The sequence below is a fragment of the Pseudomonas sp. C321 genome (assembly GCF_055407105.1).
On sequence record NZ_JBUZRB010000001.1, the window covers coordinates 286,085 to 396,271 of the forward strand.

The 110,187-nt window shown below is 59.2% G+C and carries 108 protein-coding genes, 1 tRNA gene and 6 pseudogenes (2 of these 115 only partly in view); 58 read left to right on the forward strand and 57 right to left on the reverse strand.

What is annotated here, in order from left to right; genetic code table 11:
• Nucleotides 1-289, reverse strand: partial view of a DEAD/DEAH box helicase gene (locus ACZRJ6_RS01250; RefSeq protein WP_133101811.1) — the beginning only. It extends 1,058 nt beyond the left edge of the window; the window shows 289 of its 1,347 coding nt (coding positions 1-289); its start codon is at nt 287-289; its stop codon lies beyond the left edge, outside the window.
• 193 nt (nt 290-482) lie between these two features.
• Here ACZRJ6_RS01250 and ACZRJ6_RS01255 point away from each other — a divergent pair, with 193 nt between their 5' ends.
• Nucleotides 483-1,778, forward strand: coding sequence for a mechanosensitive ion channel family protein (locus ACZRJ6_RS01255; protein ID WP_463970315.1), 1,296 nt, complete (start codon nt 483-485; stop codon nt 1,776-1,778).
• A gap of 15 nt (nt 1,779-1,793) precedes the next feature.
• Here ACZRJ6_RS01255 and ACZRJ6_RS01260 read toward each other — a convergent pair whose 3' ends face one another.
• The 3 genes from ACZRJ6_RS01260 to ACZRJ6_RS01270 form a co-directional block, all read right to left on the reverse strand.
• Entirely contained in the window at nt 1,794-2,660 is an 867-nt protein-coding gene (locus tag ACZRJ6_RS01260) for a carboxylate/amino acid/amine transporter (protein ID WP_463970316.1), read from the reverse strand.
• Between the two features lie 203 nt (nt 2,661-2,863).
• The gene (locus ACZRJ6_RS01265; RefSeq protein ID WP_463970317.1) at nt 2,864-3,463 is read right to left on the reverse strand and encodes an FMN-dependent NADH-azoreductase; all 600 of its coding nucleotides are present in this window, start codon (nt 3,461-3,463) and stop codon (nt 2,864-2,866) included.
• A 150-nt stretch (nt 3,464-3,613) separates the two neighbouring features.
• Nucleotides 3,614-3,928, reverse strand: a complete 315-nt coding sequence (locus ACZRJ6_RS01270; RefSeq protein ID WP_463970318.1) for a 3-phosphoglycerate kinase — start codon at nt 3,926-3,928, stop codon at nt 3,614-3,616.
• Between the two features lie 49 nt (nt 3,929-3,977).
• Here ACZRJ6_RS01270 and ACZRJ6_RS01275 point away from each other — a divergent pair, with 49 nt between their 5' ends.
• The 5 genes from ACZRJ6_RS01275 to aqpZ all read left to right on the forward strand — a co-directional run bounded on the left by ACZRJ6_RS01275 (nt 3,978) and on the right by aqpZ (nt 9,089).
• The gene (locus ACZRJ6_RS01275) at nt 3,978-4,901 is read left to right on the forward strand and encodes a LysR family transcriptional regulator (RefSeq protein WP_463970319.1); all 924 of its coding nucleotides are present in this window, start codon (nt 3,978-3,980) and stop codon (nt 4,899-4,901) included.
• Nucleotides 4,902-4,915: 14 nt separating this feature from the next.
• Nucleotides 4,916-5,710 carry an alpha/beta fold hydrolase gene (locus ACZRJ6_RS01280; RefSeq protein ID WP_463970320.1) on the forward strand — a complete coding sequence of 265 codons (795 nt, stop codon included), beginning with the start codon at nt 4,916-4,918 and terminating at the stop codon, nt 5,708-5,710.
• Nucleotides 5,711-5,722: 12 nt separating this feature from the next.
• Nucleotides 5,723-6,286: a peptidylprolyl isomerase gene (locus ACZRJ6_RS01285; protein ID WP_133101818.1), complete on the forward strand. Its 564-nt coding sequence runs from the start codon at nt 5,723-5,725 to the stop codon at nt 6,284-6,286.
• 83 nt (nt 6,287-6,369) lie between these two features.
• Complete coding sequence (locus ACZRJ6_RS01290; RefSeq protein ID WP_463970321.1) at nt 6,370-8,202, forward strand: ABC transporter ATP-binding protein; 1,833 nt, start codon at nt 6,370-6,372, stop codon at nt 8,200-8,202.
• Between the two features lie 185 nt (nt 8,203-8,387).
• Nucleotides 8,388-9,089: an aquaporin Z gene (gene aqpZ / locus ACZRJ6_RS01295; protein ID WP_133101820.1), complete on the forward strand. Its 702-nt coding sequence runs from the start codon at nt 8,388-8,390 to the stop codon at nt 9,087-9,089.
• Nucleotides 9,090-9,100: 11 nt separating this feature from the next.
• Here the strand turns inward: aqpZ and ACZRJ6_RS01300 are convergent, their stop codons facing one another.
• Nucleotides 9,101-10,225 carry a GNAT family N-acetyltransferase gene (locus ACZRJ6_RS01300; RefSeq protein WP_463970322.1) on the reverse strand — a complete coding sequence of 375 codons (1,125 nt, stop codon included), beginning with the start codon at nt 10,223-10,225 and terminating at the stop codon, nt 9,101-9,103.
• A gap of 39 nt (nt 10,226-10,264) precedes the next feature.
• Between ACZRJ6_RS01300 and ACZRJ6_RS01305 the strand changes: the two genes are divergently transcribed.
• On the forward strand, nt 10,265-10,429 hold the full coding sequence (locus tag ACZRJ6_RS01305; RefSeq protein ID WP_463970323.1) for a hypothetical protein: 165 nt from the start codon (nt 10,265-10,267) through the stop codon (nt 10,427-10,429).
• 34 nt (nt 10,430-10,463) lie between these two features.
• Here the strand turns inward: ACZRJ6_RS01305 and ACZRJ6_RS01310 are convergent, their stop codons facing one another.
• From ACZRJ6_RS01310 to aceK, 6 genes are all read right to left on the reverse strand, one after another.
• Complete coding sequence (locus ACZRJ6_RS01310; RefSeq protein WP_463970324.1) at nt 10,464-11,798, reverse strand: OprO/OprP family phosphate-selective porin; 1,335 nt, start codon at nt 11,796-11,798, stop codon at nt 10,464-10,466.
• A 338-nt stretch (nt 11,799-12,136) separates the two neighbouring features.
• Nucleotides 12,137-12,370, reverse strand: coding sequence for an anti-sigma factor family protein (locus tag ACZRJ6_RS01315; protein ID WP_463970325.1), 234 nt, complete (start codon nt 12,368-12,370; stop codon nt 12,137-12,139).
• Entirely contained in the window at nt 12,364-12,978 is a 615-nt protein-coding gene (locus tag ACZRJ6_RS01320; RefSeq protein ID WP_133101824.1) for a sigma-70 family RNA polymerase sigma factor, read from the reverse strand. Before ACZRJ6_RS01320 ends, ACZRJ6_RS01315 begins: the two co-directional genes overlap by 7 nt.
• 117 nt (nt 12,979-13,095) lie before the next feature.
• The gene (locus tag ACZRJ6_RS01325) at nt 13,096-14,217 is read right to left on the reverse strand and encodes a beta-ketoacyl-ACP synthase III (protein WP_463970326.1); all 1,122 of its coding nucleotides are present in this window, start codon (nt 14,215-14,217) and stop codon (nt 13,096-13,098) included.
• A 225-nt stretch (nt 14,218-14,442) separates the two neighbouring features.
• Nucleotides 14,443-18,354, reverse strand: coding sequence for an ATP-dependent RNA helicase HrpA (gene hrpA / locus ACZRJ6_RS01330; RefSeq protein ID WP_463970327.1), 3,912 nt, complete (start codon nt 18,352-18,354; stop codon nt 14,443-14,445).
• Nucleotides 18,355-18,518: 164 nt separating this feature from the next.
• Nucleotides 18,519-20,252, reverse strand: coding sequence for a bifunctional isocitrate dehydrogenase kinase/phosphatase (gene aceK / locus ACZRJ6_RS01335; protein ID WP_463970381.1), 1,734 nt, complete (start codon nt 20,250-20,252; stop codon nt 18,519-18,521).
• Nucleotides 20,253-20,434: 182 nt separating this feature from the next.
• Between aceK and ACZRJ6_RS01340 the strand changes: the two genes are divergently transcribed.
• Entirely contained in the window at nt 20,435-21,331 is an 897-nt protein-coding gene (locus tag ACZRJ6_RS01340; protein ID WP_133101827.1) for an EamA family transporter, read from the forward strand.
• Nucleotides 21,332-21,362: 31 nt separating this feature from the next.
• On the opposite strand, the gene ACZRJ6_RS01345 is transcribed toward ACZRJ6_RS01340, so the two are convergent.
• The 3 genes from ACZRJ6_RS01345 to cysK all read right to left on the reverse strand — a co-directional run bounded on the left by ACZRJ6_RS01345 (nt 21,363) and on the right by cysK (nt 24,850).
• The gene (locus ACZRJ6_RS01345; RefSeq protein ID WP_463970328.1) at nt 21,363-22,223 is read right to left on the reverse strand and encodes a DMT family transporter; all 861 of its coding nucleotides are present in this window, start codon (nt 22,221-22,223) and stop codon (nt 21,363-21,365) included.
• Nucleotides 22,224-22,729: 506 nt separating this feature from the next.
• On the reverse strand, nt 22,730-23,668 hold the full coding sequence (locus ACZRJ6_RS01350; RefSeq protein ID WP_463970329.1) for an aspartyl/asparaginyl beta-hydroxylase domain-containing protein: 939 nt from the start codon (nt 23,666-23,668) through the stop codon (nt 22,730-22,732).
• A 207-nt stretch (nt 23,669-23,875) separates the two neighbouring features.
• Nucleotides 23,876-24,850: a cysteine synthase A gene (cysK, locus tag ACZRJ6_RS01355; protein WP_463970330.1), complete on the reverse strand. Its 975-nt coding sequence runs from the start codon at nt 24,848-24,850 to the stop codon at nt 23,876-23,878.
• A 125-nt stretch (nt 24,851-24,975) separates the two neighbouring features.
• Between cysK and ACZRJ6_RS01360 the strand changes: the two genes are divergently transcribed.
• From ACZRJ6_RS01360 to ACZRJ6_RS01370, 3 genes are all read left to right on the forward strand, one after another.
• Complete coding sequence (locus ACZRJ6_RS01360; protein WP_463970331.1) at nt 24,976-26,052, forward strand: DUF748 domain-containing protein; 1,077 nt, start codon at nt 24,976-24,978, stop codon at nt 26,050-26,052.
• Nucleotides 26,053-26,194: 142 nt separating this feature from the next.
• Complete coding sequence (locus ACZRJ6_RS01365; protein ID WP_133101832.1) at nt 26,195-27,040, forward strand: AAA family ATPase; 846 nt, start codon at nt 26,195-26,197, stop codon at nt 27,038-27,040.
• Between the two features lie 18 nt (nt 27,041-27,058).
• Complete coding sequence (locus ACZRJ6_RS01370) at nt 27,059-28,237, forward strand: vWA domain-containing protein (protein WP_463970332.1); 1,179 nt, start codon at nt 27,059-27,061, stop codon at nt 28,235-28,237.
• A gap of 27 nt (nt 28,238-28,264) precedes the next feature.
• Here ACZRJ6_RS01370 and ACZRJ6_RS01375 read toward each other — a convergent pair whose 3' ends face one another.
• Genes ACZRJ6_RS01375 through ACZRJ6_RS01385 form a run of 3 tightly spaced genes read right to left on the reverse strand, consistent with a single transcriptional unit; the run spans nt 28,265 to nt 30,629 of the window.
• A complete protein-coding gene (locus ACZRJ6_RS01375; protein WP_463970333.1) occupies nt 28,265-29,188 on the reverse strand; it encodes a 5-oxoprolinase subunit C family protein in 924 nt (307 codons plus the stop codon).
• On the reverse strand, nt 29,185-29,889 hold the full coding sequence (gene pxpB, locus ACZRJ6_RS01380) for a 5-oxoprolinase subunit PxpB (protein WP_463970334.1): 705 nt from the start codon (nt 29,887-29,889) through the stop codon (nt 29,185-29,187). The genes ACZRJ6_RS01375 and pxpB overlap by 4 nt, the downstream gene beginning before the upstream one ends.
• Entirely contained in the window at nt 29,886-30,629 is a 744-nt protein-coding gene (locus tag ACZRJ6_RS01385) for a 5-oxoprolinase subunit PxpA (protein WP_463970335.1), read from the reverse strand. Before ACZRJ6_RS01385 ends, pxpB begins: the two co-directional genes overlap by 4 nt.
• A 178-nt stretch (nt 30,630-30,807) precedes the next feature.
• On the opposite strand from ACZRJ6_RS01385, the gene ACZRJ6_RS01390 reads away from it, so the two are divergent.
• Nucleotides 30,808-31,737: a LysR family transcriptional regulator gene (locus ACZRJ6_RS01390; RefSeq protein ID WP_149412170.1), complete on the forward strand. Its 930-nt coding sequence runs from the start codon at nt 30,808-30,810 to the stop codon at nt 31,735-31,737.
• 57 nt (nt 31,738-31,794) lie between these two features.
• Here ACZRJ6_RS01390 and ACZRJ6_RS01395 read toward each other — a convergent pair whose 3' ends face one another.
• The 3 genes from ACZRJ6_RS01395 to ACZRJ6_RS01405 are packed head-to-tail and all read right to left on the reverse strand — an operon-like array spanning nt 31,795 to nt 33,635.
• Complete coding sequence (locus ACZRJ6_RS01395) at nt 31,795-32,337, reverse strand: DUF2937 family protein (RefSeq protein WP_133101838.1); 543 nt, start codon at nt 32,335-32,337, stop codon at nt 31,795-31,797.
• 11 nt (nt 32,338-32,348) lie between these two features.
• Nucleotides 32,349-33,125 carry a class II glutamine amidotransferase gene (locus ACZRJ6_RS01400; protein ID WP_003210683.1) on the reverse strand — a complete coding sequence of 259 codons (777 nt, stop codon included), beginning with the start codon at nt 33,123-33,125 and terminating at the stop codon, nt 32,349-32,351.
• A gap of 30 nt (nt 33,126-33,155) precedes the next feature.
• A complete protein-coding gene (locus tag ACZRJ6_RS01405) occupies nt 33,156-33,635 on the reverse strand; it encodes an MFS transporter (RefSeq protein ID WP_463970382.1) in 480 nt (159 codons plus the stop codon).
• A gap of 91 nt (nt 33,636-33,726) precedes the next feature.
• Between ACZRJ6_RS01405 and ACZRJ6_RS01410 the strand changes: the two genes are divergently transcribed.
• Complete coding sequence (locus tag ACZRJ6_RS01410; RefSeq protein WP_463970336.1) at nt 33,727-35,781, forward strand: S9 family peptidase; 2,055 nt, start codon at nt 33,727-33,729, stop codon at nt 35,779-35,781.
• A 91-nt stretch (nt 35,782-35,872) separates the two neighbouring features.
• On the opposite strand, the gene ACZRJ6_RS01415 is transcribed toward ACZRJ6_RS01410, so the two are convergent.
• Nucleotides 35,873-36,160 carry a hypothetical protein gene (locus tag ACZRJ6_RS01415; RefSeq protein ID WP_463970337.1) on the reverse strand — a complete coding sequence of 96 codons (288 nt, stop codon included), beginning with the start codon at nt 36,158-36,160 and terminating at the stop codon, nt 35,873-35,875.
• Nucleotides 36,161-36,238: 78 nt separating this feature from the next.
• On the opposite strand from ACZRJ6_RS01415, the gene ACZRJ6_RS01420 reads away from it, so the two are divergent.
• Entirely contained in the window at nt 36,239-36,925 is a 687-nt protein-coding gene (locus ACZRJ6_RS01420; RefSeq protein WP_463970338.1) for a spermidine synthase, read from the forward strand.
• A 33-nt stretch (nt 36,926-36,958) separates the two neighbouring features.
• Here ACZRJ6_RS01420 and rarD read toward each other — a convergent pair whose 3' ends face one another.
• Nucleotides 36,959-37,843 (reverse strand): EamA family transporter RarD, encoded by an 885-nt coding sequence (gene rarD / locus ACZRJ6_RS01425; protein WP_463970339.1) that lies wholly within the window; start codon nt 37,841-37,843, stop codon nt 36,959-36,961.
• Nucleotides 37,844-38,750: 907 nt separating this feature from the next.
• On the opposite strand from rarD, the gene ACZRJ6_RS01430 reads away from it, so the two are divergent.
• From ACZRJ6_RS01430 to ACZRJ6_RS01440, 3 genes are all read left to right on the forward strand, one after another.
• The gene (locus ACZRJ6_RS01430) at nt 38,751-39,125 is read left to right on the forward strand and encodes a YajD family HNH nuclease (RefSeq protein ID WP_133101846.1); all 375 of its coding nucleotides are present in this window, start codon (nt 38,751-38,753) and stop codon (nt 39,123-39,125) included.
• A 94-nt stretch (nt 39,126-39,219) separates the two neighbouring features.
• Entirely contained in the window at nt 39,220-39,687 is a 468-nt protein-coding gene (locus ACZRJ6_RS01435) for an RNA methyltransferase (protein WP_463970340.1), read from the forward strand.
• A 69-nt stretch (nt 39,688-39,756) separates the two neighbouring features.
• Nucleotides 39,757-40,104: a YgaP family membrane protein gene (locus ACZRJ6_RS01440; protein WP_463970341.1), complete on the forward strand. Its 348-nt coding sequence runs from the start codon at nt 39,757-39,759 to the stop codon at nt 40,102-40,104.
• A gap of 104 nt (nt 40,105-40,208) precedes the next feature.
• Here the strand turns inward: ACZRJ6_RS01440 and ACZRJ6_RS01445 are convergent, their stop codons facing one another.
• Both ACZRJ6_RS01445 and ACZRJ6_RS01450 read right to left on the reverse strand, forming a co-directional pair.
• On the reverse strand, nt 40,209-41,447 hold the full coding sequence (locus ACZRJ6_RS01445; RefSeq protein ID WP_463970342.1) for a hypothetical protein: 1,239 nt from the start codon (nt 41,445-41,447) through the stop codon (nt 40,209-40,211).
• Between the two features lie 11 nt (nt 41,448-41,458).
• Nucleotides 41,459-41,908, reverse strand: coding sequence for a YcgN family cysteine cluster protein (locus tag ACZRJ6_RS01450; RefSeq protein WP_350616383.1), 450 nt, complete (start codon nt 41,906-41,908; stop codon nt 41,459-41,461).
• 299 nt (nt 41,909-42,207) lie between these two features.
• On the opposite strand from ACZRJ6_RS01450, the gene ACZRJ6_RS01455 reads away from it, so the two are divergent.
• Nucleotides 42,208-42,801 carry a nitroreductase family protein gene (locus ACZRJ6_RS01455; protein ID WP_463970343.1) on the forward strand — a complete coding sequence of 198 codons (594 nt, stop codon included), beginning with the start codon at nt 42,208-42,210 and terminating at the stop codon, nt 42,799-42,801.
• Between the two features lie 870 nt (nt 42,802-43,671).
• Here ACZRJ6_RS01455 and ACZRJ6_RS01460 read toward each other — a convergent pair.
• The 5 genes from ACZRJ6_RS01460 to ACZRJ6_RS01480 form a co-directional block, all read right to left on the reverse strand.
• Entirely contained in the window at nt 43,672-44,604 is a 933-nt protein-coding gene (locus ACZRJ6_RS01460; RefSeq protein ID WP_463970344.1) for a D-2-hydroxyacid dehydrogenase, read from the reverse strand.
• Between the two features lie 122 nt (nt 44,605-44,726).
• A complete protein-coding gene (locus ACZRJ6_RS01465) occupies nt 44,727-45,020 on the reverse strand; it encodes a YcgL domain-containing protein (protein ID WP_149414122.1) in 294 nt (97 codons plus the stop codon).
• Nucleotides 45,017-46,150, reverse strand: coding sequence for a ribonuclease D (rnd, locus tag ACZRJ6_RS01470; protein WP_463970345.1), 1,134 nt, complete (start codon nt 46,148-46,150; stop codon nt 45,017-45,019). The genes ACZRJ6_RS01465 and rnd overlap by 4 nt, the downstream gene beginning before the upstream one ends.
• 122 nt (nt 46,151-46,272) lie before the next feature.
• Entirely contained in the window at nt 46,273-46,965 is a 693-nt protein-coding gene (locus ACZRJ6_RS01475) for a class I SAM-dependent methyltransferase (protein WP_463970346.1), read from the reverse strand.
• A gap of 107 nt (nt 46,966-47,072) precedes the next feature.
• Nucleotides 47,073-48,455 (reverse strand): glutamine synthetase family protein, encoded by a 1,383-nt coding sequence (locus tag ACZRJ6_RS01480; RefSeq protein ID WP_463970347.1) that lies wholly within the window; start codon nt 48,453-48,455, stop codon nt 47,073-47,075.
• 426 nt (nt 48,456-48,881) lie between these two features.
• Between ACZRJ6_RS01480 and ACZRJ6_RS01485 the strand changes: the two genes are divergently transcribed.
• Nucleotides 48,882-49,661, forward strand: coding sequence for a transporter substrate-binding domain-containing protein (locus tag ACZRJ6_RS01485; RefSeq protein ID WP_133101857.1), 780 nt, complete (start codon nt 48,882-48,884; stop codon nt 49,659-49,661).
• Here ACZRJ6_RS01485 and cynR read toward each other — a convergent pair.
• Nucleotides 49,636-50,520 carry a transcriptional regulator CynR gene (gene cynR, locus ACZRJ6_RS01490; RefSeq protein WP_463970348.1) on the reverse strand — a complete coding sequence of 295 codons (885 nt, stop codon included), beginning with the start codon at nt 50,518-50,520 and terminating at the stop codon, nt 49,636-49,638. The two genes, ACZRJ6_RS01485 and cynR, sit on opposite strands and share 26 nt — an antisense overlap.
• 108 nt (nt 50,521-50,628) lie before the next feature.
• Between cynR and ACZRJ6_RS01495 the strand changes: the two genes are divergently transcribed.
• From ACZRJ6_RS01495 to ACZRJ6_RS01505, 3 genes are all read left to right on the forward strand, one after another.
• Nucleotides 50,629-51,288 carry a carbonic anhydrase gene (locus ACZRJ6_RS01495; RefSeq protein ID WP_463970349.1) on the forward strand — a complete coding sequence of 220 codons (660 nt, stop codon included), beginning with the start codon at nt 50,629-50,631 and terminating at the stop codon, nt 51,286-51,288.
• 29 nt (nt 51,289-51,317) lie between these two features.
• A complete protein-coding gene (cynS, locus tag ACZRJ6_RS01500; RefSeq protein ID WP_463970350.1) occupies nt 51,318-51,788 on the forward strand; it encodes a cyanase in 471 nt (156 codons plus the stop codon).
• 131 nt (nt 51,789-51,919) lie between these two features.
• Nucleotides 51,920-52,759, forward strand: coding sequence for a cache domain-containing protein (locus ACZRJ6_RS01505; RefSeq protein ID WP_463970351.1), 840 nt, complete (start codon nt 51,920-51,922; stop codon nt 52,757-52,759).
• Between the two features lie 4 nt (nt 52,760-52,763).
• Here ACZRJ6_RS01505 and ACZRJ6_RS01510 read toward each other — a convergent pair whose 3' ends face one another.
• Both ACZRJ6_RS01510 and pobA read right to left on the reverse strand, forming a co-directional pair.
• Nucleotides 52,764-54,296: an MDR family MFS transporter gene (locus ACZRJ6_RS01510; RefSeq protein WP_463970352.1), complete on the reverse strand. Its 1,533-nt coding sequence runs from the start codon at nt 54,294-54,296 to the stop codon at nt 52,764-52,766.
• A 72-nt stretch (nt 54,297-54,368) separates the two neighbouring features.
• Nucleotides 54,369-55,553: a 4-hydroxybenzoate 3-monooxygenase gene (gene pobA / locus ACZRJ6_RS01515; RefSeq protein WP_463970383.1), complete on the reverse strand. Its 1,185-nt coding sequence runs from the start codon at nt 55,551-55,553 to the stop codon at nt 54,369-54,371.
• A gap of 189 nt (nt 55,554-55,742) precedes the next feature.
• Here pobA and ACZRJ6_RS01520 point away from each other — a divergent pair, with 189 nt between their 5' ends.
• The gene (locus ACZRJ6_RS01520) at nt 55,743-56,633 is read left to right on the forward strand and encodes a helix-turn-helix domain-containing protein (RefSeq protein WP_463970353.1); all 891 of its coding nucleotides are present in this window, start codon (nt 55,743-55,745) and stop codon (nt 56,631-56,633) included.
• On the opposite strand, the gene ACZRJ6_RS01525 is transcribed toward ACZRJ6_RS01520, so the two are convergent.
• Together ACZRJ6_RS01525 and ACZRJ6_RS01530 are read right to left on the reverse strand one after the other, a co-directional pair.
• Nucleotides 56,626-56,802, reverse strand: a complete 177-nt coding sequence (locus tag ACZRJ6_RS01525; protein WP_178114512.1) for a hypothetical protein — start codon at nt 56,800-56,802, stop codon at nt 56,626-56,628. The two genes, ACZRJ6_RS01520 and ACZRJ6_RS01525, sit on opposite strands and share 8 nt — an antisense overlap.
• 99 nt (nt 56,803-56,901) lie before the next feature.
• Complete coding sequence (locus tag ACZRJ6_RS01530; protein WP_463970354.1) at nt 56,902-57,807, reverse strand: LysR family transcriptional regulator; 906 nt, start codon at nt 57,805-57,807, stop codon at nt 56,902-56,904.
• A 104-nt stretch (nt 57,808-57,911) separates the two neighbouring features.
• Between ACZRJ6_RS01530 and ACZRJ6_RS01535 the strand changes: the two genes are divergently transcribed.
• The 3 genes and pseudogenes from ACZRJ6_RS01535 to ACZRJ6_RS01545 all read left to right on the forward strand — a co-directional run.
• Nucleotides 57,912-58,784, forward strand: a complete 873-nt coding sequence (locus tag ACZRJ6_RS01535; protein WP_463970355.1) for an MBL fold metallo-hydrolase — start codon at nt 57,912-57,914, stop codon at nt 58,782-58,784.
• Nucleotides 58,785-58,817: 33 nt separating this feature from the next.
• Nucleotides 58,818-59,432 (forward strand): NAD(P)-dependent oxidoreductase, encoded by a 615-nt coding sequence (locus ACZRJ6_RS01540; protein ID WP_463970356.1) that lies wholly within the window; start codon nt 58,818-58,820, stop codon nt 59,430-59,432.
• Nucleotides 59,433-59,632: 200 nt separating this feature from the next.
• Nucleotides 59,633-59,728, forward strand: a pseudogene (locus tag ACZRJ6_RS01545) (outer membrane lipoprotein carrier protein LolA); the annotation flags it as partial.
• Nucleotides 59,729-60,009: 281 nt separating this feature from the next.
• Here the strand turns inward: ACZRJ6_RS01545 and ACZRJ6_RS01550 are convergent.
• The gene (locus ACZRJ6_RS01550) at nt 60,010-60,873 is read right to left on the reverse strand and encodes a LysR substrate-binding domain-containing protein (protein WP_463970357.1); all 864 of its coding nucleotides are present in this window, start codon (nt 60,871-60,873) and stop codon (nt 60,010-60,012) included.
• A gap of 110 nt (nt 60,874-60,983) precedes the next feature.
• Here ACZRJ6_RS01550 and ACZRJ6_RS01555 point away from each other — a divergent pair, with 110 nt between their 5' ends.
• The 3 genes from ACZRJ6_RS01555 to ACZRJ6_RS01565 all read left to right on the forward strand — a co-directional run bounded on the left by ACZRJ6_RS01555 (nt 60,984) and on the right by ACZRJ6_RS01565 (nt 64,996).
• Nucleotides 60,984-62,609 (forward strand): 5-guanidino-2-oxopentanoate decarboxylase, encoded by a 1,626-nt coding sequence (locus tag ACZRJ6_RS01555; protein WP_463970358.1) that lies wholly within the window; start codon nt 60,984-60,986, stop codon nt 62,607-62,609.
• Between the two features lie 98 nt (nt 62,610-62,707).
• Nucleotides 62,708-63,904: a cyanate transporter gene (locus ACZRJ6_RS01560; RefSeq protein ID WP_463970359.1), complete on the forward strand. Its 1,197-nt coding sequence runs from the start codon at nt 62,708-62,710 to the stop codon at nt 63,902-63,904.
• A gap of 150 nt (nt 63,905-64,054) precedes the next feature.
• On the forward strand, nt 64,055-64,996 hold the full coding sequence (locus tag ACZRJ6_RS01565; protein ID WP_463970360.1) for a LysR family transcriptional regulator: 942 nt from the start codon (nt 64,055-64,057) through the stop codon (nt 64,994-64,996).
• Nucleotides 64,997-65,024: 28 nt separating this feature from the next.
• Here the strand turns inward: ACZRJ6_RS01565 and ACZRJ6_RS01570 are convergent, their stop codons facing one another.
• Both ACZRJ6_RS01570 and ACZRJ6_RS01575 read right to left on the reverse strand, forming a co-directional pair.
• Nucleotides 65,025-65,390 carry a 5-carboxymethyl-2-hydroxymuconate Delta-isomerase gene (locus tag ACZRJ6_RS01570; RefSeq protein ID WP_149414104.1) on the reverse strand — a complete coding sequence of 122 codons (366 nt, stop codon included), beginning with the start codon at nt 65,388-65,390 and terminating at the stop codon, nt 65,025-65,027.
• Nucleotides 65,391-65,470: 80 nt separating this feature from the next.
• A complete protein-coding gene (locus tag ACZRJ6_RS01575; RefSeq protein WP_463970361.1) occupies nt 65,471-66,400 on the reverse strand; it encodes a LysR family transcriptional regulator in 930 nt (309 codons plus the stop codon).
• 60 nt (nt 66,401-66,460) lie between these two features.
• Here ACZRJ6_RS01575 and ACZRJ6_RS01580 point away from each other — a divergent pair, with 60 nt between their 5' ends.
• Nucleotides 66,461-66,715, forward strand: coding sequence for an LPXTG cell wall anchor domain-containing protein (locus tag ACZRJ6_RS01580; protein ID WP_463970362.1), 255 nt, complete (start codon nt 66,461-66,463; stop codon nt 66,713-66,715).
• A gap of 258 nt (nt 66,716-66,973) precedes the next feature.
• Nucleotides 66,974-67,366 (forward strand): VOC family protein, encoded by a 393-nt coding sequence (locus tag ACZRJ6_RS01585; RefSeq protein ID WP_463970363.1) that lies wholly within the window; start codon nt 66,974-66,976, stop codon nt 67,364-67,366.
• A gap of 41 nt (nt 67,367-67,407) precedes the next feature.
• Here the strand turns inward: ACZRJ6_RS01585 and ACZRJ6_RS01590 are convergent, their stop codons facing one another.
• Together ACZRJ6_RS01590 and ACZRJ6_RS01595 are read right to left on the reverse strand one after the other, a co-directional pair.
• Entirely contained in the window at nt 67,408-67,554 is a 147-nt protein-coding gene (locus tag ACZRJ6_RS01590) for a hypothetical protein (protein ID WP_463970364.1), read from the reverse strand.
• A gap of 485 nt (nt 67,555-68,039) precedes the next feature.
• Nucleotides 68,040-68,212: pseudogene (locus tag ACZRJ6_RS01595) on the reverse strand (transposase domain-containing protein); the annotation flags it as partial.
• Between the two features lie 124 nt (nt 68,213-68,336).
• On the opposite strand from ACZRJ6_RS01595, the gene ACZRJ6_RS01600 reads away from it, so the two are divergent.
• The 9 genes and pseudogenes from ACZRJ6_RS01600 to ACZRJ6_RS01640 all read left to right on the forward strand — a co-directional run.
• Nucleotides 68,337-69,101 (forward strand): HpcH/HpaI aldolase family protein, encoded by a 765-nt coding sequence (locus ACZRJ6_RS01600; RefSeq protein ID WP_463970365.1) that lies wholly within the window; start codon nt 68,337-68,339, stop codon nt 69,099-69,101.
• 21 nt (nt 69,102-69,122) lie between these two features.
• Entirely contained in the window at nt 69,123-71,228 is a 2,106-nt protein-coding gene (locus tag ACZRJ6_RS01605; protein WP_463970366.1) for a TonB-dependent receptor family protein, read from the forward strand.
• Nucleotides 71,229-71,304: 76 nt separating this feature from the next.
• The gene (locus ACZRJ6_RS01610) at nt 71,305-72,504 is read left to right on the forward strand and encodes an ATP-grasp domain-containing protein (protein WP_463970367.1); all 1,200 of its coding nucleotides are present in this window, start codon (nt 71,305-71,307) and stop codon (nt 72,502-72,504) included.
• A pseudogene (locus ACZRJ6_RS01615) lies at nt 72,501-73,613 on the forward strand (IucA/IucC family protein); the annotation flags it as partial. The gene ACZRJ6_RS01610 and the pseudogene ACZRJ6_RS01615, both read left to right, overlap by 4 nt.
• 75 nt (nt 73,614-73,688) lie before the next feature.
• Nucleotides 73,689-74,282 (forward strand): IucA/IucC family C-terminal-domain containing protein, encoded by a 594-nt coding sequence (locus ACZRJ6_RS01620; RefSeq protein ID WP_463970384.1) that lies wholly within the window; start codon nt 73,689-73,691, stop codon nt 74,280-74,282.
• Nucleotides 74,267-75,409 carry an MFS transporter gene (locus ACZRJ6_RS01625; RefSeq protein WP_463970368.1) on the forward strand — a complete coding sequence of 381 codons (1,143 nt, stop codon included), beginning with the start codon at nt 74,267-74,269 and terminating at the stop codon, nt 75,407-75,409. The genes ACZRJ6_RS01620 and ACZRJ6_RS01625 overlap by 16 nt, the downstream gene beginning before the upstream one ends.
• Nucleotides 75,406-77,166, forward strand: a complete 1,761-nt coding sequence (locus tag ACZRJ6_RS01630; RefSeq protein WP_463970369.1) for an IucA/IucC family protein — start codon at nt 75,406-75,408, stop codon at nt 77,164-77,166. The genes ACZRJ6_RS01625 and ACZRJ6_RS01630 overlap by 4 nt, the downstream gene beginning before the upstream one ends.
• The gene (locus ACZRJ6_RS01635; protein WP_463970370.1) at nt 77,163-78,347 is read left to right on the forward strand and encodes a type III PLP-dependent enzyme; all 1,185 of its coding nucleotides are present in this window, start codon (nt 77,163-77,165) and stop codon (nt 78,345-78,347) included. The genes ACZRJ6_RS01630 and ACZRJ6_RS01635 overlap by 4 nt, the downstream gene beginning before the upstream one ends.
• Before the next feature lie 27 nt (nt 78,348-78,374).
• Nucleotides 78,375-78,463, forward strand: a pseudogene (locus tag ACZRJ6_RS01640) (VOC family protein); the annotation flags it as partial.
• Between the two features lie 218 nt (nt 78,464-78,681).
• Here the strand turns inward: ACZRJ6_RS01640 and ACZRJ6_RS01645 are convergent.
• From ACZRJ6_RS01645 to dapA, 5 genes are all read right to left on the reverse strand, one after another.
• A tRNA-Ser gene (locus tag ACZRJ6_RS01645) sits at nt 78,682-78,771 on the reverse strand.
• Between the two features lie 83 nt (nt 78,772-78,854).
• On the reverse strand, nt 78,855-79,568 hold the full coding sequence (gene purC / locus ACZRJ6_RS01650) for a phosphoribosylaminoimidazolesuccinocarboxamide synthase (protein WP_133101880.1): 714 nt from the start codon (nt 79,566-79,568) through the stop codon (nt 78,855-78,857).
• 28 nt (nt 79,569-79,596) lie between these two features.
• Nucleotides 79,597-80,355 (reverse strand): MBL fold metallo-hydrolase, encoded by a 759-nt coding sequence (locus ACZRJ6_RS01655; protein WP_350616335.1) that lies wholly within the window; start codon nt 80,353-80,355, stop codon nt 79,597-79,599.
• A gap of 6 nt (nt 80,356-80,361) precedes the next feature.
• Nucleotides 80,362-81,477, reverse strand: coding sequence for an outer membrane protein assembly factor BamC (gene bamC, locus ACZRJ6_RS01660; RefSeq protein ID WP_463970371.1), 1,116 nt, complete (start codon nt 81,475-81,477; stop codon nt 80,362-80,364).
• Nucleotides 81,478-81,494: 17 nt separating this feature from the next.
• The gene (gene dapA / locus ACZRJ6_RS01665; RefSeq protein WP_463970372.1) at nt 81,495-82,373 is read right to left on the reverse strand and encodes a 4-hydroxy-tetrahydrodipicolinate synthase; all 879 of its coding nucleotides are present in this window, start codon (nt 82,371-82,373) and stop codon (nt 81,495-81,497) included.
• 261 nt (nt 82,374-82,634) lie between these two features.
• Here dapA and ACZRJ6_RS01670 point away from each other — a divergent pair, with 261 nt between their 5' ends.
• Entirely contained in the window at nt 82,635-83,195 is a 561-nt protein-coding gene (locus ACZRJ6_RS01670; RefSeq protein WP_133101884.1) for a glycine cleavage system transcriptional repressor, read from the forward strand.
• 10 nt (nt 83,196-83,205) lie between these two features.
• Nucleotides 83,206-83,679: a peroxiredoxin gene (locus ACZRJ6_RS01675; RefSeq protein ID WP_463970373.1), complete on the forward strand. Its 474-nt coding sequence runs from the start codon at nt 83,206-83,208 to the stop codon at nt 83,677-83,679.
• 108 nt (nt 83,680-83,787) lie between these two features.
• Here the strand turns inward: ACZRJ6_RS01675 and ACZRJ6_RS01680 are convergent, their stop codons facing one another.
• Nucleotides 83,788-84,858, reverse strand: a complete 1,071-nt coding sequence (locus tag ACZRJ6_RS01680) for an AI-2E family transporter (RefSeq protein WP_463970374.1) — start codon at nt 84,856-84,858, stop codon at nt 83,788-83,790.
• Between the two features lie 29 nt (nt 84,859-84,887).
• On the reverse strand, nt 84,888-85,127 hold the full coding sequence (locus ACZRJ6_RS01685; protein ID WP_133101887.1) for a sulfurtransferase TusA family protein: 240 nt from the start codon (nt 85,125-85,127) through the stop codon (nt 84,888-84,890).
• 96 nt (nt 85,128-85,223) lie between these two features.
• Between ACZRJ6_RS01685 and ACZRJ6_RS01690 the strand changes: the two genes are divergently transcribed.
• The gene (locus tag ACZRJ6_RS01690; protein WP_133101888.1) at nt 85,224-86,657 is read left to right on the forward strand and encodes a M48 family metalloprotease; all 1,434 of its coding nucleotides are present in this window, start codon (nt 85,224-85,226) and stop codon (nt 86,655-86,657) included.
• Nucleotides 86,658-86,788: 131 nt separating this feature from the next.
• On the opposite strand, the gene acs is transcribed toward ACZRJ6_RS01690, so the two are convergent.
• Nucleotides 86,789-88,744, reverse strand: coding sequence for an acetate--CoA ligase (gene acs, locus ACZRJ6_RS01695; protein WP_463970375.1), 1,956 nt, complete (start codon nt 88,742-88,744; stop codon nt 86,789-86,791).
• 395 nt (nt 88,745-89,139) lie between these two features.
• Between acs and ACZRJ6_RS01700 the strand changes: the two genes are divergently transcribed.
• Nucleotides 89,140-89,409 carry a DUF2790 domain-containing protein gene (locus ACZRJ6_RS01700; protein WP_463970376.1) on the forward strand — a complete coding sequence of 90 codons (270 nt, stop codon included), beginning with the start codon at nt 89,140-89,142 and terminating at the stop codon, nt 89,407-89,409.
• Nucleotides 89,410-89,490: 81 nt separating this feature from the next.
• On the opposite strand, the gene ACZRJ6_RS01705 is transcribed toward ACZRJ6_RS01700, so the two are convergent.
• The 4 genes and pseudogenes from ACZRJ6_RS01705 to ACZRJ6_RS01720 form a co-directional block, all read right to left on the reverse strand.
• Nucleotides 89,491-89,781, reverse strand: coding sequence for a colicin E3-like toxin immunity protein (locus ACZRJ6_RS01705; RefSeq protein ID WP_306108741.1), 291 nt, complete (start codon nt 89,779-89,781; stop codon nt 89,491-89,493).
• Nucleotides 89,753-89,815, reverse strand: a pseudogene (locus ACZRJ6_RS01710) (hypothetical protein); the annotation flags it as partial. The gene ACZRJ6_RS01705 and the pseudogene ACZRJ6_RS01710, both read right to left, overlap by 29 nt.
• Nucleotides 89,816-89,917: 102 nt before the next feature.
• Entirely contained in the window at nt 89,918-90,157 is a 240-nt protein-coding gene (locus tag ACZRJ6_RS01715) for a pyocin S6 family toxin immunity protein (RefSeq protein WP_463970377.1), read from the reverse strand.
• A gap of 14 nt (nt 90,158-90,171) precedes the next feature.
• On the reverse strand, nt 90,172-91,380 hold the full coding sequence (locus ACZRJ6_RS01720; RefSeq protein WP_463970378.1) for a colicin E3/pyocin S6 family cytotoxin: 1,209 nt from the start codon (nt 91,378-91,380) through the stop codon (nt 90,172-90,174).
• 589 nt (nt 91,381-91,969) lie between these two features.
• Between ACZRJ6_RS01720 and ACZRJ6_RS01725 the strand changes: the two genes are divergently transcribed.
• The 5 genes from ACZRJ6_RS01725 (at nt 91,970) to ACZRJ6_RS01745 (ending at nt 96,476) form a co-directional block, all read left to right on the forward strand.
• Nucleotides 91,970-93,220 carry a ribonucleotide-diphosphate reductase subunit beta gene (locus ACZRJ6_RS01725; protein ID WP_463993528.1) on the forward strand — a complete coding sequence of 417 codons (1,251 nt, stop codon included), beginning with the start codon at nt 91,970-91,972 and terminating at the stop codon, nt 93,218-93,220.
• A gap of 365 nt (nt 93,221-93,585) precedes the next feature.
• Complete coding sequence (locus ACZRJ6_RS01730) at nt 93,586-94,122, forward strand: HNH endonuclease (RefSeq protein WP_463993529.1); 537 nt, start codon at nt 93,586-93,588, stop codon at nt 94,120-94,122.
• Nucleotides 94,123-94,194: 72 nt separating this feature from the next.
• Nucleotides 94,195-94,836, forward strand: a complete 642-nt coding sequence (locus tag ACZRJ6_RS01735) for an HAD-IB family hydrolase (protein ID WP_149413838.1) — start codon at nt 94,195-94,197, stop codon at nt 94,834-94,836.
• A gap of 107 nt (nt 94,837-94,943) precedes the next feature.
• Entirely contained in the window at nt 94,944-95,894 is a 951-nt protein-coding gene (locus tag ACZRJ6_RS01740; protein WP_463966832.1) for a hypothetical protein, read from the forward strand.
• 195 nt (nt 95,895-96,089) lie between these two features.
• Complete coding sequence (locus tag ACZRJ6_RS01745) at nt 96,090-96,476, forward strand: XRE family transcriptional regulator (RefSeq protein ID WP_463966833.1); 387 nt, start codon at nt 96,090-96,092, stop codon at nt 96,474-96,476.
• Nucleotides 96,477-96,614: 138 nt separating this feature from the next.
• Here the strand turns inward: ACZRJ6_RS01745 and ACZRJ6_RS01750 are convergent, their stop codons facing one another.
• The gene (locus tag ACZRJ6_RS01750) at nt 96,615-97,163 is read right to left on the reverse strand and encodes an amidase (protein ID WP_463966834.1); all 549 of its coding nucleotides are present in this window, start codon (nt 97,161-97,163) and stop codon (nt 96,615-96,617) included.
• A gap of 358 nt (nt 97,164-97,521) precedes the next feature.
• The gene (locus ACZRJ6_RS01755; protein WP_463966835.1) at nt 97,522-98,577 is read right to left on the reverse strand and encodes an MBL fold metallo-hydrolase; all 1,056 of its coding nucleotides are present in this window, start codon (nt 98,575-98,577) and stop codon (nt 97,522-97,524) included.
• Between the two features lie 131 nt (nt 98,578-98,708).
• On the opposite strand from ACZRJ6_RS01755, the gene ACZRJ6_RS01760 reads away from it, so the two are divergent.
• The 3 genes from ACZRJ6_RS01760 to ACZRJ6_RS01770 all read left to right on the forward strand — a co-directional run bounded on the left by ACZRJ6_RS01760 (nt 98,709) and on the right by ACZRJ6_RS01770 (nt 101,276).
• Nucleotides 98,709-99,329, forward strand: coding sequence for a TetR/AcrR family transcriptional regulator (locus ACZRJ6_RS01760; protein ID WP_463966836.1), 621 nt, complete (start codon nt 98,709-98,711; stop codon nt 99,327-99,329).
• 221 nt (nt 99,330-99,550) lie between these two features.
• A complete protein-coding gene (locus ACZRJ6_RS01765) occupies nt 99,551-100,609 on the forward strand; it encodes a diguanylate cyclase (protein WP_463966837.1) in 1,059 nt (352 codons plus the stop codon).
• 151 nt (nt 100,610-100,760) lie between these two features.
• Nucleotides 100,761-101,276, forward strand: coding sequence for a DUF1003 domain-containing protein (locus ACZRJ6_RS01770; RefSeq protein WP_149413832.1), 516 nt, complete (start codon nt 100,761-100,763; stop codon nt 101,274-101,276).
• Here ACZRJ6_RS01770 and ACZRJ6_RS01775 read toward each other — a convergent pair.
• Entirely contained in the window at nt 101,273-102,163 is an 891-nt protein-coding gene (locus tag ACZRJ6_RS01775; protein ID WP_463966838.1) for a LysR family transcriptional regulator, read from the reverse strand. The genes ACZRJ6_RS01770 and ACZRJ6_RS01775 overlap by 4 nt on opposite strands.
• Before the next feature lie 80 nt (nt 102,164-102,243).
• Here ACZRJ6_RS01775 and ACZRJ6_RS01780 point away from each other — a divergent pair, with 80 nt between their 5' ends.
• Both ACZRJ6_RS01780 and ACZRJ6_RS01785 read left to right on the forward strand, forming a co-directional pair.
• A complete protein-coding gene (locus tag ACZRJ6_RS01780) occupies nt 102,244-102,939 on the forward strand; it encodes a CTP synthase C-terminal region-related (seleno)protein (protein WP_463966839.1) in 696 nt (231 codons plus the stop codon).
• Nucleotides 102,936-103,256: an antibiotic biosynthesis monooxygenase family protein gene (locus ACZRJ6_RS01785; protein ID WP_463966840.1), complete on the forward strand. Its 321-nt coding sequence runs from the start codon at nt 102,936-102,938 to the stop codon at nt 103,254-103,256. Before ACZRJ6_RS01780 ends, ACZRJ6_RS01785 begins: the two co-directional genes overlap by 4 nt.
• On the opposite strand, the gene ACZRJ6_RS01790 is transcribed toward ACZRJ6_RS01785, so the two are convergent.
• Nucleotides 103,253-103,576 carry a DUF2025 family protein gene (locus tag ACZRJ6_RS01790; RefSeq protein ID WP_463966841.1) on the reverse strand — a complete coding sequence of 108 codons (324 nt, stop codon included), beginning with the start codon at nt 103,574-103,576 and terminating at the stop codon, nt 103,253-103,255. The genes ACZRJ6_RS01785 and ACZRJ6_RS01790 overlap by 4 nt on opposite strands.
• Nucleotides 103,577-103,822: 246 nt before the next feature.
• Between ACZRJ6_RS01790 and ACZRJ6_RS01795 the strand changes: the two genes are divergently transcribed.
• A complete protein-coding gene (locus ACZRJ6_RS01795; protein ID WP_463966842.1) occupies nt 103,823-104,950 on the forward strand; it encodes a glycerophosphodiester phosphodiesterase in 1,128 nt (375 codons plus the stop codon).
• Nucleotides 104,951-105,051: 101 nt separating this feature from the next.
• On the opposite strand, the pseudogene ACZRJ6_RS01800 reads toward ACZRJ6_RS01795, so the two are convergent.
• Nucleotides 105,052-105,273: pseudogene (locus tag ACZRJ6_RS01800) on the reverse strand (sterol desaturase family protein); the annotation flags it as partial.
• A 167-nt stretch (nt 105,274-105,440) separates the two neighbouring features.
• Between ACZRJ6_RS01800 and ACZRJ6_RS01805 the strand changes: the two are divergent.
• Nucleotides 105,441-105,746, forward strand: a complete 306-nt coding sequence (locus ACZRJ6_RS01805; protein ID WP_463966843.1) for a PepSY domain-containing protein — start codon at nt 105,441-105,443, stop codon at nt 105,744-105,746.
• A gap of 140 nt (nt 105,747-105,886) precedes the next feature.
• Here the strand turns inward: ACZRJ6_RS01805 and ACZRJ6_RS01810 are convergent, their stop codons facing one another.
• Complete coding sequence (locus ACZRJ6_RS01810; RefSeq protein WP_463966844.1) at nt 105,887-107,515, reverse strand: methyl-accepting chemotaxis protein; 1,629 nt, start codon at nt 107,513-107,515, stop codon at nt 105,887-105,889.
• A gap of 279 nt (nt 107,516-107,794) precedes the next feature.
• Here ACZRJ6_RS01810 and ACZRJ6_RS01815 point away from each other — a divergent pair, with 279 nt between their 5' ends.
• Complete coding sequence (locus ACZRJ6_RS01815) at nt 107,795-108,817, forward strand: transporter (protein ID WP_463966845.1); 1,023 nt, start codon at nt 107,795-107,797, stop codon at nt 108,815-108,817.
• A gap of 206 nt (nt 108,818-109,023) precedes the next feature.
• Nucleotides 109,024-110,187: the 5' portion of an inorganic phosphate transporter gene (locus tag ACZRJ6_RS01820; RefSeq protein ID WP_463966846.1), read on the forward strand. It continues 453 nt past the right edge of the window; only the first 1,164 of its 1,617 coding nucleotides appear in the window; it begins with the start codon at nt 109,024-109,026; the stop codon falls past the right edge of the window.

Consider the following 110,187-nt stretch of genomic DNA (forward strand, 5'->3'; position numbering starts at 1 on the left):
ACTGCGCAAAGCGTTCGACTTCCTTCAGGGTCTGCTGGGCCAGCTCACGAGTCGGCAGCAGGATCAGGGTCTTGATGCTGACCCGGACTTTCGCCGGGCCGATCAGACGGTTGAGGATCGGCAGAACGAAAGCAGCGGTTTTGCCGCTCCCGGTTTGAGCTGTCACCCGCAGGTCACGCCCTTCGAGCGCGAGCGGGATGGCCGCTGCTTGCACAGGCGTTGGCTCGACAAATTTAAGCTCGGCCACGGCTTTGAGCAGGCGTTCGTGCAGGGCGAATTGGGAAAACACGGGTGTTACCTCGAAGAAATACAAAAAAACAGCTGCATAGGGTAACGGTTTCGGGCGCCAAGGCCGAGTTTCTTTACGCGAACAACGCTAATCAGGTGCTTTTTTGTCAGGGGGTTTGTCCGCAACGATAACTTTGAAGCACTTAAATGCTCTAATTGCCCCATCACGTCCTACAGAAGAATCGCGTTTACCCATGGATATCAAACAGCTCTGGCTCAACGTCCAAGACGTTTGGGGCGCCCTCGATCAACATCCGCTGCTGCATTCAGGCCTGGCCCTGGTGATCTTGCTGGTGGTGGCCCTTCTTCTCGGACGGGTGGCACGCTACCTGATCCTCCATGCCGTCAAATTGCTGGGCCGCCAGCCAGCGCTGCACTTGCTCAATGACCTGCGGCACAACAAAGTCTTCCACCGCTTGGCGCAAATGACGCCATCACTGGTGATCCAGTTCGGCCTGCACCTGGTGCCGGAACTGAGCAAGAGCAGCACGGTGTTTATCGGCAATGTCGCCCTGGCATTCACCATTTTGTTCCAGGTCCTGGCCATGAGCGCCCTGCTCAACGCCTTGCTGGACATCTACGCCCGTACCGAACACGCCCGCACCCGCTCCATCAAGGGCTACGTGCAATTGGCAAAAATGGTGCTGTTCGTGTTTGGCGCGATCATCATTGTTGCCACCCTGATCGACCGCTCGCCACTGTTGCTGCTCTCCGGTCTTGGTGCCATGTCGGCGGTGATCCTGTTGGTCTACAAGGACACCATGCTGTCATTCGTCGCCAGCGTACAACTGACCAGCAACGACATGCTGCGGGTCGGCGACTGGATCGAGATGCCTCAGGTCGGCGCCGATGGCGATGTGGTGGACATCACCCTGCACACGGTCAAGGTGCAGAACTTCGACAAGACCATCGTCTCCATCCCCACCTGGCGCCTGATGTCCGAATCCTTCAAGAACTGGCGCGGCATGCAGGCCTCGGGCGGGCGACGGATCAAGCGCAGCCTGTTTATCGACGCCAGCGGCGTGCGATTCCTGCGCGATGATGAAGAAGTGCGCATGACCCAGGTCCACCTGCTGACCGACTACATAGGCCGCAAACAGGCGGAATTGAAGGCCTGGAACGAAGCCCAGGAAAACAGCGCGCAGCTGTCGGCCAACCGCCGGCGAATGACCAACCTGGGCACCTTCCGTGCCTACGCCCTGGCCTACCTGAAAAGCCACCCGGAAATCCAGCCGAACATGACCTGCATGGTCCGTCAGATGCAGACCACCGCCCAAGGCGTGCCGCTGGAAATCTACTGCTTCACCCGCACCACGGCGTGGGTCGATTACGAGCGTATCCAGGGGGACATCTTCGATTACCTGCTGGCGTTGCTGCCGGAATTCGGCTTGAGCCTGTATCAGCAGCCCAGTGGCAACGACTTGCGGGCGGGGATGTTGCCAGCGGTGCTCGGCGCCAGCCACCTGCCCGAAAAGAGCGCCTCGCTATAGCTGCTACGCCAGCGCCTACAGGGCGCTGGCGGCGCGTTTGATGCCCAATCGGCTGATCCACACCGCCCCCAGAATCACCAGCCCACCCAGAAACAACCGCCCTAACGGCTCATGCTGATTCCAGATCAACAGGTTCAGCAGCAACCCCACTGGCACATGCAGGTTATTCATCACTGCCAGCGTGCCGCCGTTGACCTGGCAAGCGCCCTTGTTCCACCAGTACAAGCCCAGTGCAGTGCTGACCAGGCCAAGGAACACCAGCACGCCCCATTGCAACGGCGCTTCCGGCAGGAAATTGGCCTTGCCGAACAGCAGGAACGCCGGCAAAACCACCGCCAACGCACCGAGATAGAAATAACCGAAACGCCGGTAGTGCGGCAGATCGCTGGGGTGACGGGCCACCAGGCGCCTGTAAAGCACCTGCCCGGCCGCGTAGGTGAAGTTGGCCAGTTGCAGCAGCAAAAAGCCCATGAAGAAGTCGGGGTTGATCTGATCGAAACGAATCACCGCCGCACCCGCTACCGCCACCAGCGCGGCGATCAGCGCCCACGGATTGAAGCGCCGGTTCAGGGCATCCTCGATCAAGGTCACATGCAAGGGTGTGAGGATGGTGAACAGCAATACCTCCGGCACCGTCAGCACCCGGAAGCTCAAGTACAGACAAACGTAAGTCACGCCAAATTGCAGGGCGCCGATCAGCAACATGCCGCGCATGAAGGCCGGCTCCACTGAACGCCAGCGGGTCAGCGGGATAAACACCAGCCCGGCCAGCAATACCCGCACCAGCACAGCGAAGTAGCTGTCGACGTGACCGGCAAGGTATTCGCCGATCAGGCTAAAGGAAAACGCCTGAATCAGGGTGACAACCAGTAGATAGCCCATGCTCGCCTCGTATCGAATGGCGGCGACCTTAGCGGTTTTCCAGCACTTGCGAAACTCAAGGCAAAAAAAACCCGATCTCGCTAAAGCGTCAATCGGGTCGGAGCACTCAGGAGCAACAAGTGCAAAGGGAGGTTCAGTACGCGTACTTGAAGGGTTTGCGTGGAGCTATTCAAACATCAGGCGATTATCTGGCGATTAAAGGATCAGGCAATCTGCGCCAATAACGCCTTGGCCTGATTCAAGCCTTTCTCCTGGAAATCTCCACCCAGGTTCACCCCTTCGGCATGAATGAAGGTGACGTCGTGGATGCCGATAAAGCCCATGACCTGGCGCAGGTAGGGTTCCTGATGATCGCTGGTGGCGCCGGCATGGATGCCGCCGCGAGCGGTCAGGACGAAAGCACGCTTTTCATTGAGCAGCCCTTGAGGCCCGGTGGCGGTGTACTTGAAGGTCACGCCGGCGCGCAGCACATGGTCGAGCCAGGCCTTGAGGGTGCTGGGAATGGCGAAGTTGTACATCGGCGCGGCCATCACCAGGACGTCGGCGGCCAGCAGTTCGTCGGTCAGCTCGTTGGAGCGCTCCAGAGCTACCTGCTCGATGGCGTTGCGTTGCTCGGCGGGCTTCATCCAGCCGCCCAGCAGGTTGGCGTCCAAGTGAGGCACCGGGTTGATGGCCAAGTCACGCACAGTGATCTGATCAGCCGGATGGGAAATCTGCCATTGGCTGATGAACTGTTGAGTCAGTTGGCGGGAGATTGAATCCTGCTGGCGGGCGCTGCTTTCAATGATCAGAACGCGTGACATGGCTCGGTAGCCTCCATCGGTGAATGCTGTAAGTCGATGGAGTGAAGGCTAAACAGAACCGATTCGATAAAAAAGCGTAAAAAACTGCTATAACCCATCTATAAATTTGTTTATAAGCGCAGTATCGCTGTGGGCACGCGCAGCTTTGCCTTATTTCGCGGCGCAGGTCAGCTTGATGCGCATCTTGATAATCGAGCGCGTGAACTTGGCGGTTGCATGGGTGCTTTTACCGGCAGGCACCGTAACCGTCCGCAGACGCGGCGTTTCCGGACCATTGCGAAAGGCTACCTTGCACACCGCGTCGTTCGTGCCGTAATTGTTTAGCTGGATCGAACTAATGTCGGCATCCGTATCATCGGCGGTGTAGTCAATACTGACCCCGGTGATGCTTTTCTCCACATCGATCGGATAGGCAAACGCGCTCAAAGGCAGCAGCGCCAGCAGCACACAACAGAATTTTCTCATTCGGCAGTCTCCAATAAGGACCGCCAGCTTAGGACAAGAGGAACCCATTTTGAAAGCGCCCCGCGTTACCCTTGATCAATGGCGCACGCTGCAGGCCGTGGTCGACCATGGTGGCTTCGCCCAGGCGGCTGAAGCGCTACACCGTTCGCAATCCTCCGTGAGTTACACCGTTGCACGCATGCAAGACCAACTGGGCGTGCCGCTGCTGCGCATCGACGGGCGCAAGGCGGTCCTGACCGACGCCGGCGAAGTGCTGCTGCGCCGCTCCCGGCAACTGGTGAAAAGCGCCAGCCAATTGGAAGACCTCGCCCACCATATGGAGCAGGGCTGGGAAGCCGAAGTGCGACTGGTGGTCGATGCTGCCTATCCCAATGCCCGCCTGGTACGCGCCCTCACCGCCTTTATGCCGCAAAGCCGGGGCTGCCGGGTACGCCTGCGCGAAGAAGTGCTCTCCGGCGTCGAAGAGTTGCTGATGGAAGGCGTGGCCGACCTGGCCATCAGCGGCTTCAGCATTGCGGGTTACCTGGGCACCGAGATGAGCGACGTGGAATTTGTCGCCGTTGCCCATCCCGAGCATCCGTTGCACCGACTGAACCGCGAACTGAGCTTCCAGGACCTGGAAAGCCAAATGCAAGTGGTGATCCGCGACTCCGGTCGCCAGCAACCGCGGGATGTCGGCTGGCTCGGCGCCGAGCAGCGCTGGACCGTCGGCAGCCTGGCCACCGCCGCCGCCTTCGTCGGCAGCGGCCTGGGGTTTGCCTGGCTGCCCCGGCACATGATCGAACGCGAACTCAAGGAAGGCGTGCTCAAGCAGCTACCCTTGGAACAGGGCGGCAGTCGCCATCCGACGTTTTTCCTGTACGCCAACAAAGACAAACCCTTGGGTCCGGCCACGCAGATTCTCGTCGAACTGCTGCGCACCTTTGACACCGCGCCGCTGGATGCGCCCTTTGCAGCACCACAGCAAGCCTGAAACGGAGTTCACCGATGGCCTATTTCGAACATGAAGGTTGCACCCTGCATTACGAGGAATATGGTCACGGCGCGCCGCTGATCCTGATCCACGGCCTGGGCTCCAGCAGCCTGGATTGGGAGTTTCAGGTGCCTGTGCTGTCCAAGCACTACCGGTTGATCGTGGTGGATGTACGCGGTCACGGCCGCTCCGATAAACCCCGTGAGCGCTACAGCATCGCCGGGTTTACCGCCGATTTGGTGGCGCTGATCGAACATCTGCAACTGACACCGGCTCACGTGGTCGGTTTGTCCATGGGCGGCATGATCGCCTTTCAATTGGCGGTGGATCAGCCCCATTTGCTCAAGAGCCTGTGCATCGTCAACAGCGCGCCCCAGGTCAAGGTCCGCACCGCCAACGATTATTGGCAATGGGCCAAGCGCTGGAGCCTGGCGCGAATCCTCAGCTTGAACAGCATCGGCAAGGCGTTGGGCAGCATGCTCTTCCCCAAACCGGAGCAGGCCGAACTGCGGCGCAAAATGACCGAACGCTGGGCAAAAAACGACAAACGTGCTTACCTCGCTAGCTTCGATGCAATCGTCGGCTGGAGCGTTCAGGAACGACTTTCACGAATTTCCTGTCCAACGCTGGTCGTCAGCGCCGACCACGACTACACCCCGGTGGCGCAGAAGGAAATCTATGTAAAACTGCTGCCCGATGCGCGGCTGGTGGTGATCAAGGATTCTCGCCATGCCACGCCCTTGGACCAATCCGAAGTCTTTAATGCCACCTTGCTCGACTTTCTAAAGACAGTCGAAACCACTACCTAGGATCACTGACCCATGCTGAAAAAAATCGCCCTCTTTGCCGGTTCTGTTCTGTTTGCTGCCAACCTGATGGCGGCCACGCCGGCCAAGGCACCCCATGTATTGCTCGTTACCACCAACGGCGAAATCGAAATCGAACTGGACCCGGTAAAGGCGCCAATCAGCACCAAGAACTTCCTTGAGTACGTCGACAAGGGTTTCTACACCAACACCATTTTTCACCGTGTGATCCCTGGGTTCATGGTTCAGGGCGGTGGTTTCACCACGCAGATGCAGCAGAAAGACACCCAGCCACCGATCACTAACGAAGCCAGCAACGGCCTGCATAACGTACGCGGCACCTTGTCGATGGCGCGCACTTCGAATCCGAACTCCGCCACCAGCCAGTTCTTTATCAACGTCGCCGACAATGCCTTCCTCGATCCGGGTCGCGATGCCGGTTACGCCGTATTTGCCAAAGTGGTCAAAGGCATGGACGTGGTTGACGTCATCGTCAACTCTCAGACCGCCACCAAAAGCGGCATGCAAAACGTGCCAATCGATCCTGTCCTGATCAAGTCGGCCAAGCGCATCGACTGAGGTCTACAGGGAGTTTCGCGTGGTGCCCACAAGGCACCGCGCGTATTTGAACAGGAGAGCCCGCCAGGCGGGCGTCAGACCTAATGCTCTATCGTCGTTTTGAACAACTGATCGATATTTTCCGCGACCCTCCCAGCGCGGCCCCTCCCGATAAAGTCCTGCCCTTCTACCTCTATTACCTGCGCCAGGTATGGCCGTGCTTTGCCGCGCTGCTGGTGGTGGGGCTGATTGGCGCGTTGATCGAGGTGGCGCTGTTCAGCTACCTGAGTCGCATCATCGACCTGGCCCAGGGCACGCCGCCTGCCAACTTCTTCCAGATCCACAGCACCGAGCTGATCTGGATGGCCGTGGTTGCCTTGCTACTGCGCCCGATCTTCGGCGCTCTGCACGATTTTCTGGTGCACCAGACCATCAACCCCGGCATGACCAGCCTGATCCGCTGGCAGAACCACAGCTACGTGCTCAAACAGAGCCTGAACTTCTTCCAGAATGACTTCGCCGGGCGCATTGCCCAGCGCATCATGCAAACCGGCACTTCCCTGCGGGATTCGGCAGTGTCGGCAGTGGATGCCATCTGGCATGTACTGATCTACGCCATCAGCGCGCTGGTGCTGTTCGCCGAGGCTGACTGGCGGCTGATGATCCCGCTGATCAGTTGGATCATCTGCTACGGCCTGGCCCTTACCTACTTCGTGCCACGGGTCAAACAGCGCTCAGTGAACTCCTCCGAAGCGCGCTCCAAGCTCATGGGACGGATCGTCGACGGCTACACCAACATCACCACCTTGAAACTGTTTGCCCATACCAACTTCGAGCAGAACTACGCCAAGGAAGCCATCGTCGAACAAACGCAAAAAAGCCAGTTGGCCGGCCGCGTGGTGACCAGCATGGACATCGCTGTCACCAGCATGAATGGTCTGTTGATCGTCACCACCACGGGCCTTGCCCTGTGGCTGTGGACCCAGTCGCTGATCTCGGTGGGCGCCATCGCACTGGCCACTGGCCTGGTGATTCGCATCGTCAACATGTCCGGCTGGATCATGTGGGTGGTCAACGGCATTTTCGAGAACATCGGCATGGTTCAAGACGGCCTGAAAACCATCGCGCAACCGGTGGCCGTGACCGACCGGGAAAACGCCCCACGCCTGAGCGTGCCCCATGGCGAAGTGCGTTTCGAGCAGGTGGATTTCCACTATGGCAAGAAAAGCGGAATCATCGGCGGCCTGAACCTGGACATCAAGCCGGGTGAAAAAATCGGCCTGATCGGCCCGTCCGGCGCCGGCAAGTCGACGTTGGTCAACCTGCTGCTGCGCCTGTATGACCTGCAAGGCGGGCGCATCCTGATCGACGGCCAGAACATTGCCGAGGTGGCTCAGGAAAGCCTGCGCGAGCGCATCGGCATGATCACCCAGGACACCTCGCTGCTGCACCGTTCGATCCGCGACAACTTGCTGTACGGCAAGCCCGACGCCACCGACGACGAACTGTGGGAAGCCGTTCACAAGGCCCGTGCCGACGAGTTCATCCCGCTGCTCTCGGACGCCGAAGGCCGCACCGGCCTGGATGCCCACGTCGGTGAACGCGGAGTGAAGCTCTCCGGCGGGCAACGCCAGCGCATCGCCATCGCCCGAGTGCTGCTCAAGGACGCGCCGATCCTGATCATGGATGAAGCCACCTCGGCGCTGGACTCGGAAGTGGAAGCGGCGATTCAGGAAAGCCTGGAAACCCTCATGCAGGGCAAGACGGTGATCGCCATCGCCCACAGGCTTTCCACCATTGCACGGATGGACCGCTTGGTGGTGCTGGAGAAGGGCCAGATTGCCGAGAGTGGCAGCCATGCCGAGTTGTTGGCTCATGGTGGGTTGTATGCGCGGTTGTGGCAGCACCAGACTGGAGGGTTTGTCGGGATCGACTGACATACTTCGCCACGACCCATAGCGCCAGCGCCCGAATCCAAAGGGCCCTGGCGCTTTTTCATGCACTGGATTTGTGCCACATCCGTGCTGTAATCAAGGCCAGGACCCGGAGGGGCCTGTAGTAAATCTGCAGGGAGCATCATTGGTTTACTGATTCGATAGAGTGATCTATCAAGGACGTGTTCATGTCTCTATTCAAACGCTCAGTGACGGAGTGTTTAGGTACGTTTTGGCTGGTGTTGGGCGGCTGCGGGAGTGCGGTGTTGGCCGCAGCGTTCCCCAATGTCGGAATCGGTCTGCTGGGTGTGTCGCTGGCGTTTGGGCTTACCGTGCTGACCATGGCCTTTGCCATCGGCCATATCAGCGGTTGTCATCTCAACCCGGCAGTATCGGTGGGGCTGGTAGTGGGCGGAAGGTTTCCGGCCAGGGAGTTACCGGCGTACATCGTGGCGCAAGTGGCCGGTGGAATCATCGCGGCAGCATTGCTGTATTTCATTGCCAGCGGCAAACCGGGTTTCGAACTGGCCAGCGGGCTTGCGTCCAATGGCTATGGCGAGCATTCACCCGGTGGCTATTCGATGACAGCGGGGTTTGTCTGTGAGCTGGTGATGACGGCGATGTTCGTGCTGATCATTCTCGGCGCCACCGACCGTCGTGCCCCGGCCGGTTTCGCGCCGATTGCCATTGGCCTGACGCTGACGCTGATCCACCTGATCTCGATCCCCGTCACCAACACCTCGGTCAACCCCGCCCGCAGTACCGGGCCGGCGCTGATTGTCGGCGGTTGGGCCATCCAGCAATTGTGGATGTTCTGGCTGGCGCCGATCCTCGGGGCGGTGGTCGGCGGTATAACCTATCGATGGCTGGGCAAGGAAGAGACTGCCTGAGCCAAGCGCGTTCAGCCCTGCCGGTAAGGCAAGGCTGAGCGCGCCTCCTCGGCATAGGCGAGGATTTCACTGCGCTCGCGCTCCAGGAAGTCCGCCACCGCCGCTTTCAATCCGGGATGGCGCAGGTAATGCCAGGAATGGGTAATCACCGGCTCAAACCCGCGAATCAATTTATGCTCCCCTTGAGCGCCGGCGTCGAAACGTTGCAGGCCATGGGTAATCGCGTAATCCATGCCCTGATAGAAACAGGTCTCGAAATGCAGGCGGTCGAATTCCGCCAGGCAGCCCCAGTATCGCCCGTAAAGGCTGTCGCCTCCGATCAAGCTAAAGGCCATCGCCACTGGCCGCGAGCCTTGCTTGGCCAGCACCACCCGAATCGCCTCCGGCATGCGCTCAGCCAATAAGCTGAAAAACGCCCGGGTCAGGTAAGGCGACTGCCGGCGCACGGCGTAGGTATTGGCGTAACAGGCGTAGACAAAATCCCACTGCGCCTCACTCAACTCATGGCCTTGTAACCACTCGAACTCAATGCCCTGCCCCGCTACCTGTTCGCGCTCCTTGCGCATCTGTTTACGCTTGCGCGAACTCAAGGCGTCGAGGAAGTCCTGAAAGTCCCGATAACCGCGATTCTGCCAATGAAACTGGCAACCCAGGCGCTGCAACCAACCCGGCTGCTGCGCCAGTGCGACGTCGGCCAGTGCGTCGGTAAAGTTGATATGGGCGCTGGAAAGGCCTTCGATCTCCAGGTAACCGGGCAGGCTCTTGAGCAACTCGAAACCGTCCTCGGGGCTGGCCGCCAGCAGGCGCGGGCCGCTGACCGGGCTGAAGGGCACGGCGCTGAGCAATTTCGGGTAGTAGTCGATGCCCGCGCGCTCGCAAGCGTCGGCCCAGCCATGGTCAAACACGTATTCGCCGTAAGAGTGCCACTTGCGATAGCTGGGCAGCGCAGCGATCAAGCGCTCGCCTTCATAATGCAGCAAATGCTCGGGCTGCCAGCCGGACTGCGGGCCAAGGCTGGCACTGTCCTCAAGCGCACTAAGGAAGGCATGGCGCAAAAAAGGCTGATCGACGGGGACCAGTGCGTTCCACTCATCAGGTGCAATCGCGCACAAGCTATTCAAACGTTGTAACGGCATCCCATTCCCCGGCGACAACTGCTTTATGTAGGAGCGAGCTTGCTCGCGATGGCTATCAACAATAACGCGCTCATTCTGACAGAACCCGTCTCCCGCTGGTTTTTTCGCGAGCAAGCTCGCTCCTACACAAAGCAGTGGGTTTTCAGAGCAAAAAAAACCCCGCCAATCGGCGGGGTGAAAAAAGAGAAGCGCTTTAACGGATGAAGAAAGAGCGCGATGAAACGGTGTTACAGGCTGCTTAGAACACGTATTGCACGCGGGCTACGATGGCATCACCGCTGTCATCGCCATTGGCGTTGACGATCTTGTCGGTGCTGACCTTGATGTAGTTGGCCGAGACCCGGACCGCTTCGTTGGCGTACCAGTTGACACCGATGGTGTTCAGGTTGGCCTTGGCATCGCCCACTTCACGGGTAGCGCTGTTGCGAACAACGTTTTTGTCATCAACCTTGATGTTGTCGTAGCGGTAGAACACTTCCCACGCGCCGAACTGCTTGTTCTGGGGCTTGATGGTGTCGAACTTGGCGCCGTCGAGTTTGTAGATGCGCGATTCGCCGGTCAGGGTGTAGGCCAGTTGACCGTAGAAGCCGCTGGACTTGACGTCCTGATAGGAGCTGCTGTCAGCCTTCATCTTGCGGCTCAGGTATTCAGCCTGCAGCGACAGCGGGCCGGTAGCGAAGGCGAATTCGCCGCCGAACACGGTGTCGGTGTCGTAAGCGTCGGTGCTGGTCAGGTTGCCGGAGTCCAGGCCCACGCCGCCGCCGAAGGTGCCACGGTTACCATTGGTGCCAGCATCGTTGCCGCCAGAGGTTGACACGCCACGTACGCCGAGGCGAGGACGGATGCGGGAGTCAAAAGCGGTGTCTTTCAGGTCGCGTACCGCGACGTCCAGACCGACGTGCAAGACGTTGCCGGTTTCATGCAGCGGCGCGAATACGGCACGGCCGTTGAATTGCTTCACGCCTTTGCCGTCCTTATCGTTGATGTCCTTGGACGCAACGCTGGCGGACAGGTAAGCCATGTCGGCAACCACAGAGCTGACCTGGATACCCATGCCGTTTTCGTGGGAGTTGACCCAGTCGGCCATTTCGTACGCCGAGTTACGCTCGATGCCAGTGACCCACTTGGAGCTGGTGGCTTTTTCCAGGCCAAAATCGGCGTCGAAACGGCCGATACGGATGGTGACCGGCTTGAAGCCCACGTAGGACATGGATGCTTCGTCGAAGTAACCGTCGTCGGAGTTGCCCGAGTTGTGGGAGAAGTCATAGCTGAGCTGGTATTTGAAATCCTTATAGACGGTGCCGCCCAGTTCCAGGTAAGCACGGCGGAAGTAAGTGGCGTCGGCCGAGTCACCGTTCTTGGTGTAGAAACCGTCAAATGTGCCGTAATCGGCTTGCAGGCGACCACCCAGCTTGAAGCTGAAGTTCTGGTCGGTAGTAGCAACCTCAAGGCCGCCCTTGGTTTTGACAACGATATCGGCGCCGTCAGTAGTGACAGTACCAGCGAAAGCCTGGGCGGTAACGGCCAGGGCCAGGGCGCTGGCAGCTAAACCGGCGAAGTGCTTACGGATCATCGAAGAATTCCCCTAATTGGTGGTCTTTTGCATTGGAAAACACGCGGGCTCTGGCCCGCTGGTGTTGGGAGGGGATCTTGGCGAGGGGATATTTCAGCCGGGTTGCTGCAACATAAAGATTTTGTTACAGGGGAACTTTCTTACAACCAAAGGAAATAAGCGCAAAGCCACGGCCAGCAAGCGTCTTATTGAAAAAAGTGTCGGAAATGGCAGATAAAAAAGCATGAAAAAAAACTGACAGAAATGAAATATTTTTTCCCGAATGTTTTTGAAGGACGAAAAAAAGCCCGCGACCAGGATCGTCGCAGGCTCGGTGTGACGGTGAACAATGTCAGTATCTAAGGTTTGCCGGAACGCTCGGCAGCCAGGCGCTCGGCCAACTCGTCGATGCCCGCCACCGGTGGCTCGGGCATGATCCGTAGCGTGGCCTGCATCAAGCGCATCTGGCGAATAAAGCGCCGGCAATTGGGGCAGAACAGCAAGTGGTGACGTACCAGCAAGCGCTCACGAAAGGTCAACTGCCCATCGAGATAGTCACTGGAGCGCGCCACTTGTTCTTTACAGGTCAACATTCGCCGGTTTCCTCAAAATGCTCCACCGTGGCGAAGACTTTAAGCCGTGCTCGATGCAGCAGCACACGGACATTGGAGAGCGAAATTTCCAGAAGATTACAAATCTCCTCCAACTCCAGGCCCTGACGTTCACGCAACAGCAGCACGCTGCTTTGCAATTGGGAAAGACTCAGCAGCGTGTGCTCAAGGCATTCGCGCAGCTCGTTTTCAGTCAGTAGCGCCTCGGGGGTGTCTTCGTGCCAGGCAAATGGGGCAACCAGCCAGTGGCCGTCACCGGCGGCGAAGCGCTCGTCGCCGACGGTGCCGTGGGGCGACGGCAGGTCATCGAGCAGCACCTCCCGACGGTTTTGCTTGTAGCGACCCTTGGCCGAATTGGCGGTGATGGTCAGCAACCACGTCTTGAGGCTCGAACGCCCCTCAAACTTCGCCAGGTTGCGCACCACCGAGAGCCAGGCGTCCTGCACCACCTCATCGGCATGTCGCTGGCCAACGATGGCATAAGCCACAGCGCGCATGGCGCTCTGGTAGGTGCTGACCAATTCCTTGTACGCCCGCTGCTCACCCTTAAGCAAGCGTTCGAGCAGGTGCGAGTCGTCCGCTGCTGCCATTCAAGACCTCGGTACAAAGACATTTCCAGGTAACCATACGGTCAATGTGGGAGCCGGGCTTGTCAGATCGCCGCGATGCGACAAGCCCACTCCCACTGACCGCGTCCGTCCAGTGAATCAGCGCTTGCGCAGGATCACACTACCAATCGAATAACCGGCACCAAAGGAGCTGAGTACCGCCACAGCACCCTTGGGCAAGTCATCCTGGTAAGTATGAAACGCAATCACCGAACCGGCCGAACTGGTGTTGGCATAAGTATCGAGGATTACCGGAGCTTCTTCCTCCGTGGCTTCACGACCCAGCAGCCTCTTGACGATCAGGTGGTTCATGCTCAGGTTGGCCTGATGCAGCCAGAAACGCTTGACATCAGTCACGCTCAACTGGTTTTCAGTCAAGTGTTGGCCAATCAACTCGGCAACCATCGGGCAGACATCCCGGAAGACTTTGCGGCCTTCTTGCACGAACAGTTTGTCCGGCGCACCGACGCCTTCTTCCGCAGCGCGGTTGAGGAAGCCGAAGTTGTTGCGAATGTTATTGGAGAACTTGGTCAGCAACTTGGTGCTGACCACATCGAATTGATGCTCGGAGGTAGCCAGGTCAGCCCGCTCAAGAATCACCGCCGTGGCCGCGTCGCCAAAGATGAAGTGGCTGTCACGGTCGCGGAAGTTCAGGTGGCCGGTGCAGATTTCCGGGTTGACCATCAGGATCGCCCGGGCCTGGCCCAGTTGGATGCTGTTGCAGGCGTTCTGGATGCCGAAGGTGGCTGAAGAGCAGGCCACGTTCATGTCAAAACCAAAACCCTGAATCCCCAGGGCTTCCTGGACTTCGATGGCGATGGCCGGGTAAGCCCGTTGCAGGTTGGAACAGGCAACGATCACTCCGTCGATGTCGGCGGCAGTCTTGCCAGCCCGCTGCAAGGCTTGCTCGGCAGCACCAATGGCCATTTGGCAAAGGATCGACCACTCGTCATTGGAGCGCTCGGGCAAGCGTGGCGCCATGCGTTTTGGGTCAAGAATGCCTTCCTTGTCCATGACAAAACGGCTCTTGATACCCGAGGCCTTTTCGATAAAGGCGGCATTGGATTCGGTCAGCGCCTGGACGTCGCCCTGCTCGATGGCGGCGGCATTGTCGGCATTGAACTGTTGGACGTAAGCATTGAAAGACTGCACCAGCTCTTCGTTGGAGATGCTGTTGGCCGGGGTGTACAAGCCTGTGCCGCTGATGACGACGTTATGCACGGTCGTTCCTCTAAATCTGTTCAGGCGGAAGGTATTGGCACCTTCGTACCAAACCGTAAGTCGTTCTAGTCCGCCCCGCGGACATCAAACGGGAATCGCTTTAGTCCATCGCGTCGTGGCTGTAACAACCCATCTAGACGAACCTGGCATTTATAGCGGCGAAGTTTGCCATAAACCGGGGGCTTTGGCGCCTTTTGCGATAGCACCCTACCCCCGCAATTCAGGTCACGCCTCCACCAGGCTCCACTGTTTACTCAAGCGTTTGTCAGAAATTGGCACCTTTGTTCCCAATTGCTGGGCAAACAACGACACTCGATATTCCTCCAGCCACCATCGGTATAGCTCCAACTGCGGGTCGCGCTTGCCTTCCTGGGTGTGCTTGTTCAGGCGCGTCTGGTACTGGCTCCATAAACCGCTCAGTTCAGAACTCCAGACCCGGTCCTTCTGCACCTGGCTTGGGAGTTTCTCCAGGCGCAACTCGATAGCCTTGAGGAAGCGCGGCAACTCCTTGAACCATTGCGCCGGTGTTTCCCGCACAAAGCCTGGGTACACCAAGTGACTCAACTGTTGCTTGATATCATTGAGCGCCACCGCCTGGGCCAAATCGATCTTGCCCTTGAAGCGTTTTTGCAGAGCGTGCCACAGCTTCAGCACCTCAAGGGTCAAGCGCGCCAGACGCTCGGCGTGCTCGGTCCAACCGCCCCGTTTACGTTCGGCCAGGGCCGCCAAACCGGCGCCATCGCGGGGCAGGTTCGCTTCCCCTTCCAGCACGCAGCTGTCGAGGCTGGCCAGCAGAATGTCTTCCACCAGCGCATCGATACGCCCCAATTCGCGGTACATCAGCCCCAGCTCGGTCAGGCCGGGCAACTTGCCCCGCAGGAATTTCGCCGGTTCGGCCAATTGCTGCATCAGCAAACGCTGCAAAGCGCGGCGATGCTGGAACTCGGCTTCGGCGGCGGTGGAGAAACGTCCTTCCTTGACCGTGCCGTTTTCTTCCACTAGCGCCGGATAGACCGTCATCGACAGCCCAGCGATCTTCGCTTGAGTTTTCTCGGCGACGGCGGCGAACACCTTGGCCTCCACCGGCTGTTGGCTTTTCGCAGTCTGCGGTACCGCCAAGGCGGCCTGGCTGGCCTCGGCAAATCGCGCGGTCAGCTCAGCCAGGTCACGGCCCTCACCAAGGAACTTGCCCTGGCCGTCGACCACCTCCAGGTTCATCTTCAGGTGGTTTTCCACCTGCTGTGCAGCCTCGGCCCAGGCTTCATCGCTGACCCGGGCGCCGGTCATGCGTAACAACTCGCGCCCCAGGGCCTGTGGCAGCGAACCGTTGGCAAATTCGATGCGCTGCAGCGCCGCCTTGACGAAGTCCGGCACCGGCACGAAGTTTTTGCGCAGGGCCTTGGGCAGGTTGCGCACCAGGGCGATGCACTTGGCTTCGATCACGCCGGGCACCAACCATTCCAGGCGCTCGGCGGGCAAGGCCGGCAGCAGCGGCGCCGGCACGCGCAAGGTCACACCATCCCGGGGATGGTTGGGCTCGAAGTGATAGCTCAAGGCCAGGGCGAGGTCGCCCAGGTGCAGGGTGTCTGGATAATGGGCGGCAGTGACTTCACTGGCTTCGCGGGCCAGCACGTCTTCTTCGCGCATGATCAGCAGTTGCGGGTCTTTCTGGCTGTTGACCTTGTACCAACTGTCGAACGTCGCGGTCTGGTGAATCTCCGCCGGCAAGCGCGCGTCATAAAAGGCAAACAGAGTTTCTTCGTCCGCCAGAATGTCACGGCGACGAGCCTTGGCTTCCAATTCGTCGAGCTGCTCCAGCAGCAGCGTATTGGCGGTCAGGCACTTGGCCCGGGACTGGATCTCACCACGCACCAGGCCGTCGCGGATAAACAGCTCGCGGGAAGTGACCGGATCGATCGGTCCGTAATGCACCGGCCGGCGGCCCACCACAATCAGCCCGAACAGGGTGATCTGTTCAAAAGCCACCACCTGTCCGCGCTTCTTCTCCCAATGAGGTTCAAAGTGGTTTTTCTTGATCAGGTGACCGGCCAAAGGCTCGATCCAGTCGGCATCGATCTTGGCCACCATCCGCGCATACAGCTTGGTGGTTTCCACCAGTTCGGCGGCCATCAACCATTGCGGGCGTTTCTTGCCCAGCCCCGAGGACGGATGAATCCAGAAGCGCCGCTGACGGGCGCCGAGGTAGTCGCCGTCTTCGGTCTTCTGGCCGATCTGACTGAGCAGGCCAGACAGCACCGCCTTGTGCAATTTCGGGTAGTCGGCGGGCTCTTTATTGAGGGTCAACTGCATGTCACGGCAGATCAGGCTCAATTGGCGATGGGAGTCGCGCCATTCGCGCAAACGCAGGTAATTCAGGAAATTCTTGCGACACCAATTGCGCAGTGGGCTGGCGGTCAATGCCTGGCGCTGCTCTTCAAAGCCACGCCACAGATTGACCAGCCCGGCGAAGTCGGAATCGATGTCCTTCCATTGTGCGTGGGCCTGGTCAGCCGCTTGCTGGCGCTCCGGCGGGCGCTCGCGCGGGTCCTGGATCGACATGGCACTGGCCACGATCAACACCTCCTGCAAGCTGCCAAGCTTGGCCGCCTCCAGCAACATGCGGCCCATGCGCGGGTCCACCGGCAGGCGCGCCAGTTGCCGGCCCATCGGCGTCAGCTGGCTGTTGCGGTCCACTGCCGACAGCTCTTGCAGCAGGTTGAAACCGTCGCTGATGGCCTTGCCATCCGGCGGCTCGATAAACGGGAAATCGGTGATCTCGCCCAGGCGCAGGTGCAGCATCTGCAGGATCACCGCCGCCAGGTTAGTACGCAGGATTTCCGGGTCAGTGAACTCCGGGCGCCCGATAAAATCTTCTTCGCTGTACAACCGCACGCAGATGCCCGGCTCGACCCGTCCGCAACGACCTTTACGCTGGTTGGCGCTGGCCTGGGACACGGCTTCGATGGGCAGGCGCTGGACCTTGGCGCGATAGCTGTAGCGGCTAATGCGCGCGGTACCGCTGTCGATCACGTAGCGAATGCCCGGCACCGTCAATGAGGTTTCAGCGACGTTGGTCGCCAGCACCACGCGCCGGCCTGGATGGGACTGGAAAATCCGCTGCTGTTCAGCCGGCGACAGGCGCGCATACAGCGGCAGGATTTCGGTATGTTTGAGCTGGGCCTTGCGCAGCATGTCGGCGGCATCGCGAATCTCTCGCTCGCCGGGCAGGAACACCAGCACATCGCCAGGGCTCTTGCGCTCGCTGCGCTCAAAAGCAGCGATTTCATCGAGGGTGGCCAGAATCGCCTGGTCCACCGTCAAGTCGTCCTCGATACGGTTGCCCTCTTCGTCCTGTTCCAGGGTCAGCGGGCGATACCAGGTTTCTACCGGGAAGGTGCGGCCAGAGACCTCGACAATCGGCGCATCGTTGAAATGCTTGGAAAAGCGCTCCAGGTCGATGGTGGCCGAGGTGATGATAACTTTCAGGTCCGGGCGACGCGGCAGCAAGATTTTCAGATAGCCCAGCAGGAAGTCGATGTTCAGGCTGCGTTCGTGGGCTTCGTCGACAATGATGGTGTCGTAGCGTTCGAGGTAGCGGTCGTTCTGGGTTTCCGCCAGCAGTATGCCGTCGGTCATCAGTTTGATCAGGGTGTTGGAATCGCTTTGGTCCTCGAACCGCACCTGATAGCCGACCAATGAGCCCAACGGAGTAGCCAACTCTTCAGCGACCCGGCTCGCCACGCTACGCGCGGCAATTCGTCGGGGCTGGGTATGACCGATCAAGCCGTATTGGCCACGGCCGATCTCCAGGCAAATCTTCGGCAATTGCGTGGTTTTACCCGAGCCGGTTTCACCGGCAATGATCAGCACTTGATGCTTGAGCAGCGCTTCCTTGATCTCGTCGCGCTTGGCGGCGATGGGCAGGCTGTCGTCATAACGAATCAGCGGCAGGCTCGCGCGCCGCGCCTCTACCTGGGCGCAGGAAGCCTGCATGCGTGTCACCCACTGGGCAAGCTTGTCCTCATCGGGCTTCTTGCGCAGCTCAAGCAACTGCCGACGCAAGCGCTGGCGGTCAGCGAGCATGGCGTGATCAAGGTTTTTCAGCAGTTGGTCGATAGCGGGCGCTTGGTCAGTCATCAGGTACGCAAAGGTCTTTTTAATAAGGCAGGGGGAGCCTGCGGTGACATGATTGGCAAAATTCAGGGGGGCGATTGTCGCAGATTTCGGCGTGCAAGGACGAGTCTGTCGCCAGTGGAAGCCCACATAACCGAGCAACCCAGGGCAGCAGCTCGCCTGGCGCCCTACTCGTTATCCAAGCCCTTGCGCCGATACGGAAACACATCAATCACCTTCCCGGCTCGAATCGCTTCCTGCAGGCCTTTCCAGTAATCGGCGTTGTATAACTCGCCGTGCAATTTGTCGAACAGCCGGCGTTGACCGGCATCGGCAAACAGAAACGGTGGAAACTCCTCGGGAAATACGTCCAGCGGCCCGATGGAATACCACGGCTCCGAGGCCATTTCATCTTCCGGAGTACGTGGTGCCGGGATATGGCGGAAGTTGGCTTCGGTCAGAAAGCAGATTTCGTCGTAGTCATAAAACACCACGCGACCGTGACGGGTCACGCCAAAGTTTTTCAGCAACATGTCGCCAGGAAAGATATTCGCCGCCGCCAGTTGCTTGATCGCCAGGCCATAGTCTTCCAGGGCTTCGCGCACCTGGGCGGCGTTGGCGTTTTCCAGGTAGAGGTTGAGCGGCGTCATGCGCCGCTCCGTCCAGCAATGGCGGATCAGCACTGTGTCGCCTTCAAGCTCGACGGTGCCCGCCGCCACTTCCAGCAGTTCGGCCAGGCACTCGGGCTCGAACTTGCTCAGGGGGAAGCGAAAGTCGGCGAACTCCTGGGTATCGGCCATGCGCCCGACCCGATCGACACTCTTCACCAACCGGTACTTCTCGATCACCGTGGCGCGGTTGACGTTTTTTGACGGTGAAAAGCGGTCCTTGATGATCTTGAACACGGTGTTGAAGCCCGGCAGGGTAAACACGCTCATGACCATGCCGCGCACGCCGGGCGCCATGATGAATTGGTCGTCGGTGGTGGCCAGGTGGTTGATCAGTGCTCGGTAAAACTCAGACTTGCCGTGTTTGTAGAAGCCGATGGAGGTGTACAACTCGGCGATATGCTTGCCCGGAAGGATGCTCTTGAGGAAGCCGATAAACTCCGCTGGCACCGGCACATCCACCATGAAATAGGAGCGGGTGAACGAGAAGATGATCGACACATCGGCTTCATCTGTGATCAGCGCATCGATCTGGATACCGCGCCCCTCCCGGTGCAGCAGCGGAATCACCAGCGGCCATTGCTCGTCGCGGGTGTAGATACGCCCTACCAAGTAAGCGCCTTTGTTGCGGTAGAGCACCGAGGAAAATAGTTCAACGTTAAGGTCCGGGTCCTTGCACACCCAATCCGGCAGGTTTTCGCGCAACTGCCCTTCGAGTCGGCGCAGGTCGGCGGGCAAGTCCGCGTAGGGCTCACTAAAGCTGTAGTCGGCGAAGATCTGCTCCAGCATGCCCGCAAGCTTGCCTTGAGGCTTGTAGATGCGAGTTTGCGCCGCCCGGGCCCGGCGCAGGCTCGGCCGGGTGGTGTGGATGAACATACAGCCGTCGCTGATCAGGTCATGGCTGAACAGCCCGCAAAAGATCGAGTTGTACCAGGTCTCCGACAGTTCATCGTCAAAGCGCAGGTCGATCAGGCTGATATAGGCGCTTTTCACCAAGGGCCAGGATTTGACGTCGAACAGCGGCTCATCATCGAAGGTGGCCTGCAGCCGTGCGGTCACTTCGCCGACCTTCTCTTCATAGAGGTTGATACGCGCCGCCGACGCCACTTGCGCTTGTTGCCACTGGGCTTTTTCAAAGCGCTGCCGGGCGCCGTCGGTGATCTGGCGAAAATGCTCGCGGTAGTCGTCGAAGCCATCGAGGATCACTGTTGCTATGGAGAGCGCGGTGTCGATGGCTGGCGTTTGCTGCGGCATATCGGAGACCTCTGCGGGCATTCGGAAGACCTGAGCTTAGCCAGTGTAGGGGAGCAGGAGAAGCGCAATCTTGCAGCTCGCCCTGTACACCTTTGTTCATTTCGTACATTAAATAGTTATTAGCGATTGTGTCAGGTAGGTCGGTAGGCAACACTCTCGGCCTTGTTAAAAAGGAGTTGTCCGTGAGACCTGTCGACACCCTGCACCTGCTGGTGCTGGCCGCCATCTGGGGCGCAAGCTTTCTGTTCATGCGGATTATCGCCCCGGAAATCGGCACGATTCCTACGGCATTCTTTCGCGTCTCGATTGCCGCCACCGGCCTGCTGGTGATCCTCGCCATGATGCGGGTGCGCTGGGATTTTCAAGGCAAGTTCAAGACCGTACTGTTGCTGGGAGTGATCAACTCGGGGATTCCCGCAACCATGTATTCAGTGGCCGCCCAGGTATTGCCGGCGGGTTACTCGGCAATCTTCAATGCAACCACGCCATTGATGGGCGTGTTGATTGGCGGGCTGTTTTTCAGCGAACGGCTGACACCGTCGAAGATTGCCGGGGTGTGCCTGGGTCTATTTGGCGTCGGCATCCTGACCCGCGCAGGACCGATGGCATTCGACATGGAACTGCTGATGGGCGCCCTCGCCTGCCTACTGGCGACCACCTGCTATGGGTTCGCAGGGTTTCTCGCCCGGCGCTGGCTGGATCAACAAGGAGGCCTGGACAGTCGCCTTTCCGCCCTGGGCAGCATGCTCGGCGCGACGCTGTTTCTGCTGCCATGGTTTGCCTACAGCGCTATCAGCCAGCCGCCAGCCAGTTGGGGTGGCTGGAACGTATGGCTGTCCTTGCTGGGATTGGGGCTGGTGTGTACGGCCTTTGCCTACATTCTGTACTTCCGTTTGCTGACCTCCATCGGGCCAGTGAAGTCCATGACTGTTACGTTCATGATTCCGCCATTCGGGGTGTTGTGGGGCGCGCTGTTGCTGGATGAACCGTTGTCCATGGCCCATCTGTATGGCGGGGTGTTGATTGCGGGGGCATTGTGGCTGGTGCTCAGGCCGGGGAAGTTGGCCAAGACGCTGTAGGGGCGAGATCAGTCGCCCCTTCAGCTACCGATCAGCTTTTACGGAACACAAACACCAACCCAACGATGATCAGCCCCATCCCCAGCAGACTCAACATCGCCAGCCGGTTGCCAAAGATCAGGTAGTCCATCACCGCCGTCACCGCCGGCACCAGGTAGAACAGGCTGGTGACATTCACCAGATTGCCCCTGGCGATCAGCCGGTAAAGCAGCAGCGTCGCCAGCAGCGAGACCACCAACCCCATCCACAACACTGGCCCATAAAAACCAACGTTGTGCTCGAAGTGGAAGGGCTGGAACGGCACAAACACCGAGCACAACAACAAACCTGCCAAGTACTGCACCGGCAGCGTACCCAATGGGTTATCGGTGATGCGTTTCTGCATGATGGAACCCAGGGTCATGCTCGCCAGGGCCAACAGGCCAAAGAGCATCCCTGCCAGGGACATGCCGGACAAACCGATGCCCTGGTAGACCACCATGATCAACCCCGCCAACCCCAGCGCCAGGCCGAACATCCGGCTCCAGGAGCGCTGGCGCTCCACCAGCACCACGGTCAGGATCGGCTGCACGCCCATGATGGTCGCCATGACGCCAGGGGTGACTTTCAGATCCAGAGCCAACAGATAGAAAATCTGATAGGCCCCCAACAACACCAGGCCGGTGGCAACCGCAAAACGCATCGCCTTGCCCGACTGTGGCAGCTTGAGCTTGAGGATCGGCACCAGGATCACCAGCCCCAGCAGGGCAATGGCAAAACGAATCAGTAGAAAGGCAAAGGGTGAAGCATGGGCCAGGCCCAGCTTGGAGAAAATCGCCCCACTGCTCCACAGCAGGACAAACAGGCTCGTCGAGGCCGCCGCGGCCACGGATTGTTTCGAAAGAACAGACATGGGTACCACCTGTGATCAGGCAAAAAGCCAACTCAGCAAAGGCTGAAATTCAGTAGTTTTTTTCAGGCGGGCGCGGGAGAGCAGCAGGTAGCTGATCAGCCCGAAATGCCAACGCCAGGCGGTGATACGATTGCGTACACCGGCGTGCTACCGACAGGTGGGGGATACTGGCCGATCTGCGCAGGCTGCTGATTCCCGCACGGCACGACCACAGCGTTGACCGCTGAATCGATTACCGCTATGCGCTGGGAAGCTGGCATGGGCTGATCTTTTTTGAAGGGGTGGAGGGTGCTGTGAAACACCGAGTGCCGACTATAACCATCCGGCGACATGCCTTGCAACGACTTCGCCAAAAGGCCAGTAAGGACAATGGGTGAAAGACGTCGCTTCCTCAATGCGACCATGACAGGAAGCATTAAAGAACCCAGCCTATTGGCTGGCTGCCCTGACAAATCAAAAGCATAAAAAACCGCTCATCCGAGCGGTTTTTTATGCCTGAAAAACACTCAACCAAACAACCAATACCCCAACGCCGTCAACACCACCACCGCCAGCACCGGACGCATGACACGGTAGGCCTTGGGATGGCGACGCTTCCACTGTTTGATCACACCACTGAAGCTGTCGCTGAAACGCTTGCTCCAGGCATAGGCCCGGTTGATCCCTCCAACGCGCTCATCGTCAAGATTCTGCGGAGCAGTGGCGCGACCCAGTTGGGCGCTGACCCAGCGGTTGATGCGCGTCATCAGTCGGCTGCTCAATGGCCGCTCGATGTCGCAGAACAGAATCACCCGGGTTTTCTCGGTTTCGTTCTTCACCCAGTGCACGTAGGTTTCGTCGAACATCACGTCTTCGCCGTCTCGCCAGGCGTAGATCTGGCCATCAACAAAGATGCGGCAATCGTCAGAGTTGGGCGTCGACAAGCCCAGGTGATAACGCAGGGAACCAGCAAACGGGTCCCGGTGCGGGTTGAGGTGGCTACCGCCAGGCAACAGGGCAAACATGGCGCCCTTGACGTTGGGGATGCTACTGACCAGGGCCACGGTTTTCGGGCAAAGCAACTCGGCCGATGGCAGCGGTTTGTCGTACCACTTGAGGTAGAAACGCTTCCAGCCTTTCTTGAAGAACGAGCCAAACCCAGCGTCGTTGTTCTTGTCGGCGGCGCGGATGTAGCCCTCGTCAAACAGGTGCATGGCCTCGTCGCGGATCACTTCCCAGTTGTCCTTGAGCACGTCCAGTTCCGGGAACTTGCTGCGATCCAGGTACGGCTTGGACGGCACACCGGAAAAGATGTACATCAAGGCGTTATACGGGGCGAACAGCGCCGAGTGGTTGACGAACTGACGCAACACCGGCAAACGTGCCTTCCCGCGCAAATGCACATAAAGCGTGCTGCCGATAAACAGCAGCAACACCGACAGCTTGGCGGCCAAAGAAAAGGTCATGCAGCAACTCCTGGAAATAGGCGTCTGGTCCACAGCCTCCCATTGACGGGAAACCAGACATAGCAGACGGCCATGATAAACACTCCAGGCCTTCGGAAAAACCCGCGCAATCCAACAATCAGTATTAAGGGGTGCGCGATAGCGATCAATTATGCATAAGGCACATCAAAACAGGGCTGACGCGGGTCAACCCTACTCATTAGCATCTCAAGCCTGGTTTTCCTGATCGGTAAACAAATCACTGAACAACATGCTCGACAGGTAACGCTCACCGGAGTCCGGCAGTATCACCACGATAGTCTTGCCCTGCATCTCCGGCTTCTCTGCCAGACGCACCGCCACCGCCATCGCCGCGCCACAGGAAATACCGCAAAGAATCCCCTCCTCCTGCATCAAGCGGCGGGCCATAACCTTGGACTCGTCGTCACTGACCAACTCAACCCGGTCCACCATCGACAGATCAAGATTCTTCGGCACGAAACCGGCGCCAATCCCCTGGATCTTGTGGGGGCTGGGTTTGATTTCTTCGCCAGCCAACGCCTGGGTAATCACCGGTGAACTGATCGGCTCCACGGCCACCGAAAGGATCGGTTTGCCCTGGGTCAGCTTGATGTAGCGGGAAATCCCGGTGATTGTGCCGCCGGTACCTACACCCGCCACCAACACATCAACAGCGCCATCGGTGTCGTTCCAGATTTCCGGGCCAGTGGTTTTCTCGTGGATTGCCGGGTTGGCCGGGTTTTCAAACTGGGCCGGCATAAAGTATTTGGCCGTATCGCTGGCAAGGATTTCGCCAGCCTTTTCGATGGCACCTTTCATGCCTTTGGCCGGCTCGGTCAGTACTAACTCGGCGCCGAGGGCCTTGAGTACCTTACGCCGCTCGATGCTCATGGAGGCCGGCATGGTCAGCAGCAACTTGTAGCCACGGGCAGCGGCGACAAACGCCAGGCCGATCCCGGTATTGCCCGACGTAGGCTCGACGATGGTCATGCCAGGCTTGAGTTTTCCGCTGCTTTCAGCATCCCAGATCATGTTGGCGCCGATCCGGCATTTCACCGAGTACCCAGGGTTACGCCCCTCGATCTTGGCCAGAATCGTCACGCCCCGAGGCGCGATGCGGTTGATCTGAACCAGGGGCGTGTTACCGATGGAGTGCGCGTTGTCTGCAAAAATGCGGCTCATGACGGGGTCCTTAAGGCGGCTTTTAGGAAGCCCCCAAGGGTATGCCTCGTGCTTCAAGGCGTCCAGTCAAGACGAACGTCCAGCGCCAGGCGCAGTCAACCACCTATACCGCTGGAGAACCCTCTATGAAACGTCGATACAGTTGGCCCATCTGGACCGTGGCCGGGCTTGTGCTGCTCCTGGTGGCACTGGATATCGTCCTGCCCTATCTGGTGCGCAATTACCTGAATGAAAAAATCGCCAACATGGGCGATTACCGTGGACAGGTGACCGATGTTGACCTGGCCTTGTGGCGCGGCGCCTACCGCATCAACGGCCTGCAGATCGTCAAGGTCGACGGCAAGGTACCGGTACCGTTCGTCAAGGCGCCGGTAATCGACCTGTCGGTGAGCTGGCATTCGCTGTGGTACGACCACGCGGTGGTGGCTGAGGTACAGTTCATCAAGCCGGAGCTCAACTTTGTCGACGGCGGCGCCAACAAACAGGCTTCCCAGACAGGTCAAGGCACTGACTGGCGGGCGCAACTGGGAAAACTGTTGCCCATCACCCTCAACGAGGTGCGCATCAACGACGGGCAAATTTCCTTCCATAATTTCAATTCCAAGCCTCCGGTCAAAATGGACGCCACCCAAGTCAACGCCAGTTTCTACAACCTGACCAACGTGGTTGACGTCAGAGGCCAGCGCGACGCCCGCTTCGACGGCAAGGCCCTGCTGCTGGGGCATGCGCCGCTCGAAGCCACGGCTACCTTCGACCCGCTAAGCAATTTCGAAGACTTCGAATTCCGCCTTCGGGCCCGAGACATCCAACTCAAACGCATGAATGATTTCGCCTCGGCCTATGGCAGATTCGACTTCAGCTCAGGCACCGGCGATGTGGTGATCGAAGCCCAGGCCAAAAAAGGCCAGTTGAGCGGCTATATAAAACCATTGCTGCGGGATGTCGAAGTATTCAACTGGCAACAGGACGTGGAAAACAAAGACAAGGGCTTCTTCCGTTCGATCTGGGAAGCGCTGGTCGGCGTCAGTGAGACAGTGCTGAAAAACCAAGGCAAGAACCAGTTCGCCACCCGCGTTGAGCTAAATGGCAGCGTCCACCAGCAAGATATCAGCGCGTTCCAGGCGTTTTTGCAGATTTTACGCAACGGCTTTATCCAGGCCTTTAACGCTCGCTATGAACAGCCCAAACCCAGCGCGGACTAAGTCAGGATGTGACGCTCCATTCAGAGACTGAATAGCCCGTCTGCGTTCACAGTCGCCGGGGCTGCGCGGTATAGTCGCAGCCATGCTGAATACTTGGCTGGCCGGCCCGGAGCCGCTCGGCGTCACGTTCGAGGATTGATAGATGAAGTTCGAAGGCACCCAGGCCTACGTTGCCACCGATGACCTGAAACTGGCCGTCAACGCCGCCATCACGCTGGAACGTCCCTTGCTGGTCAAGGGCGAACCCGGCACCGGCAAGACCATGCTCGCCGAGCAATTGGCCGAGTCCTTCGGCGCCCGGCTGATCACCTGGCACATCAAATCCACCACCAAGGCCCACCAGGGCCTGTACGAGTACGATGCGGTCAGCCGCCTGCGGGACTCGCAACTGGGTGTGGACAAGGTTCACGACGTACGCAACTACCTGAAAAAGGGCAAGCTCTGGGAAGCGTTCGAGTCCGAGGAGCGGGTAATTCTGCTGATCGATGAAATCGACAAGGCCGACATCGAGTTCCCCAACGACCTACTGCAAGAACTCGACAAGATGGAGTTCTACGTCTACGAGATCGACGAGACCATCAAGGCCAAGAAACGCCCGATCATCATCATTACCTCCAACAACGAGAAAGAGCTGCCGGACGCCTTCCTGCGTCGCTGCTTCTTCCACTACATCGCCTTCCCGGACCGCATCACCCTGCAAAAAATCGTCGACGTGCACTACCCCAACATCAAAAAAGACCTGGTCAGCGAAGCGTTGGACGTGTTCTTCGACGTGCGCAAGGTGCCGGGCCTGAAGAAGAAGCCCTCCACCTCCGAACTGGTGGACTGGCTGAAACTGCTGATGGCCGACAACATCGGCGAAGCGGTACTGCGCGAGCGCGATCCGACCAAGGCCATCCCGCCCCTGGCCGGCGCCCTGGTGAAGAACGAGCAGGACGTGCAACTGCTTGAGCGCCTGGCGTTCATGAGCCGTCGCGGCAATCGCTGATCATCCGAGGCGATCGCCATGTTGCTCAACCTGTTCAATGAAATGCGTGCAGCCAAGGTGCCGGTGTCGGTGCGCGAGCTGCTGGACCTGATCAACGCCCTGAAACAGCGGGTGACCTTCGCCGACATGGACGAGTTTTACTACTTGTCCCGGGCGATCCTGGTGAAGGACGAACGGCATTTCGACAAATTCGACCGGGCTTTCGGTGCCTACTTCAATGGCCTGGAGAAACTCGACGACCACCTGCAGGCGCTGATTCCCGAGGACTGGCTGCGCAAGGAGTTCGAACGTTCTCTGAGCGATGAAGAACGGGCGCAGATCCAGTCCCTGGGAGGCCTGGACAAGCTGATCGAAGAGTTCAAGAAACGCCTGGAAGAACAAAAGGAACGCCATGCCGGCGGCAACAAGTGGATCGGCACCGGCGGCACCAGCCCGTTCGGCTCCGGCGGTTTCAACCCCGAAGGCATTCGCGTCGGCGATGCCGGCAAGCGCCAGGGCAAGGCGGTCAAGGTCTGGGATCAGCGCGAGTACAAGAACCTCGATGACTCGGTGGAACTGGGCACCCGCAACATCAAGATCGCCCTGCGTCGCCTGCGCAAGTTTGCCCGCCAAGGCGCTGCGGAAGAGTTGGATATCGACGGCACCATCGACCACACCGCCCGCGATGCCGGGCTGCTGAATATTCAGATGCGCCCGGAACGGCGCAACACCATCAAGCTGCTGTTGCTGTTCGATATCGGCGGTTCGATGGACGCCCACGTGAAGATCTGCGAAGAGCTGTTCTCGGCCTGCAAGACCGAGTTCAAGCACCTGGAGTATTTCTACTTCCATAACTTCATTTATGAATCGGTGTGGAAGAACAACCTGCGTCGGGGTTCAGAACGCACCTCGACCCAGGACTTGCTGAACAAGTATGGCGCCGACTACAAAGTGATCTTCATCGGCGATGCATCCATGGCGCCCTATGAAGTTACCCAGGCCGGCGGCAGCGTCGAGCACTGGAACGAGGAGCCGGGGTATGTGTGGATGCAGCGCTTCATGGCGAAGTACAAGAAGCTGATCTGGATTAATCCGTATCCCAAAGACACCTGGGGTTATACGGCTTCGACCAATATCGTTCGGGATTTGATCGAGGACCAGATGTATCCGCTGACCTTGCGCGGGCTGGAAGAAGGGATGCGGTTTTTGTCTAAATGATCGTTCCCACGCATAGCGTGGGAATGATCAATTCCGAGCAAGCCGCTGCAAATACTCGACCTGCTGCCGATGCGCCGTCTCCTGCACCACCGGCGCCAGTCTCACCTTCTCACCCGGTAAACACTGCGCCAGGCGTGCCAGCGCCAACGGCGTCAACGCCCCCAATCGCGGATAGCCACCAATGGTCTGCCGGTCATTGAGCAACACGATCGGCTGGCCGTCTGGCGGTACCTGGATCGCCCCCAGCGGGATGCCCTCCGAGATCAACGACGGGCCTTGATACTGCAACGGCGTACCGAGTAAACGCATACCCATGCGATCAGCACGGCTATCGAGGGTCCAGTCGGTGTTAAATGCGTCGAACAGGCTCTGGCCACTGAACTGGCCTATCTGCGCACCGAGGATCACGTCCAGCGGCGCCCTGGATTGAAGGTTCGGCTGCTGGTCGCAGGACAACGACCGCACAGTGCCTCCCGTCCCGGAATAGGCCAGGTACGCACCTTCGGCCAAGGCTCGACCAAAGCCATCCAACCCGCCCAGTTCTTCGCGAACCACACTGGCACAACTGCCCAGCACCTTCGGCGCATCAAATCCGCCCGGTGCCGCCAGGTAAGCTCGCGCACCACTGAAGGGCTGGGTAAAGCGTAATCGCTGGCCCTTCTGCAGAATAAAGCTGCGTCCAGGGCTCACCGGACGCTCATCTACATAAGCCCCCAGGTCCGCACCGGCCAACGCCAACAGGCAGTAATCCTCTGCCAGCACGGTAAACCCGCCCAACGTCACTTCCACCACCGGCGCATCCAATGGGTTGCCCAGCAGCCAGTTGGCCCACGACATCGACACCCAATCCAACGCGCCGCCCTGGGTCACGCCCAAATGCCTGACACCAAAGCGCCCGGCGTCCTGCAACAGGCACAGCGGAGTGCCAGCCTCAATCAACAAGCGGCTCATGCCTGCGCCTCCAACGGCGTGTCATCGCCACCCTGGTTGATGAACTCGGCATGGCTGACGGCCTCGAAACGGACGGTATCCCCCGGCTGCATCAGGCTGTAACCGTCGCGCTCGCGGTCGAACAGTTTGGCCGGGGTGCGGCCGATCAGGTTCCAGCCACCCGGTGAAACCACCGGGTAGGCGGCGGTTTGTCGCTCGGCGATACCGACACTGCCAGCCGCCACCCGTTTGCGCGGGGTGTTCAGCCGTGGCGCCGCGAGTATTTCGTCCACCAATCCCATAAAGGCAAAACCGGGAGCAAAGCCTAGGGCGAACACCTGGTACTCATGCTGGCTGTGACGACGAATCACCTCTTCCACCGCCAGACCGCTGCGCTGGGCCAGTAACGTCAGTTCCGGACCGACACTCAGGTCGTACCAGACCGGCAACACATGGCACTGCCCGCTGCCCTTGGGTTCAGGCTGCAAGCCGGCCAATGCGTGGGAGATCAGCTCGCGCGCCTGGGCCGGGGTTAATTCGGTCAGGTCGTAATGCACCATCAACGTCGTGTAGGACGGTACCAGATCCACCAAAGCCGCCCCAAAACCTTCCCGCAAGCGGCGCGTGGCGGCGAGCATCCAGGGCATGTTGTCTTCGGCAATCGAGTCAAACAGGCGCACCATCAGGCAGTCGATGGCAACCACTTCAATACGCAATTTCATCGCGGTTTCAACGCCTCGCGGATGCGCTGGACCGCCGCCACCGAACTGGCGTTATCACCGTGCACACACAGGGTGTTGGCGTGCAGGTGCAAGGCGCTGCCGTCGCTGGCCACAAGCGTTTGGCCACGGGCGATGATCAACGCCTGCTCGATGATTTTTTCAGGGGCGTGATGCACCGCCCCCGGCAGTTGGCGCGAGACCAGGTGCCCGGCGTTGTCGTAGGCGCGGTCGGCGAAGGCTTCAAACCAAAGGGTCACGCCATACTCATCGCCCAAGGCCTGGGCCGCGCTGTTGTCACGGGTGGCCATCAGCATCAGCGGCAAGCTCGCGTCGTACGCCGCCACGGCCTGGATCACCGCACGCAGTTGGGCCGGCTTGGCCATCATGTCGTTGTACATCGCGCCATGGGGTTTGACGTAGCTGACCCGACCACCCTGAGCCCGGCAAATACCGTCGAGGGCGCCGATCTGGTAATGCAGCAGGTCCTGGATTTCCTGGGGGGTGTAGGCCATGGAGCGACGACCGAAACCTGCCAGGTCCTGGTACGCCGGGTGCGCGCCGATTTGCACGCCATGCTCAAGCGCCAGGCTGACGGTCTTGCGCATGATGCTCGGGTCCCCGGCGTGAAAGCCGCAGGCAACGTTGGCACAATCGATGAACGGCATGACCTCGGCATCCAGACCCAAGGTCCAGTTGCCAAAGCTTTCGCCGATGTCGCAGTTCAATAGCAGGCGGCTCACGGTGAGGACTCCTGTAGGCTTTATTATTTTGTAGTGTGGGATCTTTTACCAAGATCTCGCAACGCTGTTGTCCTGAGCCCCTACGACGCTTATCGTGAGACGGCTCGATTTTTGGCGTTTGCCCTGCACTGCGTCCAACTAATAAAAACCGATCCATGCATAAGAAAAAGTTGATCCCATGAATTTGAAGTTCCTCGAAACCTTCGTCTGGGTGGCCCGGCTCAAGAGTTTTCGCCTCACCGCCGAGAAGCTCTTCACCACCCAGGCCTCGATTTCCAGCCGCATTGCCGTCCTGGAAAGCGAACTGGGGGTGAAGCTGTTCCTGCGCGATTCACGAGGCGTGAGCCTAACCCCTGAAGGCTTGAAGGTGCTCGATTATGCCGAGCAAATGATGGTCACCATGCAAGGCCTCAAGCAGTCTTTGGAAACCACCAGCAGCAAGGTCGGACGTATCCGCATCGGGGTGATGGACACGGTAATCCACACCTGGCTAAGCCCGCTGATGACGGAGTTGATGGAGCATTTTCCGCTGGTGGAAATCGAGCTGGTGGCCGATACCGCGCTGAACCTCTGCGATCAGCTGCAAAAAGGCTTTCTCGACCTGATCCTGCAAACCGACCTGTTGCGCCAGGAAACCCTGCGCAGCCTGGAGCTGGCCAGCCATCCCATGGGCTGGATCGTCGCCAGTCACTCAATCTACAACCGCGAGTACGCGTCCCTCGCCGAACTGGCCCAGGAACGGATCATCACCTATTCGAAAAACTCCCATCCCCACCAGGACGTGCTCAGCCTGATGCAGGCCAACGGCGTGGCCGCGCCGCGGATGAACTGTGTGAACTCGGTGTCGGCCATCACCCGCTTGTTGCGGGACGGCTTCGGTATTGGCGCCTTGCCACCGGTACTGGTCAGCGAAGAACTGGCGCGAGGGGAATTGGTCATGCTACCGATGGCGCAACGCCCGCCGAACTTGCAGGTGGTGGTGTCGTGGCGGGTCGGCGTGGAGCTGGTGGATGAGATGGTTGCGCTGTGCCAGACCGTGGCGGGGCGGTATGCGCAGAAGGTTGGAGAAGAATTGATGGTACTCAGCAAGCCTTCGACCGGCGCATAACCGTTGATCGTTCCCACGCAGAGCGTGGGAGTGATCAGAGATCGAGCGACGTCCGTCTTATAATCCCTTCAAATTCCGCTCTTCAATCGGCCGGCTCTGGCGCAGGCGCTTGCCGCCGAGCACCACCCAGTCGATCAGGCGAAACAGGCATTCCAGGCCAAACGACAGCAGCATCGCCCCGCCCAGGCCCCAGCCCATGGCTTCGGGGGTCAGGAGGATCTGGTAGCTGTAGCCATCCCAGGTTTCCCGACGAATATCCGGGTCGGCGGCCACCGCCACTTGCAGGACGCGGATGTACCAGGGCCCTTGCATCGCCTGGAACTGCTTGTCCAACGCCAACTGGCGGTCGAGCAAGGTGCCGAGGCTGTTGGCATCGCTGCGAAACACCGGGTCGTCACTGGCGCGGTAATGGGCCACCAGGGCCTGCAAGTCGCCCTTGAAGAACTGTTGCGCGGTGCTTTCAAAACCGCGCAAGCCCGTCTGGGCCTCGATCAAATGGGCTTCCACCCGCTTGGCGTAGTCGCTGACAAACCCAGGCACTTGCACACCGACCAACAGGCCAATGGCGAACAGCACCAGTCGCAGATAGCTGAGCAACATAATCGACGTCCTTACTCGGTTTTACCTTGGCTGACGCATTCGCCGCGCCGCCACAGGCTCCACTGGCCCGGTTCATAGCGGGTCCAGGTCTCGTTTTCGGTCAAGGGTTCGGTGGCAATCACCGTCACCACGTCATTGGGGGTAGTTTCGGCCTGAAAATCGACGATCACATCGACATCTTTCAACCGCGCAGGACCAAAGGGCGCGCGACGGGTGATCTGCGCCAGTTTGGTCGAGCAATAGCAAAACAGCCAGTCACCGTCACTGAGCAGGCAGTTGAACACGCCTTTGCTGCGGTATTCGCTGCACGCCGCGATCAAGTCCGGCAGCACCTGTTCGATGTCCACCGGCTCAGGAAAGGCCTCACGTACACGGTTGAGCAAATCGCAAAACGCCGCTTCGCTGTCGGTATCGCCGACTGGACGGTAGAAAGTGGCGCGGGGATTAAAGTCCGCCAGTTGCCCGTTATGGGCGAAGCACCAGTTGCGGCCCCATAGTTCACGGACAAACGGATGGGTATTGGACAGGCACACCTTGCCGACATTGGCCTGACGGATATGGCCAATCACCACTTCACTCTTGATGGGGTAACGCTGCACCAGCAAGGCCACTTCCGACTCGCTGCTGGCGGCGGGGTCCTGGAACAAACGCAGGCCACGGCCTTCGTAGAAGGCGATGCCCCAACCGTCGCGGTGGGGCCCGGTACGCCCGCCCCGCTGCATCAGCCCGGTGAAGCTGAAGACAATATCGGTCGGTACGTTGGCACTCATGCCCAATAATTCACACATGCCAGGATTCTCGATGCAGGGCAGACGACGTTAAAGACGCGGTTCAACCCGCATACCGCTGACCGGGGCAGCCGGACGACCATAACGATCGCCACCGAAAGGCTCATCGTCCTCGGGTTCGGCCGCCACCTGGGCCGCCACAGCAGCCTTCTGCTCAAGACGGGCCTTGGCGGCACGCTCGATGGGCCAGCGGATCAGCACAAACACTAGGTACACGGCGAAGGCAATCATCATGTACATGAACAAATCGGAGATCGCTCGCCAGGCGTTGTTGCCGACCTTGAGCAACAGGTCCAGGGCGGTGATGGCCACGGCCGGGGCAAACTGCTCCTTGACCGGGTCGACAATGGTCGGGCTTAACAGCAGCACTACCATCAGCAACCGCAACGGTTCGCGCAACCAGCGCCAGATCCAGCGGGTCATGCGAAACCACACCAGCAGGCAGCCCAAAGCGGCGAAGGCGTAGAGGCCCCAAGCGGTCAGATAGTCGTTCTCGGTCATGGTGTCCATGGCAAGGTAGGCAAACAGGCCGGTATGATAACGGCTTTTCAGCGCTGCGGCTGCAACCGCCGTCGGCCAACCGCCTGACAGAGAGTGATCCATGCCCCCATCGACCCACGTCACTGCCGCCCCGATCGCCCGCAAGGCCCCAGGCGCCGACCCGTACGCCTGGTTGCAGGAACGCGACAGCGTCGAGGTGCTCGATTACCTGAAAGCCGAGAATGCCTGGCAACAGGCGCAACTGGCCGATCAGCACGACTTGCGCGAAACCCTGTTTGAAGAGATCAAGGGCCGGATCCTCGAAACCGACCTGTCCCTACCCTCGCCCTGGGGCCCGTACCTGTATTACACGCGCACTACGGCCGGCGACGAATACGCCCGCCACTACCGCTGCCCGCGCCCTGCCGATGACAGCCAGAAGGTGGATGAAAGCGCCGAAGAACTGCTGCTCGACCCGAACGTACTGGCCAATGGCGGCTTCTTCTCCCTCGGGGCCTTTAGCATCAGCCCGGATCACCAGCGCCTGGCCTACAGCCTGGATACCAGCGGCGAAGAGATTTACACCCTGTACGTGAAGGAATTGGCCACCGACAAGGTCAGCGAACTGGCGTTCGAAGACTGCGACGGCAGCATGACCTGGGCCAACGACAGCCTGACGCTGTTTTTCGGTGAGCTGGACGACACCCACCGCCCGCACAAGCTGTATCGCTATCGCCTGGACGGCACCGCCGCCGAAGAAGTGTTCCATGAGCCAGACGGACGTTTCTTCATGCACTGCTACCGATCCAGCTCCGAACGGCAACTGCTGCTGTCTTTGGGCAGCAAGACCACCAGCGAAGTCTGGGCCCTGGACGCCAACCAGCCACAGCAGGCTTTTACCTGCCTGGCGCCACGGGTCGAAGGCCATGAGTACGACGTCGACCACGGCAAACTCGATGAGCAGTGGACCTGGTTTATTCGCAGCAACCGCGACGGCATCAACTTCGCCCTGTTCCAGGCCGCCGACAACGCCAGCGTGCCGACCCAGGACGACTGGCAGAACCTGATCCCCCACAGCGACACGGTGATGATCGACGGTTTGAGCCTCAATGCCAAAGCCATGACCTTGAGCCTGCGCATCGGCGGCCTGCCGATCATCGAAGTACATCCCCAGGGCCTGCCCGCCTACCGCGTGAAACTGCCGGACGCGGCCTACAGCCTGTACGTGCAAAACAGCCTGGAATTTGTCAGCGACAAGATCCGCCTGCGCTATGAGGCGTTAAACCGTCCCGCCCAGGTTCGTCAGTTGGCGTTGGCCACGGGCACGCAGCAGGTGCTCAAGGAAACTCCGGTACTGGGCGCGTTCAATGCCGACGACTACGTCAGCAAACGGCTGTGGGCAACGTCGGCCGATGGCACCCAGGTGCCTATTAGCCTTGTGGTCAAACGCGACCAATTGGGTCAGCCGACGCCACTGTATCTGTACGGCTATGGCGCCTACGGCGAAAGCCTCGACCCGTGGTTCTCCCATGCACGCCTGAGTCTATTGGACCGAGGCGTGGCCTTCGCCATCGCCCACGTACGCGGCGGCGGTGAGTTGGGGGAAGCCTGGTACCGCGCCGGCAAGCAGGAACACAAGCAGAACACCTTCAGCGACTTTATCGCCTGCGCCGAACACCTGATCGCCCAAGGCCTGACCACCTCCAAACAACTGGCCATCAGCGGCGGCAGTGCTGGCGGCCTGTTGATCGGCGCGGTGCTCAATCAGCGCCCGGAGCTGTTCCAGGCGGCGATTGCCGAAGTGCCATTTGTCGATGTGCTTAACACCATGCTCGACCCAGAGCTGCCGTTGACCGTCACCGAATACGACGAATGGGGTAATCCTCAGGAGCCCGAGGTGTACGAACGCATCAAGGCCTACGCGCCTTACGAAAACGTCAGCGCCCAGGCGTACCCGGCGACCCTGGTGATCGCCGGCTACAACGACAGCCGCGTGCAGTACTGGGAAGCCGCCAAATGGGTGGCCAAGCTGCGCGCCACCAAGACCGACGACAACCTGCTGTTGCTCAAGACCGAACTGGGCGCCGGCCACGGCGGCATGAGCGGTCGTTACCAGGGATTACGTGACGTAGCACTCGAATATGGATTTGTGTTCAAGGTGCTGGGGCTGGTTTAAGGAACGCCAACCGGCGGTCGTGCCTGAACACATGACCGCCAGGCGCGAACGTCCTGCGTATAGCCGACGGGCAACTGTTGCCGCAACAGCTCTAGCCGCCGGGCGTCTTGGGTTTGCTGTCGTTCTGCTGCAAGCCTGGGAGCGCCTGATCCTTGGGCGGCGTAGGCAATATGATCGGTACCAAGGGCGGCGCACCGGTGCCGACAGCTTTTGGCGTGGTCGGCGGGGTGACTTGCGGATAAGGTGTGGGCGTTGCAGTGCCCGGCGAACCCGTGGTGGACGCGGGGGTGTTCGGCACGGCTTGCAACTCCTGAGCATGGGCGGTACTGCCAAGGGCGAGCGCGCTCCCTACAATGACCGTTAGAATGCTGCACTTCATCGATGGCTCCATGGCCTGACGGTAATGCCGTAAGGCTACTCCCAACCGCGCAAGAATGCCCTTCCCAATGAGATTTCCATGAAACGTTTCGTTCTGCTGGACACCACCCCGATTCCCGATAATGGCGGTGCCTTGTGCCTGTTCGAATATGGCGAGGATTTTGTCATCAAGATCCAGGGCGGTGACGGCGGACAACTGATGAACACCCGCATGCACGGCTCCGAAGATGCCCTGGCGGAGATTCCCTGCCGCAAGGTCGCCGGTCGTCCCGATTCGCGGGTATTGATTGGCGGCCTGGGCATGGGCTTTACCCTGGCCTCGGCGCTCAAGCATTTGGGCAAGACCGCCGAAGTAGTGGTCGCTGAATTGGTGCCAGGCGTGGTTGAGTGGAATCGTGGGCCGCTGGGAGAAAAGTCCGGACGACCGCTGCTGGACCCGCGCACGGTGATCCGCATGGAAGACGTGGCCAAGGTGCTGCAGGCCGAGCCCCAGGGCTTCGACGCGATCATGCTGGATGTCGACAACGGCCCCGAAGGCCTGACGCAAAAAGCCAACAGCTGGCTGTATTCGACTGGCGGCCTCAGCGCCTGCGCCAAGGCCCTGCGCCCCAAGGGCGTGCTGGCCGTATGGTCAGCCAGCGCCGATAAGCAGTTCAGCGAGAAACTGCGCAAGGCCGGCTTCAAGGCAGAGGAAGTTCAAGTGTTTGCCCATGGCAACAAGGGCACCCGGCACACCATCTGGATTGCCGAAAAACTCAAGGGCTGAAATAGCCCCTGAATTCACTGCGCGGGTCATGGGTCAAATCGACCGGCGCAATCGATTCAAATGCCTCAAGCCTTCCAGCACCAACACCAACACCGCCAGCCAGATTGGCAGATAGGTCATCCATTGGCCCGGCTTGAGGCTGTCCCCCAGCATCAACGACACCGCCACCAACAGCACTGGCTCAGCGTAACTGAGCAAACCGAACAGGCTGAACGGCAACAGGCGACTGGCCATGATGTAGGAATAACCCGCCGCCGCGCTGACCAATCCCATAAGCGGTACCAGCCAATAGAGCGCTGGGCGCTGCGCCAAGATCTCGCTGATTGACCCAGCGCCAAGGACGAACCATAGCGCCACAGGAATCATCAGCATCATGTCCAGCCATAATCCTCCCAGGTTATCGGTGCCACAGCGCCGGCGCAGTACGAAATACAGCGGATAGCCGACGCACACCACCAGCGTCGTCCAGGAGAACCCACCCGTGCGGTACAACTCATTGGCCACACCCACCGCGGCTAACGCGGCGGCAACCTTTTGCAAGTAGGAAAGGCGTTCGCCGTAAACGATACGACCCGTGATGACCATAGTCAGCGGTAACAGAAAATAACCCAGCGAAACATCCAGACCATGGCCATTGAGCGGCGCCCACATGAAAATCCATAACTGGACACCGACCAACGCACTGGTCAGCACGACGCAAGGCAGCAAGGCCGGCCTATCGCGCAAGCGCTTGTAGATCAGCGGGACCCACTTCCAGTCTCCAGAGAGACAGAGCAGCAGTGTCATGAAGGGCAACGAAATAAGCATTCGCCAGCCAAATATTTGCTGGCCATTCAATGGTTCAAGAAGGGAGGTAAAAAAATACAGCACGCCGAACAGGAAGGAGGCGGAAACCGCCAAAACAACACCTTTAGACACAACAGCCTCGACAAACAAGCACAGTTATTTAATTGAAGCAGGAAGCTGCACTCACACAGTGTGAATGTTAGTGGGATGAGCATCAGGTATTTATTAACAGGCATCCATAGTTTTATAACTAACACACAGGATTAACCCTGAACTGTTCAGCAATAATAATTGGGTGCCTCGTCTGTTTTTTATTGTTTGCACGACGATCATCAGACACTTCAACTAGCCCGACTTCGGTCATTGGAAGCAGTGTACTCTGGACGAGCACCTCTGATTTGAAACGCCACAGCCTCACCCTCATAGGGTTGACGCTGGGATGGGAAACCCGATTCCACGGGGAACAGCCTGTTACAGGTCGGGGTGAACAGTCTTCAGGGGAGCCCTGATACGTTCACCGGCCACTCGTGTTCTTCATGACCTTGCCAGGTCATATTCTCCGAGAGACCCGTCTCGGAACGAATGAACGTTTTAACACCTGACGTCACCACAGACCAAACTAACGGCAGTGGGCCAGAAGGCGCCACACTAAAGACTTCGAGTAAGTTAGTCCAATAATTTCTGGTATTTAATTTGTCCCACGTAAAGTGAAACACCCAAATGTATTTAATACGATATCTGCTCAGCCATTACTGTATATTTAGCCGCTATACGCCCAGCCGATAGTCGCAAAAGTTACTCTTTACCGTCGCCCTGCAGGAGCGACCCCAGGCCACAGCCAGTTACCCCAATAAAACTCCAGAAACTCCGAGGCCAATGCAGACGCATGAGCGCGAATCCTTATGAGTTCAGTATCGCCGATACTACAAACAATTCCCGCCGGCAGCCTGCACCTCAGCTGAAAAAAGCCAGGGGCTTATTACCCCATGAGCGGCTAGAATCAACGCCATCCGTGATCCACTAAAAGACAGGAGCCATGATGAGCTCGACCAACCCGCCCTCCCACACCGCCAAGCTGGACCGCATCCTTGCCGATGCCCAGCGCGACCGGGAAATGGGCTACCGCGACAAAGCCTTGAAGATGTACCCCCACGTGTGCGGCCGCTGCGCCCGTGAATTCGCCGGCAAGCGCCTGAGCGAACTGACCGTGCACCACCGCAACCACAACCATGACGACAACCCCCAGGACGGCTCCAACTGGGAGTTGCTGTGCCTGTACTGCCATGACAATGAACACTCGCGTTATACCGACCAGCAGTATTTCAGCGAAGGCTCAACCAGCAGCCCGACCATTGCCAAGGCGACGCACAACCCATTTGCGGCGTTGGCGGGGTTGATGAAGAAGGACAGCTAAAAACCGCAAGCTTCAAGCTGCAAGTTCAAACCGTGCTCTTGAAGCTTGAAGCTTGCCGCTATACTGCTGTCTTTTTTCGAAGGCACCCTCTCCCGTGGCCAACAAACGCTACAGCTGCATCGGTCTGTACAACCCCAAGTCACCCGAGAACGTCGGTTCGGTGATGCGCGCCGCCGGCTGTTATGGTGTGGCGTCGGTGTTCTACACCGGCAAGCGTTACGAAAGGGCCAGGGACTTCATTACCGACACCAAGAAGGTCCACCAGGATATTCCGCTGATCGGTATCGACGACCTGAAAAAAATCTTGCCCCTGGGCTGCATCCCGGTCGCCGTTGAACTGGTGGACGGTGCCCGCCCCCTCCCCGAATACACTCACCCCGACCGCGCGCTGTACATCTTCGGCCCGGAAGACGGCTCCCTGGACAAGGACATCCGCGACTGGTGTGAAGACGTGATCTACATCCCGACCACCGGTTGCATGAACCTCGCCGCCACGGTCAACGTGGTGCTCTACGACCGTCTGGCCAAGGGCAACAACACCCGCTCGGGGCCTAAATACTGATTTTTTGGGAACATCTTCGGTCTGCGTGCAGTCAGCTGCATATCAATGACCCCTTGTTGGAGACAGACCATGAGCGACAGCAAAACCCTGCGACCTATCATCGAATCCACACCGTTCCAGACCCAGCCCACGCAAAACGTCCAGGGCTGGGAGCGGATTGGCTCACTGGCTGGCGGTGTGGTGCTGATGGGCAAAGGCCTTCGCCGTGGCGGCTTTTTTGGTTTGATTCAAGTGGCGATTGGCGGCGTAGCGCTGGTCCGTGGGATCAGCGGTCATAGCTCGGCCAAAGCGCTGCTGGAGAAGAGTCGTCAGGAGATGAACACCGTGCGCACGAAGATCGAACGAGCCGGTGAAGAACTGAAAAACCTCAAGACCCAGGCTGAAATTGCTGCCAGCAAAGACACAAAAACCACGTAGCCGTTGTCGAGCCCCAGCGAGGCTACGCTGGCCGCACCACTGCCATCAGCTTCTGACGCAGCCTCGCTAAAGCTCGACAGCTGCTACGAGGTAACGGGGTCGACTCAGCGCAACAACTTGCTATCGAGCACCGTCGACGACTGGCCAATGATGCTCTCGGCCAACTGCACAAACTCCTTGGAGCTGATGCTGTTCAAGCGCATCACTGCTTGTGTCAGGTCATCCAATGAGCGCTTGTTGTGGGTTTTCAGGCGAATCTCCCGATCCAGTTCCTGCAACACCACCACCGCACGCGCCACGGTTGCGCCGCTGACATGCTCACCGCGCAAGGTCGTCACGCCCTTGCCTTCCTTGCTCAGGCGAGTCTGTATCGCCGCATAACGCTCGTCACTGATGCCACCCGCGCGGCGTACCAGCTCGATGGCGTAATACTCCGCCAGGCCTTCGCTGATCCAGTCACTGCCTTGGTGATCGTTAAAACGACCGATAGCCTGCACCACTTCACGGATCAACGGGCTGCTACCATTTTCGCTGACCAGTGGCGTGCGGCTATTCAGGTAGATCGAGTCGCGCCCAGAGAACACACCACGGCGCATCGGGTCACTGGCGCCGACCACCAACAACTTGGCCGGATGACGCGAGAACGCTGCTTGCACCTGGGGCCAGACAAAGGTCAGCAGTGTCAGCACGTCCATGCGGCGCATGGCCTGGCCCTTGGGCGAGGCCACGGTGATTTCGGTCTCTCCCAGGCGCACGCGTCGGCTGCCCAGGCTGCCGGCAAGCATCCAGCCGGTGGGCCGGTCAAACAGGCGGGAGACGTTGTCGATGCGAAATTTGTTCTTGCCGATGCGTGGCCAGGCAGTCTCGACACTTTTCCAGCCCGCTGGCAGTTCGAAGACCAGCCGCGACACCAACTCGATGCCGTCTTGCTGGTCGAGACGGGCCTTGGGTACTAGGTCTTCACCGCTAAACAGTGCCCAACTCGGCGTCATCCGCGTTTCATAGATACCCGCCTTGCGGGCATGGCTGAGGCGCACGCGGTAGGTCAGGCTGGCCTTATCGGCGCTGGGTTGCCACAGGCCACGGCTGGCTCCGGCGCTAGTGCCGGGCACAACTTGCCACTGTCCATCGGCCTTGAAGTCGCTGTAGTCGCCGTCGCGGCCAAGGTCGAAGTTCAGGCTGCGCACCGCCGAGCCCTGGGACAGGCTCAGGCGCACTTCAGCCTGATCGCTCTGGGGCAACAACTTGACGTGATAATCGAGATCGACCTTCTTCGCGGCCCACGCCGACGTGCTCAACGCCAGCAACACCAGGCTGACCGCCAGCTTGCCTGCAACCGTCATAGACACTCCTTTCAGCCTGCGCGAAAAATCAGGTAATCCTCCCAATCGTCCTCAGACACGCTGCCTTCGCTGACCATGCGCCCGGACTGGGAAATGCGTGCGCGATGCACGGCATCGCGATCGCCGCAGACCAAGTGATGCCAGAGCGGCAAATCCTTGCGCTCGCTGACCAGCCGATAACCGCAGGTCGGCGGCAACCATTTGAACTGATCGGCCTGGCCCGGCGTGAGCTGGATGCAATCAGGCACCGAGTCCCGGCGGTTAGGGTAGTCGGTGCACTGGCAGGTTTTCAGGTCCAGCAGTTTGCAGGCGATACGTGTGTAATAGACGCTGTTGTCGTCTTCATCTTCGAGCTTTTGCAGGCAGCACAGGCCGCAACCATCGCACAGCGACTCCCACTCCTCCTGATCGAGGTGTTCGAGGGTTTTGCGTATCCAGAAAGGTTCGACTTTGGCGGCCATGGCTCTACATCAGTATCGGTGCGGTTAAAAGGTCGCCAGTCTAGTGCCCAAGGCGCCAAGGGCCAAGCGCTTACGACTGCCGGTATAACAAGACTTGTCAGCTTTCGCTGGGCGAAGTAGCTTTGAGGGCCGTAAAAGCCCTGCGCCAAGTGCCATAAATGCTCAACCGCATTGCCCCAGGCGCGCGACACGGCCCTGAAAAACCCATCGCCGAGCTCATCGGTGCACCCAGTTTTTTGATCTGCGCTCTGCCTCATAAATGTAGCAACGTAGCCCATACCCGTCATCAGGAACTGTTCATGAGCACAAACCCACGCATCGCCGATTACCCCATTCATTCCCAATTCACCGAGCGCTGGTCGCCACGCGCCTTTACCGGCGAGAGCATCCCGGTCGAGACCTTGCTGAGCTTCTTCGAAGCGGCCCGCTGGTCGCCGTCAGCCTACAACTCACAGCCTTGGCGATTTCTCTATGCGCGCCGTGGGACGCCGAACTGGGAGCGTTTCCTCGGCCTGTTGAACGAATTCAACCGTGGCTGGGCGCAGCATGCCTCGGCCCTGGTGATCGTGGTGTCGAAAACAGACTTCGCCGTGCCCGGCGCTACCGAAGAAACCCCGGCCCTGTGGCACACCTTCGACACCGGTTCGGCCTGGGGGCACCTGGCGCTGCAAGCCAGCATCAGCGGCTGGCATACCCACGGCATGGCCGGCTTCGACCAGGAACTGACACGCAAGGAGCTGAAGATCCCCGAAGGCTATGCGCTGCATGCAGCGGTGGCGATTGGCAAGCTGGGGGATAAATCGACACTGGCCGAGTACCTGCAAGCCCGGGAAACTCCGAGCCCGCGCCGACCGTTGAGTGAGTTGGTTTCAGAAGGTGATTTTGATCTCTGAAGAGGCTGGGCTGGGTACATATCCGTTATGTTGGTCAGGGCGGGTTGGGGTTACGCCCTTACGGCGTGTCACTTTTGAAAAGAGCCCAAAAGTAACCAAAAGGCTCTTGCCCCACCACTTGGTGCCTCGCTTAGGCTCGGCATGCCTTCACTCCGGCATTGCTCCGTGGGCCGCCGCGATGGGTCATCCTTGGCCCAGCGCGGCTAAACCGGCGTCCTGCCGGTTTACCCACGGATCAATACCTGCGTTCAGCCATCGTGGTTAACGGGGCGCCTTAGATCAAAATCAAAAGCAAAAGCACGGCGGCCTGGTAGCCGACCTGAGTGGTGAAAAGCAAAAGCGGACCCCATGCCACCTGTAGGAGCGAGCTTGCTCGCGATGGTCGTTAACGATGACATGGGCTTTCTGGATGAATGCGGTGCCTGTGAGTCCATCGCAGGCAAGCCAGCTCCCACAGAAAAGCGGATTGGCACTGGCTTTTGCTCTGCTTTTGATCTGCCTGCCCATAAAACCAGAGGCCGAACGCAGGTGTTGCGCAGTGGCTAAACCGGCAAGGATGCCGGTTTAGCCGCGCTGGGCCAGGGATGGCCCATCGCGGCGACCCACGGAGCAATGCCGGAGTGAGGGCACGCCGAGCCTAGGCGAGGCGCCGATAGGTAGGGCAGGAGCGCTTTGCTTACTTTCGTCTGGGCCGGCATTCCGGCTTTTCGAAAGTGAGTCGCTGTAAGAGCGAAACCGCCAGCAGCCGTTACCGCAGCAACGGATATGTACTCATCGCCCCCTGGGGCCTGCCCCCAGCCATCAGCAACCTCAAGAGATGTGTAGCCATCGCAGGCAAGCCCGGCTCCCACATGGGTCCATGTGGTGTGTTTAGTAACCGCGCTCGAAACTCACTTCCCCACGCAACACTTCTTGAGCCTGATACTTGCGCAGGTTCTCGACAAACAACTCCACCATCATCTTCGGCGAAGTCGGCGCCGAGCTGTGGCCGGTCAACAACAAGCCCCAGGCGGTCCAGAACGGATGGCGCTGGGGCAGCGGCTCTTGACGGCAAACGTCGATCACCGCACCAGCCAAATGCCCTTCTTTCAGGGCTTCCACCAGATCGGCATCCACCACGGCAACACCACGGCCGACGTTGATAAATACCCCGGTAGGCTTGAACTGCTTGAACAGCGTCGCGTCGTACAGGTCGTGAGTGTTCGCTGTGTTAGGCAGCAGGTTGACCACATAGTCCACCTCCGCCACCAGCCGGTTTAGTTGATCCAGCCCGGCCACTTCGACAAACGGCGCCTGCTCCCGTGCTTCGCTGGCGATGCCATACAGCTCCACGCCAAACGGCAAGAGAAACTGCGCCACGCTGCGGCCGATATCGCCGGTGCCGACAATTAGCACCTTGCGCCCCGCCAGGCTCTGACCCATGCGGTTGTCCCATTTGCGCTCGACCTGGCTAACCAGCCGTGCCAGCACTTCGCGCTCGTGCCCCAACATGTAAGTCAGCACGTACTCGGCCATCACCTGGCCAAAAATCCCTACGGCGCGGGTCAAGCGATAGTCCCGTGGCAAGCCTTCGGCCAGCAGCGGCGTGACGCCGGCCCAGGTCGATTGCAGCCATGCAGGATGATGGCCCTGGCGCAGCAGGGTCGCCAGCAGGTCCGGCTGGCCGAGCCATACCGGGCAATCGGCGGCCAGGCTCGACAGTTCGGCCGAGTCGCCGCTGGTCATCACTTCCAGGTCCGGCGCCGCTTCGCGCAACAGTCGGGCGTACAGCGGGTGATCGTGTTCAGCAATCAGAACGCGCATGGTTCAAACCTTTCAAAAACAGTGCAGGCGGGGCCACAGGCGCAGTTCACTGCATTCCTCGGGACCACCGCCAGATAATTCGATTCCATTTATGAACGTGCCCCGGACAGGGCACTTACCCATCACAGCGGGTCATTGCGGCGCAGCAGTTCTTCGGGCAAGTGTTCGATGTACTCGTCCTCGGCCGGTGGCATTTGCAGGTGGTAGCCCTGCTTGTCGAGGTTTTCCAGGACCGCGACGATGTCCTCGCGAGACAGCTTGCGCTCGGGGCTCAGCACCAGGTCAAAGGCGTGATGGGGCTTACCGAACGCCGCCAGCAGGCTTTCCGGGACACGCTCCAGAGCATCGCTTTTCAGCACATAGAGGTACATTTCGTTGCGTTTGAGGCTGCGATAGATGGAGCAAATACGTTTCAAGGCTGTTCTCCGGCAGTGGCCAGGCTGTCCAGCAGCGCCTGGCCCATCAGCTCGCGGCGCCAGCCACGCAGCGAGTCAGGCAATTGGTAAGGGCCCTCGGGGTAGCCACTCTTGACCAGCGCTTCGAGGGTTTTCTTGCGCAGCATCAGTTCCGGCGCCATGTCCAGGCGTTCGGCGAACGTCTGGCCGAGGGCACGCAGCTGCTTGATCAACACAGCGGCGTCAACCGGCAACGGCTCGGCAACGGCCGGTGGCCATTGGTCCATGGATACGCTACCGGCGCACTTGATCAGGTCCAACAAAAACTCGCCGTCATGGCGCACGGTACGCGGGTGCATATCTTCGATTTTGCCCAGGGCGCTGAGATTATCCGGCTGGGATTTGGCCAGGGGCCATAACGAGTGTTCGCGAATGATGCGGTTACGCGGCAGGTCACGGGCGCGAGCTTGCTGCTCACGCCAGGCGCACAGTTCACGCAACACGACTAGTTGGGCGCGGGAAAGCTTCCAGGCCAGCTTGGCGTCGCGGTATACCTCGAACGGGTCGACTTCACGGCGCAGGTTGGCGACCAGTTCGGCGCCATCGTCCACAACCCAGGCGTATTTCTCGTCAGACAGCCGCGGGCGCAGGCGTATGTAGACCTGCGCCAGGTGCACGGCGTCTTCGGCGGCGTAGCTGATTTGTGTCTCGGACAGTGGCCGCTGCAGCCAGTCGGAGCGGGTCTCACCCTTGGGCAGGTCGATATCGAGCACGGCTTGCACCAGACGCGAGTAACCCATGGAAAAGCCCAGGTTCAGGTAGGCGGCTGCCAGTTGGGTGTCAAACAATGGCGTCGGCAGGCTGCCGGTCAAACGCAGCAGCACTTCCAGGTCTTCGCTGCAGGCATGCACCACCTTGATCACCGCTGGGTTCTCCAGCAAGGCGGCCAAGGGTTGCCAGTTATCGATGGTCAGGGGGTCGATCAGATAAGCGCGTACGCCATCACCAATCTGGATCAGCCCGGCGATGGGATAAAAAGTGTCGACCCGCATGAATTCGGTGTCGAGGGCGACGAATGGCAACTGCTGCCATTCGGCGCAATGCTGGCCGAGGCTATCGTTGTCGCAGATCCAGTGAATATCGATGGCCACACGGCTCTCCCTTGAAGAATGGCGCGCAGTATATATCGCTAAAGGGATTTGCGAGCATCCGCAGTGTACCCGCCGCCATGAAAACTCTGACAGGTGCCGAAGAATAGTCCGACAGCTAAGGGTTATCCTCTTTTACGCAGCACGTAAACCCGCCACAGGGCTGAGCCGGGCATGAACTCCTGGTGGTTGAGGATATTGAAACCGGCCTGTTTGAACTCGGCTTCCACCTCGGCCCGATGGATGGCCGGCGGTTGCCCGACCTCCTGCGATAGCCCTGGTGATGGCCCCTGCGTGGCACTGCGCTGCTGCGCTGCACGGTGGCGGCTATCGCTGTTGACCGAGACGATCACCGTGTCGCGACTGACCCGGTGAAATTCGCGCAACAGCGCCAGCCTGGCCTCAGCACCGGGCACATGGCGAAACAACTCCAGGCAAAAAATGCAGTCCACGGCGTTGGCCGACAGACCGATATTGAACGCTGAACCCTGGAAGGTCTTCACCCGCCGCAAAAGTACCGCACCATGGTGGGTCTGGGCGTGGTCGAGCATGGCCTGGGAGTTGTCCGACGCGAGGATCACCCGGTTGCCGTGTTCGGCCAACACCGGCCAGAAACGCCCCGAGCCGCAGGCCAAGTCCAGCACCAGGCCCGGCTCCCCCGCTACTTTCAAGGCCTGGCGCACCAGGCGCTCATCACGCCACAACCACAAACGCCGCAGCAGACCCGGCGGGCGCGTGTCGCCACAAACCTGGGCATGCTCGCGGCCGCAACGCTCGGCGAATTCAGTCTCGATGGACGACGGGGTGTGCGACGACATCAGCGGGCTCTTGTGGATGAATCGGTGTCAAACGACCTTGGACTCACAGCTTAACCAGCGCCGCGTGAAAAAAAGGTCGAAGGATTCACCGCCCATCACTGACTCAATCAGGCTTGATGCAGGTACCAGCGCCAGTCCTGCTCGCCCACCTCGCCCATAAACTGTCGATATTCGGCACGCTTGACGGCCAGGTACACGCCCAGAAACTCGCTGCCAAAGGCTTCCCGAGCCCAGGCTGAACCTTCAAGGGCGCGCAAGGTGGTCAGCCAGTCGGTGGGCAGTAACTCCTTGGCCTGGGCATAGCCGTTGCCTTCTACCGGAACGCCGGGATCGAGCTGCTCGCGGATACCGCGATGAATGCCAGCCAGGATGGCCGCTGCCGCCAGGTACGGGTTGGCGTCGGCGCCGCAGATCCGGTGTTCGATATGCCGGGAAAACGCCGGGCCGCCGGGCACCCGCAGGCTTACGGTGCGGTTGTCGACGCCCCACGTCGCCGCCAGCGGGGCGTAGCTGTTGGTCTGGAAGCGCCGATAGGAGTTGGCGTTGGGGCAGAACATCAGTAATGAATCGAGCAAGGTGCTGAGCATGCCGCCTACCGCTTGGCGCAGCAGCGGCGTGCCATCGGGCGCTTCGCTGGCGAACAGATTGTTGCCCTGCGCGTCCGCCAGGCTGACGTGCATGTGCATGCCGGTACCTGCCAGATCATCGAAGGGTTTGGCCATGAAGCAAGCCGTCATCCCGTGTTTGTGAGCCACACCCTTGACCAGGCGCTTGTAGCGCACAGCCTCGTCCATGGCCTGCAAGGCATCGCTGCGGTGCTCCAGGGTAATTTCCACCTGGCCCGGCGCATATTCGGAAATCGCCGTGCGCGCCGGAATCCCCTGCAGTTTGCAGGCGCTGTACAAGTCGGCAAGAAACGGTTCGATCTGCTCCAACTCACGCAAACCGTAAACCTGGGTCGAACGCGGGCGGCCGCCGTCGACATCCCGCGCCGGTTGCGGGCGACCGTTGCTGTCGGGCTTCTGGTCGAGCAAATAGAACTCCAGTTCCGCCGCCATCACCGGGTAGTAACCGTCAGCCTTGAGCCCATCGATGACCTTGGCCAGCAAGTGCCGCGGATCGGCCACGGTGGCCGGCATGCCTTCCTCGGGGTGCATGCTGACCTGCACCGCAGCTGTTGGAATCAACCGCCATGGCATGCGCTGCAAACTGCCGCTGACCGGGTAGGCGCGGCAATCGATATCCCCCACTTCCCAGACCAGCCCGGAGTTTTCCACATCATCGCCATTGATGGTCAGGCCGAGGATGGTGCTGGGCAGCGGGCGACCGCTTTGATAGACCGCCAGCAACTCATCGCGGTGCAGCAACTTGCCACGCGGCACACCGTTGTTGTCGAGGATGAACAGTTCGAACATCTCTATATCCGGGTTCATTTCCAGGAAGGATTGGGCTTCGTGCAGGGAGGCAAAGGCGGTAGGGGCAACACTCATGGGATTTCTCATAGGTTAGCGTCAGGCAGGCGCACAGGCGCTGCCGGTCAGATGCGCACTGTCTCGCGGCATCCATGGGAGCAATCAACGCTGGGGAGAAATATCCGGTGGGCGCGCATGACGGCAGTGCCATAGCGCCCAGAAGGCCAGTTCAGAAGGAAGTGCATCGGCGGTGATTCGACGACGGGCCGAGCTGCTTGACACGGTTGCGCCAGGCGAAGTCTCGGGGTGAGTGTCGGGCGAACCATCCATATGAGGATCACAGTAAAGAGATACCCAGCAGCGTCACACGGCGGGTCAGGTGGTTAAATTCAGTCTTGACGGAGTTTAGTTGCGGTTTTACTAAACATTCAGGACGCCTTGCCAGCCACCCCGACAGGTGGAAATAATAGCCGCCCCTGATCATGCCCCCAAGGACTCGACTGCATGAAAGCCCTTCCAGCACTGTGCATCATGGCGAGCCTGGCGACACCTGCCTTGGCCGACACCCAACCGTCGTCGCGCCTGGACGAGGTTATCCAGCGCGGCCAACTGACCGTCTGCACCACCGGTGACTACAAGCCCTACACCTATTTGCGCCAGGACGGCAGCTACGAAGGCATCGACATCGCTATGGCGCAGTCACTGGCCAAGAGCCTCAACGTGCAGATCAAGTGGGTGCCGACCACCTGGAAAACCCTGATGCCGGACTTCCTGGCCCAGCGCTGCGACATCGCCGTCGGCGGTATTTCCGTGTCCCTGGAGCGGCAGAAAAAAGCCTTTTTCAGCCAGCCACTGGGGGTCGACGGCAAGATCCCGCTGGTGCGCTGCGCCGATGTGCAGCGTTACCAGACCGTCGAGCAGATCAACCAGGCGCAGGTGCGGGTGATCGAGCCGGCGGGCGGCACCAACGAAGTCTTCGCCCGCGCCCATCTGGGCAAGGCGCAACTGACGCTATTCCCGGACAACGTAACGATTTTCGAAGAACTGCTGGCCAACAAGGCCGACGTCATGATCACTGACGCCAGCGAGGCGCGGTTTCAGCAAAAGCTCAAGCCGGGACTGTGTGCGGTCAACCCCGAACGCTACATGCAATACAGCGAGAAAGCCTTTCTGCTGCCTCGCGACGATGTGGCCTGGAAGAGCTACGTGGACCAGTGGCTGCACCTGAGCACCGTCACTGGCGTCTACGAAGGCATCGTCAATCAATGGCTGGCGGCGCCTTGATCAACTCAACGAAGGCCAAGCACGCGGCGCTGCGATAGGCGCCCTTGCGGCTGAGCAAGGCGGCCGTGCGCTGGGGCAAGGGCGGGCGAATCTGAACGGCGTGCAAGCCCGCCTGAGCACGGGTAACCGCACTGGGCAGAATGGTCGCCAGTTGAGTGCTGCGCACAATTTCGATGATGGCGCTGATGGAGTTGGCTTCCATGGTGATCTGCGGTTTTACGTCCAGCCCTCGGCAATAGTCGTCAATGTAACGGCGGGTGGCGAAGTCTGAGTTCAGTAGCACCAGCGGCTGCTGTTTGAAGTCAGCAAGCTTGAGCCACTGTTTTCGGCTCAAGGTCGGATGGGCGGCACTGGCCACGAGGCTCAACTCTTCGACAAATAGCCCCTGGCACTCGATATCCGGTAAATGCTCGCCGGTAAACCCGATGCCGATGTCCAACAAATCCTGCGCCAATGCCGCCTCGATACGGTCCTGAGTCATCTCCTCGATCGTCAAGGTAATCGCTGGATACAGGCTGTTAAACCGCGCCAGCAGTGGGCCCGTCAGGTAAGCGGTAAAGGTCGGGGTCATTGCCAGGCGCAAGCTGCCTCGGCTCAAGTCCTGCACGTCATGCATCGCCCGCGTACCCGCCTGCAAGTCCTGCAACGCCAGCCTGGCAAAGCGCACGTAAGCCTCCCCGGCATCGGTCAGCCGCACGCTGCGACCGGAGCGATCCAGCAACGGCGCGCCCAAGGTGTCTTCCAGTTGTTTGATCTGCTGGGACAAGGTCGGCTGCGACACATGCAAGGCTTCTGCGGCGCGGGTGAAGTTGCGGTGGTCGGCGACCGCCAGCAGGTAGCGGATATGGCGTAATAGCATGGGCACTCAACTATAGGCATTACTTATGGAAAGCATAATAAGCCAGTCTTGGACGCTATAGCCGAAAACTTCCATCCTTGCCCCATCAGCGACGCAAGGAGAACCACCATGCAGCAACTCATCGACGGCTTTCGCAAGTTCCAGGGTGAAGCCTTCACCCAGCGCAGCGACCTGTTCAAGCAACTGGCAACCACGCAAAACCCCGGCACGCTGTTTGTGTCCTGTTCCGACAGTCGCGTAGTACCGGAACTGCTGACCCAGCAGGAACCCGGCGATCTGTTTGTCATCCGCAACGCCGGCAACATCGTCCCGTCCTACGGGCCGGAACCGGGCGGAGTGTCAGCTACCGTCGAATATGCTGTGGCCGTGCTGGGCGTGAGCGACATCGTCATCTGCGGTCATTCCGACTGCGGCGCGATGACCGCCATTTCTACCTGCAAATGCCTGGACCACCTGCCCGCCGTGGCCAATTGGTTGCGTCACGCCGAGTCGGCCAAGGTCATCAATGCCTCCCGTAGCCATGCCACGGACGCGGCGCGGCTGGATTCGCTGGTACGGGAAAACGTGGTCGCACAACTGGCCAATCTCAAGACTCACCCTTCGGTGGCACTGGCGCTGGAGCAGGGCCGACTGAACCTGCACGGCTGGGTCTATGACATCGAAAGCGGCAGCATCGACGCCCTGGATGGCGCTACCAACCGCTTTATTTCCCTGATCGACCACCCGCAGACCCGCGCAGTCTCAACCACTGCGCAGCACGCTGCCTGAACCCTGTTTTCACCCACGAGGAAATCATCATGCTGCAATCCCAATTTGCTCAAGTTCCACGCCTGGCCCTGGCCGACACCGTCATCGATATCAAGGCCCGCAAAAACCTGTCCTGGCAGGACCTTACCGAAGGCACCGGCCTGAGCCTGGCCTTCGTCACTGCCGCCCTGCTCGGCCAGCACCCGCTGCCCAAAGACGCCGCTGACGTAGTTTGCGAAAAACTCGGCCTGGACCAGGACGCCAGCCGCCTGCTGCAAAGCGTACCCTTGCGCGGCAGCATCCCCGGTGGCATTCCCAGCGACCCGACGGTATACCGCTTTTATGAAATGCTTCAGGTCTATGGCTCGACCCTCAAGGCCCTGGTTCACGAGCAGTTTGGCGACGGCATCATCAGCGCCATCAACTTCAAGCTGGACATCAAGAAGGTCGACGATCCGGACGGTGGCTCCCGTGCGGTGATTACGCTGGATGGCAAGTACTTGCCGACCAAACCGTTCTGATCCCATTACTTGTTCTGCGCAGGAGTCGGCTTGCCGGCTCTTGCATGGTTGTGTGTGTATGCCCTGTGAATGTTCCTGCATTGGCTGCAGCCGTCTAAGCTTGCAGCACCAACAAGAACGAGGGATGGGCAATGAAAGGAGTATTGAGCATTACTTGGCTGCTGTTGTTGTGTTTCAGCCAGGCCCACGCCGCGACCACCCAGGAGCAGGACGCCCAAGCGGCCAAGGCCCTGCTGGAGAAAGCCCTGGCGTACTACCACGACAATGGAGATAAAGCGTTCGCAGCCTTCAGTCGGCAGGGCGAGTTTATCGATAAGGACCGTTACGTGTTCGTGGTCGACACCAAGGGCGTGCTGCTGGCCAGTGGCGGCCCGTCGTCTGCACTAATCGGCCGCGATGTCTCCGAAGTGCTGGGGCCAGACCTGCGTGAGTCCTTCAAGAACGCGCTGAAGGTGCCCGAAGGCAATGGCATCCAGCAAGCCGATTATCGTTGGCAGAACTGGAACGACGGCAAGGTCGAACGCAAACATGTGTTCTACCAGCGCATCGGCCAACGCATCCTGGCAGTAGGTTATTACCTGCCACGGGCGTCGCCCGAGCAAGCCAAGGCACTGCGGGACAAGGCGGTGAAGGATCTGGGCAAGGATGAAAAGGGCACACTAAAAGCCATCAACGCACTGCAGGGCGGATTTCTGCAGGATGACCTGTATGTGTTTGTGGTTGACCTCAACACCGGCCGCTACGTGGCCCACGGCACCAACCTGCGCTTGATCAACACCGACTTTGCCAAGATCAAGGACCCGGACGGCAAGCCGGTGGGCGAGCCGATCCTCAAGTTGATGGCCGAACAAGACCAGGGTGAATACCAGTACCGCTGGAAAAACCCGGTGACTGGCAAGGTTGAGAACAAGCACGCCTACCTGCGCAAGACCGGGAATTTCCTGGTGGCGGTGGGTTACTACAGTCCTTGAGGGCCTAGCTGGCCTTGTCTTCCCGCCCGCGCAACAAGCGATTGGGCATGGCAATCGCCGCCGCCAACCCCAGCAGCGACACCGCTGCGCTGACCATCAGCAAATGCCGGAATGTCTTCAACAACTCCCCGCGCAGGGCATCCTGCGCCGGGCCGGGTGCAGCGTTGAGGCCGTCGAGCAAAACATTCCCGGAGCTGCCTTCAGCCATCAGCGCACCGCTGGCCAAGTGGACGAAACTGGAGTCCTGCAACAGCGCGAGCAGCAACGCCGACATGCACGCCACCCCCACTGCGCCGCCCAGTGAGCGAAACAGGTTAGTGGTGCTGGTGGCGACGCCGATGTCCTGTTGCTCCACCGAGTTTTGCGTGCCCACCAGGGACGTCGGGAACTGCATGCCGGAGGCGATCCCACTGAGCAACATGAACAGGCTGCTCAACACCAGCGCCTGGGGCGCGCTGAAGGCCATGCCGAGGATCGCAATGGGCGTCAGCAGCGCACCGCCAAGGATCATCGGTTTATAGCGGCCGGTCACCGAGGTCATCCGCCCGGCAAAATAGGCGCCCATCGGCAGCCCTATGGCCAGCGGCAGCAGGTGCAACGCGGCGCTGTCGGCACCGGCGCCGGTGACCGTCTGATAGCGCAGGGGCATCAGCACGATCAGCGAGATTGCCTGGAAGCTGGTGAAGAAAATCGTGCACCAGCACAACACCGCGCTGCGGTTGGCGAACAGGTGCATCGGCAGCAGCGGCTCCCGCGCCCGGCGTTCGTGCCAGACAAACACCGTCAATGCCACCAGCGCGAAAACCAGCAGGCCCAGGACTTCATCATCGCGCCAGTGATGGCCCTGGCCGATTTCGGTGATACCCAGCAGCAACGCCGTGAGGCCAACGATCATCAGCACAGTGCCGAAGTAATCGATGATCGGCTTGCGCTGCGGTACCGGCAGCCCCACCAGGGTGCGATGGGCCACCCACCAGGCGCCAGCGCCCAGGGGCAGGTTGATCAGGAACACCCAGCGCCAGGACAGGTACTCGGTCATATAACCGCCCAGTACCGGCCCGGCCACGCTGGCCACCGCGTACATGCTGCTGAAATACCCCTGATAACGGCCGCGCTCACGTGGCGGGATAATGTCGCCAATGATCGCCTGGCTCACCGAAATCATCCCGCCCGCGCCGATGCCCTGAAGGATGCGCGCCAGCACCAGTTGCTCCATGCTTTGCGCCATGCCACAGAACAGCGAGGCGATGGTGAACAGGCCCATGCCAATCAGCATCATTGGCCGCCGCCCATACAGGTCGCCGAGCTTGCCGTAGATGGGTACCGCCACCGTCATCGCCACCATATAGCCGGAGATCACCCAGGCCAGCAGGTTAACGTCGTTGAACTGGGCGGAAATGGCCGGCATCGACACGGCGACGATGGTCTGGTCCAGAGCCCCAAGAAAAATCGCCAGCATCAGGGCGACCAGGACACTGCGGATGGCAATGACTGGCTTGGGTTGAGCGGGTTGAGCGCACTGATTGAGGTTGGTCACGACAGAGCCTGCAGGCAAGGCCCACGAGGAAAAGGGCCCGCGGGAATGCTCGTCAGTGTACTCGATAGGTCGCTATTCGATAGCCTCACAAGGAAGTCCGACGTAATTTTCTGCGATGGTTTTTCGCCCGGCTTCGGAGTCAACAAAGTACTCCAGTTCACTTTGGGCGATGCGCTGGCTGAATCCGTCCGCCTCCGGGAAGTGGTGCAGCATCGAGGTCATCCACCAGGAAAACCGTTCGGCCTTCCAGATCCGCCGCAAGCAGATGGCCGAGTATTTCTCCAACAGGTCCACCCTGCCCTCGCGGTAAACCTTGAGCAGAATATTGAACAAGGTGCTGACATCGCTGGCCGCCAGGTTCAAGCCCTTGGCGCCGGTGGGCGGCACAATGTGAGCGGCGTCCCCCAACAGGAACAGGCGGCCGTACTGCATCGGTTCGACCACGAAACTGCGCAGCGGCGCGATGCTCTTTTCGATGGACGGCCCGGTCACCAACTGCGCGGCCAGGTCCTGGGGCAGACGGGTTTTCAACTCATCCCAAAAGCGCTGATCGGACCAGTCTTCAATCGGCTCCTCTGCGGGTACTTGCAGGTAATAGCGGCTGCGGGTGGCCGAACGCATGCTGCACAGGGCGAAGCCACGCTCGTGTTTGGCGTACACCAGTTCATCATGAATCGGCGGGGTATCGGCGAGAATGCCCAGCCAGCCAAACGGGTAGGCCCGCTCGAAAATCTTCAGGGCGTCGGCCGGGATCGACTGGCGCGCCACACCGTGGAATCCGTCGCAGCCAGCAATGTAGTCGCAGTCCAGGCGAAACGTTTCGCCCTCATAGTCAAAGGTCAGCCAGGGCTGTTCGCTTTTCATAGCGTGCGGCTGCACATTACTGGCTTCATACAGCGTGATGGCGCCTGCGGCTTTACGTGCGGCCATCAGGTCGCGGGTGACTTCGGTCTGGCCGTAGATCATCACCGTCTTGCCGCCGGTCAGGGCCTTGAGGTCGATATGTTTCAACTGGCCGTTCAGCGCCAACTCGAAACCGTCATGGACCAGGCCTTCAGCGTCCATGCGTTGGCTGACGCCAGCCTGGCGCAATAGATCGACCATGCCTTGCTCCAGCACACCGGCACGGATACGACCTTGCACATAGTCGGGCGTCTGGCGCTCTAGAATAAGGGTCTCAATGCCTGCGTTGTGTAGCAACTGGCCGAGCAACAGCCCGGAAGGGCCTGCGCCGATAATGGCGACTTGGGTTTTCAGCGTTTTCATTATTTTTATGGTCCGCAAACTTCACACGAACGTATTCGGTGAAAGAGTTGTCTTTGGTTCTGCTGCTGGCATTTTTCACTTGAGTGGTCGGCATGAGAAGGTGAAAACTGCGCCAAACCCTGCGCTTTTTGCCAATCGGGGCGATTACCGCACCACCATCCTGAGTACCGGATTTAAAATATGACCAAAACTGCCAGCCCCGTGATTCCGGTGTTCAAGCTCTACGGAGAAAGCCAGCAGTGGCCGACGCCGGATTTGTTGCACTGTGAAACCATCTCCCGGCGCAGCCGTGAGTACCAGTGGGAGATCCAGCCCCACCGGCACGCGGACCTGTGTCAGTTGCTGTATGTGCACAAGGGCCAGGCGCAACTGGAGATCGAAGGCCAGCGCAGTACGCTGACCGAGTCGACGCTGCAGGTGCTGCCACCGCTGTGCGTGCATGGTTTCCGTTTTTCCGAGGACATCGAAGGTTATGTGGTGACGCTGGCGGCACCGCTGGTGGCGCACTTGCAGGGGCAACTGGGCTCGACGGTGGACGGTTTGAGCGCCTTGGGCAATTATCCGGCGGGCAGGGACAATAACTACCTCAACAGCCTCTTCGCCCGCCTGCAGGACGAATACAACGACGACTTCCCGGCGCGGGACATGATGATGCACGCCCTGGTCAGTGTGCTGCTGGTGTGGGTCAGTCGACAGGCCATCCGGCACCGCCATCCTCGGGCGCCGCGGGGTCGCGAGTACTTTCGCCGCTTCACCCAACTGGTGGAGCAGCACTACCGCGAACACCCGAAGATCGAGGACCTGGCGCACAAGCTGGGGATCTCGGTGTCGCACCTTAACGGCACTTGCCGGGAACTGGGGGGCCAACCGGCGCTGCAGATCATGCATGACCGCCAATTGCTGGAGGCCAAGCGCCTGCTGACCTACACCAGCATGACCATCAATGAAATGTCGGAAGTGTTGGGCTTTTCCGACCCGACCAACTTCTCACGGCTGTTTCGCCGACGTGTCGGGTTTTCGCCCAAGGCGTTTCGGGAGCAGTTGAAGGTCGACTCCCAGGCAACTACCTGAGGGCACTCAACGTCGCTGTATACGGAATGCATTGATCATGGTTGCAACTGGCAGCCATGCTCGGCTGCATGCGGGTCTGTTCAGCGCGATACGCGGCAGTGCCGTAGAGCAGTGTAGCGCCGGCGCACAGGGTGAAAATCATCAGGTACTTTCTTGTTTTGATCGTCATGGCATTGACCTCTAAACAGATCAAGAAGGTGCTGTACTAAGCATAGGCCAGCCAAAGCGAGTTGCCAGTATCGAGCGGTATTCAGCACCTTTATGACGTTTAAAGACCAACATCCCACGCCGGCTCTTGGGAAAACCTGAGCACCAGAAAATCCAGCAGGCTGCGCAGCGCCGACGGCATGTGTTTGCGTGAGGCATACACCGCGTACATGTTCATCTGACGCGGCTCGGCGCCAGGCAACAGGCGGATCAGTTCGCCACTGCGGATGTAATCGCCGGCCTGGTAGCTGGGCAACATCGCCACTCCCGCTCCGGCGAGTGTCACCTTTAGCAAAGTGCTGGCCTCATTGGCGGTGATATTGCCTTGCACCTGCACCGAGACGGGCTCGCCGTCTTCCTCGAAGTGCCAGAGACTTTTGCCGAAGTAGGAATGGGTCAGGCAGTTGTGCCGCGCCAGGTCTTCCACCCGCTGTGGCTGGGCATGTTCCAGCAGATAAGCGGGCGATGCGCAGATCACCGAACGACACACCGTCAGCTTGCGGGCGATCAAGCTGGGGTCCAGGTCGTTGCTGGTGCGGATCGCCAGGTCGATGCGTTCATCCACCAGGTTCACCGTGCGGTCGAGCATCTGCAGGTCGACACTGACCAGCGGGTAGCGCTTGACGTATTCAGCCATGGCGTCCGCCAATTGCGCCTGGCCGAACGAAGTGCTGACACTCAGGCGTAACTGGCCACGGGGCGCGTCATCTGGCTCGCTGACGGCGGCCTGCATGTCGCTGCACAGCTCCAGCATCTGTCGGCAGCGAGGCAAGGTTTCGCTGCCGGCGGCGGTCAGGCTGAGTTTTCGGGTGGTGCGGTGCATCAGGCGCGCGCCGACCCAGTCCTCCAGCTCCGCCAAGTAACGCGACACCACCGGGCGCGACAGATCCAGATGATCGGCAGCAGCCGATTGGCTGCCCAGGTCGACCACCGCGACAAACACACGCATTGCTTGAAGACGATCCATGATTTGCCCGATTTTAGAAACAAACTATGTCCCAGCATCGCATTTTTTGTAGCGTTCAGTGCAACTAAGCTTTGCCCATCGCCTACCGATTGCTGGAGTTGCACATGTTTGGATTCTCGACCCTCAACCGCTTTGCACTGGCTTGCGCCGTCCTGGGCTTTGCCGCCCATGCAGCCGCCGCCGACCTGACCCTGGACGTCTATAACCCAGGCGAGGCAGCAATCTTCCCGGTCAGCTCGGTGCTGGTCAGCGGTGAGAAAGACGCCATCCTGGTGGACGCGCAATTCGGCAAGGGCCAGGCCGAGCAACTGGTGCAGAAAATCCGTGCCAGCGGCAAGCAACTGACCACCATCTATATCAGCCATGGTGACCCGGACTACTACTTCGGCCTCGATACCCTGACCGCTGCGTTCCCCAAGGCCAAGGTCCTGGCACCGCAGCCGGTGGTGGACCATATCAAGGCCACGGCGGCAGGAAAAATTGCGTTCTGGGGCCCGAAAATGGGTGCCGACAAACCCGCCAAAACCATCATCCCGCACGTGCTTGAAGGCCATAGCCTGACCCTCGAAGGGCAGACCCTGGAAGTGATCGGCCTGGACGGCCCGCAGCCGGACCGCAGCTTCGTGTGGATTCCATCGATCAAGGCCGTGGTCGGTGGCGTGGTGGTCTCGGAAAACATCCACCTGTGGATGGCCGATACCCAAAGCGCACAATCCCACGCCGACTGGCTGGCGACCCTGCAACGCATTGAAAGCCTGAAACCGAACACCGTGGTGCCGGGTCATTACCTGGGCACGCCTTCGCTGAAATCGGTGGTGTTCACGGCTGACTACATCAAGGCCTTCGACCAGGAAACCGCCAAGGCCAAGGATTCTGCCGCACTGATCAAGGCAATGAAAAAGCGCTACCCGAACCTGGCCGACGAAAGCTCCCTGGAGCTGAGCGCCAAAGTCGCCAAAGGCGAAATGAAGTGGTGAATTGATCCAACCCTTACCGCACTGGAGAACGTCATGAGCAAGATTGCAATCATTGGTGCCACCGGCCGCGCGGGTAGCCAGCTGTTGGAAGAAGCCCTGCGTCGTGGCCACAGCGTCACGGCCATCGCCCGTAACACCGACAAGATCGAAACACGTCCTGGAGTGACCATCAAACAAGTGGATGCCCTAGACGCCGAAGCTCTGCAAAAGGCCATTAGCGGTAGCGACGTAGTGATCAGCGCGGCGCACTTCGCTACGCTGCCTGCCACCGCCGTGATCGGCCCAGTGAAAAAGGCCGGGGTGAAGCGACTGTTGGTAGTGGGCGGTGCGGGTTCGTTGTTGCTGCCTGGTGGTCAGCGAGTGATCGACAGCGCGGGCTTCCCTGAAGAGTACAAGGCTGAGGCCAGCGCTGGCAGTGTGTTTCTTGACACTCTACGTCAGGAGAAAGAACTGGACTGGACTTTTCTTTCGCCGTCGGCGGAGTTCGTTGAGACCGATCGCACCGGGGTATTTCGCCTGGGCAAGGATGATTTACTGGTGAGCAGTGAAGGCAGGAGCTGGATCAGCTTTGCTGACTATGCCATTGCGTTGGTGGATGAAGTGGAAACACCCAAGCATTCCCGCCAGCGGTTTACCGTCGGATATTAAGGCTGGCGCGGGCTATGTGGGAGTGGGTTGCGGGCATAGGTTGGGTTGGGTACAAAAAGCTGCAAAGTAACCAATGTATGGTCAGCCCACCACTTGATGCCTCGCTTAGGCCATCGTGGTTAACGGGGCGCCTAAGATCAAAATCAAAAGCACGGCGGCCTGGTAGCCGACCTGAGTGGTGAAAAGCAAAAACCTATCCCATGCCCACTGTAGGAGCGAGCTTGCTCGCGATGGTCGTTAACGATGACGCTGGCATCCTGAAACACCGCGGCGCCCTCAGGTTCTTCGCGAGCAAGAACTAGGCGTCCCCCTCGCTCCTACAGGAAAGCGGATTGGCACTGGCTTTTGCTCTGCCTGCCCATAAAACCAGAGGCCGAACGCAGGTGTTGCGCAGTGGGTGAGTCATACCCCAGCAAGAGCGCTAATGAGATGGTCAGCCCGTGGTGACACGCCGTAAGGGCGTAACCCTAAGCAGCCGTTACCGCAACAACGGATATGTACTCAAACCTGCCCCCAAATATCAGCAACGGCAACCTCAAGAAATGAACTGACCCCACAAAGTTGGACGGTTTTCTATCTACGCCTGCCCTACCAACCAGTTCATCAACGCCTCAAGCCCCACCGAAGGCTCGGTCCCCGGTGGATACACCAGGTAATAGCCCATCCCCGTCGGCACCTTCAATTCAAACGGTGTCACCAGCCGCCCGGCCTTGAGGTCTTCGCCGATCAGTGCGCTGTCGCCAATGGCCACGCCAGAACCTTGGGAAGCCACGGTCATGGCCAGATCCAGTGTCTCAAAATGATGCCCTTGGCTGAGGTTACTCAAGCGCGTACCGGCCGCCTTCAGCCACAACGCCCAATCCCGACCATCGCGCGTGGGGTGCAACAGCACCTGCTGCTGCAAGTCCGCCGGGGTACACAAGCCGCCGAGCAAGGCCGGCGCGCACACCGGCGTCAGTTGCTCATCAAACAAATGCCTGGCCTGGGCCGACTGCTCGGCAATCGGGGCGTAGACCACCGCCGCATCAAACTGCTCGCGGCGAAAATCCACGGTGTAGGCCACGGTAGTGGTCAGTTCCACCGGCACGTCCGGCCGCTCCTGTTGCCACTGCATCAAGCGCGGCAACAACCAGCGCATCACGCAGGTGGAGGCTTTCAACTGCAAGGTCTCGCGACGGGAGCCGATCTGCTCTACCGCCTGCGAGATCAGGCCGAATACCTGTTGCACCCGCAGCGCCCATTCACGGCCCTCCTCGGTCAGGCTCAAGCCTCGGGCCTGACGCTGGAACAGCGCGTAACCCAAATGGCTTTCCAACCCGGCAATCTGCCGGCTCACCGCGCCTTGGGTGATGTGCAACTGCTCGGCCGCGCGGGTGAAGTTGCAGCACTCGGCGGTGACCCAGAACGTGTGCAATGCGGGCAACGGCGGAAGGCGTTTCATCAGATGACAGCCATGACGTGAGGACATGGCTAGTATGACTTTTAATCAATTGTGGTCGCTACAGCCCAGCCGTTCCAATACCGCCTTCAATCAATAACAAGAGCGACGATATGGCGACGTGCGGCGAAGTATTGGTCAACCTTCTGGAAGGCTACGGCGTGGAACAGGTGTTCGGCATCCCCGGCGTACATACCGTGGAGTTGTACCGTGGCCTGGCCCGCTCCGGCATCCGCCACGTCACCCCACGCCACGAACAGGGCGCCGGTTTTATGGCCGACGGTTACGCACGCACCAGCGGCAAGCCCGGCGTATGTTTCATCATCACCGGCCCTGGCATGACCAATATCAGCACCGCCATGGGCCAGGCCTACGCCGATTCGATCCCGATGCTGGTGATTTCCAGCGTGCAGTCCCGCAACCAGTTAGGCGGCGGGCGCGGCAAGTTGCATGAACTGCCGAACCAGGGCGCGATGATCGCGGGCGTCTCGGCGTTCTCCCATACCTTGATGTCGGCAGCAGAATTACCCGGCGTACTGGCGCGGGCTTTTGCGCTGTTTCAGGCCGGGCGACCGCGTCCGGTGCATATCGAAATCCCCTTGGACGTTCTGGTGGAAAACGCCGACGCCCTGCTGGACAGCGCACCCGTCAGCGTAGCCCGCGCCGGTGCCGCGCCCTCGGCAATCAAGCAGATGAGCCAGCTACTGGCCGCCGCCAAACACCCGTTGATCCTCGCGGGCGGCGGCGCCATTGATGCTGCCCCCGCGTTGACCCGCCTGGCCGAAAGCCTCGGCGCGCCGGTGGCCCTGACCATCAACGCCAAAGGCATGTTGGCGGCCAATCATCCGTTGCTGATCGGCTCGACTCAAACACTGGTCGCCACCCGCGCCCTGGTGGCCGAGGCCGATGTGGTGCTGGCCATCGGCACGGAACTGGCGGAAACCGACTACGACGTCACCTTCGCGGGTGGCTTCGAGATTCCCGGCGCCTTGCTGCGCATCGACATCGACCCCGACCAGACCGTGCGCAACTACCCGCCACAAGTGGCGCTGGTGGCCGACGCACAGATCGCCACCGAAGCGTTGCTGGCCGAGTTGAGTGCTCAATCAATGGCCCCTCGCAACACTGACTGGGGCACAAACCGCGTCGCCCGCCTTTGGGCTGAGTTGGCGCCCACTTGGGATGCTGCCACTCGCGCGCAAACCCTGTTCCTCAATACAGTGCTGGAAGAGTTGCCCGACGCCGTGATCGTGGGCGACTCCACCCAACCGGTGTACACCGGCAACCTGACCCTTAACCTCGACCAGCCACGCCGCTGGTTCAACTCATCCACTGGCTACGGCACCCTCGGCTATGCCTTGCCAGCGGCCATCGGTGCTTGGCTGGGGCGCGGCGCTACTGCGCCAGTGGTGTGCCTGATCGGCGACGGCGGCCTGCAATTCACCTTGGCAGAACTGGCCAGCGCGGTGGAAGCACGCACGCCGATCATCGTCCTGCTGTGGAATAACCAGGGCTATGAAGAGATCAAGAAATACATGGTCAACCGCGCTATCGAACCCGTAGGAGTGGACATCTACACTCCGGACTTTATCGGTGTGGCCAAGGCGCTGGGGTCTGCGGCGCAGGCGATCAAGGGTGTTGAAGAGCTGCGCCAGGCATTGCGCGCCGCCATGGATCGCCAGGGGCCGACGTTGATTGAAATCGATCAAGGCATTTGGACCAAGGCAGTATTGGTATGAGCGTCGGCGCATTTTTTCAATAGCCCCAGCGACTTTCTCATTTGCGCCCCTCCCCCGTGCGCGGCCTAATAATGCCCTTGTCATTTCAAGGCCCGCCCATGGAAAACGTTCACGCAAAACCCGCCACTGCCCTCTGGCTGATGATCAGCGTGGTACTGGTTGCCCTTAACTTGCGCCCGTCGATGGCGGCGGTCGGCCCCTTGCTGTCATCGATTCGCGGCGATGTGCCGTTGAGTTTCAGCAGTGCGGCGTTGCTGACCATGTTGCCGGTGATGGCCATGGGTTTGGCGATGTTTTTCGGCATGGGCCTGGCCAAGCGCTTTGGTGAGCACCGCAGTATCGTCGCGTCACTACTGGTGATTGGCCTGGCGACTGCGTCGCGGCTGTTTCTCGATTCCGCCGCCGAGCTGATCGTCAGCGCCATTGCCGCCGGGGTGGGCATTGCGATGATTCAGGCGCTGATGCCGGCGCTGATCAAATCCCGTTTCAGCGATAACGTTTCGCTGTTTATGGGCCTTTACGTCACCGCGATCATGGGCGGTGCCGCCCTCGCCGCGTCGTTCTCGCCGCTTGTCCAGGTGCAGACCGGCAGCTGGCGCATCGGCCTGGCAATCTGGGCCGTGCTTGCTGTGCTGGCGCTGGTGTTCTGGTACGCACAACGCTCGGCATTGCCGCCACTGCCGCCACTGCCGCAAACCTCTGCGGGCCCTCAGGAATCGTTTTTCGGCAATCGCCGGGCCTGGTTGCTGGCGATCTTTTTCGGCCTTGGCACCGCGTCCTACACCTGTGTGCTGGCCTGGCTGGCGCCGTACTACGTTGAGCAAGGCTGGAGCGAACAGAACGCTGGTTTGCTGCTGGGTTTTCTGACTGCCATGGAGGTGGTTTCCGGCCTGATCACCCCGGCCATCGCCAACCGGCGCCGGGACAAGCGTAGCGTGGTGGCGGTGTTACTGGTGCTGATCATCGCCGGGTTCTGTGGCCTGATCCTTTCCCCGCAGCACCTTAACCTGCTGTGGCCGTGTCTGTTGGGCCTGGGAATTGGCGGTTTGTTTCCAATGAGTCTGATCCTGTCCCTTGATCACCTGGACAACCCGCGCCGCGCCGGTGGCCTGACGGCCTTCGTGCAGGGCATCGGCTACTTGATCGCGGGTCTGTCGCCGCTGATCGCCGGGATGATCCGCGATCAAGTGGGCAGTTTCGAATGGGCCTGGTGGTCACTCACCGCCGTCGTGGTCGTGATGCTGCTGATCGTGTTGCGCTTCGATCCACGGCATTACCATCGGCATATTCAATAGCGACGGCTAGAGCGTCGCGTTCGAAACATTATTTGTCCCACACCAAACATAGAAAAGCCCTACAGACCTTTCTATTGGCACGAACGTTCCGTTAACATTTTGCCCTTGTCGTGCGCTGTACCAGTGCCAAGGGCTTACCGGACGGAATAGATGCTAAACAGCAACTTGCTTAGAAAGCTCGATATGCAGGACCTGATGGTATTTATCGCTGTGTATGAGCAAAGCAGCGTCACCGACGTGTCCGAAACCCTCTTTGTCAGCCAGTCCACGGTCAGCTACAGCCTGAAGAAGCTGCGTACCAGCTTCGAGGACGAGTTGTTTATCAACACCCGCGCGGGCATGCGTCCGACCGACAAGGCCGGTGCCATGTACGGTCATGTGCAAAAGATTCTGGAAAGCATCAACCTGTGCCACGCAGGTAGCCAGGTGTTCGACCCGACCCAAAAAGCCGCGACGTTCAACGTCTGTGCCCCCGAGTATTTTGAGCAGTTGATCCTGCCTCGCCTACTGAAGAACTTCGACAAGGCCGACCTGCCGGTGATCGTTAATGTGCAGAAGCTGGAAACCGATATTCCCGCCGAGGCCTTGCGCGACGGACGACTGGACCTAGTGATCTGCTTCGGGCCGCACTTTCATCGCGAGTACAAGGATTTGAAGACGCAGAGGCTGCTGGAAGATGACTTGGTGTGTGTCTTTGACAAGCATGCGGCGCCACGGGAACAGGCGTTCAGCCTGCAATCCTTCGTCGCACGCCGTCATGTGTTTCCGACGCCCTGGACCTCTACCACCAACATGATCGACGGCTGGCTGGCACGCCAGGCCCACAAGCGCCAGGTGATTGCCCGCGCCAATAGCTATAGTGCGGCGCTGAAGATGATTACTGGCACCGACTTTATCGTCACCCTGCCCCGCCGAGTGCAGAAACTGCTGGCACTGGAACCGGTATTTGGCCACTGCGAAGCGCCCAACGGCCTGCCGGGGTTCACCCTGGACATGCAATGGAACGAGTCAAGCGAGCAAGGCTGCGCCAACGCCTGGTTCCGCGAGCAAGTGCTGAAGGTGTGTGCGGGAGAGCTACAAGCTATAAGCTAAAAGCTGCAAGAACTTAGATAGCTTGCAGCTACTGTCCTATAGCGACCTTACTGTAAGACTCACGATCAATGTCCAGCAGCTCGACACTGAGTTGAACTTGAATATCGGCAGGCCACGGCCCCAACTCCTGCAACACCGCCAGCAGGTTTTCCGAGAGTTGCTTCTTGATTTGCGGCGAACGTCCGCTGAGCAAGGCCAACCTCACCGCGACAAAACCACGTGGGTTCATCGCAGTACCCACACGAAAGCTTTCGACCTTCACCGCACGGCTCTTGATGTCGAACTCGGCACCGAACTGCCCCGAGGCCACCAAGGTGTGATTGAGCCGCAACAAGGCCTTGTCAGTGTCCAGCTCCGGCAGGTTGGCGGTGTATTCCAGATGCAGGTGAGGCATGAAAGGCTCCGAGTTATTGTAGGAAAAGAGTCATAGATATAGCACGAGACGCAAAGTGCCCCGGATGAAAGCGGTTTTACTCAGGGCTTTGCCAGCGGCAACAATTCCCGATCACTCATGAACGCTTCCAACCGCGAGCGCATCCAGCGCTCCGCCGGGTCAGTGTCGACATGGCTGAGCCAGACCATGGACAAGTCCAAGGTCGGGGTTTCAAACGGAAACGGCTCGCAGAACAGGTTGCCCGAAGCGGCCATGGCCTGGGCGGTGTAGTCCGGCAGGCTGGCGATCATGTCGGTGCCGGCCAACAGCGCCGGCAGAGAACTGTATTGCGGCACCGACAACACCACATGGCGCTTGCGGCCGATTTCCGCCAGCCATTCATCGGCGAATCCGGCGACGTTGGCGGTGTGGGACACCAGCACATGGGGCCGAGCGCAGTATTCATCGAGGGTCAGCGGGCGATCCGAGGCATCGGCGCGCAACACGCTGGGGCGGATATGGCGCAGCAACTTGCGCTTGGCATTGGCCGGCAAGCCACGGGTTTGGGTAATGCCGACGGTGATATCGCCGGAGGCCAGCAGGTCCGGAATGCGCCAGTAATCGACATGCTGTACCACGAACACTACCTGGGGCGCTTCCACTCGCAGGGTGCGCAGCAACGGCGGCAACAGGCCGAACTCGACGTCATCGGACAGGCCGATGCGAAAGGTCATGGTGCTGATGGTCGGATCGAAATCATGGGTCAGGCTCAAGGCCACCGACAACGAGTCCAGGGCCGGCGACAAATACCGGATAATTTCCTCGGCCCGCGCCGTCGGCTCCATGCGATGGCCGACGCGGATAAACAGTGGGTCGTTGAACAGGGTGCGCAGGCGATTGAGGGCAGAACTGATGGTCGGCTGGCCGAGAAACAACTTCTCCGCCACCCGCGTCACATTGCGCTCAAGCATCAGCGTTTCGAAGACCACCATCAGGTTGATGTCGGCCTTGCGTAGTTCATTACGATTCATCGGCGCCCGCCCACTGCACAAAACAAGGGGCAGTTTAGAAACCCAGTGGGCCCTACGTCTATGCGCAGACTATCCAACCGCCTTCATTGGGACTATAAATCAGCTTCCACGGGTTACGAGAACACCAACGTGCTGGTCATTCTTGCCTTGGCCGTCCTGATGGCCGGGTTCTTTATCTGGCTAATCAAATTCATTGCCCATCCGACCGCCAGGACCCTGTTGCGGGTGTTTGTCGGAGTGTGCCTGGCGGCCGTCGTGGCGTTTTTGTTTCTCGCTTCAGGATTTCCCACCTCATTACTGCTCTCATCTGGCTGACCTCCGTACCGCAGTTGTCGAGCCCCTGCGAGGCTACGTCGGCCACAACACCGCCATCAGATCAGCCCCCTGGCACAAACGCAGCGCCGCCAGGGCCGCCGATAATGTTGGCCGGGCATACACCCAAGAGGAAATAACCGGTGGCACGGGCCCGCCGCCCCAGTGCACAACCGCCGCCGCATATAGTGGTGACCGTCATGGCCCGTTGATGATTAACTGGCCGCTCATTTCAACCACGTACGCAAGGATCGCTCACCCATGAAATTCGCCTACACCATCGTCTACGTTCCCGATGTATCCGCTTCGCTGCAGTTTTTCGAAAACGCCTTCGGATTTACCCGCCGCTTCCTGCATGAATCGGGCACGTATGGCGAGTTGGAAACGGGGAGTACCACCCTTTCCTTCGCGGCGCATGAATTGGGCGAGATGAATTTCAGCGGTGGGCATGTTGAGGCTCATGCATCAAGGCAGCCTCTGGGGATGGAGCTGGGTTTTGTCACGGATGATGTCACAGTCGCACACGCCAAGGCGCTGGCCGAGGGGGCAATTGAATTGTCGCCGCCCGCCGCCAAACCCTGGGGGCAGGTGGTGTCTTATGTGCGTTGCCCAGACGGAACATTGGTAGAGCTGTGCACCCCAATTCAAGGCTGAAAAAAAGCCCCGCCAAGTAGGCAGGGCCTCCGACGCCTGGGTCATGGCTTGAGCGGGCGCTCTTCGTCCCGCTCGGAAAGCTCCTTGCCATCGTCCGGATGCTTCCAAGTCTGGGGCCGCTCGTCCTCATGACCTGGTTTGGAGCGCTCGTGATCCGAATCTTCCTGCTGCTTTTGTTCTTTGGTCATACCCACCTCCCATCCGTAAGAATTGGTCACACTGGGCAAGCATAGAACAGAGAAGGTTCTTGCGTGACAGGATTGGCTTGGGTGTGCTTGATACCCTCGATACGAATGCATCCGCCATCGCAGCTAGAACTCTGAAGCTGAGGCAATAAACACTATCAAATACCTTGAGATGACGGAGAGATTACCGCGCGGCATGCTCTGAGCGAGATACCGGAATGCAGCTGATAGTGCGGGGAAAAAGTAGTACCACTGAGTAGTACAGTCGAAAATGAAAAAGCCCCCGTAATCATCAACGATTATGGGGGCTTAGCCTTATTCAATAATGTCTCTAAGGACAGTCTGAAGTACCCACCGATTTTTAAGGTCCTCGCTGCTTGAGGCTCAAAAAAACGTGTATCGGCCGAAAACAAACCTTTCCTGTCCTTAATTCACGGTTCTTTCAATTAATCGTGCTGTTTCAGAGTAAGCCTCCAATCCAGCCACCTTTACTCGGCGACCGTTGCTCTCAACGGCAGTAACTCATCCAGCCGGCTATTGGGCCAGGTCGGCAGCTTTTCCAACGTATCCGCAGCCATGCACTCGGCTCGATACCGTTCATCTTGGCCGTCGCCAGCAAACTCTGAATCGCCGCCGCTCGGCGTCCGGCGCGCTCTGAACCGGTAAGTCGAGTCAGCGGCAACAGAGGGCCATCACAAATATCACTACTCGGGGACTAAAAAATGTTTACTTAAATTTGCGAATGATTACTATTGGCGCGCATCCAGCCCGAAGGATATGCATCAGTGATACGAACCTCTCCGGTGTTTTCCCGGTTACAAGCAGGGAACAACGTCTACGGCTTGCTCAACTCTCTACCTTCACCGATGCTCTGCGAAATGCTCGCGTTTGCGGGCTACGACTTCGTGATTCTCGATCTTGAGCACTTACTGCGCTCCGAAGAGGACATCATGCATTGTGTCCGCGCGTGTGAGGCCGCTGGCATTTCGCCTTGGCTGCGCATCCCTCAAGTGGACGAAAAACTGATCGGTCGGGCACTGGATGCCGGCATCGAAGCCATTGTCCTTTCACGCACCGAAAGTGCTGCGCAAGTTCAGCGCGCCATTGAAGCGGCGTTCTTCCCTCCCTTGGGAAAACGCGGAATAACCGGCGGACGTATTACCGGTTTCGGTCGCCTGGCATTACCCGAATACATCGATCTGGCCAATCGTCAGACCCCTATTATTCCGATGATCGAAAGCCGCGCCGGAGTCGACGCTCTCGGCGAGATCCTGCAAGTGCCGGGGGTCGGCATGATCATGGAGGGCGCTCTGGATCTGTCGCTCGATCTCGATCTGGGCCCCGACCCGCTCAATCCTCAAGTCTGGCAAACGCTGCAAAACATGGCCGATGCCTGCCTCAGCGCTGGAATACCTTTCTGCGCAAATCCCCGCACGGCTGAACAGAACGCGCTGTGGCGCGCTCGCGGAATCCGAAGCTTTCTGGCCGGTGAAGACCGAGGCTTGCTGCATAACGCATTGAAAGCCCGCTTGCATTCTCTCCAGCAGTAAAAATGAGCCAAAGTAGTCCAAATGAAAACAACAACCTCACTACACTTTTCACTCAGCCTTATCACACTGGGCATTTGCCACGGTGCCATGGCCGCCGATCAACCCGTCGAATTGTCCACCGGATCTTCCAGTAGCGTGGTACTGGCGCCCATGACGATTCAGGGTGACGTTCTCGGCACGGCCAGCGATCAGGAGGTGCGTACCTATGCAGGCAGCCGCAGCGTTATCGATTCCAGCGAACTGAAAAAAGCCAGCGTCCGCGGTCTGGACGACGCGCTGCAACGGGTACCGGGCATCAAGATCTTTGACGAAACCGGCACCGGCGCCTTGCCACAGATTTCGGTACGCGGGCTGTACGAGAGTCGCAGCGGCCGGATTCAAGCGTTATCGGATGGCATTCCACTGGCACTGGCGCCGTACGGCCAGACCGGAATGTCGCTATTTCCAATGACCATGGCCACGGTCGACCGTATTGATATCGTGCGTGGGGGCGCAGCGGTGCAATACGGTCCGAACAACGTTGGCGGGGTGATCAACTTCATCAGCAAGCCGATTCCGCACGAGTGGGAAACCACGCTGCAGGAGAAGATCACATTCAACGCTGGCGGGCGCCAGTTGTGGGACAACTATCTGGGCACCGGCGGCTACCTGACCGACAACTTCGGCCTGCAACTGGACATCAACACCCTGAGTGGCGAATACGGTCGCGAACATTCCGACACCGATGTGCAGAACTACCGTCTGCGCGGCCAGTGGAACATCGACGACGATCGTGATCTGAGCTTCGGTATCCAGCGCTACAAGGCCGACATGGACCTGGCCGGAGCACTCAGCGTGAAGGATTACAAACATGACTCCCGGCAATCGACGCGTCCGCTGGACCGCTTCGAGGGCGACACCAATCGCGTCTGGGGCACCTACACCCAGCGTCTGGGCACCATGGGACCATTCGACTCGGTAGAGTTCAGCTGGACCAACTTCGCCCACGACAGCTACCGCAACTTCGTGGTGGGCCTGCCGTTCACCCCGGACGGTACGGCAGCGACCAAACAGGACGGCCCACGCGACTTTAAAGTCTGGGGCACGGAGCCACGCATCAGCGCCACCATCGATGGCGACACGGTTGGCCAGACCTGGTTGCTGGGCGCTCGTTATGTCAGCGAAGACATCGACTACAAGGTCAACCGCCAGAGCGTCGCTACCGGCGTGACGACGCCGTTCCGGGACTGGAAGTTCGATGACGACGCCCGAGCGTTCTACCTCAGTAACGCCATCAGTCTGCTCGATCATCGCCTGACCATCACCCCCGGTGTGCGGTACGAAAACGCTCGCATGGATTACGGTGACGGCATCACCGGGTTCTCGCGCGAGAACAAATCCGAAGAATGGCTGCCGGGCCTCACTGTGGGTTATCAGGCGACCGACTCCTGGTACGTCTACGCCAACGCCCAGAAGTCCCTGCGTCCACCGCAAGTCACGCAGATCGTCAAGGAAGGCGATGTCGGTGCCGAACTGGCGTGGAACTACGAGACCGGTGTGCGCTATACCCCGTGGGACGGCATGCGCGTCGACTTCAATTTGTACCGCATCGATTTCGACGACCAGATCAGCTACAACGCCACGACCGACCGCTTCAATAACCTTGGCAGCACGCGTCATCAGGGTTTCGAGACCGAGATTTTCTGGACGCCGGAAGCAATGCCTGATCTGGACCTGCACGCCAGCTATGCGTACCTCGATGCCAAGCAACGCAACGGCACATTCAAGGGCAACGAAGTGCCGTACTCCTCGCGCAATCAGTTCACGGTTGACGGTCGTTACCGTTTTGCCGAGCACTGGACCTACAACCTCGACGGCCTGTATATCAGCAGCGCTTACACAGATGCCGCCAACTCCAGCGATGAAAATGCCACAGCCAGCGTGGGCAAACTGCCTGCTTACTGGGTCTGGAACACCGCCATTGAGCGTGAGTTCGAGCTGGCAGACAAGAGCGTCCTGACCGCGTCCGCAGGCATCAGCAACCTGTTCAACCGCGAGTACTATTTCCGCGGTATCGATACCAGTCCGTGGGGGCGTCAGCCCGCACCAGAGCGTTCGCTCACCCTAGGCGTCAACTACCGCTTCTAAACCGCGCACTTGCGTCCCTGTAAACCAGTTGCCCGATCCTCCGGGACGGGCAACTGCTGCCCCCAGGAAAACTGTCATGCAACGTCCATTCGTCATCCTTGCTCACGTCGCCCACCCGGCCATTCTCGAGGGCTTCCTGCCTGCCGCGCACAAATGCGGGTTGCCGATCGTGGTTATCACCGACCACGCTCAGGAACATCGGCGTCTGCTCGCCACCTCGCATATTTCGCCGCAAGAGCTGCACGTTATCGAATGTGATGTGTTCAATCCGCTAGCGGTCATCGAGACACTCAATAGTGAGGGCTTGCAACCCGTTGCCGTGTTTTCCAACAGCGATCACCTGCAGACCGCGTCAGCGATAGTGGCCGAGGCATTCGAATGCCCTGGCAAGGACTGGCGGTTGTGTTATGCGGCGAAGAACAAGGCAGCCATGCGCGAGCGCATGCAACGTCTAGGCCTGCCCGGGCCATGGTTTCAGGTGCTCACATCGAACGCCAAACTGCCGACCGATGCGCCCTGGCCGGTGGTCGCCAAGCCTCGTGAAGGCGTCGCCAGCCTGGACGTCAAGCTGTGTCATAACGCCGCCGAACTGAGCGTTTACTGCGAGCAGTTCTGGCAGCAACAACCGGGCCGGGCACTGTTGCTGGAGGCGTACATGGAAGGCCCGCTGTTCACCCTCGAAACCCTGGGCGACGGGCACAACCTGCAAGTCATCGGCGGCTTCGACGTCACCCTGTCCCCACCGCCGTATTTCGTAGAGCTTGCCGCACGCTGGGATGGACAACTCAGCCGCGCCCAGCGTGCCGCCGCGCTGGCTCAAGTAGCAGCGTTCGGGGTCGGTTTCGGTGTATGTCACAGTGAATTCATTCTGACCGATCAAGGCCCGGTACTGGTTGAGATCAACTATCGCAGCATCGGCGATGGTCGCGAGTTCCTACTTGATCGGTTGCTGCCGCAGGGTTGGTTCGACCGCATCGTCGCGTTGCATTTAGGAGGCAGCCTGATCGACGCGCAACCTGCGCAAGCCGAAGCCACCGTTCATTACCTTGTGGCCGACCGCTCGGGACGTCTGGATCAGGCCAGCGCTAGCTTCAACGTCGAACGTGAGGGCCATTGGTGCGATTACCGTGCACTGCACACTACCGGCGACACCGTGACCATCAGCCATTCCAACAAGGACTACGTCGGTGTACTGAGACTGATCGCGCCGGATGAGGTGAGCCTCGAAGCGCAACTGAATTCGACCCTGAACGACCTGAAGTGGGTGGTGGCATGAGCCTGCATCCGGAGGACACGGATCAGGCGTTCATTACTCGACGCATCATCGATTGCTGCCTGCGCGAGGACATCCGTGGGATCGTCAGCAAAGGACAGATTTGTCGGCTTGCGGAAGACCTGAGCCAACACCTACAGCATCCGCCCGACGCAAGCTGGCTGCGAATCGCCCATCTAGGCACCGACGAGCTATGGCTACCGGTGGTCAAGGCGTATCCGCTGCAGGACTGGATCGGTACGGGCGAGGCCTGGATCAAGGTGTCGCCGCAAAGTCACGCCGAGGTTCAACACGGCTACCAGCTCTGGCTGGGCCACCTGAGCCACGGTCTGGACGAAGAAAGTCTGACACTGTTCGCGGCGTATCTGAAAGAAGCCGATTGCGCGACCGAACACCGAACCCTGTGCAAGCAGGCGTATCACCAACATGCGCCCGCGCTGAGCGACGCGACTGACTTGAAGGACTGGTCGCAGAGGCTGGTGAAGATCGATCAACTGGCGAGCTACCTGGATCACCCGTTCTATCCAACGGCGCGGGCCAAAAGCGGCTTCGATGCCGCCGCGCTCAAAGGCTACGCGCCGGAGTTTGCACCGCGCTTCGAACTCAACTGGCTGGCGATTCCCAACAACGCCCTGACCCTGACCAGCTCGCAGCCGCCGCACTGGCCGGACTTCGAGGAGGTCGGCTTGTCACCGACCTTGCAAAACAGCCATTTATTACTGCCAGTACACCCGCTGACCTAGAGCGAACTGGAGCAATTCGGCCTGCCTGAAGGTACATTCAAGGCTCCACGTACCGCCATGCAGGTCGAACCTACGCTGTCCGTGCGCACGGTGGTCTGCATCAATCAACCTCAGTGGCACATCAAACTGCCGTTGCTGGTCAGCACGCTCGGTGCGCGCAATTTGCGCCTGATAAAACCCAGCACCCTATACGACGGTCACTGGTTCCAGACCACCCTGCTGGCTTTGGCCAAGCGCGATCCTGCATTGGCGTCACGTTATCTGCACGTCGACGAAAAACACGGTGGTCATGCCGCCGAAAGTCGTCACCTGGCCTATATCGTGCGCCGTTACCCGACGGGTCTGGAGAACATCACACTCGTACCTGTCGCCGCGCTGGCCAGCCCGCTTGCCGATGGACGCCTGTTCCTCGAACAGTTGGCCGAGCACTTCTACGCAGGTTCGTTGCAACACTGGCTGGACGATTATCTCGATCTGCTGCTGCAGGTCCATCTGCGGCTGTGGCTGCATTACGGCATCGCGCTGGAGGCCAATCAGCAGAACGCCGTCTTGATGTTCGAACAAGGTCAGCCATTGCGCCTGCTGATGAAGGACAACGACGCCGCTCGCCTGTGGCCTCAGCGCTTTTCGACTACCTGCCCAGATCTCGCTGATCTGCCGGCAGCCTTGCAGGATGAGCGCATTCGTGTCGACAGCAGCCAACCGCTGGCCGAGATGTTCTGCACCATCACCTTGCAGTTGAACATCGTTGCGATCCTGGAAGCGATAGCGACCGCAGGCCTGGCCTCTCGATCCAGCTTGTACGGCACGCTGCGTCAGCGTCTCATGACCTGCCTGCAACAACTCGAAGCAGAAGGCATCGACTGTCACGACGCACGCCGATGGCTGCTCGACAGCCCGAAACTGCCGGTGAAATACCTGCTCAGCGCCGGCAGCCTGTTCAGCAAGGCGCATTCCGGTGCCAGCGACATCAATAAGTTCTATGGCTACAGCGCGGCGAACTTCCTGCTGGAGGACGCTCCATGCAACGGCGTCTGATCACCAGCGTCTTGCTGGGGCATTACCTGTCGGCTTTCACGGCGCTGGGTATTCCGTTGTACCTGCCACGCATCCTCGCCGACCTCGCACCTGACACACCAGGCTGGGCCATCGGTGTGCTGTTCGTACTGCCGACACTCTGCACTGCACTGGCGGCGCCGATATGGGGACGCTGGGCCGATCGCAACGGTTGTCGCCTGTCGTTGCTGCGTGCGCATGCCGGACTGTTTGCGGGTTTTCTGCTGGCAGGCTTCAGCCCTAATCTAACGGTGTTTGTCCTGGCGCTGATCATTCAGGGCACCTTCGGCGGCGCGATGGCGGCGTCCAACGCCTACCTGTCGACCCAGTTCAAAGAGGGCGATCTGTCCCGCGCCCTGAACTGGACGCAGTATTCGGCACGCCTGGCGATGATCAGTGGCCCAATCCTCCTGGGGCTACTGACCGCGCACGGCTTGGGATTAAGCCTGTATCGCTATCTGGCCTGGTTACCGCTGCTGGCCTTCGTACTTATCCTGCCGCTGCCCAAGGACGCCCCCAAACATGCCTTGGATAACACAAAAGCAGACGCATTGGGCGAGCTGCCAGAAGACATGCCGCGGCTACTGACGGTGCAGTTTCTGTTCAGCTTCGCGATGGTCGTCACGTTCCCTTACTTCGTGCCCTTCGGCGAGCAACTGAAAATTGGCAACGATGCCTTGATCGGCGTGCTCTACAGCCTGCCGCATCTGGTTTACCTGCTGGCCCTGCCCTGGGTTCAGAAACATCAGGGCAACCTGCTGTTGCCGGGGCTGGCGCTGCTGGCAATCAGTAACGCGCTGCAATTCTGGAGTGTGCAGGCCGAGCCCCTGTTCGCTCTGCGTCTGCTCAGCGGAGCTGGCATGCTGCTCAGTTTTGTCGGGCTGCACCGCTGCCTGAGCCAGCGCAGCCGTAAAGGCAGCGCCGGTCGCCTGTTTGGCTGGTTCGACTCCAGTGGCAAATGGGCCGGCGCCGCCGCCGGAGTCACTGCCGCTCTGGTCAGTCAGACCTGCGGCATCGCCTCCCCCTTTCTCGTTGCGTGCCTGGCAGCCATGGCAGCCATGGTACTCGCACGCCCTTTATTGATGACTTCTCGAGAGATTTCGGCATGACGCTCACTCTGAACACCGTCTCCCTGCATGACCATGCCCTCGATGGTGAAGCCGAGCGACATGCCATCGAATGCCTGCTCAATTGTTATTTGCGTGAATACGCATTGCCACGCAACGAAGCGAACCTGAACTATCAAGCACAGGATCTGCCGATGAGCCTGCGTCAGGCCAACGTTCGCTGCATCAGCATTCGCCTGCCCAGCGGCCGGTTGGTCGTACGCATCGACCGCAGCAGTCTACTGGGCCGTTGCCACTACATCAGCGCCCCCTATTTCAAAGGCAGCAACCAGAGCTGGCGACCGTTAAGTGCCACCGAACTGGCACGCCTGCTCTGTACCCCGCTGAGTGAGGTCGAGCGCGTCGGCGAAATGCTGCAACAGGTCGCCAACAGCCTGCAGATCACCCGCACCTTTTTGCGTCATTCCCGACCGGCCAACGACACAGCCGACAGCCTGCTGGCGTCCGAGCAACACCAGCTGTGGGGCCACGCCCTGCATCCGACGCCAAAAAGTCGCGAGGGCATTTCCCATGATGACTTGCTGGCCTGCTCGCCGGAAGTCGGAGCACGCTTTCAACTGCACTGGTTCAAGGTCGACCCGACGCTGATTCGTCATCAGGGCGAGGATCCGCGCAGTACGCTGCGCCAGTTGTCGGGGCGCGACGACGCCTATCCGTGCCACCCCTGGGAAGTCGCCCGCGTGCTTGCCGACCCGCTGGTACAGCGTGCGCAACAACAGGGTTTGGTCGAATACCTCGGCCCCCTGGGTCAGGCCATGTACCCGACGTCATCGGTGCGCACGCTCTACCATCCGCAGATGGCCTATTTCATGAAGTTCTCGATGCACGTGCGCCTGACCAACTGCGTGCGCAAGAACGCCTGGTATGAACTGGACAGCGCCGTCGCCCTCACTCGCCTGCTCCGCCCGATCATGAGCGAGTTGGCGACACAACAACCGGGCTTCATGTTGATGCCCGAGCCCAGCGCCACCAGCCTGGACCTCAGCGCCCTGGGTACGCTGGAGGAGGCCCGCGAAGTCACCGAATGCTTCGGTATCGTTTACCGGGAAAACCTTCCCGTCGCTGACCGCGAGCGGTATCAGCCGCAAGTGGCAATGGCGCTGTTTACCTGGGATCAACAAGGTCGCAGTGTCTGCCGCCCACAGGTACAGCGCTACGCCGACAATACCGGTTTGACCATTGAGGAAGCCACGCTGAACTGGCTGGATGCCTATGCCGGTCTGATGCTCGGCGGCGTGTTGTATTGCCTGTTCCGTCAGGGCGTGGCGCTGGAGCCGCATTTGCAGAACACGGTCATCGGCTTCGCTGAAAACGGACTGCCCAGCCAGGTCTGGATTCGCGATCTGGAAGGCACCAAGCTGGTCCCTGAAATCTGGCCCACCGAACGGCTAAGTGCGCTGGATGAACGCACCCGCAGCTCGGTGTACTACAGCGCGCAAAAGGCCTGGCAACGAGTGGGTTACTGCGCACTGGTGAACAATCTCGGCGAAGCGATCTTCCATCTGGCCAACGGCAGCGGCTCGCTGGAACAACAGTTGTGGGGGCGCATCGGCGACCTGCTGCACGCGCAATCCACGCGCCTGGGCCATCCGACAGAACTGCGTGAGCTGTGCGCTGGCGCGCCCTTCCCAAGTAAGGAAAACTTCATGACGCGCCTGATGATGCGCGCCGACCGCGAGGCCGGTTACACCTTACTGCCCAGCCCGCTGGCGATTATTGAAAAGAGGAAACACGCATGAGTCTTCCTGTCGCCGTCACCCGACGCATCGAGCAGCTCAAGACTGAACACGACGCGCCTTTGTGCGCCTACGTCTACGACCTGCCTTCCCTTGAACGGCACGTAAAGACGATGCGTCAGGTATTGCCGGAAAACTGCGAACTGTTCTACGCCGCCAAGGCCAATCCGGAAGCCCTGGTGCTGAAAACCCTGGCACCGTGGGTGGACGGTTTCGAGGCGGCCTCTGGCGGCGAACTGACGTGGCTGCATGAGCAATGCCCCGACCAGCCGCTGATCTTTGGTGGTCCCGGCAAGCTCGATCGCGAACTGGACATCGCGCTGCAGTACCGGATTTCGGCGTTTCACGTGGAGAGCGTGACCGAGCTGCGTAGCCTGGCACGCATCGCCCGCGAACGCGGTACGCGGGCTCCGGTGATGCTGCGGCTGAATCTGAAGCTGGCCCAGGCCCCGCACAGCCGATTGGTCATGGGCGGCAAACCCACGCCGTTCGGTCTGGATGAAGAAGGTCTGGCAAGCGCCCTGCAATTGCTGCGCGAAGAACCGTCTCTGGAGCTCAAGGGACTGCACTTTCATCTGCTGTCGCACCAGTTGGATGTCGACGCGCACCTTGAATTGATTCGCAGCTACTTCCTGACCTTCCGCCAGCTGTGCGCCGACCACGACCTGCAACTGCCGCTACTGAATGTCGGCGGAGGGATGGGCATCAACTATCAGGACGCGGCGCAGTCGTTCAACTGGCCACGGTTTTGTCAGGGCCTGAAGGGGTTGATCGATGAGTACGACATGGGCGCGACCCGCATCCGTTTCGAGATCGGACGCTTCATCAGCGCTGCATGTGGCTACTACGTCATGCAGGTGCTGGACATCAAAAGCAGCCACGGCGAGTTTTTTGCCATCGGACGCGGTGGTACTCATCACTTCCGCACGCCTGCGGCTCAAGGCCACGACCATCCGTTCACGGTACTGCGAGGCTCTCAGCCGGCACAGATCATCGATCAGTCCGTCACGCTGGTGGGTCAGTTGTGTACGCCAAAGGACGTCCTTGCCAGACAACAACCGGTGGCGCAGCTAGCGATAGGTGACCTGCTAGTGTTCACCCTCGCGGGCGCCTATGCCTGGAACATCTCGCACCAGAACTTCCTGATGCACGAACCGCCGTTGAAGGTTTTTATCGAGGGCTGATTCCACGCTATTGTCAGCCTCTGTGCTATCTGGTTGCCCAAGCGCTTCGGCACTTCTCTATCGAGATACTGGAAGACAAGGCGCTGGAGGCATTTGTCGAGGCTGCGTTTACCTGAGAAATACTGCGATGAAGGTCGGCCTTCGGCCGACTCTTGAACGCCATCATTGCCCTGAGCCATGACCTGCCCAACAGAAACTAAGCTGCAATGAGTGGCACAAAGCACTAGATCCCGAGCTATCTAACAACACGGATAACTTTCCAAAATCCAAATGGGGGAACAAAAACCATCAGACATAAAAAAGCCCCGAAATACGGGGCTTTTTTAACTAATAATGGCGGAGAGATAGGGATTCGAACCCTAGGTACCGGTGAAGGTACAACGGATTTCGAATCCGTCCCATTCGGCCACTCTGGCATCTCTCCAACGGCGCGCATCATAACAGCCTGTTACCTGGAAGCAAAGCTCCTGGTGGATTTTTTTCCGTGCTATCAGATGCTTGCGTCGATTACAGCGGTACGCCGAGACGGTTGGCGACTTCTTCGTAGGCTTCGATGACGTCACCGAGACCCTGGCGGAAGCGGTCCTTGTCCATCTTCTTGCGAGTCTCCTTGTCCCACAGGCGGCAGCCGTCCGGGCTGAATTCGTCGCCCAGGACGATGGAGCCGTCGTGGAACACGCCGAATTCGAGTTTGAAGTCGACCAGCAACAGGCCGGCGTCGTCGAACAGTTTGCTCAGGACGTCGTTGACCTTGAGGGACAGTTCTTTCATGCGCACGAGCTGTTCAGCGGTGCCCCAACCGAACGCCACAACATGGGATTCGTTGATGAACGGGTCGCCCTTGGCGTCATCCTTGAGGAACAGTTCGAAGGTGTAGGGGTTGAGCTTGAGGCCCTCTTCCACGCCCAGGCGCTTGACCAGGCTGCCGGCGGCGTAGTTACGCACGACGCACTCGACCGGGATCATGTCGAGCTTTTTCACCAGGCATTCGTTGTCGCCCAGCAGTTTGTCGAATTGAGTCGGCACGCCGGCTTCTTCGAGTTTCTGCATGATGAAGGCATTGAACTTGTTGTTCACCATGCCTTTGCGGTCGAGCTGTTCGATACGCTTACCGTCGAACGCCGAGGTGTCGTTGCGAAACAGCAGGATCAAGCGGTTGGCGTCGTCGGTCTTGTAAACCGATTTGGCTTTGCCGCGGTAGAGTTCTTCACGTTTTTCCATGATGGGCTCCGCTTGCTAAGTAGGTGGGCTAGGCGATATGTCGCCAGTCGAGCCCTGAATCTTGATCGGCCAGTTGCAGCCAGTCCGGGTCGCACCCGAGGGTGTCGACAAAACATTGCCGGGCCAGCTGCGGCAGGTTGTTCTTGCTGCTCAGGTGGGCCAGGACCAGGTGTTGCAGGTCTTGCCAGCCCAACTCATACACCAGGTACGCCGCCTGATGGTTGTTCAAATGTCCCAGTTCACCACCAACCCGCTGTTTGAGAAAGTACGGGTAGTGACCACGGGCAAGCATGTCACGGCAGTGGTTGGACTCGATCATCAATGCATCGAGGTCCCGATAACCGTCCAGCACCTTGGCGCAGTAGGAACCCAGGTCGGTGAGCAGGCCGAAGCGTCGCTCACCGCCACTGAACACGTACTGCGTCGGCTCCTGGGCATCGTGAGCCACGGCAATGACGTCAATGCTCAAGGCACCAATCTGCAGTTGCTCGCCACCGGCCAACAAACCTGCGGGCTCTATGGGTTTGCGCATCCCGCGCAAGGTACCGCGACTCAGGTACACCGGAAGATTGTAGCGCCGAGACAGCAAACCCACGCCATGCACGTGGTCGGCATGTTCGTGGGTCACCAGAATCGCGCTCAACTGCGAGGGGTGAACCCCCAGGCGCAGCAGGCGCCGCTCGGTTTCCCGCAGGGAGAAACCACAATCCACCAGGACGTACGTGTCGTCGTGGGCTACTAGCGTGCCGTTCCCTTGGCTACCGCTGCCGAGAACGGCAAACCGCATTGGATATCAGCCCAGGTTGTCCTGAATCACGCTCAACACTTTACGCGCCACTTCTGCCGGCGCCACGGTGTTGATGTTTTTCTCGACGGTGACTTGCACGTTGTCGCCCACCTTGCTCAGGCGGACCTGATAACGCTCGGCGCGGGTTTCGACTTCTTCCTTGCTTGGCTTGCTGCCGAACAATTTGCCGAAGAAACCTGGCTCTTCGTCTTTCTTCTCGGCTTTTTCGGCCAAGTTGATGTAGTACAGGCCCAGGCTGCGGTTGATGTCTTCAACGCGCCATTCGCCTTGTTCCAGCGCACGGCCGACACTCGACCAGGCACGGTCCAGGTCTTCACCCAGGTTGAGCACGACGTTACCGCTACCGTCTTCGGTGAGGCTGACGCGGTTAGGCGTGTCGTAATCACGAGCGGCCAGAAGGGAGACGGAACCGCCCTTCTCGGAAATGCGGCTCATGCTGGCGAGCATCTCGTCGACCAGCGCGGAATCGACACCGGTGTTGACCGAGCGATTGGTGAAGTCGACGTTGGCGGTGCTGCCGGCAGGACGCTCGGCGCTGACTACGTAGACTTCACTGGTATTGCGTTGCACGCCAGGTTCGATGCGCACACGAATGCGGCTTTCGCCGTCAGCCGCGATGCCACCGGCTTGCAGGCGCTTGGCCATGTTGGCCGATAATTCATTGGGCTGCTGCCACGCGGTGGTGAACTCACCGGTCTGCGGGCGCTGCTCATCGATACGGAAACCGTTGTCCTGGAAGAACTGCAAGGCTACCGGCCAGACTTCGGCAGGCGGGCGCTGAGCCATGATCCAACGGGAATCACCGCTCTTCTGCAGGCTGTAGTCGCTGGCATCGGCCACGGCCGAGATCGGCAGTGGGCGTGGCACTTCGTACTCGCCCTTGACGGTGTCGTCGGCCACGTTGCGCGGAATCGGCAGCAACGGGTCAAGACGCTTGGCGACGTTGACGTCCGGCGGCAATTGCATCGGTGCGGTTTGTTGTGCTTCCAGGTAATCGCTGCCGCGGTCACGGAAGTAGCCTTCCGGGCCCCAGATCCAACCGCAGCCACTGGTGCTGGAGATAATCAAGGCAAGTGCGGAAAGTCCGGCCAATCGCTTCATGCGTAATGCTTCCTCAATTAAACCAGGACGCCGGACTGGCGCAGGGCCTGTCGCAGCGGTTCGTGACAGGCTTCGCTGAGCCAGGTGAGCGGCAGACGGATACCGTCCGGCATCATACCCATCTCATGCAGCGCCCATTTCACGGGAATAGGGTTGGATTCGATAAACAGGTTTTTGTTGAGCGGCACCAGTTGCTCATGGATCGCACGGGCCTTGACGGCATCGCCAGCGAGAGCAGCGGCACACAGCTCGCTCATGAGACGGGGAGCAACGTTGGCAGTTACCGAAATATTGCCCTTGCCACCCAGCAGGATCAGCTCGACAGCAGTCGCGTCGTCACCGGAATACAGCAGGAAGTCGCTGCTCACGCCCGCCAGGATGTCCTTGGCGCGTTGCAGGTCGCCAGTGGCTTCCTTGATGCCAATGATGTTCGGCACGGTAGACAGGCGAATCACGGTCGCAGCCTGCATGTCGCAAGCAGTACGGCCTGGGACGTTATAGAGGATCTGCGGGATGTCGACGGCTTCGGCGATGGTGCGAAAATGCTGGTACAGGCCTTCCTGGGTCGGCTTGTTGTAGTACGGCGTCACTAGCAGGCAGGCATCGGCGCCGGCTTTCTTGGCGTTGGTGGTCAGCTCGATCGCTTCGCGGGTCGAGTTGGCGCCGGTACCGGCGATCACCGGGATGCGCCCGGCAACCTGCTTGACGACAAACTTGATCACCTCGATATGCTCTTCCACGCTGAGCGTCGCGGACTCACCAGTGGTGCCGACCGCTACAATGGCGTTGGTGCCCTCTTGCAGGTGAAAGTCCACCAGTTTGCCCAGGCTGTCCCAGTCGAGATTACCTTGTGCATCCATGGGTGTGACCAGTGCCACCATACTGCCCGCAATCATGCAACCGCTCCTGCCGGAAAAAGAGAGCCGTAATGGTACTGGCGCCAAGATGCTTGTACAAGCGAAGTACCGCCTGAGTATGCGTTCTGGATCAACTTAGCGCTCGTCGACGCCATCATTGGGCGAAAGCAGGGTTTGGTGAGGGTGATTACGCAATGAAAACGCCACCTCCTAGCCCTCGGCGACGGTTTTCGCTACCCTTCATCCTTTGATCGAGACGCCTATCGACGTATCGACCGCTCATCGCTTTAGGAAGGCTGCATGTCCACCCCCACAGTCCGCGAACAATTCCTTGTCATCAGTGCCCTCGGCGCCAACCCCATGGAGCTGACTAACGTCCTGTGCCGCGCCAGCCATGAAAACCGCTGCGCCGTCGTAACTTCCCGCCTGACCCGCCATGGCGAGTGCAGCGCGCTGGTCCTGCAGATCTCCGGGACCTGGGATGCTCTTGCACGCCTGGAGACCGGTTTGCCGGGCCTGGCCAAGAAGCACGACTTCACCGTTAACATGGTGCGCAGCGCTGCCCTGGAGAATCGTCCACAGGCCCTGCCCTACGTCGCCTATGTCAGTTCGGCCTACCGTTCGGACATCGTCAACGAGCTGTGCCAGTTCTTTATCGACCATAACGTCGACCTGGAAAACCTGACCTGCGACACCTATCAGGCCCCACAGACCGGCGGCACCATGCTCAACGCCACCTTTACCGTGACCTTGCCGGCCGGCGTGCAGATCAGTTGGCTGCGCGACCAGTTCCTGGATTTCGCCGATGCCCTGAACCTCGACGCACTGATCGAGCCATGGCGCCCACAGAACCCAATGTAAGGAAGTTTTCATGGCGGTAGTCATCGACAAACCAGTAGCCGATTTCGAAGCCCAGGCCACCAGCGGGCAAACCTTCAGCCTCGCCGGGCTCAAGGGCAAACAAGCGGTGATCTACTTCTACCCAAAAGACAGCACCCCCGGCTGCACCACCGAAGGCCAGGGTTTTCGTGACCAATACGCAGCGTTCCAGGCGGCCAACACTGAGGTGTTTGGCGTGTCCCGGGACAGCGTGAAGTCCCATGAAAACTTCAAGGCCAAGCAGCAATTCCCCTTTGAGCTGATCAGCGACAAGGATGAAGCGGTGTGCCAGTTGTTTGATGTGATCAAACTGAAGAAGCTGTATGGCAAGGAATACCTGGGCGTTGATCGCAGCACCTTTCTGATCGACAAGGATGGTGTGCTGCGTCAGGAATGGCGTGGTGTGAAAGTGCCGGGGCATGTGGATGCTGTTCTAACAGCGGCCCAGGCTTTGAATAAGGCCTGATTCAGGCCTGAATGGTAGGAGCGAGCTTGCTCGCGAAGGACTCGCAAAGACCGCGCTCATTCAGAATGGGCGCGTTATCGTTCACGCCCATCGCGAGCAAGCTCGCTCCTACAGTAGCGGTGCAACAACCGGCTCCTGCCGCGGCCACGCATCCAGCACCGCCTTGAACAGCGTCGCCAGGGGAATTGCAAAAAACACCCCCCAGAAGCCCCACAACCCGCCAAACAACAACACCGCACAGATGATCGCCACCGGATGCAGGTTCACCGCCTCGGAGAACAGCAGCGGCACCAGAACGTTGCCGTCCAGGGTCTGGATGATGCCGTAGACCGCCATCAAGTAGATGAACTGATCACTCCAGCCCCACTGGAACAGTGCGATCAACATCACCGGCACGGTGACCACCACGGCGCCGACGTAGGGCACCACCACTGACACGCCTACCAGCAGCGCCAGCAACGCGGCGTAGTTCAACCCCAGCGTCACGAACGCGATGTAGGTCACCCCGCCGCAAATGAAAATCTCGATGACCTTGCCACGAATGTAGTTAGCGATCTGTCGGTTCATTTCCTGGGCCACCCGAGTAATCAGCGCTCGTTCGCGCGGCAGATAGCCGCGCGCCCAGCGTCCGATCATTTCCCGGTCCTTTAGGAAGAAAAAGACCAGGATCGGCACCAGCACCAGGTAGATCATGATATTGACCAGCAATGGCAGGCTGGACAGGGAAAAGGTCAGCGCCCATTGCCCGAACTTTCCGATCTCGCCCCGAGCGACTTCGATGGCCTGCAGCACTTGCTCGTCCGACACCAGGTGCGGATAGCGCTCGGGCAACAGCAGCAACAGCGACTGCCACTTGGCAAGCATGCCCGGCAGTTCGTTGAACAACGTGATCAACTGATGCCACAACAACGGCAGCACCACCACGATAAACACCAGCAACAGGCCCATGAACAAGGCAAACACCAGCCCCACTGCCACGCCGCCCGGCAAGCGCATGCGCTCCAGGGTTGTGACCAGGCCTTGCATCAGGTAAGCCAGAACCATCCCCGCCAATACCGGCGCCAGCATGCCACCCAAGGTAAGTACGGCCGTAAAGGCCAGAAACAGCAGGACTGCCAATATCACCGCTTCTTCGTCGGAGAAGTAGCGCTGAATCCAGTCGCGTAACACTTTGAACATCAATCAACCTCGGGTAATGGGGGCGGGCTTCAGGCCTTGCGCAACCAGTAACGATAGACGCCAGCGTCTTCTTCTTCGCGCAACAATGTGTGACCAGCCAACTTGGCGAAGGTCCGGAAATCTCGCAGGGAGCCCGCGTCCGTGGCAATCACTTTGAGTACCGCGCCACTGGCCAGCCGATTGAGCTCCATCTTGGCCTTGAGCAATGGCAACGGGCAGTTGAGGCCGCTGGCATCAAGCTCGGCATCAAAGGCGACAGAGTCGGTCATGGTTTAGCTCCTGGCGGGCATCGGGGGGCGCTTAGAATATCTGGTCCCAAGCTCAGTGTCCGGCTACAGTAAGGTCTTTGTCGAAAGGCTTTGTGCATGACTTTTTTGCGCCCTACCCTGCTGACGCTGGCTTGCCTGCTTGCCTCTCCAGGCTTCGCTGACGACCTGCCGTCACTTGGCGACGCCAGTTCTGCCATTGTCTCGCCTCAGCAGGAATACCAACTGGGCCGGGCGTGGCTGGCTTACCTGCGCGGCCAGGTCTCGGCACTCAACGACCCCCAGCTCAAGGATTACGTCGAAACCAGTGTGTACAAACTGGTGGAGACCAGCCAGGTCAATGACCGACGCCTGGAATTCATTCTGATCAACAGCCCGCAATTGAACGCCTTCGCCGCGCCCGGTGGCATCATCGGGGTCAACGGTGGGTTGTTCCTCAACGCCCAGACCGAAGGTGAATATGCTTCGGTACTGGCCCACGAACTGGCTCACTTGTCCCAACGCCACTTCGCCCGTGGCGTCGAAGCCCAACAGCGAATGCAGATTCCGATGATGGCCGCCCTGCTCGGCGGGATCATCGCGGCTGCAGCCGGGGCAGGTGATGTCGGCATTGCCGCGATTGCCGGCAGCCAGGCCGCAGCCATCCAGGAACAGCGACGCTTTTCCCGGCAAAACGAACAAGAGGCTGACCGCATCGGCATTCTCAACCTAGAGAAAGCCGGTTACGACCCGCGCTCCATGCCGACCATGTTCGAACGCTTGATGCGCCAGTATCGTTTCGATGCCAAGCCACCCGAGTTCCTGCTGACTCACCCGGTGACCGAATCGCGGATCGCCGACACCCGCAACCGCGCCGAACAGTCCAAGGCCGGCGGCAAGGAAGACAGCCTGCGCTATCAACTGATTCGCGCCCGTGTACAGTTGTATTACGAAGACACTCCGGGACTGGCTGCCAAGCGCTTCCGTGCCCAACTGGACGAAAACCCGAAAAGCGATGTGGCGCGCTATGGCCTGGCCATCGCCCAGATCAAGGGCACCCAGCTCAACGAGGCGCGGGAAAACCTCAAACTGCTGCTGGCCAAGGCGCCCAACGACATCACCTATAACCTGGCGCAGATTGAGCTAGACATCACCAACAACCGCATACCGGACGCCCAGCAGCGTACAGACCGGATGCTGGCGCAATACCCCGGCAACTATCCGCTGAACCAGGTGCGCGTGGATCTGCTGCTCAAGCAGAATCGCACCGCCGATGCCGAGAAAGCCCTGGAGGGGTTGCTCAAGACCCGCCCGGACGATCCGGACGTCTGGTACATGGTCGCGGAAACTCGCGGCTTGTCGGGCAACATCATTGGCCTGCACCAGGCACGTGCCGAGTACTTCGCACTGGTGGGCGACTTCCAGCAGGCAATTCAGCAGTTGGACTTCGCCAAGCGCCGCGCCGGCAGCAACTTCCCACTGTCCTCACGCATCGATGCTCGCCAGCGTGAGTTGATCGAACAGGAACGCCTGGTCAAAGGGATGATGAGCTAAACCTCTCGCCCCATCGGCATAGGGGCAGCCTTACGGCAGGACGCTCACCCACAAGAGTGCGCCCATGCCGAGCGCAACAAAAAAGCCCCATCCGGCTCACACCGAATGGGGCTTCATTCACACCACCCGCCTTACGCGGCGTTCATGGTCTTGTGGGTTTCAATCAGATGCTGCACCACGCCCGGATCGGCCAGGGTGGAGATATCCCCCAAGCCGTCGTATTCGGCCGTGGCAATCTTGCGCAGGATGCGGCGCATGATTTTCCCCGAGCGAGTCTTCGGCAAGCCCGGTGCCCACTGGATTACATCCGGCGAAGCAATTGGCCCGATCTCCTTGCGCACCCAGTTTTTCAATTCCAGGCGCAGCGCTTCACTGGTTTCTTCGCCAGCATTAAGAGTCACATAGACATAAATGCCCTGCCCCTTGATGTCGTGCGGCACGCCAACCACCGCCGCTTCCGCGACTTTGGGGTGGGCAACCATGGCACTTTCGATCTCGGCGGTGCCCATCCGGTGGCCGGAAACGTTAAGCACGTCATCCACCCGGCCGGTGATCCACCAGTAGCCGTCTTCATCGCGACGCGCGCCGTCGCCGGTGAAATACATGCCACGGAAGGTCTTGAAGTAAGTGTCGACGAAACGGTCATGGTCGCCGTAAAGCGTCCGTGCCTGGCCCGGCCACGAATCGAGAATCACCAGATTCCCTTCGCCTGCGCCTTCGATGATGTTACCCAGGTTGTCCACCAGCGCCGGCACTACACCGAAGAACGGCCGGGCCGCAGAACCTGGCTTGAGGGCGTGAGCACCCGGCAGCGGGCTCATCAAGGTTGCGCCGGTCTCGGTCTGCCACCAGGTGTCGACGATCGGGCAACGGGACTGGCCGACGTTCTTGTAATACCAGGCCCACGCTTCAGGGTTGATCGGCTCGCCTACCGAGCCCAGTAGACGCAAGCTGCTGCCATCGGCGCCTTCGCACGCGGCGGTGCCGGAGGCCATCATCGCGCGGATCGCGGTCGGTGCGGTGTAGAGGATATTGACCTTGTGCTTGTCGACAATCTTCGCCACCCGAGTGATGTCCGGGTAGTTCGGCACGCCTTCGAACAGCAGCGTAGTCGCGCCATTGGCCAGCGGGCCGTAGACAATATACGTGTGGCCAGTGACCCAACCGACGTCGGCGGTGCACCAGTAGATTTCGCCAGGACGATAGTCGAACACGCGCTCATGGGTCAGCGCCGCATACAACAGATAGCCGCCAGTGGTGTGCTGCACGCCCTTGGGCTTGCCGGTGGAGCCTGAGGTATAAAGGATGAACAGCGCTTCTTCAGCACCCATCTCTTTCGGCGCGCACACGGTGCCCGCCACTTTCATCAGGTCTTCGTACCAGATGTCGCGATGCTGGTTCCACTTGATTTCGCCACCAGTGCGCTTACACACGATGACTTTCTGGATGCTGCTGGTTTCCGGATTGGTCAGGGCGTCGTCGACGTTGGCCTTGAGCGGAATCTTCTTACCGGCACGAATGCCTTCGTCGGCGGTGATCACCACCTTGGAACGACAGTCGATAATCCGACCGGCCAGGGCTTCTGGCGAGAAACCGCCGAACACCACCGAGTGAATCGCGCCGATCCGGGTACAGGCCAGCATGGCGACCACAGCTTCGGGAATCATCGGCATATAGATAGTCACCACGTCGCCGCGGTGCACATCCTGGCCGCGCAGGGCGTTGGCGAACTTGCAGACTTCTTCGTGCAGCTCGCGATAGGTGATGGTGCGGCTCTCGGCAGGGTCGTCGCCCTCCCAGATGATTGCTGCCTTATCGCCACGCTCAGCAAGGTGACGGTCCAGGCAATTGTAGGAAACGTTGAGGGTGCCATCGGCAAACCACTTGATGTCGACATGGTGATCGTCGAACGAGGTCTGCTTCACCGTGGTGAAAGGCTTGATCCAGTCAAGACGCTGAGCCTGCTCGCGCCAGAAACCGTCGGGGTTGACCACCGACTGCTGGTACATGGCCTTGTAGGTCGCCTCATCGGTTAGCGTGTTTGCTGCTACTTCGGGGCGAACGGGGTACAGAGAAGCCGCACTCATCTTTCTTACCTCGGTGACAATAGTTGTTGTTGTATGCCCCTGTTGTAGCCGGGGTGGACCTATAGAACCATTCGACGATGGTAGTAACAAGCCCCTACAAATTACCCTGCTTTACGCCCATAGCGCTCTGGTCCGCGGCCTACGTCGCTTTTCACCGCTTCAAAAAAACCTTCAATTCGGGATTGTTACAAAAACCGCCAACAGTCTTTATCAAAAGCACGGGTATATGAATATAACGAGGACGCCTAAAATCAGCCTCGCCAACAAAGGCACCGTGATTAACCAAGTTACAGCCCCCACGAAGGCACGTTAATCCGAACTCTCCAATCAAGTTACACACGTGGCCTCACAAGGGGCCCGTGACCCCCTTCGACCGCAAAAAGGTAAAAATAGAAATGAAAGCTTTATTAGTTATGGCCCTTACCAGCTTGTGCGCTACCGCCGCCCTGGCCGACGAGACCCCGACTGACGTAGCCAGCCAGAACACCGCCATTGTTGAGGAATACAGCTACTCCTCCAACCTGGACATCGCCAAAGTCGTGTCCATGAGCTCAGTTCCGAATGTTTGCGAAGTTGTACCGGCGCGTATGGAATATGAAGACCATCAGGGTCAGCGTCACATTCTTAATTACAAAGTCATGGGCAATGGTTGCTCTAACGGTTAATCAACTCGTTAGTGGGTAGTTATCCCAGATAGTATTCGCCGCAAGAAATCGTTCTTGCGGCAAAGAAACCCAGCCCCGAGGCTACTCTACGTCCCGATATTCAAAAGCCACCTGATAGATGTAGACAACTGGATTGATCGGGTGAACAAAAAATGGCTGCAGGGTCGGTATCCAGTCGCTTTTAACATCAAAGCCACCGTTGTTGACGTTATCAGCGCTAGCTATGCCAATGGCATCCATCACAGAGCTATCCTCCCCGAGATCCGTCGAGGACTCCTCTCCCTCGCAGAGCTCCGTATCCACGTCATACCACTCAAGTATTATTTTCAGACCCATTTCTATCTCACAGATATTTGCTGATGCTTCGTTCATCTTTAGCCGAGCCTATCTGCTCGCCAGTAAACGGGTCGAAAGCACCTAGATGACTACCATCACGTGCTCGATATCACGGCAGGCGGCTTTGTACCTCCGAGCTGCCGCCATACTCGAAAGCTAACTGATTGACACGTCAGCCCTCGACCCCGATAAACAAAATTAGGTTCTTCGGGAGGGTTTTGTTCAATACAGCCTCTATTTTGCCGACTTGTTCGTCAGTCAATCGCAGCTCGCCATTGGCGTGTTTGATAAGAGTTCCCCACCCCAACACGTCCGTGATCGACTGTTGATACTCGGGTGCGACATCCAGTTCAAACTGCAAAGAATCGTCTTCGTGCTCATCTGAAAAAAAACCGGTGATGCATAAGTACATGTCCGCCTCCTTGATTATTTCTGTGTTCTTCTTTCAGGTTTTGCTTCTTCCAGTTGAGCCCCAGTTTCTGGATCGAATTCCCCCAAGTGCTTACCCTGCTTGTCGTAAACCTCTACGGCTCCATGCATATAGTCCCACTCATAGATTCTGCCCTTACGATCTTTCCACCGCTTGCGCTCTTGCCCTCCTCCTTGAACATAAGATTGCGGTTTTGCCTTAACCGCATCGGGAAAAGCTGTCAGCTTTTTAGGGGCTGGACGATAGCCAAAGTCGCCCAACCCTACACTGACCACCGCATATAGCGGCCGAACCCCCGAATCCGCCGGGAAGACCAGGATGAAATCTTTGTACTCAGGCGGGTAGACCGGGTTGACGATGATGTTGTCAGCCGCCTCGGTCGGCGGATACACCCAAATATTGGGAACCTGCGGCGCATTCTCCAGACTAGGGATACCTAAGGTGTCGGCAGGGTCAACAGCTGGCGTCCAGATCAGCTCCACCCCGTCGCCCAGGTCCGCTACATAGCGCATATCACGATGGATGACAGAAACAACATCCACCATTTCCCACTCGTGATACTTTCCGGTGTAAAACGCATAACCTTTGAGGGAACCATCAATCTGTTGCTCTACCTGCAAACGAACCCGTGTGCGCGCCCGGGCCAGCGACCGCAACTGATCGTCGCTATACAGGGCGCTGTCGCCGAGCCTGGAAGGCCACAGCAAAGCGACCATTCCCACCAGCAGCCCTGCCGCTACAGTGCCAACCCCCGCAGCAGTAGCGGTTGCGGCCCCGGTTGCGACGGCAGAACTGCCAAGCGCCAGCGTACCCATCCCGGCAGGCGGTTTTGTACCCCCGAGCTGCCGCAATTGTAATAAGCCAGTGTCATCCCGCTCGCGGCCACCGAGTAACGCAAAGGCGCCGTAATCCGCCAGCAGCTCCGTAGGGATATAGCCGCAAGGGTTGTTGTGATTGATGTGCGCGTGCGGCAGATTGCAGGACTTGGCGAATACACAGCCCACAAAGGGCGGTAATGCTGGTTGGGGCTCAACCTTGACACGGGCCTCGTAAGCCTCCTGGCGGACGAGCATGGCGTCGTAAGCTTTTTGCCGGGCGTCACGATCAGCCAGTTCGCGCTCGTTCATATGTTCGAGACGCCGGTAGCCGCCGGTTCCGGTCCCGTAAGACCGCCAGACCTGGGGTACGTCCTTGTTATTTGCCATCGCGCCCTCCTGGCTTGCTACATAACTACATTCGGCGTTGAAACCGGGAGGCTGACGTTATTGCAAGCGGGACGGGACTGAATGTAGGACAGATCTGTTAAGGACTGCGGACTTGGGGACGATCGTAGGGCACAGCGTGCCTAACGGAGGCACCCTTACATATGCCAGCCACAGGGCGATGGAGTGACCGCCTGTAAGCTCCCCTACGACCCATCAAAAAAATCCTCACGCCGCAAGCCCTTGAAAACCAGCACTCCGACCTGAAATGCCGCCATTTTGGCTGGCCACTGAGGCCATCTGCTGCAACACAAAAGCAATTTCTTCCCTATAATGCGCGAGTAAATCGGGCCTGCAATATCCCTTTACATGGGACGAAGAGCCAGACCTGAGGCCCCGCCGGAGCAAGCAACCGTCGCTGCGCACCTCAAGCCCCAAGCAGAGCACCCGAGACAACTTCCGTTTAATGCCTGGCGTCAGCTGTTGCAAGAAACGATTCCTTAAGATCCACCGCGGCCCCAAGGCCGTGTGAACACCCAACCATCCGGTTTCACACGGGCACCTTTGGCCCTCACGCAGGAGACGACACGTCATGCTGAGCTGGGACGAATTCGACAAAGAAGAACAAGGCGAAGTAACCGCCAAAGGCGCCAACGCCGGCCACGCCACCGAAGCCAACATGGACCGCCTCGACGGTGCCGGCGCTGCCGCCGCCATCGAAGCCCGCGCCGTCACCGCCAATGACTCCGCAGCGATCGTGCGCGCCAAGGCCGCCCTGGACAAACTCGACGTTGCCGAAGGCCTCGCCGAGTTGGAAGGTGCTGCCGCCCGCGTCGCCGTCGACGAAAAGCGCATGATCAACTGCCGCGCCGACCTCAACCAACTCGTGCCCTTCAAGTACGACTGGGCCTGGCAGAAATACCTCGACGGCTGCGCCAACCACTGGATGCCGCAAGAGGTCAACATGACCGCCGACATCGCCCTGTGGAAAGACCCCGAAGGCCTGACCGACGACGAACGCCGCATCGTCATGCGCAACCTGGGCTTCTTCTCCACTGCTGATTCGTTGGTCGCCAACAACCTGGTCCTGGCCGTGTACCGCCTGATCACCAACCCGGAGTGCCGCCAGTACATCCTGCGCCAGGCCTTCGAAGAGGCGATCCACACCCACGCCTACCAATACTGCATCGAATCGCTGGCCATGGATGAAGGCGAGATCTTCAACATGTACCACGAGATCCCATCGGTCGCCAAAAAGGCAGCCTGGGGCCTGAAATACACCCGCGCCATCTCCGATCCAAAGTTCGAAACCGGCACCGTCGACACCGACAAGGAGCTGCTGCGCAACCTGGTCGCCTACTACTGCGTCCTGGAAGGCATCTTCTTCTACTGCGGCTTCACCCAGATCCTGTCCATGGGCCGCCGCAACAAAATGACCGGCGTAGCCGAGCAGTTCCAATACATCCTGCGCGATGAATCGATGCACCTGAACTTCGGTATCGATGTGATCAACCAGATCAAAATCGAAAACCCACATTTGTGGGATGCCGAAATGAAGGAAGAAGCGACCCAGATGATCCTGCAAGGGACGCAACTGGAGATTGAATACGCTCGCGACACCATGCCGCGCGGAGTGTTGGGGATGAATGCGGCGATGATGGAGGACTACCTCAAGTTCATCGCTAACCGTCGCCTGTCGCAGATTGGCTTGAAGGAAGAGTATCCAGGGACCACAAACCCGTTCCCATGGATGAGCGAGATCATGGACTTGAAGAAAGAGAAGAATTTCTTTGAGACCCGCGTGATCGAATATCAGACTGGCGGTGCGCTTAGCTGGGATTGATTCCTAAGCCAATTAGCACTTGGCTGATTTGAGCTAATAGCTATCACGTTCTAAAGAAGCCCTGACTAGCTCAGGGCTTTTTTGTATTCGCTGAGCGCAAAAAATCCTACAAGGACGTAGGAAATTTCGTAGACGTGATAATGGCCGCTCAGTATCGTCCGAGGGTTTTCTACCCTCGGCGACTGTATGGATACGCAAAAAGGTAATACGGGCTGGAGTGACGCGGAGCTTGAAGCTTCGGTCGATGCCTATTTGAAAATGTTGAAGCTTGAGCAGAGGGCCAGGCGTTCAAAAAATCGGTGGAGAACCGTTTGTTACGCGAAGGGCCGTTGAGCCTGCGCAGCGCTTCGTCTATTGAGTACCGCATGCAGAATATTTCTGCGGTGATTCAGCTGTTGGGTTGGCAACCCATCAAAGGTTACGTGCCAGCTAAAAACGTTGGCGTCGGTGTGAGTGCTCGTATTCGCGCGGTGCTGGAAGCTAAAGCTGTTTTGGATGCAGAGACTTATGTCGCTACAGCCGATGAAGCGGAGCTTGAGGCGCGTGCCGCCACGTTGCAGAAACTGGCGATTACCGCAGAGCCACAAGGGATTGTGAACCCGCAGCAGGTCAGTACTACCAGCACTTCTTATGTGCGGGCCCCTCAGGTGCGAGCTTGGGTTCGACAAAAAGCAAAGGGTATTTGCGAAGGCTGTGGTGAACCGGCGCCGTTCACAGGACATGACGGCACGCCGTTTCTTGAAGAGCACCATGTTAAGTTTCTAGCTCAGGACGGTTCGGACCGGACCAGTAACGCAGTGGCACTGTGCCCGAACTGCCATCAACGTTGCCACCGGTCGAGTGATCGACACGCTTTTACAGCAGAGTTGTACTCGAAAATCGCGAGGTTGCGGGAAGAGTAAACTCCGGCAGTTATAGAACATGTATTTCGAAAACCCGCTCCACAAAATCGAGACCATCCAGTGAACCCAGACATGCTCGAATCCGGCCCATTAGGCGCCAAGGTGCTGTCGGTCTTTGACTTCGACGGCACCCTAACCCACCACGATAGTTTTGTGCCCTTCCTGAAATTTGCTTTTGGCAAGTGGGAGTTCAGCCGGAGAATGCTGAAACTGGCCGTGCCTGGTGTGCGGTTCCTGCTGCGCCAGATCAGTCGTGATGAGCTCAAGGCGCAATTGATCCGCACGTTTATGACCGGAGTGGAGAAAGCGTGGGTACAACAGAAGGCCGAGGAGTACTGCCAGGCGAACTGGGCGCGATTGATGCGTCCGGCGGGTGTGCAATCGGTTGAGGATGAGATTGGGTCAGGGGCGGTGGTGACGTTGTGTTCCGCTTCACCGGCGTTGGTGTTGCAGCCTTTTGCGGATCGGCTTGGGATCAAGTTGATTGGGACGGAACTTGAGGTGGTGGATGGGGTGCTGACTGGGCGGCTCACGGGTAATAACTGTCGGTGTGAGAATAAGGTGCTTCGGCTTGAGGCCGTTTATGGGGATCTGGGTGAGTATCGGCTCAGGGCTTGGGGCGATACTCGCGGGGATCGGGAGTTATTGGCGGCGGCGCAGGATGCGCATTTTCGGCACTTTCACTCGGCCAGGCGGCGGGGGCGGCAGCGCTGATGCCATTGCAGCCTCGCTAAAGCTCGACCCACATTGGATTTCCTTCGCGGCTGATATTTGGGCAATATCCCGCTATTAATAGCGAAATATCTCACGGACCCGAGCCCATGAAATTCGATACGGCCTACTGCCTGAGTCTCGACGAAAAGGTGTCGATCTACGACGTTCGGGATCTGAATTTCGATGAAACCGCCGCCTTCAATTCGGACAAGGACAGTTTCCTCTGCCCTAACGATGAATGCCGAGCGGCATTTGCGGCGGGCAACGCGCTGGGCACATTCAACGCGAAGAACGTCAACTACCTGCGCACGCCCCACTTCAAAAACATCCCCAGCACCCGTCACATTGACGGCTGTCGCTACGCCAGTCACAGGGCAGCAATCGGCGAAGCCGAGGATGCACGCGAGGAAAACTTCCCGTCGGAATTTGTCCTGGCCCGCCGTCAGTACGAGCGCAAAACGCCAGTGGTCGGAACCGAGGGCGCTGCCTTGCAGGCCCCAGTGAAAACGCCCTCAAACCGCAACACCGAATCCCACAATTCCAGCGACACCACGCCAGAAAAGACCAGCGTCTTCGCCCACCCAGTGGAATGCTACGTCTCCAACATCGACGACAAGGACAAGCTCAAGGGCATGCCGTTGAAGATCGGCGAGCATAGCGCGACTTACTGGGCGTTTTTCAAGAAGATCGAATACCTGCAGGACAACAAGGGGCTGATCTACTGGGGACGGATCAAGGAGATCAAGGATTACCAACGCAGCTTTCGCATCGACTTCGAAAAGAAGGTCTGGCTCGACAAGAAGCCCTACTCAGTCAACGTCTACCTGAGCAAGGCACTCATCGAAAACTACCGCAAGCGCAAGGCGTTCCTGGAGCAGATCAAGGCGGCGGTGGACAGTGAGCGGGCGTTGTATTGCTTCTTCTATGGGGTTACGCCGGAGTTGAAACAGGTCCCGAGCAAGAAAGACCCCGAGCAGACGTTCGGGGTGTTCAGTGCCGATATTCAGAACCTGGATCACCTGATTATTCGGGAAGCGCCGGGGCTGGAAGAGAAATGAAAAAAGCGCACGCGGCTTTAGAGCTGTTGAAGGCTAACATCGCGGTAGTCATGAAAAGGTTTGTATTGAAACCTGGAAGTGGCGAAATAGAGCAGCGCAGGCCCAGAGAAAAATTCCAGTTGATGAGCGGTCAAAACAACTGTACAAAAACACAGTATAGTTTGTCCTCCCCCGTCGGACTCCTGGAGAAAGCCCATGTCCTCTCTGGCAATGAGCAGCACCGTAGATCAACAAATCGTCCTCCATCAATTCACCCCTCGGCATAGCGTCCAGGCCCGCGCGATGCTGGGCTGGAGCCGGGAAGACTTCTCCCGTGAAGCCTTGGTGGAGGTAGAAGCGATTCAACACTTTGAAAGCCATGGCGAGGTCGATGACAAGACCCGCCTCACCCTGGCGTTTCGCCTGGAGGCTGAGGGGCTGGTGTTTTTCCCGGGGTTCGCGCCAGGTTGGGGAATGAATGTGCGGCGCCCCACTGCCGTGATGGCTACTGCCGAGATTGCCCCCAGAGGCATCATCTCGCGGATTCTGGGCTCAGCACCTGCATCAACTGTCCCAGCAACGCCTCAACCGAATGGTGCGTAGAGTCCAGTCGAATCAGCGGGCAACCGAGTTCCTTCATCCAGGTTCCATGCCTGCGCAGGCTGTGGAGGCTATGGCTATGATGGCCGTCGTCGTAACGGGCGGCCCAGGCCAGGAAGGCGGTGCTTTTTTCGTAACGACTCAAGCATCCGGAAGGGTACTTTGCCGCAACGCCTGCTGATAACCCCGTACCAGTGCCGACAACGAATCACGGGCCCAGCGCGCACCGTAGAACCACAGCACAACGCTGGTGCCACTGGCATCTTCGCCAAATGTGACGCAAATCCCGGGGTATCCGGCCTTGCAGGAAGCATGAAAGGCGGTGCTCTGCCCATCGGATACCAGCGCATCCAGGCGATGCTCTGTCACGCACTCATCAATCTCATTGCTGGACTCAAGGGTGAAGTACAGAGCGTCATCCGGTAATTTCGCAGGCACCGGCACCAACTGGGCGCCTGCGATGCGCAGCACCTCCAGTGCCTGTCGAAAAGAGAGGCAGTGTTCAACGGTTTCGCGCACCTCGCCGCGCACGTATTCGTCAGCAAAGCCGATACGCCAACCGACCAGTGCAAGAGGAGACTTCAAAGCACTGTTATCCCGAATCGGGGGGACTTCCACCATGACCGGGCCCACCGGGTCGACGCCACTCAAAGCGGTGAGCGATAAGGCGGGATCGCGCACGGTCCTCATCATCGGCCCTGGTATGTCGAACCTGGGACTGTAAGCAAGTACTACCGAATGCGCTGCATGACCTACGCCAGGGTCGAACTCGATACCCCCATGGTCGGTAGCATTTCCCTGAATACCCACCGTCCCTCCCTGGACCTGCGGTGCGCAAAACAAGGCTTGGACGTTATTGATTGCCGAAGGTATCCCAAGGGCGCATGAGACGCCCGACGGGAAGGTTTCCCTACACTTATCCTCCATAAGAAACCACTCCCGAAAAATGAATTCCCGGGAATCATCGCACCCTTTTCTCCTGTTCTCCCAAGACAGAAACACCTTGAAAAGCCCTTTTGCCAAAGCGGCCCTCAAGCCTACCCGTGCCTCAACCCAAGGCGTGTTCTTCAACCCCATCAGGCTCGACATCCAGCCACCAGGCTCGTCCCCGATCAGGTTGCGTCAGCATGAATGCCTGGCCCATGGGCGGCGTGGCAATCGACACATTACGCTCCCAGGCCAGCGCCATGATGCGATCAAAGGGTTCGTGCCAAGCGTGAAATGCCAGGTCGAAGGTGCCGTTGTGGATCGGCAGCAACCAGCGACCCTTGAGGTCAATGTGAGCCTGCACGGTTTGCTCTGGTTGCATATGAACATGGGGCCAATCGACGTTGTAGGCACCGGTTTCCATTAGGGTCAGGTCAAACGGCCCGTACTGCTCGCCGATGTGCTTGAAACCGTCGAAATAGCCGGTATCGCCACTGAAGAAGATCCGCCGCGCATCATCGATCATCACCCACGAGGCCCACAGTGTTTGGTTGCCATCGAACAGGCTGCGGCCGGAAAAATGCTGGGCCGGGGTGGCGACAAAACGAATGCCGTCGACCTCGGTGCCTTGCCACCAATCCAGTTGCCGGACTTTACTGGCGTCCACGCCCCACTTGATCAGGGTGTCGCCAACACCCAGCGGCGCCAGAAAGTAGTGGGTCTTGTCCGCTAGTTGCACCACGGCTTGGCGGTCCAGATGGTCGTAATGATTGTGGGAAAGAATTACTGCTTCAATCGGCGGCAGCTCATCAAGGCTGATGGGCGGTTGGTGGAAACGCTTGGGGCCGGCCCAACTGAAGGGCGAGGCGCGCTCAGCGAACACCGGGTCGGTGAGCCAGAACTTGCCACGCATTTTCAACAGGACCGTGGAGTGACCCAGGCGAAACACGCTGTGGTCGGGGGCGGCAAATAGCTGCTCACGGGTCAGGCGTTGCACCGCAATCTCGCCCACAGGGCGGGTACTGCGGGGCTTGTGGAAGAGCATTTTCCAGAAAATCCGTAAAGTCTTGCCAAAACCCGCGCGCTGCACGCAAGCGTGATTGCTGAAGTGACCTTCCTGCTGTTTGGAAGATTTCAGCGTAGAAGTGGAAATGAGACGGGGCGATACCGTGGCCATTACAGGGTGACTCCTACATGACATGATGCGTGCCAGAAACTACACTGCACAGTGTAGTTTCAAGGTTGCTACAAAATCCGGAGCAAGTAAACTACCGAGTGTAATTTTCTCCACAGAGCCGAAATCCCCTCATGACTGCACCCCAGCGCCTCACCGACCGTAAACGCGAAGCCATCGTGGCGGCTGCCATCGCCGAGTTTCGCGACAACGGTTTCGAGGTCACCAGCATGGACAAGATCGCCGCCACGGCCGGTGTGTCCAAGCGTACGGTGTACAACCATTTCCCCAGCAAGGAAGAGTTGTTCACCGAGATCCTGCATCAACTGTGGGCCAGCAGCGTGGCGCAACTGGACGTCAGTTACAGCAGCGAACGCCCCTTGCGCGACCAATTGCGGGTGTTGCTGCAAGCCAAGATGAAGATGATGTCAGACGCCAATTTCCTCGACCTGGCGCGGGTGGCGATTGCCGCCACTATCCACTCACCGGAGCGAGCCCAAGACATTGTCAACCGCCTGAGCGAGCGGGAAGAAGGTTTCACCCTGTGGGTACGAGCCGCACAAGAGGATGGCCGGCTCAAGGCGGTCGACTCGTGCTTCGCCGCTCACCAGGTGCAAAGTCTGCTCAAGGCTTTCGCCTTTTGGCCGCAAATCACCCTCGGCCAGCCCGCCCTGGATGCGGCCACTCAGGCCAGCGTCATCGAGTCGGCCATGGATCTGTTTCTGGCCGGCTACGAGATCACCGACCGCCGTTAAGCCGCGTCCTCGCAAACGGCCCCGGCCGATCCTGTCGCCTGCGCGACATTAGCAGGTCGTTTTTGCCCACCCCCCCCGGTTTGTGCGCAAATGGCCTGGAAGGACACTGATTATTCCTGCGCGAATGGCTGACAATATTCGCCTATCATCTGGCATATATGGCCTTTCGATAATGTGCGCCTTTGTGTTCGCAAAAAAAGAAAAACCTGACGCAGGAATCTATGGAAAACCTACGAGGCAAAGGGCTGTCATTTGCCAGACGCATTTATCGGCCAAGGATTATCGGACTGGGCATTGGCAGCGTCTGTGTGCTTGCCGCCCTGTACCCGCTGCCTATGCCGAGTTGGGTCTGGGGCTTGTGGCTATTCAACGCCTTTATCTGGCCGCACCTGGCGTATCAGCTGTCGAGCCATTCGCCGTTTCCCTACCAGGCAGAGCGGCGCAACCTGCTCTATGACTCGCTGTCGGGCGGATTTTGGGCGGCGGCAACCCAATTCACACCACTGACCGCCGTGACCATCCTCGCGATGATGACCATGCACAACGTCGCGGCGGGCGGCAAGCAGCTGATGATTCGGGGTGCCCTCGCGCAATTGGTGGGCATCGCGCTAGCCTGGCTGGTGTTCGGGCCTTCGTTCAACCCAAATGTCAGCCTGATCCAGGTGTATGCCTGCCTGCCGATGTTGACCCTCTACCCGGTAGCCATCGGCATGGCCAGTTACCGTCTGGCCATCAAGCTGTCCGAACACAAGCGAGCCTTGAGCGCCCTCGGCCGTACCGACAGCCTGACCGGCCTGCTCAATCACGGTTCCTGGAAGGACCTGCTGCAACTGAAGTTTCACAAGTGCCAGCAGCAACAAACCCAAGCCACCATCGCCCTGATCGACATCGATCACTTCAAGCAAATCAACGACGCCTACGGCCACATCGTCGGCGACCGGGTGCTGCGGCAACTGAGTAAGGAACTACGGCGCAGCGTGCGGGAAAACGACCTGACGGGGCGTTATGGAGGAGATGAGTTCTGTGTGATTCTTCCAGACGTGTCCCAGGAGCAGGCTAGCTATGTGATGGAGCGTTTGCGGGAAATGTTCAGCCGTTACCGCGACCCGCAAGCCCCTGAACTGCGGGTCAGCCTGAGCATCGGCCTGGCCTCCTACCAACCGCAATTCACCCAGGCCCACATGTGGCTCAATGCTGCTGACAAAGCGCTGTATGCCGCCAAAGGCACGGGGCGCAACCGCGTTGCTGTCGCAGAAAGCGTGATTGCCCGTTCTGCCTGAACATACGCTGATAACAGGTGCGGACGGCGAGCCTGTAACAAGCTTCGCCCCTGTCGCGGCCTCCGAGGGCAACAGCGGGGATTTTCACGTGTTCGACAGGGTCATCGGTCTATAGTGGATCACTGTCTTATGCCGATGATCCGAGCCCGCCATGACCCCAGATAAACCTCAAGCCAAAGTCGATCACCTGCGTTTCCATCGCGCCCACGCTCACCTGGAGCCGACCTTCGGTAACGACACCTTCGCCCTGAAAGCCGAAGCCTTTGCGCGCTTCTTTGGCACGCCGACCTTTCTCGGGGCGCAAACGGCGATTGTGGTGCTGTGGGTGGTACTCAACGGGACAGGCGTCACCCACTTTGACGTCTACCCATTCATCCTTCTCAACCTGGCGTTCAGCCTGCAATCGGCCTATGCCGCGCCGCTGATTCTACTGGCCCAAACGCGCCAGGCCGCCCGGGACAAAGCCCAGTCCGACGCCGATGCGCAACACCGCGAAGCCCTGGCCGTCGCCAACACCGAGCGCCAGGCCCAGGCCGCCCAGAACACCGCGCAACTTCTGGAGTTGCTGGAGCAGAACACCCGGCTGACGGAGATGACCAAACAGCTGACCGAACGCATCGAAAGCCTGACCAGCGAAATGCATCAGCAGTTTGTGCGCAAACCTTAGCCCCCAGGCAACCGCACATGCTGGCCCAACTCATCGAACAAGGTCACCACTGAGCGCAGTGCTCGGCAGTCAGGCCGGGTCAGCAACCACAGGGCCGTGTCATGACCGGCGAGCGCCGGCCCCAGGGGTTGTAAGCCGTGATGCTCACCCAAGAGAAAATCCGGCAACGCCGCTACGCCCAACCCGGCGCGCACCAACTCAGTGACTGAAAGCATGCTGTTACAGCGGTAGCTTGGCAGCACTCCCGGCAAGTGCTGGCGGCGCCAGGCCACCGTCGGGTGATCGGGTAAAAAGTCATCCGGCGCGATCCAGGCCAGGGCCGCCAGGTCATGCCCGTCATGCTGCTGCCCGTAACTGGCGCTGGCACAGACCCGATAAGCGACCGTCCCCAGGCAACGGCCCACCAAATGCTCCGGTGGGGCCTTGGTCAACCGCAGGGCAATGTCAGCGTCGCGGCGGCTGAGGTTGGCGAAGTCATTGGATGTGCTCAACTCCAGGGTCAGCGCCGGGTACCGGGGCATGAATTGCGCCAGGGCCGGCAGCAACAAGCCTTGCAACACCGAGTCGGTGCAGGTCAGGCGCACCGTACCGCTGATCATCTCACCGCCCTGTTCCACGCCGATACGCGCGGCTTCCAGAGCCTGCTCAGCGCGTTCGGCCTGCTCGGCGAGAGCGGTGGCCAAGGTGGTGGGCAAGTAGCCAGCGCGGCTCTTTTCAAACAAGGCCTGGCCCAGCGCCGCTTCCAGACGCCGCACCGACCGGAACACCGTGGACACATCGACTCGCAGCAACGCCGCCGCCCGCGCCAGGGTGCCGCCGCGCACCAGGGCGAGGATCAATGAGAGGTCTGGGTAGTCGATTCGATAGTGCGCAGCTGCATTGAGCATGTGTAATAACGCCAATATTGATTGCGTGAACGCCAATCTATAGTGGCCACTAGGACTCAACAAGCCAAGGAATACAACCGATGACTAAAACCTCCGTGCACCTGGCACTGATCGGCGACTACGACCCGCAGGTCACTGCGCACCAGGCCATCCCCGTGGCCCTGCAACTGGCTGGCGATGCTTTGGGGCTGACCGTGGATTTCGACTGGTTGGCTACCGACACCATCAACTCCATTGAACAGTTACAGCACTTCGACGGATTCTGGTGTGTCCCCGCCAGCCCCTATCGGGACTTGGATGGCGCGCTCCTGGCGATCCGTTATGCCCGCGAACAGCAGCGCCCCTTCCTCGGCACCTGCGGCGGTTTTCAACATGGCGTGCTGGAATACGCCCGCAATGTGTTGGGCTGGGCCGATGCCGAACATGGTGAACTAGCGCCGGATTCGCCCCGCGCGGTGCTATCGCCACTGAGTTGCACACTGGTGGAGGCGACCGACAGCATCCATCTACTGGAAGGCTCGCGTACTGCCAACGCCTATGGCAGCCAAGACATCAGCGAAGGCTACCGCTGCCGCTACGGCGTCAATCCCGACTTCGCTAACGCCCTACTGAGCGGTGCCCTGCGTGCCACCGGCCATGACGCTGCTGGCGATTTACGAGTGGTGGAACTCGATGATCATCCGTTCTATGTCGCGACGCTGTTCCAGCCGGAGCGGGCCGCCTTGAAAGGCACCGTCCCACCGTTGGTCAAGGCATTGCTCAGGGCCTCGGCATGATCGCCCAAACACCGGCCCCGCCCTACTACGCGGTGATTTTCAGCTCACTGCGCACCGAGGTGGATCAAGGCTACGGCGAAGCGGCCGAGCGCATGCTGGAACTAGCCCACGAACAGCCAGGCTTTCTCGGCGTTGAGTCGGCCCGAGGTGAGGATGGCTTGGGGATTACCGTGTCCTACTGGAGCAGCGAGGCAGCGATCCTCGCCTGGAAGCAGCATGGCGAACACCGTGAAGTGCGTGAACAGGGCCGGTCCACCTGGTACTCGGCGTTTCATACGCGGGTATGCAAGGTGGAGCGCGCCTATGCGTTCGCTTAACTGACCAGACTGCGCACCGCACTGATCTGCGCGATTTCCACCCGGCGCATGTACACACGCAGCGGTTCGGTGATGTTGATGCGGTCGTCGATGTTCTGGTCCAGCAGCAACTGAATGTGCTCACGGGACAGGGTCATGGTCTGCTCATCAACAGGCAGCCAGACAAACTCACTGGTGGGAATGATGCCGTCGTCGGCGACGTCCATGCCGAAGGAATCTTCGCTGAAACGCACGATGTAATGACCGGTCTTGCGGTTCAGGCCAACAAAACCGTTGAGTTGGTCGGCTGCCTGGCAGATAAGCTCGGACGTGATGCGCATGGTAAACCTCACTGAAAAGTCCCACAGGGGAAGTGAACGATGGTTTACACACGAGGCAAGAAAAGAAGGCAATGCAGGTTTCCCTCTAGTGGGGAAACTCGGGCCAAGAGTACTGCAAAGCACAGCACAAAAGCGCAGAAAAATGGCCCATGCGCACGTTAATGTCGGTTTGGTGATAGCGCACTTTGCATTCAATTGTTAAAAAGGAAGCCTTCTTGAAGCTACCTCCACGAAAGGACCTCGCATATGCCTGTCACGTTTACCAAGAGTGCCCTGCTGCTCGCCCTGATGCTGGGCCTTGGCCACGCACAGGCTGACAGCCCGATCAGCTCGACTGAACTGGCGACCAAGGAAGGCATTCCCCATCCTGCGGTCATTGCTCATCGAGGCGCGTCCTTTGATGCTCCGGAGTCCACCGCCGCAGCCTATAAAGTGGCCCGCGACCTGGGTGCCGACTACCTGGAATTGGACCTGCAACGTAGCAAGGACGGCGTGCTGTTCGCCCTGCACGACAACAACCTGCAACGCACCACCGACGTCGCCACCAAATTCCCTGAACGCAAAGACAGCCCGGCTAACGAGTTCACCATGGCCGAGCTGAAAACCCTGGACGCCGGCAGCTGGTTCAACACCGCTTACCCGGATCGCGCACGGCCAGGGTTCGTCGGGCTGAAAATCCTTACCCTCGATGAAATCATCAAAATTGCAGAAAGCAACCCGCAACATAAACCAGGCTTGTACATCGAAACCAAAGAGCCGAAGCAGTTTCCGGGGATCGAGAGCGACCTGAAAAACAAGCTGTTCGATAAGGGTTGGCTGAGTTCCATCGGTTCCAACCAAGCCCAGAAGGTCATTGGGGTCGGCCAAGGCAAGGGCCGCGTGGTGCTGCAAACCTTCGAGAGGGACAGCCTCAAGGAGCTGCAGAAGGAAATGCCTAACACGCCAAAAATCCTCCTGCTGTGGGTGGGTGAAGGCAGCATCGAACCCAAGTCCAAAGTGACCTTCGCCGAATCCGGCGAGACCACCAAAGCCGCCTACTACGCCAAGCAGGAACCCAAGGACAACGCTGAGTTCGAAAAATGGATCGACGAGGCCAAGAGCCTTGGCGCCATCGGCACCGGCCCGTCGGCCCTGCTGACCAACAGTGGTGACCAAAGCTATTCGGACCTGGTCCAGCCATGGATGAACCAGATGGCCCACGACAAGGGCCTGCTGGTGCACGTCTACACTGTCGACGAGCCAGTGGACTTCAAGAAAGTGATGGACGCCGGTGTCGATGGCATCTTCACCAACCGCGCCGCCGAACTGCTCAAGTACTACAATCGCGCGCCGGCTTCGAGCGTGTCGAATCTGCTGGAGGACAATGGTTACTGAGTGGCCCGCCCCAAAAAAAACGAGTGGTCAGGTCACCTGTGGCTGGGGCGTGATTACGGCCTGACCTTCGGCGAGGGCAATGTGCTGATGGCTTATGCCGAGCCAAGGGCGTTGAGGTTTTCATTGACCAGACCGTGGACGATGTCGCGTCGGCGGTCACCCTGATTGCGATTCCATTGAGGCTCATACGGCAACCACCACTCCGCCAGAAAAGACACCGCCACCGCAGCGATAAACACCAAGGGCAACCATCCCGTTGCAGCGTTGTCTACCAACCACAGCGCCCATCCGATAAATCCCGCGCAGAATAAAGGCCCATACACTCAAGCCATCAACTGTTTCATCTGCGTCTCCCATGATTGAGACAGCAGCATGAAGTCGCGCTGCGGTAGCCACAAACGACGCAACCGTCCGGCACAATTAAGGATAAGTTAAGTTGCGCTGGTTAACCTGATCCTACTTAAACAGCTCACCCAGAAGGAACCACACTATGAAAAAGCTGACTACTCTGTTCGCCGCTACCGCCCTGACCCTGACCGCAGGTCTTGCCCAGGCCGATGTCCGCCCTGATCAGATTCCAGGCCTGCTCAAGTCCGGCGCCGTCATGGATTTCGAGAAGCTCAACGCCGCAGCCCTGGCTAAACACCCTGGTGCGACCATTGTCGACACCGAACTGGAAGATAAAGCCGGCCGCCTGATCTATCAGACCGAGCTGCGTGACACCAGCAACGTGAAATGGGACGTGGACCTGGACGCCAAGACCGGCGAAGTCCTGACCAACAAACAAGACACCTGAGTTAAACCCTGAAAACGCCGCGCCACCCTCGGGTCGCGCGGCGTTTTTTATGGGGCAAAAAGCCGCCGACATTGCCACCATTGGCCGAATCAGTGCTGTGCCGGCCATTCTTTAGCTTACCCACCTGCTGATGTGATTGATCACGCGCCCAAGCGTGCGGTCACCTCGTTCAGCTCACCGGACAATCCTCTCAGGTTCTGGCTGGCCGCCTCTGTACGCTGGACGTTATCCAGATTGGCCGTCGCCACCGTGGTGATTTGCGTGATATTGCGCGAGATGTCTTCAGCCACCGAGGTTTGCTCCTCTGCTGCCGTAGCGATCTGACTGTTCATATCACGGATCGCTTCCACCGCCTGGGTGATGTGATTGAGCATGGCGCCGGCCTGGGAGACTTTTTTCACGCTGTCTTCACTGCATGACTGCCCAGTGATAATGGCCTTGGCCGCGTCGATGGCACCGGTTTGCACTGCCTGGATGATCTGGTTGATCTCGATGATCGACGCTGCCGTGCGCTGTGCCAGGCTGCGTACTTCATCGGCAACCACGGCGAAGCCACGTCCGGCCTCGCCGGCCCGTGCAGCCTCAATCGCCGCGTTGAGTGCCAGCAGGTTAGTCTGTTCGGCAATCGCGCGAATCACCTCCAGCACCTTACCGATGCGTACGCTATCGGTTTCCAGACGACGAATGATCGTGCCGGTGTTGAGGATCTCTTCACGCATCTGGCCGATGGTGGCAATCGTTACCTTCATCACTTCACCGCCCTCACGGGCCGAATGGTCCGCCTCATCAGCGGCCCGCGAAGCACTGGCGGCATGACGGGCAACTTCCTGGGCGGTGGCAGACATTTCGGTCATGGCCGTGGCCACCTGGTCCGTACGGTTGAATTGCTCCTGGGTGCCTGTGGCCATTAGCCCGGCAATCGAACTCAACTCGCCACTGGCACTCACCAGGTCCGTGGCACTGCGCTGCAAGCGACTGAAGGTCTCGGCCAGAAAATCACGCAAGGTGTTGGCGGCATCGGCAAGGCGCCCCAGTTCGTCTTGGCGGCTGATGGCCACACGCTCGGCAAAACGTCCGTGGCTCAGTTGCGCCACATAGTCGATCAACCCACGGATCGGCAAAATCAGGTTTCGGTTAATCAGCCACAAACTGAACAAGCCGATCAGCGCTCCTGACAATAGCATCACGGCCAGCCCGATCATCACGGTGCGGTCGGCATAGGCGCTGATCATCAGCGATTGCTGCGCACCCTGTTCATGCAACTCGCTGACCAGCGCGCTCATCTGCTCACTGACCATGCGGTCCACGCCCTTGACCGCGTTATCGCCTGCCGCGGAGTCCGCCCCGGCAGCCAAGTAGGCATCACGGCCCTTCTGGTAAGCAGCCATTAGCACGCTGTGCTCCCGGCGCAAGGTTTCAATACGGCCACTCAAGGCTTGATCGCTTTTGGTCTGCGCCACCAGGCGACCCAGAATACCTTGCACATCCCGTTGCCGAGCCTGGAACTGGCCCCAGTACTTCTCCATGTCCTGGGGTTGTTTACCCCGCAGCAGGACGTTTTTCCATTCCTGGACCTGCACTTTGAATTGCAGGTTCGCCTCATCAATCAGTTGTGAAGTCAGCAGAGGCCCCTCCAGCAAACTGCGATAACTCTGCACACCGCTGGAGAGAAAATGAAAACACGTCAAGGCGATCAATAGCATCGCCAGAAGGCTGCCACCGAGTAACGACAAGATCTGTGCTCTCAAAGACTTTCGCAAAAAATTCATAGGGGAAAAGCCTCGAAACAAGGGAAGTTGTGTATCCACACCGCAACATCCCTGTCATCGAAAGCACCGCGGATACACATAAGTGCTTATGCCTTGAATCGGCCGCTCCAGACACTTCTTGAGGCTATTGGGTCGGTAGTTAAAAAGGTGTTCAAAAGTACCTCTTCACATTCCGACAGTTGGATGACTAAACGGTAACAAAATTGTCAAAAACCCTTGCCATGATGCGCTCAAGCGAACCTGTGAAATCTCCTACAGGCGCCTCCTCTGTGAGCCTCCATGAACCACAGCATCGACCATGGCCATCAGGATTCGGATCTGTTTGGCCTGCTTTACGGTTTCCGTTTCAGGCCGGGTGAAAAAGCCGAGCAGATCGATTCGGCTGCTGCTCTGAAAGCCTTGCAGCAGCCCACTGATCCCGACGAATTCCTTTGGCTGCACCTGAACCTGGCCCACGCGGCGTGCGAACGCTGGATGCAGGCGCATCTGGAGTTGCCGGAAGAGTTTTTCGAGGCCTTGCACGAAGGTTCACGCTCCACTCGCATCGAGCATGTGGACTCGGCTTTGCTGGCGGTGGTCAACGATGTGGTGTTCAACTTCAGCAGCATGATGTCTTCGGACATCTCCACCCTGTGGGTCTGCGCCCGTAGCCGATTGCTGATCAGCGCACGCCTGCAACCGCTGCACTCGGTGGACAAGCTGCGCTCCTCGGTCAAGGCCGGCGAACGCTTTCGATCGCCCCTGGAATTGCTCGTGCATTTGCTGCGGGACCAGGGCGAAGTGCTGACGCAGATCGTGCGCAAGACCAGTATCAGTGTCGACCAGATCGAGGATCAGCTGTTGTCCTCACGCCTGTCCACCAACCGCTCGGAACTGGGAGCCATGCGCCGGGTACTGGTGCGCCTGCAACGCCTGCTGGCGCTGGAGCCGGGTTCGTTGCTGCGTTTGCTCAACCGCCCGCCGCAATGGCTACAGAAAGAAGACGTGAAGGAGCTGCGCAAATCCACCGAGGAATTTGCACTGATCATCAACGACCTGATGGCCCTGGGGGAGCGGATCAAACTGTTGCAGGAGGAGATCGCCGCCAACCTCAACGAACAGAGCAACCGCACCCTGTTCACCCTGACCGTGGTCACGGTACTGGCGCTGCCGATCAATATCATTGCCGGGTTCTTTGGCATGAACGTCGGTGGCGTACCGCTTTCCCAGGACCCCGAGGGCTTCTGGATTCTGGTGGCGCTGGTGGCAACGTTTACCTTGATTGCCGGTCGTTGGGCGTTTCGCAAGCGCAAGGATTATTGAGCCCCTCTGCCTTGAAAATAAGGGCGCAATGCTCCTCGTAACCGTCGAGCCCCAGCGAGGCTCGACAATTGCTACAGCCGGTCATGCCAGAGGCTGATTTATGGACCAGCGGCACACTCAATCCTCTAAAGACTGACTTACCGCAGTACCCCTGTAATATTCTGCAATGATCATGGGCGGCATCCTTCCTCACTGGATGCCCCTGCATGGCCACCCCTTCCCTGACCGCATCCACACGGGCTCACGCAGCCGATTCAAAACCCCAGTTGGACCAAAAGCCCAGCCTGTTGACGGTGATCACTTTCTTCACCGTCCTCGCCATGGGCCTGCTGTTCACCGCCTACAGCCTGATGCGCGACATGCACGAACTGGGCACGGTGGTGACTACCTGGATGCCATTCCTGCTGCTGGGTGTGGCGCTGCTGATCGCTCTGGGCTTCGAGTTCGTCAATGGTTTCCATGACACTGCCAACGCCGTGGCGACGGTGATCTACACCAACTCGTTGCCGCCACATTTTGCCGTCGTGTGGTCGGGATTCTTCAATTTTCTCGGGGTGCTGATGTCCAGTGGCGCAGTGGCGTTCGCCATCATTGCCTTGCTGCCGGTGGAGTTGATTTTGCAGGTCGGTTCATCCGCCGGTTTCGCCATGATCTTCGCCCTGCTGATCGCGGCGATCCTGTGGAACCTCGGCACCTGGTGGCTGGGCCTGCCGGCGTCTTCGTCCCATACCCTGATCGGTTCGATTATCGGCGTCGGCGTGGCCAATGCCCTGATGCACGGACGTGACGGCACCAGCGGCGTGGATTGGAGCCAGGCATTCAAAATCGGCTATGCGTTGCTGCTGTCACCGCTGATCGGCTTCGTCTTCGCGGCACTGCTATTGCTGGCACTGCGCGCGTTTGTGAAAAACCGCTCGTTGTACAAGGCACCCAAGGGCAACACCCCGCCGCCGTGGTGGATTCGCGGCATGCTGATCGCCACCTGCACCGGCGTCTCTTTCGCCCACGGCTCCAACGACGGACAGAAAGGCATGGGCCTGATCATGCTGATCCTGGTGGGTACGTTGCCGATGGCCTACGCGCTGAACCGCACCATGCCGGCCGATCAGTCGCTGCAATTTGCCGCAGTAGCCCAAGTCACCCAGCAAGCCTTGGTGAAAAGCGCACCGCAACCGGCCCCAGCCGACCCGCGTCCGACCCTGTCGGCCTACGTACGCACCAAGGAAGCAACGCCAGAATTGATCCCCGCCCTCGCCGCCCTGGCCGGGCATATTGGTGAAGAAGTGAAAGGCTATGGCTCGTTGGCCAAGGTGCCCGCCGAGGCCATGGGCAACGTGCGCAATGACATGTACCTGACCAGCGAAACCATT

Excerpts from the sequence above, each read along its gene's own strand:
- ACZRJ6_RS01255 (WP_463970315.1), top strand. The coding sequence starts at position 483 with ATGGATATCAAACAGCTCTGGCTCAACGTCCAAGACGTTTGGGGCGCC.
- ACZRJ6_RS01260 (WP_463970316.1), bottom strand. The coding sequence starts at position 2,660 with ATGGGCTATCTACTGGTTGTCACCCTGATTCAGGCGTTTTCCTTTAGC.
- ACZRJ6_RS01265 (WP_463970317.1), bottom strand. The coding sequence starts at position 3,463 with ATGTCACGCGTTCTGATCATTGAAAGCAGCGCCCGCCAGCAGGATTCA.
- ACZRJ6_RS01270 (WP_463970318.1), bottom strand. The coding sequence starts at position 3,928 with ATGAGAAAATTCTGTTGTGTGCTGCTGGCGCTGCTGCCTTTGAGCGCG.
- ACZRJ6_RS01280 (WP_463970320.1), top strand. The coding sequence starts at position 4,916 with ATGGCCTATTTCGAACATGAAGGTTGCACCCTGCATTACGAGGAATAT.
- ACZRJ6_RS01285 (WP_133101818.1), top strand. The coding sequence starts at position 5,723 with ATGCTGAAAAAAATCGCCCTCTTTGCCGGTTCTGTTCTGTTTGCTGCC.
- ACZRJ6_RS01290 (WP_463970321.1), top strand. The coding sequence starts at position 6,370 with ATGCTCTATCGTCGTTTTGAACAACTGATCGATATTTTCCGCGACCCT.
- aqpZ (WP_133101820.1), top strand. The coding sequence starts at position 8,388 with ATGTCTCTATTCAAACGCTCAGTGACGGAGTGTTTAGGTACGTTTTGG.
- ACZRJ6_RS01300 (WP_463970322.1), bottom strand. The coding sequence starts at position 10,225 with ATGCCGTTACAACGTTTGAATAGCTTGTGCGCGATTGCACCTGATGAG.
- ACZRJ6_RS01310 (WP_463970324.1), bottom strand. The coding sequence starts at position 11,798 with ATGATCCGTAAGCACTTCGCCGGTTTAGCTGCCAGCGCCCTGGCCCTG.
- ACZRJ6_RS01315 (WP_463970325.1), bottom strand. The coding sequence starts at position 12,370 with ATGTTGACCTGTAAAGAACAAGTGGCGCGCTCCAGTGACTATCTCGAT.
- ACZRJ6_RS01320 (WP_133101824.1), bottom strand. The coding sequence starts at position 12,978 with ATGGCAGCAGCGGACGACTCGCACCTGCTCGAACGCTTGCTTAAGGGT.
- hrpA (WP_463970327.1), bottom strand. The coding sequence starts at position 18,354 with ATGACTGACCAAGCGCCCGCTATCGACCAACTGCTGAAAAACCTTGAT.
- aceK (WP_463970381.1), bottom strand. The coding sequence starts at position 20,252 with ATGCCGCAGCAAACGCCAGCCATCGACACCGCGCTCTCCATAGCAACA.
- ACZRJ6_RS01345 (WP_463970328.1), bottom strand. The coding sequence starts at position 22,223 with ATGTCTGTTCTTTCGAAACAATCCGTGGCCGCGGCGGCCTCGACGAGC.
- ACZRJ6_RS01350 (WP_463970329.1), bottom strand. The coding sequence starts at position 23,668 with ATGACCTTTTCTTTGGCCGCCAAGCTGTCGGTGTTGCTGCTGTTTATC.
- cysK (WP_463970330.1), bottom strand. The coding sequence starts at position 24,850 with ATGAGCCGCATTTTTGCAGACAACGCGCACTCCATCGGTAACACGCCC.
- ACZRJ6_RS01360 (WP_463970331.1), top strand. The coding sequence starts at position 24,976 with ATGAAACGTCGATACAGTTGGCCCATCTGGACCGTGGCCGGGCTTGTG.
- ACZRJ6_RS01365 (WP_133101832.1), top strand. The coding sequence starts at position 26,195 with ATGAAGTTCGAAGGCACCCAGGCCTACGTTGCCACCGATGACCTGAAA.
- ACZRJ6_RS01370 (WP_463970332.1), top strand. The coding sequence starts at position 27,059 with ATGTTGCTCAACCTGTTCAATGAAATGCGTGCAGCCAAGGTGCCGGTG.
- ACZRJ6_RS01375 (WP_463970333.1), bottom strand. The coding sequence starts at position 29,188 with ATGAGCCGCTTGTTGATTGAGGCTGGCACTCCGCTGTGCCTGTTGCAG.
- pxpB (WP_463970334.1), bottom strand. The coding sequence starts at position 29,889 with ATGAAATTGCGTATTGAAGTGGTTGCCATCGACTGCCTGATGGTGCGC.
- ACZRJ6_RS01390 (WP_149412170.1), top strand. The coding sequence starts at position 30,808 with ATGAATTTGAAGTTCCTCGAAACCTTCGTCTGGGTGGCCCGGCTCAAG.
- ACZRJ6_RS01395 (WP_133101838.1), bottom strand. The coding sequence starts at position 32,337 with ATGTTGCTCAGCTATCTGCGACTGGTGCTGTTCGCCATTGGCCTGTTG.
- ACZRJ6_RS01400 (WP_003210683.1), bottom strand. The coding sequence starts at position 33,125 with ATGTGTGAATTATTGGGCATGAGTGCCAACGTACCGACCGATATTGTC.
- ACZRJ6_RS01405 (WP_463970382.1), bottom strand. The coding sequence starts at position 33,635 with ATGGACACCATGACCGAGAACGACTATCTGACCGCTTGGGGCCTCTAC.
- ACZRJ6_RS01410 (WP_463970336.1), top strand. The coding sequence starts at position 33,727 with ATGCCCCCATCGACCCACGTCACTGCCGCCCCGATCGCCCGCAAGGCC.
- ACZRJ6_RS01415 (WP_463970337.1), bottom strand. The coding sequence starts at position 36,160 with ATGAAGTGCAGCATTCTAACGGTCATTGTAGGGAGCGCGCTCGCCCTT.
- ACZRJ6_RS01420 (WP_463970338.1), top strand. The coding sequence starts at position 36,239 with ATGAAACGTTTCGTTCTGCTGGACACCACCCCGATTCCCGATAATGGC.
- ACZRJ6_RS01430 (WP_133101846.1), top strand. The coding sequence starts at position 38,751 with ATGAGCTCGACCAACCCGCCCTCCCACACCGCCAAGCTGGACCGCATC.
- ACZRJ6_RS01440 (WP_463970341.1), top strand. The coding sequence starts at position 39,757 with ATGAGCGACAGCAAAACCCTGCGACCTATCATCGAATCCACACCGTTC.
- ACZRJ6_RS01445 (WP_463970342.1), bottom strand. The coding sequence starts at position 41,447 with ATGACGGTTGCAGGCAAGCTGGCGGTCAGCCTGGTGTTGCTGGCGTTG.
- ACZRJ6_RS01450 (WP_350616383.1), bottom strand. The coding sequence starts at position 41,908 with ATGGCCGCCAAAGTCGAACCTTTCTGGATACGCAAAACCCTCGAACAC.
- ACZRJ6_RS01455 (WP_463970343.1), top strand. The coding sequence starts at position 42,208 with ATGAGCACAAACCCACGCATCGCCGATTACCCCATTCATTCCCAATTC.
- ACZRJ6_RS01460 (WP_463970344.1), bottom strand. The coding sequence starts at position 44,604 with ATGCGCGTTCTGATTGCTGAACACGATCACCCGCTGTACGCCCGACTG.
- ACZRJ6_RS01475 (WP_463970346.1), bottom strand. The coding sequence starts at position 46,965 with ATGTCGTCGCACACCCCGTCGTCCATCGAGACTGAATTCGCCGAGCGT.
- ACZRJ6_RS01480 (WP_463970347.1), bottom strand. The coding sequence starts at position 48,455 with ATGAGTGTTGCCCCTACCGCCTTTGCCTCCCTGCACGAAGCCCAATCC.
- ACZRJ6_RS01485 (WP_133101857.1), top strand. The coding sequence starts at position 48,882 with ATGAAAGCCCTTCCAGCACTGTGCATCATGGCGAGCCTGGCGACACCT.
- cynR (WP_463970348.1), bottom strand. The coding sequence starts at position 50,520 with ATGCTATTACGCCATATCCGCTACCTGCTGGCGGTCGCCGACCACCGC.
- ACZRJ6_RS01495 (WP_463970349.1), top strand. The coding sequence starts at position 50,629 with ATGCAGCAACTCATCGACGGCTTTCGCAAGTTCCAGGGTGAAGCCTTC.
- cynS (WP_463970350.1), top strand. The coding sequence starts at position 51,318 with ATGCTGCAATCCCAATTTGCTCAAGTTCCACGCCTGGCCCTGGCCGAC.
- ACZRJ6_RS01505 (WP_463970351.1), top strand. The coding sequence starts at position 51,920 with ATGAAAGGAGTATTGAGCATTACTTGGCTGCTGTTGTTGTGTTTCAGC.
- ACZRJ6_RS01520 (WP_463970353.1), top strand. The coding sequence starts at position 55,743 with ATGACCAAAACTGCCAGCCCCGTGATTCCGGTGTTCAAGCTCTACGGA.
- ACZRJ6_RS01525 (WP_178114512.1), bottom strand. The coding sequence starts at position 56,802 with ATGACGATCAAAACAAGAAAGTACCTGATGATTTTCACCCTGTGCGCC.
- ACZRJ6_RS01530 (WP_463970354.1), bottom strand. The coding sequence starts at position 57,807 with ATGGATCGTCTTCAAGCAATGCGTGTGTTTGTCGCGGTGGTCGACCTG.
- ACZRJ6_RS01535 (WP_463970355.1), top strand. The coding sequence starts at position 57,912 with ATGTTTGGATTCTCGACCCTCAACCGCTTTGCACTGGCTTGCGCCGTC.
- ACZRJ6_RS01540 (WP_463970356.1), top strand. The coding sequence starts at position 58,818 with ATGAGCAAGATTGCAATCATTGGTGCCACCGGCCGCGCGGGTAGCCAG.
- ACZRJ6_RS01550 (WP_463970357.1), bottom strand. The coding sequence starts at position 60,873 with ATGAAACGCCTTCCGCCGTTGCCCGCATTGCACACGTTCTGGGTCACC.
- ACZRJ6_RS01555 (WP_463970358.1), top strand. The coding sequence starts at position 60,984 with ATGGCGACGTGCGGCGAAGTATTGGTCAACCTTCTGGAAGGCTACGGC.
- ACZRJ6_RS01560 (WP_463970359.1), top strand. The coding sequence starts at position 62,708 with ATGGAAAACGTTCACGCAAAACCCGCCACTGCCCTCTGGCTGATGATC.
- ACZRJ6_RS01565 (WP_463970360.1), top strand. The coding sequence starts at position 64,055 with ATGCTAAACAGCAACTTGCTTAGAAAGCTCGATATGCAGGACCTGATG.
- ACZRJ6_RS01570 (WP_149414104.1), bottom strand. The coding sequence starts at position 65,390 with ATGCCTCACCTGCATCTGGAATACACCGCCAACCTGCCGGAGCTGGAC.
- ACZRJ6_RS01575 (WP_463970361.1), bottom strand. The coding sequence starts at position 66,400 with ATGAATCGTAATGAACTACGCAAGGCCGACATCAACCTGATGGTGGTC.
- ACZRJ6_RS01580 (WP_463970362.1), top strand. The coding sequence starts at position 66,461 with ATGCGCAGACTATCCAACCGCCTTCATTGGGACTATAAATCAGCTTCC.
- ACZRJ6_RS01585 (WP_463970363.1), top strand. The coding sequence starts at position 66,974 with ATGAAATTCGCCTACACCATCGTCTACGTTCCCGATGTATCCGCTTCG.
- ACZRJ6_RS01590 (WP_463970364.1), bottom strand. The coding sequence starts at position 67,554 with ATGACCAAAGAACAAAAGCAGCAGGAAGATTCGGATCACGAGCGCTCC.
- ACZRJ6_RS01605 (WP_463970366.1), top strand. The coding sequence starts at position 69,123 with ATGAAAACAACAACCTCACTACACTTTTCACTCAGCCTTATCACACTG.
- ACZRJ6_RS01610 (WP_463970367.1), top strand. The coding sequence starts at position 71,305 with ATGCAACGTCCATTCGTCATCCTTGCTCACGTCGCCCACCCGGCCATT.
- ACZRJ6_RS01625 (WP_463970368.1), top strand. The coding sequence starts at position 74,267 with ATGCAACGGCGTCTGATCACCAGCGTCTTGCTGGGGCATTACCTGTCG.
- ACZRJ6_RS01630 (WP_463970369.1), top strand. The coding sequence starts at position 75,406 with ATGACGCTCACTCTGAACACCGTCTCCCTGCATGACCATGCCCTCGAT.
- ACZRJ6_RS01635 (WP_463970370.1), top strand. The coding sequence starts at position 77,163 with ATGAGTCTTCCTGTCGCCGTCACCCGACGCATCGAGCAGCTCAAGACT.
- purC (WP_133101880.1), bottom strand. The coding sequence starts at position 79,568 with ATGGAAAAACGTGAAGAACTCTACCGCGGCAAAGCCAAATCGGTTTAC.
- ACZRJ6_RS01655 (WP_350616335.1), bottom strand. The coding sequence starts at position 80,355 with ATGCGGTTTGCCGTTCTCGGCAGCGGTAGCCAAGGGAACGGCACGCTA.
- bamC (WP_463970371.1), bottom strand. The coding sequence starts at position 81,477 with ATGAAGCGATTGGCCGGACTTTCCGCACTTGCCTTGATTATCTCCAGC.
- dapA (WP_463970372.1), bottom strand. The coding sequence starts at position 82,373 with ATGATTGCGGGCAGTATGGTGGCACTGGTCACACCCATGGATGCACAA.
- ACZRJ6_RS01670 (WP_133101884.1), top strand. The coding sequence starts at position 82,635 with ATGTCCACCCCCACAGTCCGCGAACAATTCCTTGTCATCAGTGCCCTC.
- ACZRJ6_RS01675 (WP_463970373.1), top strand. The coding sequence starts at position 83,206 with ATGGCGGTAGTCATCGACAAACCAGTAGCCGATTTCGAAGCCCAGGCC.
- ACZRJ6_RS01680 (WP_463970374.1), bottom strand. The coding sequence starts at position 84,858 with ATGTTCAAAGTGTTACGCGACTGGATTCAGCGCTACTTCTCCGACGAA.
- ACZRJ6_RS01685 (WP_133101887.1), bottom strand. The coding sequence starts at position 85,127 with ATGACCGACTCTGTCGCCTTTGATGCCGAGCTTGATGCCAGCGGCCTC.
- ACZRJ6_RS01690 (WP_133101888.1), top strand. The coding sequence starts at position 85,224 with ATGACTTTTTTGCGCCCTACCCTGCTGACGCTGGCTTGCCTGCTTGCC.
- acs (WP_463970375.1), bottom strand. The coding sequence starts at position 88,744 with ATGAGTGCGGCTTCTCTGTACCCCGTTCGCCCCGAAGTAGCAGCAAAC.
- ACZRJ6_RS01700 (WP_463970376.1), top strand. The coding sequence starts at position 89,140 with ATGAAAGCTTTATTAGTTATGGCCCTTACCAGCTTGTGCGCTACCGCC.
- ACZRJ6_RS01705 (WP_306108741.1), bottom strand. The coding sequence starts at position 89,781 with ATGAACGAAGCATCAGCAAATATCTGTGAGATAGAAATGGGTCTGAAA.
- ACZRJ6_RS01715 (WP_463970377.1), bottom strand. The coding sequence starts at position 90,157 with ATGTACTTATGCATCACCGGTTTTTTTTCAGATGAGCACGAAGACGAT.
- ACZRJ6_RS01720 (WP_463970378.1), bottom strand. The coding sequence starts at position 91,380 with ATGGCAAATAACAAGGACGTACCCCAGGTCTGGCGGTCTTACGGGACC.
- ACZRJ6_RS01725 (WP_463993528.1), top strand. The coding sequence starts at position 91,970 with ATGCTGAGCTGGGACGAATTCGACAAAGAAGAACAAGGCGAAGTAACC.
- ACZRJ6_RS01730 (WP_463993529.1), top strand. The coding sequence starts at position 93,586 with ATGCAGAATATTTCTGCGGTGATTCAGCTGTTGGGTTGGCAACCCATC.
- ACZRJ6_RS01735 (WP_149413838.1), top strand. The coding sequence starts at position 94,195 with ATGCTCGAATCCGGCCCATTAGGCGCCAAGGTGCTGTCGGTCTTTGAC.
- ACZRJ6_RS01740 (WP_463966832.1), top strand. The coding sequence starts at position 94,944 with ATGAAATTCGATACGGCCTACTGCCTGAGTCTCGACGAAAAGGTGTCG.
- ACZRJ6_RS01745 (WP_463966833.1), top strand. The coding sequence starts at position 96,090 with ATGTCCTCTCTGGCAATGAGCAGCACCGTAGATCAACAAATCGTCCTC.
- ACZRJ6_RS01750 (WP_463966834.1), bottom strand. The coding sequence starts at position 97,163 with ATGAGGACCGTGCGCGATCCCGCCTTATCGCTCACCGCTTTGAGTGGC.
- ACZRJ6_RS01755 (WP_463966835.1), bottom strand. The coding sequence starts at position 98,577 with ATGGCCACGGTATCGCCCCGTCTCATTTCCACTTCTACGCTGAAATCT.
- ACZRJ6_RS01760 (WP_463966836.1), top strand. The coding sequence starts at position 98,709 with ATGACTGCACCCCAGCGCCTCACCGACCGTAAACGCGAAGCCATCGTG.
- ACZRJ6_RS01765 (WP_463966837.1), top strand. The coding sequence starts at position 99,551 with ATGGAAAACCTACGAGGCAAAGGGCTGTCATTTGCCAGACGCATTTAT.
- ACZRJ6_RS01770 (WP_149413832.1), top strand. The coding sequence starts at position 100,761 with ATGACCCCAGATAAACCTCAAGCCAAAGTCGATCACCTGCGTTTCCAT.
- ACZRJ6_RS01775 (WP_463966838.1), bottom strand. The coding sequence starts at position 102,163 with ATGCTCAATGCAGCTGCGCACTATCGAATCGACTACCCAGACCTCTCA.
- ACZRJ6_RS01780 (WP_463966839.1), top strand. The coding sequence starts at position 102,244 with ATGACTAAAACCTCCGTGCACCTGGCACTGATCGGCGACTACGACCCG.
- ACZRJ6_RS01785 (WP_463966840.1), top strand. The coding sequence starts at position 102,936 with ATGATCGCCCAAACACCGGCCCCGCCCTACTACGCGGTGATTTTCAGC.
- ACZRJ6_RS01790 (WP_463966841.1), bottom strand. The coding sequence starts at position 103,576 with ATGCGCATCACGTCCGAGCTTATCTGCCAGGCAGCCGACCAACTCAAC.
- ACZRJ6_RS01795 (WP_463966842.1), top strand. The coding sequence starts at position 103,823 with ATGCCTGTCACGTTTACCAAGAGTGCCCTGCTGCTCGCCCTGATGCTG.
- ACZRJ6_RS01805 (WP_463966843.1), top strand. The coding sequence starts at position 105,441 with ATGAAAAAGCTGACTACTCTGTTCGCCGCTACCGCCCTGACCCTGACC.
- ACZRJ6_RS01810 (WP_463966844.1), bottom strand. The coding sequence starts at position 107,515 with ATGAATTTTTTGCGAAAGTCTTTGAGAGCACAGATCTTGTCGTTACTC.
- ACZRJ6_RS01815 (WP_463966845.1), top strand. The coding sequence starts at position 107,795 with ATGAACCACAGCATCGACCATGGCCATCAGGATTCGGATCTGTTTGGC.